General features: G+C 36.1%; 97 protein-coding genes, 1 pseudogene and 1 riboswitch (2 of these 99 cut by a window edge). Of the genes and pseudogenes, 59 read left to right on the top strand and 39 right to left on the bottom strand.

From position 1 onward, the window contains the following. Window positions 1-68: the beginning of an HlyD family secretion protein gene (locus ACQVD9_RS10215; RefSeq protein WP_264745934.1), read on the bottom strand. It extends 1,132 nt beyond the left edge of the window; 68 of the gene's 1,200 nt are visible here — the first part of the coding sequence; the start codon lies at window positions 66-68; the stop codon falls past the left edge of the window. Window positions 69-80: 12 nt separating this feature from the next. Then, window positions 81-557: a MarR family transcriptional regulator gene (locus ACQVD9_RS10210; protein WP_264745933.1), complete on the bottom strand. Its 477-nt coding sequence runs from the start codon at window positions 555-557 to the stop codon at window positions 81-83. 179 nt (window positions 558-736) lie between these two features. Here ACQVD9_RS10210 and ACQVD9_RS10205 point away from each other — a divergent pair, with 179 nt between their 5' ends. The 7 genes from ACQVD9_RS10205 (at window position 737) to ACQVD9_RS10175 (ending at window position 12,135) form a co-directional block, all read left to right on the top strand. Continuing rightward, window positions 737-1,996, top strand: coding sequence for an MdtA/MuxA family multidrug efflux RND transporter periplasmic adaptor subunit (locus ACQVD9_RS10205; protein ID WP_264745932.1), 1,260 nt, complete (start codon window positions 737-739; stop codon window positions 1,994-1,996). Window positions 1,997-2,001: 5 nt separating this feature from the next. Beyond that, window positions 2,002-5,097 (top strand): multidrug efflux RND transporter permease subunit, encoded by a 3,096-nt coding sequence (locus ACQVD9_RS10200; RefSeq protein WP_264745931.1) that lies wholly within the window; start codon window positions 2,002-2,004, stop codon window positions 5,095-5,097. 2 nt (window positions 5,098-5,099) lie between these two features. Further along, on the top strand, window positions 5,100-8,210 hold the full coding sequence (locus ACQVD9_RS10195) for an efflux RND transporter permease subunit (protein ID WP_264745930.1): 3,111 nt from the start codon (window positions 5,100-5,102) through the stop codon (window positions 8,208-8,210). Continuing rightward, on the top strand, window positions 8,207-9,616 hold the full coding sequence (locus ACQVD9_RS10190) for an efflux transporter outer membrane subunit (protein ID WP_264745929.1): 1,410 nt from the start codon (window positions 8,207-8,209) through the stop codon (window positions 9,614-9,616). Before ACQVD9_RS10195 ends, ACQVD9_RS10190 begins: the two co-directional genes overlap by 4 nt. Before the next feature lie 2 nt (window positions 9,617-9,618). After that, on the top strand, window positions 9,619-10,608 hold the full coding sequence (locus tag ACQVD9_RS10185; protein ID WP_264745928.1) for a hypothetical protein: 990 nt from the start codon (window positions 9,619-9,621) through the stop codon (window positions 10,606-10,608). Between the two features lie 88 nt (window positions 10,609-10,696). Next, entirely contained in the window at window positions 10,697-11,224 is a 528-nt protein-coding gene (gene sodC, locus ACQVD9_RS10180; RefSeq protein WP_264745927.1) for a superoxide dismutase [Cu-Zn] SodC, read from the top strand. 131 nt (window positions 11,225-11,355) lie between these two features. Further along, window positions 11,356-12,135, top strand: coding sequence for a YoaK family protein (locus tag ACQVD9_RS10175; RefSeq protein WP_264745926.1), 780 nt, complete (start codon window positions 11,356-11,358; stop codon window positions 12,133-12,135). A gap of 39 nt (window positions 12,136-12,174) precedes the next feature. On the opposite strand, the gene ACQVD9_RS10170 is transcribed toward ACQVD9_RS10175, so the two are convergent. Then, a complete protein-coding gene (locus ACQVD9_RS10170; RefSeq protein WP_264745925.1) occupies window positions 12,175-12,741 on the bottom strand; it encodes an HdeD family acid-resistance protein in 567 nt (188 codons plus the stop codon). 200 nt (window positions 12,742-12,941) lie between these two features. Here ACQVD9_RS10170 and ACQVD9_RS10165 point away from each other — a divergent pair, with 200 nt between their 5' ends. The 3 genes from ACQVD9_RS10165 (at window position 12,942) to speE (ending at window position 17,196) form a co-directional block, all read left to right on the top strand. Next, entirely contained in the window at window positions 12,942-15,110 is a 2,169-nt protein-coding gene (locus ACQVD9_RS10165; RefSeq protein ID WP_264745924.1) for a beta-galactosidase, read from the top strand. Window positions 15,111-15,177: 67 nt separating this feature from the next. Next, a complete protein-coding gene (locus tag ACQVD9_RS10160; RefSeq protein ID WP_264745923.1) occupies window positions 15,178-16,308 on the top strand; it encodes a 2Fe-2S iron-sulfur cluster-binding protein in 1,131 nt (376 codons plus the stop codon). A gap of 27 nt (window positions 16,309-16,335) precedes the next feature. Continuing rightward, window positions 16,336-17,196, top strand: coding sequence for a polyamine aminopropyltransferase (gene speE, locus ACQVD9_RS10155; protein ID WP_264745922.1), 861 nt, complete (start codon window positions 16,336-16,338; stop codon window positions 17,194-17,196). Between the two features lie 37 nt (window positions 17,197-17,233). Here the strand turns inward: speE and ACQVD9_RS10150 are convergent, their stop codons facing one another. Further along, on the bottom strand, window positions 17,234-17,692 hold the full coding sequence (locus ACQVD9_RS10150; protein ID WP_264745921.1) for a hypothetical protein: 459 nt from the start codon (window positions 17,690-17,692) through the stop codon (window positions 17,234-17,236). 201 nt (window positions 17,693-17,893) lie between these two features. On the opposite strand from ACQVD9_RS10150, the gene hemG reads away from it, so the two are divergent. Then, a complete protein-coding gene (gene hemG, locus ACQVD9_RS10145) occupies window positions 17,894-18,439 on the top strand; it encodes a menaquinone-dependent protoporphyrinogen IX dehydrogenase (protein ID WP_264745920.1) in 546 nt (181 codons plus the stop codon). 83 nt (window positions 18,440-18,522) lie between these two features. Then, the gene (locus ACQVD9_RS10140) at window positions 18,523-19,122 is read left to right on the top strand and encodes an HAD-IB family hydrolase (protein WP_264745919.1); all 600 of its coding nucleotides are present in this window, start codon (window positions 18,523-18,525) and stop codon (window positions 19,120-19,122) included. A 162-nt stretch (window positions 19,123-19,284) separates the two neighbouring features. Here ACQVD9_RS10140 and cydX read toward each other — a convergent pair whose 3' ends face one another. The 15 genes from cydX to ACQVD9_RS10065 form a co-directional block, all read right to left on the bottom strand. Beyond that, window positions 19,285-19,398: a cytochrome bd-I oxidase subunit CydX gene (gene cydX / locus ACQVD9_RS10135; protein ID WP_264745918.1), complete on the bottom strand. Its 114-nt coding sequence runs from the start codon at window positions 19,396-19,398 to the stop codon at window positions 19,285-19,287. Window positions 19,399-19,409: 11 nt separating this feature from the next. Continuing rightward, window positions 19,410-20,546 (bottom strand): cytochrome d ubiquinol oxidase subunit II, encoded by a 1,137-nt coding sequence (gene cydB / locus ACQVD9_RS10130; RefSeq protein ID WP_264745917.1) that lies wholly within the window; start codon window positions 20,544-20,546, stop codon window positions 19,410-19,412. Between the two features lie 18 nt (window positions 20,547-20,564). Further along, window positions 20,565-22,109, bottom strand: coding sequence for a cytochrome ubiquinol oxidase subunit I (locus tag ACQVD9_RS10125; RefSeq protein ID WP_264745916.1), 1,545 nt, complete (start codon window positions 22,107-22,109; stop codon window positions 20,565-20,567). Between the two features lie 355 nt (window positions 22,110-22,464). After that, window positions 22,465-22,923: a DUF2946 family protein gene (locus ACQVD9_RS10120; RefSeq protein ID WP_264745915.1), complete on the bottom strand. Its 459-nt coding sequence runs from the start codon at window positions 22,921-22,923 to the stop codon at window positions 22,465-22,467. A 190-nt stretch (window positions 22,924-23,113) separates the two neighbouring features. Continuing rightward, complete coding sequence (gene hcp, locus ACQVD9_RS10115) at window positions 23,114-24,763, bottom strand: hydroxylamine reductase (protein WP_264745914.1); 1,650 nt, start codon at window positions 24,761-24,763, stop codon at window positions 23,114-23,116. A 225-nt stretch (window positions 24,764-24,988) separates the two neighbouring features. Further along, window positions 24,989-26,521: an SEL1-like repeat protein gene (locus tag ACQVD9_RS10110; protein ID WP_264745913.1), complete on the bottom strand. Its 1,533-nt coding sequence runs from the start codon at window positions 26,519-26,521 to the stop codon at window positions 24,989-24,991. Window positions 26,522-26,662: 141 nt separating this feature from the next. Next, window positions 26,663-27,019, bottom strand: coding sequence for a multidrug transporter (locus tag ACQVD9_RS10105; RefSeq protein WP_264745912.1), 357 nt, complete (start codon window positions 27,017-27,019; stop codon window positions 26,663-26,665). A gap of 178 nt (window positions 27,020-27,197) precedes the next feature. Next, window positions 27,198-27,833 (bottom strand): RluA family pseudouridine synthase, encoded by a 636-nt coding sequence (locus ACQVD9_RS10100; RefSeq protein WP_264745911.1) that lies wholly within the window; start codon window positions 27,831-27,833, stop codon window positions 27,198-27,200. 65 nt (window positions 27,834-27,898) lie between these two features. Further along, complete coding sequence (gene minE / locus ACQVD9_RS10095; protein ID WP_264745910.1) at window positions 27,899-28,162, bottom strand: cell division topological specificity factor MinE; 264 nt, start codon at window positions 28,160-28,162, stop codon at window positions 27,899-27,901. After that, on the bottom strand, window positions 28,159-28,974 hold the full coding sequence (minD, locus tag ACQVD9_RS10090) for a septum site-determining protein MinD (RefSeq protein ID WP_264745909.1): 816 nt from the start codon (window positions 28,972-28,974) through the stop codon (window positions 28,159-28,161). Before minD ends, minE begins: the two co-directional genes overlap by 4 nt. A gap of 101 nt (window positions 28,975-29,075) precedes the next feature. After that, window positions 29,076-30,038 (bottom strand): septum site-determining protein MinC, encoded by a 963-nt coding sequence (minC, locus tag ACQVD9_RS10085; protein WP_264745908.1) that lies wholly within the window; start codon window positions 30,036-30,038, stop codon window positions 29,076-29,078. Window positions 30,039-30,116: 78 nt separating this feature from the next. Beyond that, window positions 30,117-30,857: a ComFC family protein gene (locus tag ACQVD9_RS10080; protein ID WP_264745907.1), complete on the bottom strand. Its 741-nt coding sequence runs from the start codon at window positions 30,855-30,857 to the stop codon at window positions 30,117-30,119. Window positions 30,858-30,862: 5 nt separating this feature from the next. Further along, window positions 30,863-31,357, bottom strand: coding sequence for a transcription elongation factor GreB (greB, locus tag ACQVD9_RS10075; protein WP_264745906.1), 495 nt, complete (start codon window positions 31,355-31,357; stop codon window positions 30,863-30,865). A gap of 33 nt (window positions 31,358-31,390) precedes the next feature. Next, the gene (locus ACQVD9_RS10070; RefSeq protein ID WP_264745905.1) at window positions 31,391-33,898 is read right to left on the bottom strand and encodes an ABC transporter permease; all 2,508 of its coding nucleotides are present in this window, start codon (window positions 33,896-33,898) and stop codon (window positions 31,391-31,393) included. A 2-nt stretch (window positions 33,899-33,900) separates the two neighbouring features. Then, window positions 33,901-34,569: an ABC transporter ATP-binding protein gene (locus ACQVD9_RS10065; RefSeq protein WP_264745904.1), complete on the bottom strand. Its 669-nt coding sequence runs from the start codon at window positions 34,567-34,569 to the stop codon at window positions 33,901-33,903. A gap of 361 nt (window positions 34,570-34,930) precedes the next feature. On the opposite strand from ACQVD9_RS10065, the gene ACQVD9_RS10060 reads away from it, so the two are divergent. Then, on the top strand, window positions 34,931-35,533 hold the full coding sequence (locus ACQVD9_RS10060; RefSeq protein ID WP_264745903.1) for an arylesterase: 603 nt from the start codon (window positions 34,931-34,933) through the stop codon (window positions 35,531-35,533). Between the two features lie 148 nt (window positions 35,534-35,681). Then, window positions 35,682-36,605: pseudogene (locus ACQVD9_RS10055) on the top strand (L,D-transpeptidase family protein); the annotation flags it as partial. Window positions 36,606-36,799: 194 nt separating this feature from the next. On the opposite strand, the gene ACQVD9_RS10050 reads toward ACQVD9_RS10055, so the two are convergent. From ACQVD9_RS10050 to ACQVD9_RS10040, 3 genes are all read right to left on the bottom strand, one after another. After that, on the bottom strand, window positions 36,800-37,897 hold the full coding sequence (locus tag ACQVD9_RS10050) for an NAD(P)/FAD-dependent oxidoreductase (RefSeq protein WP_264745901.1): 1,098 nt from the start codon (window positions 37,895-37,897) through the stop codon (window positions 36,800-36,802). Between the two features lie 83 nt (window positions 37,898-37,980). Beyond that, the gene (locus ACQVD9_RS10045) at window positions 37,981-38,544 is read right to left on the bottom strand and encodes an SMI1/KNR4 family protein (protein ID WP_264745900.1); all 564 of its coding nucleotides are present in this window, start codon (window positions 38,542-38,544) and stop codon (window positions 37,981-37,983) included. A 170-nt stretch (window positions 38,545-38,714) separates the two neighbouring features. Beyond that, window positions 38,715-39,329 carry a MiaE family protein gene (locus tag ACQVD9_RS10040; RefSeq protein WP_264745899.1) on the bottom strand — a complete coding sequence of 205 codons (615 nt, stop codon included), beginning with the start codon at window positions 39,327-39,329 and terminating at the stop codon, window positions 38,715-38,717. A gap of 92 nt (window positions 39,330-39,421) precedes the next feature. Between ACQVD9_RS10040 and ACQVD9_RS10035 the strand changes: the two genes are divergently transcribed. From ACQVD9_RS10035 to sucD, 18 genes are all read left to right on the top strand, one after another. Continuing rightward, a complete protein-coding gene (locus ACQVD9_RS10035; protein ID WP_264745898.1) occupies window positions 39,422-40,033 on the top strand; it encodes a DUF1287 domain-containing protein in 612 nt (203 codons plus the stop codon). A gap of 163 nt (window positions 40,034-40,196) precedes the next feature. Further along, a complete protein-coding gene (locus ACQVD9_RS10030) occupies window positions 40,197-40,820 on the top strand; it encodes an OmpA family protein (RefSeq protein ID WP_264745897.1) in 624 nt (207 codons plus the stop codon). Between the two features lie 176 nt (window positions 40,821-40,996). After that, entirely contained in the window at window positions 40,997-41,761 is a 765-nt protein-coding gene (locus tag ACQVD9_RS10025) for a toxin-antitoxin system YwqK family antitoxin (RefSeq protein ID WP_264745896.1), read from the top strand. A gap of 218 nt (window positions 41,762-41,979) precedes the next feature. Continuing rightward, a complete protein-coding gene (locus ACQVD9_RS10020; protein WP_264745895.1) occupies window positions 41,980-43,452 on the top strand; it encodes an alpha/beta hydrolase in 1,473 nt (490 codons plus the stop codon). Window positions 43,453-43,549: 97 nt separating this feature from the next. Then, window positions 43,550-44,578 (top strand): tRNA preQ1(34) S-adenosylmethionine ribosyltransferase-isomerase QueA, encoded by a 1,029-nt coding sequence (queA, locus tag ACQVD9_RS10015; RefSeq protein ID WP_264745894.1) that lies wholly within the window; start codon window positions 43,550-43,552, stop codon window positions 44,576-44,578. 22 nt (window positions 44,579-44,600) lie between these two features. Further along, window positions 44,601-45,716 (top strand): tRNA guanosine(34) transglycosylase Tgt, encoded by a 1,116-nt coding sequence (tgt, locus tag ACQVD9_RS10010; RefSeq protein ID WP_264747886.1) that lies wholly within the window; start codon window positions 44,601-44,603, stop codon window positions 45,714-45,716. 32 nt (window positions 45,717-45,748) lie between these two features. Next, window positions 45,749-46,096 (top strand): preprotein translocase subunit YajC, encoded by a 348-nt coding sequence (yajC, locus tag ACQVD9_RS10005; RefSeq protein ID WP_264745893.1) that lies wholly within the window; start codon window positions 45,749-45,751, stop codon window positions 46,094-46,096. Window positions 46,097-46,170: 74 nt separating this feature from the next. Beyond that, window positions 46,171-48,024 (top strand): protein translocase subunit SecD, encoded by a 1,854-nt coding sequence (gene secD, locus ACQVD9_RS10000; protein WP_264745892.1) that lies wholly within the window; start codon window positions 46,171-46,173, stop codon window positions 48,022-48,024. 12 nt (window positions 48,025-48,036) lie between these two features. Next, window positions 48,037-48,972, top strand: a complete 936-nt coding sequence (gene secF / locus ACQVD9_RS09995) for a protein translocase subunit SecF (RefSeq protein WP_413774151.1) — start codon at window positions 48,037-48,039, stop codon at window positions 48,970-48,972. A 321-nt stretch (window positions 48,973-49,293) separates the two neighbouring features. Next, the gene (gene sdhC / locus ACQVD9_RS09990) at window positions 49,294-49,671 is read left to right on the top strand and encodes a succinate dehydrogenase, cytochrome b556 subunit (protein ID WP_264747884.1); all 378 of its coding nucleotides are present in this window, start codon (window positions 49,294-49,296) and stop codon (window positions 49,669-49,671) included. Beyond that, window positions 49,665-50,033 (top strand): succinate dehydrogenase, hydrophobic membrane anchor protein, encoded by a 369-nt coding sequence (gene sdhD / locus ACQVD9_RS09985; protein WP_264745891.1) that lies wholly within the window; start codon window positions 49,665-49,667, stop codon window positions 50,031-50,033. Before sdhC ends, sdhD begins: the two co-directional genes overlap by 7 nt. A gap of 6 nt (window positions 50,034-50,039) precedes the next feature. After that, window positions 50,040-51,812: a succinate dehydrogenase flavoprotein subunit gene (gene sdhA, locus ACQVD9_RS09980; protein ID WP_264745890.1), complete on the top strand. Its 1,773-nt coding sequence runs from the start codon at window positions 50,040-50,042 to the stop codon at window positions 51,810-51,812. 12 nt (window positions 51,813-51,824) lie between these two features. Then, window positions 51,825-52,532: a succinate dehydrogenase iron-sulfur subunit gene (locus ACQVD9_RS09975; RefSeq protein WP_264745889.1), complete on the top strand. Its 708-nt coding sequence runs from the start codon at window positions 51,825-51,827 to the stop codon at window positions 52,530-52,532. Window positions 52,533-52,747: 215 nt separating this feature from the next. Further along, entirely contained in the window at window positions 52,748-55,576 is a 2,829-nt protein-coding gene (locus ACQVD9_RS09970) for a 2-oxoglutarate dehydrogenase E1 component (protein ID WP_264745888.1), read from the top strand. A gap of 54 nt (window positions 55,577-55,630) precedes the next feature. Beyond that, the gene (odhB, locus tag ACQVD9_RS09965; RefSeq protein ID WP_264745887.1) at window positions 55,631-56,848 is read left to right on the top strand and encodes a 2-oxoglutarate dehydrogenase complex dihydrolipoyllysine-residue succinyltransferase; all 1,218 of its coding nucleotides are present in this window, start codon (window positions 55,631-55,633) and stop codon (window positions 56,846-56,848) included. 143 nt (window positions 56,849-56,991) lie between these two features. Continuing rightward, window positions 56,992-58,428 carry a dihydrolipoyl dehydrogenase gene (lpdA, locus tag ACQVD9_RS09960; RefSeq protein ID WP_264745886.1) on the top strand — a complete coding sequence of 479 codons (1,437 nt, stop codon included), beginning with the start codon at window positions 56,992-56,994 and terminating at the stop codon, window positions 58,426-58,428. Window positions 58,429-58,561: 133 nt separating this feature from the next. Then, window positions 58,562-59,728: an ADP-forming succinate--CoA ligase subunit beta gene (sucC, locus tag ACQVD9_RS09955; RefSeq protein WP_264745885.1), complete on the top strand. Its 1,167-nt coding sequence runs from the start codon at window positions 58,562-58,564 to the stop codon at window positions 59,726-59,728. Continuing rightward, window positions 59,728-60,609 carry a succinate--CoA ligase subunit alpha gene (gene sucD, locus ACQVD9_RS09950; protein ID WP_264745884.1) on the top strand — a complete coding sequence of 294 codons (882 nt, stop codon included), beginning with the start codon at window positions 59,728-59,730 and terminating at the stop codon, window positions 60,607-60,609. The genes sucC and sucD overlap by 1 nt, the downstream gene beginning before the upstream one ends. A gap of 183 nt (window positions 60,610-60,792) precedes the next feature. Here the strand turns inward: sucD and ACQVD9_RS09945 are convergent, their stop codons facing one another. Beyond that, the gene (locus ACQVD9_RS09945) at window positions 60,793-61,011 is read right to left on the bottom strand and encodes a GNAT family N-acetyltransferase (protein WP_413774194.1); all 219 of its coding nucleotides are present in this window, start codon (window positions 61,009-61,011) and stop codon (window positions 60,793-60,795) included. Window positions 61,012-61,040: 29 nt separating this feature from the next. Continuing rightward, a complete protein-coding gene (locus ACQVD9_RS09940; RefSeq protein ID WP_264745883.1) occupies window positions 61,041-61,229 on the bottom strand; it encodes a hypothetical protein in 189 nt (62 codons plus the stop codon). 84 nt (window positions 61,230-61,313) lie between these two features. Between ACQVD9_RS09940 and rnz the strand changes: the two genes are divergently transcribed. Further along, entirely contained in the window at window positions 61,314-62,228 is a 915-nt protein-coding gene (gene rnz, locus ACQVD9_RS09935) for a ribonuclease Z (protein WP_264745882.1), read from the top strand. Window positions 62,229-62,254: 26 nt separating this feature from the next. Here the strand turns inward: rnz and dcd are convergent, their stop codons facing one another. Both dcd and ampE read right to left on the bottom strand, forming a co-directional pair. Next, window positions 62,255-62,821 carry a dCTP deaminase gene (dcd, locus tag ACQVD9_RS09930; RefSeq protein ID WP_264745881.1) on the bottom strand — a complete coding sequence of 189 codons (567 nt, stop codon included), beginning with the start codon at window positions 62,819-62,821 and terminating at the stop codon, window positions 62,255-62,257. A gap of 142 nt (window positions 62,822-62,963) precedes the next feature. Beyond that, complete coding sequence (ampE, locus tag ACQVD9_RS09925; protein WP_264745880.1) at window positions 62,964-63,812, bottom strand: regulatory signaling modulator protein AmpE; 849 nt, start codon at window positions 63,810-63,812, stop codon at window positions 62,964-62,966. A 373-nt stretch (window positions 63,813-64,185) separates the two neighbouring features. Between ampE and ACQVD9_RS09920 the strand changes: the two genes are divergently transcribed. The 4 genes from ACQVD9_RS09920 (at window position 64,186) to ACQVD9_RS09905 (ending at window position 66,225) form a co-directional block, all read left to right on the top strand. Then, entirely contained in the window at window positions 64,186-64,677 is a 492-nt protein-coding gene (locus ACQVD9_RS09920; RefSeq protein ID WP_264745879.1) for a hypothetical protein, read from the top strand. 2 nt (window positions 64,678-64,679) lie between these two features. Then, window positions 64,680-65,195, top strand: coding sequence for a hypothetical protein (locus tag ACQVD9_RS09915; RefSeq protein WP_264745878.1), 516 nt, complete (start codon window positions 64,680-64,682; stop codon window positions 65,193-65,195). A 171-nt stretch (window positions 65,196-65,366) separates the two neighbouring features. Further along, entirely contained in the window at window positions 65,367-65,774 is a 408-nt protein-coding gene (locus ACQVD9_RS09910; protein ID WP_264745877.1) for a type II toxin-antitoxin system MqsA family antitoxin, read from the top strand. A 73-nt stretch (window positions 65,775-65,847) separates the two neighbouring features. Next, window positions 65,848-66,225: a DUF4354 family protein gene (locus tag ACQVD9_RS09905; RefSeq protein ID WP_264745876.1), complete on the top strand. Its 378-nt coding sequence runs from the start codon at window positions 65,848-65,850 to the stop codon at window positions 66,223-66,225. 51 nt (window positions 66,226-66,276) lie between these two features. On the opposite strand, the gene ACQVD9_RS09900 is transcribed toward ACQVD9_RS09905, so the two are convergent. After that, a complete protein-coding gene (locus ACQVD9_RS09900) occupies window positions 66,277-67,722 on the bottom strand; it encodes a catalase (RefSeq protein WP_264745875.1) in 1,446 nt (481 codons plus the stop codon). A gap of 355 nt (window positions 67,723-68,077) precedes the next feature. On the opposite strand from ACQVD9_RS09900, the gene bioB reads away from it, so the two are divergent. Genes bioB through ACQVD9_RS09870 form a run of 6 tightly spaced genes read left to right on the top strand, consistent with a single transcriptional unit; the run spans window position 68,078 to window position 73,908 of the window. Further along, on the top strand, window positions 68,078-69,127 hold the full coding sequence (gene bioB / locus ACQVD9_RS09895) for a biotin synthase BioB (RefSeq protein ID WP_264745874.1): 1,050 nt from the start codon (window positions 68,078-68,080) through the stop codon (window positions 69,125-69,127). A 12-nt stretch (window positions 69,128-69,139) separates the two neighbouring features. After that, entirely contained in the window at window positions 69,140-70,312 is a 1,173-nt protein-coding gene (gene bioF / locus ACQVD9_RS09890) for an 8-amino-7-oxononanoate synthase (RefSeq protein ID WP_264745873.1), read from the top strand. Continuing rightward, entirely contained in the window at window positions 70,309-71,022 is a 714-nt protein-coding gene (locus tag ACQVD9_RS09885) for an alpha/beta fold hydrolase (RefSeq protein WP_264745872.1), read from the top strand. Before bioF ends, ACQVD9_RS09885 begins: the two co-directional genes overlap by 4 nt. Continuing rightward, complete coding sequence (gene bioC, locus ACQVD9_RS09880; RefSeq protein WP_264745871.1) at window positions 71,019-71,807, top strand: malonyl-ACP O-methyltransferase BioC; 789 nt, start codon at window positions 71,019-71,021, stop codon at window positions 71,805-71,807. Before ACQVD9_RS09885 ends, bioC begins: the two co-directional genes overlap by 4 nt. A gap of 4 nt (window positions 71,808-71,811) precedes the next feature. Continuing rightward, window positions 71,812-72,498 (top strand): dethiobiotin synthase, encoded by a 687-nt coding sequence (bioD, locus tag ACQVD9_RS09875; protein ID WP_264745870.1) that lies wholly within the window; start codon window positions 71,812-71,814, stop codon window positions 72,496-72,498. Between the two features lie 9 nt (window positions 72,499-72,507). Further along, window positions 72,508-73,908, top strand: coding sequence for an adenosylmethionine--8-amino-7-oxononanoate transaminase (locus ACQVD9_RS09870; protein ID WP_264745869.1), 1,401 nt, complete (start codon window positions 72,508-72,510; stop codon window positions 73,906-73,908). Window positions 73,909-73,924: 16 nt separating this feature from the next. On the opposite strand, the gene ACQVD9_RS09865 is transcribed toward ACQVD9_RS09870, so the two are convergent. Together ACQVD9_RS09865 and ACQVD9_RS09860 are read right to left on the bottom strand one after the other, a co-directional pair. Then, window positions 73,925-74,383 (bottom strand): hypothetical protein, encoded by a 459-nt coding sequence (locus tag ACQVD9_RS09865; RefSeq protein WP_264745868.1) that lies wholly within the window; start codon window positions 74,381-74,383, stop codon window positions 73,925-73,927. A gap of 93 nt (window positions 74,384-74,476) precedes the next feature. Then, the gene (locus ACQVD9_RS09860; RefSeq protein ID WP_264745867.1) at window positions 74,477-75,670 is read right to left on the bottom strand and encodes an MFS transporter; all 1,194 of its coding nucleotides are present in this window, start codon (window positions 75,668-75,670) and stop codon (window positions 74,477-74,479) included. Between the two features lie 178 nt (window positions 75,671-75,848). Between ACQVD9_RS09860 and ACQVD9_RS09855 the strand changes: the two genes are divergently transcribed. Further along, window positions 75,849-77,495 (top strand): AMP-binding protein, encoded by a 1,647-nt coding sequence (locus ACQVD9_RS09855; RefSeq protein ID WP_264745866.1) that lies wholly within the window; start codon window positions 75,849-75,851, stop codon window positions 77,493-77,495. Between the two features lie 155 nt (window positions 77,496-77,650). Beyond that, on the top strand, window positions 77,651-79,345 hold the full coding sequence (locus ACQVD9_RS09850) for an AMP-binding protein (RefSeq protein WP_264745865.1): 1,695 nt from the start codon (window positions 77,651-77,653) through the stop codon (window positions 79,343-79,345). Window positions 79,346-79,388: 43 nt separating this feature from the next. On the opposite strand, the gene ACQVD9_RS09845 is transcribed toward ACQVD9_RS09850, so the two are convergent. After that, window positions 79,389-79,958: a flavodoxin family protein gene (locus tag ACQVD9_RS09845; RefSeq protein ID WP_264745864.1), complete on the bottom strand. Its 570-nt coding sequence runs from the start codon at window positions 79,956-79,958 to the stop codon at window positions 79,389-79,391. 336 nt (window positions 79,959-80,294) lie between these two features. Here ACQVD9_RS09845 and ACQVD9_RS09840 point away from each other — a divergent pair, with 336 nt between their 5' ends. Beyond that, window positions 80,295-81,380 carry a linear amide C-N hydrolase gene (locus ACQVD9_RS09840; RefSeq protein ID WP_264745863.1) on the top strand — a complete coding sequence of 362 codons (1,086 nt, stop codon included), beginning with the start codon at window positions 80,295-80,297 and terminating at the stop codon, window positions 81,378-81,380. Between the two features lie 87 nt (window positions 81,381-81,467). Here the strand turns inward: ACQVD9_RS09840 and ACQVD9_RS09835 are convergent, their stop codons facing one another. Then, a complete protein-coding gene (locus ACQVD9_RS09835; protein WP_264745862.1) occupies window positions 81,468-82,661 on the bottom strand; it encodes a class I SAM-dependent rRNA methyltransferase in 1,194 nt (397 codons plus the stop codon). Between the two features lie 283 nt (window positions 82,662-82,944). Between ACQVD9_RS09835 and tssI the strand changes: the two genes are divergently transcribed. The 10 genes from tssI (at window position 82,945) to ACQVD9_RS09785 (ending at window position 100,169) form a co-directional block, all read left to right on the top strand. Then, window positions 82,945-88,692, top strand: coding sequence for a type VI secretion system tip protein TssI/VgrG (gene tssI / locus ACQVD9_RS09830; protein WP_264745861.1), 5,748 nt, complete (start codon window positions 82,945-82,947; stop codon window positions 88,690-88,692). A 124-nt stretch (window positions 88,693-88,816) separates the two neighbouring features. Continuing rightward, window positions 88,817-89,878, top strand: coding sequence for a PAAR domain-containing protein (locus tag ACQVD9_RS09825; protein ID WP_413774150.1), 1,062 nt, complete (start codon window positions 88,817-88,819; stop codon window positions 89,876-89,878). A gap of 221 nt (window positions 89,879-90,099) precedes the next feature. Next, window positions 90,100-92,664 carry a DNA mismatch repair protein MutS gene (gene mutS / locus ACQVD9_RS09820; protein ID WP_413774193.1) on the top strand — a complete coding sequence of 855 codons (2,565 nt, stop codon included), beginning with the start codon at window positions 90,100-90,102 and terminating at the stop codon, window positions 92,662-92,664. Window positions 92,665-92,854: 190 nt separating this feature from the next. After that, window positions 92,855-93,041: riboswitch (cobalamin riboswitch) on the top strand. A 163-nt stretch (window positions 93,042-93,204) separates the two neighbouring features. Beyond that, window positions 93,205-95,346 (top strand): TonB-dependent receptor, encoded by a 2,142-nt coding sequence (locus tag ACQVD9_RS09815; protein ID WP_264745859.1) that lies wholly within the window; start codon window positions 93,205-93,207, stop codon window positions 95,344-95,346. Then, window positions 95,321-96,256 carry an ABC transporter substrate-binding protein gene (locus ACQVD9_RS09810; protein WP_264745858.1) on the top strand — a complete coding sequence of 312 codons (936 nt, stop codon included), beginning with the start codon at window positions 95,321-95,323 and terminating at the stop codon, window positions 96,254-96,256. The genes ACQVD9_RS09815 and ACQVD9_RS09810 overlap by 26 nt, the downstream gene beginning before the upstream one ends. Beyond that, a complete protein-coding gene (locus ACQVD9_RS09805) occupies window positions 96,256-97,236 on the top strand; it encodes a FecCD family ABC transporter permease (RefSeq protein WP_264745857.1) in 981 nt (326 codons plus the stop codon). Before ACQVD9_RS09810 ends, ACQVD9_RS09805 begins: the two co-directional genes overlap by 1 nt. Further along, entirely contained in the window at window positions 97,233-97,970 is a 738-nt protein-coding gene (locus ACQVD9_RS09800; RefSeq protein WP_264745856.1) for an ABC transporter ATP-binding protein, read from the top strand. The genes ACQVD9_RS09805 and ACQVD9_RS09800 overlap by 4 nt, the downstream gene beginning before the upstream one ends. A 45-nt stretch (window positions 97,971-98,015) precedes the next feature. After that, the gene (gene alkB / locus ACQVD9_RS09795; protein WP_264745855.1) at window positions 98,016-98,666 is read left to right on the top strand and encodes a DNA oxidative demethylase AlkB; all 651 of its coding nucleotides are present in this window, start codon (window positions 98,016-98,018) and stop codon (window positions 98,664-98,666) included. A gap of 140 nt (window positions 98,667-98,806) precedes the next feature. Continuing rightward, window positions 98,807-99,130, top strand: a complete 324-nt coding sequence (gene fdxA / locus ACQVD9_RS09790; RefSeq protein ID WP_264745854.1) for a ferredoxin FdxA — start codon at window positions 98,807-98,809, stop codon at window positions 99,128-99,130. Window positions 99,131-99,212: 82 nt separating this feature from the next. After that, window positions 99,213-100,169, top strand: a complete 957-nt coding sequence (locus ACQVD9_RS09785; RefSeq protein WP_264745853.1) for a DUF3239 domain-containing protein — start codon at window positions 99,213-99,215, stop codon at window positions 100,167-100,169. Window positions 100,170-100,216: 47 nt separating this feature from the next. Here ACQVD9_RS09785 and purD read toward each other — a convergent pair whose 3' ends face one another. The 5 genes from purD to putP form a co-directional block, all read right to left on the bottom strand. Further along, window positions 100,217-101,503: a phosphoribosylamine--glycine ligase gene (gene purD / locus ACQVD9_RS09780; RefSeq protein ID WP_264745852.1), complete on the bottom strand. Its 1,287-nt coding sequence runs from the start codon at window positions 101,501-101,503 to the stop codon at window positions 100,217-100,219. An 18-nt stretch (window positions 101,504-101,521) separates the two neighbouring features. After that, the gene (purH, locus tag ACQVD9_RS09775; protein WP_264745851.1) at window positions 101,522-103,129 is read right to left on the bottom strand and encodes a bifunctional phosphoribosylaminoimidazolecarboxamide formyltransferase/IMP cyclohydrolase; all 1,608 of its coding nucleotides are present in this window, start codon (window positions 103,127-103,129) and stop codon (window positions 101,522-101,524) included. 38 nt (window positions 103,130-103,167) lie between these two features. Beyond that, window positions 103,168-103,449 carry a DNA-binding transcriptional regulator Fis gene (fis, locus tag ACQVD9_RS09770; protein ID WP_264745850.1) on the bottom strand — a complete coding sequence of 94 codons (282 nt, stop codon included), beginning with the start codon at window positions 103,447-103,449 and terminating at the stop codon, window positions 103,168-103,170. Window positions 103,450-103,487: 38 nt separating this feature from the next. Continuing rightward, a complete protein-coding gene (dusB, locus tag ACQVD9_RS09765) occupies window positions 103,488-104,462 on the bottom strand; it encodes a tRNA dihydrouridine synthase DusB (protein WP_264745849.1) in 975 nt (324 codons plus the stop codon). A 129-nt stretch (window positions 104,463-104,591) separates the two neighbouring features. Beyond that, window positions 104,592-106,145, bottom strand: a complete 1,554-nt coding sequence (putP, locus tag ACQVD9_RS09760) for a sodium/proline symporter PutP (protein ID WP_264745848.1) — start codon at window positions 106,143-106,145, stop codon at window positions 104,592-104,594. A gap of 353 nt (window positions 106,146-106,498) precedes the next feature. Between putP and putA the strand changes: the two genes are divergently transcribed. Beyond that, window positions 106,499-110,455 carry a trifunctional transcriptional regulator/proline dehydrogenase/L-glutamate gamma-semialdehyde dehydrogenase gene (gene putA / locus ACQVD9_RS09755; protein WP_264745847.1) on the top strand — a complete coding sequence of 1,319 codons (3,957 nt, stop codon included), beginning with the start codon at window positions 106,499-106,501 and terminating at the stop codon, window positions 110,453-110,455. Window positions 110,456-110,531: 76 nt separating this feature from the next. Here the strand turns inward: putA and ACQVD9_RS09750 are convergent, their stop codons facing one another. The 3 genes from ACQVD9_RS09750 to guaB all read right to left on the bottom strand — a co-directional run bounded on the left by ACQVD9_RS09750 (window position 110,532) and on the right by guaB (window position 114,476). Then, window positions 110,532-111,146, bottom strand: a complete 615-nt coding sequence (locus tag ACQVD9_RS09750; protein WP_264745846.1) for a hypothetical protein — start codon at window positions 111,144-111,146, stop codon at window positions 110,532-110,534. Window positions 111,147-111,362: 216 nt separating this feature from the next. After that, window positions 111,363-112,940 carry a glutamine-hydrolyzing GMP synthase gene (guaA, locus tag ACQVD9_RS09745; RefSeq protein ID WP_264745845.1) on the bottom strand — a complete coding sequence of 526 codons (1,578 nt, stop codon included), beginning with the start codon at window positions 112,938-112,940 and terminating at the stop codon, window positions 111,363-111,365. Between the two features lie 66 nt (window positions 112,941-113,006). Beyond that, complete coding sequence (guaB, locus tag ACQVD9_RS09740; RefSeq protein ID WP_264745844.1) at window positions 113,007-114,476, bottom strand: IMP dehydrogenase; 1,470 nt, start codon at window positions 114,474-114,476, stop codon at window positions 113,007-113,009. Between the two features lie 150 nt (window positions 114,477-114,626). On the opposite strand from guaB, the gene ACQVD9_RS09735 reads away from it, so the two are divergent. Together ACQVD9_RS09735 and parE are read left to right on the top strand one after the other, a co-directional pair. Next, window positions 114,627-115,253: a YqiA/YcfP family alpha/beta fold hydrolase gene (locus tag ACQVD9_RS09735; protein ID WP_264745843.1), complete on the top strand. Its 627-nt coding sequence runs from the start codon at window positions 114,627-114,629 to the stop codon at window positions 115,251-115,253. Window positions 115,254-115,277: 24 nt separating this feature from the next. Next, on the top strand, window positions 115,278-115,343 hold the 5' end (the start) of the coding sequence (gene parE / locus ACQVD9_RS09730) for a DNA topoisomerase IV subunit B (protein WP_264745842.1). The gene runs 1,830 nt beyond the window's last position; the window shows 66 of its 1,896 coding nt (coding positions 1-66); its start codon is at window positions 115,278-115,280; the stop codon falls past the right edge of the window.

Here is a 115,343-nt window from a genome sequence, read left to right as displayed (position 1 = left end):
GGGTTTAAGGGGATTTTTGTGTGTGTTATTTCAGTTTTTTCAACTGGTTCGGTTGTTTCGGTAGTCATCTTTGTTAATCTTTAATCAATTTTGTTAAGTATAAAATCATCAGGTTGGTAACCATTGGCTAGTAACATTTTTTTTAATAGAATTTGTAATTGATCTACTTCATTAGTTGTTAATGACAGCGTTAATTGATTTAGTGAGTCAGCCACAATGGCTGGTATTTTTTTACTGATAGCTGACCCTTGTGGTGTTAATAAGATATTGATCTGTCGTCTGTCTTGTTCATTTCTTACACGCTGTAACAAGCCTTTATTTTCTAAGCGATCAAGTAATCTTGTTACTGCGCCATTGTCTATTCGTAGTGCTTGACTTAATACTGCTGGGGTAGTCATCTTTCTAAAAGTAATGCATAACAAAGCCTTGAATTGAGCAGCAGTGAGGTCATAAGCAGCTGTATGTTGGTCAATTATTTTATCTTTGCAGTTATTGGCAAAATGTAACAATTGTCCTAAGGTGCTGCCTTCAATGATGGTTTTAGGTGTAAAATGCATTTTTTTTAAACCATGTGGAAGAAAAATAAATTTATTTGACTAGGCAATAATTGTCAAGTCAACTAAAGTAGTTATTTAGTCTATATAGCTGCTATATGTAAATATAAAGTAAAAACACTTTATTTTAGTGAGAGATAATTATAGAGTTGCTTAGTTTAGGATGACCGTAGATTGTAATAATGAATGATAAACAAGATAATATGCAAACCAACCAAGTAAATTCTAAAAAGAAATGGATAATTATTAGTGTAATTATCATACTCCTTATTATTGGAGGTGTTTGGTGGAGTAAATCCACTTCTTCCAATTCCCCCTCAGAAAAAGAGTCATCACCCTTTGGCCGGAGGGGCATGTTCAGTAATATAGTGCCTGTAAGGGTTGAGCCTGTTAAAGAAGGTGAATTTGCAGTTTATTTAAATGCTTTAGGTACAGTGACTGCTTATAACACTGTTAATATAGTAAGCCGTGTACAAGGTGAGCTAGTAAAAGTATTATTTACTGAAGGGCAACAGGTTAAAGAAAATGACTTGTTAGCAGTGATTGATCCAAGACCTTATGAAGCAGCCCTGCAGCAAGCAAAGGGCGCTGTTCAACAGAATCAGGCTTTATTGCAGAATGCACGTTCTGAATTAACTCGTTATCAAAAGTTAATTAAACAAGACTCCATTGCCAAACAAACTTACGAATCGCAAGTAGCATTAGTTAATCAATATCAAGGTTCAGTATTAACGAGTCAGGCACAGTTAAAAGATGCGGAGCTTAATTTAGAGTTCACCCAAATAAAAGCGCCTATTACAGGCCGTTTAGGATTAAGACAAATTGATATTGGTAACTATGTGAAAGTGGGAGATACCACACCTTTAGTAACCATTACCCAAACCCAACCAATTTCTACAACCTTTACTTTACCAGAAGCTCAATTACCTGAGGTAGTTAGTCGTTTAGCAAAAGGGGAAGATTTAGTTGTAGAGGCTTGGGATAGTACTAATACTCATTTATTAGCCACAGGTTCAGTTGCAACATTAGATAACCAAATTAATACTAGTACAGGGACAATTTTAGTTAAAGCTCGTTTTGCTAATGAAGATAGTATGTTATTCCCTAATCAATTTGTGAACATTAAGTTAAAACTAACTACTTTAGATAAGCAATTAATTATTCCTACTGACTCTATACAATATGGTAATAAAGGAACTTTTGTGTATGTGGTAGAAGGGAGTAAAGTTCATCTACGTTATATTACTTTAGGTCGTAGTGATGCGGATAAAACCATTGTTATAGAAGGTTTAAAAGTAGGAGAGAAGGTTGTCCTAGAAGGAACTGATCGACTACGAGAAGATAGCCAAGTAGAAGTGGTTAATAGTGAAGATATACCAACTACTTTAGAAAATACAGAAGAGAAGCCTCAACCTTCAGAGAATGCAGAAGTAAGCGAGTAATAATAATGAATATTTCGCGCCCATTTATTCTGCGTCCTGTTGCTACTACTTTGATTATGATAGCGTTATTACTATCAGGTATTATCGCCTACAAAATGTTGGCAGTAGCAGCCTTACCTCAAGTAGATTATCCTACAATTCGGGTAGTCACTTATTATCCAGGTGCTAGTCCTGAGGTAATGAGTAGCGCAGTAACAGCACCTTTAGAAAGACAGTTTGGGCAAATGGCAGGACTTGCACAAATGTCATCTACCAGTGCTAATGGTGTGTCCATTGTTACTTTACGATTTTCATTAGATACTGAATTATCTGTTGCAGAGCAAGAAGTACAGTCATCTATTAACTCAGCGACTAATGATTTACCTAGTAATTTGCCTGCACCTCCAGTCTATAACAAAGTAAACCCAGCTGATACACCTATTTTAACCCTTGCTATTACTTCAGATACGTTGCCATTGCCTACTGTTCGGGATTTAGTTGATACCCGTATGGCACAAAAAATAGCACAAATTTCTGGAGTTGGTTTAGTTAGTATTGCAGGGGGACAAAAACCAGCCGTTCGTGTCAAAGTAGATCCACAAAAATTAGCTGCTTATAGTTTAGGTATGGGTGATGTTAGAAACTTAATTACTACTGCTAATATTAATCAGCCAAAAGGTACTTTAGATGGCCCTACACGCCAATCAATGATTGATGCTAATGACCAATTAGCTTCCGCCAAAGCTTATGAGGATTTGATTTTAGGGTATCAAAATGGTGCAGTATTAAGATTAGGTGATGTTGCTACTATTAGTCATGGACGAGAAGATGATCGTTTAGCCGCATGGGCTGATCAAAAAGAGGCAATTTTATTAAATATTCAACGACAGCCTGAAGCCAATGTTATTAATGTTGTTGATAATATTAAAGCAGTATTACCTCAGTTAACCGCTACGATGCCTACAGGGGTAGATGTTAAAGAATTAACAGATCGAACTATCACTATTCGTGACTCTATCAGTGGCGTACAACATGAAATGTTTATGGCCATTATGCTAGTGGTATTAGTTACCTTTTTGTTTTTACGTAATGTATCAGCCACTATTATTCCTTCCATTGCTGTACCTTTATCTATTGTAGGTACATTTGGTGTGATGTACCTTGCAGGTTTTTCGATTAATAATTTAACATTAATGGCATTAACTATTGCCACAGGGTTTGTGGTAGATGATGCAATTGTAATGTTAGAGAATATTGCTAGGCACTTGGAAGCAGGAGATAAACCTTTAGAAGCGGCATTAAAAGGCGCTAGAGAAATTGGTTTCACATTAATTTCTTTAACGTTTTCGCTTATTGCAGTATTAATTCCACTATTATTTATGGCTGATGTGGTAGGGCGTTTATTTAGAGAGTTTGCCATCACCTTGGCGGTAGCCATTTTAATATCATTAGTGGTGTCTTTAACATTAACTCCCATGATGTGCGCTGAGTTATTAAGGCATACGCCAGAAAAAAAACAAGGCAAGTTTTATCAAAAAAGTGGTGAGGTTATTGATTGGTTAATCAAACATTATGCCACAGGATTAACCTTTGTATTACGCCATCAAACAGCCACTTTATTAGTGGCTGTAGCTACGTTTGTGTTTACTGTATTGCTTTACTTAGTTATCCCAAAGGGTTTTTTCCCTGTACAGGATACAGGTGTTATTCAGGGAATTTCAGAAGCACCACAAAATATTTCTTTTAAAGCAATGGCTGAAAGGCAACAGCGTTTGGTGGATGTGATCTTAAAAAATCCTAATGTGGTGAGTTTATCTTCTTATATTGGTGTGGATGGTGATAATACAACGTTAAATAGTGGACGTATTCTAATTAATTTGAAAACTCATGACCAACGCAGTGTAACAGCCGCACAGGTGATAGAAGAACTACAGCCAGAATTAAATAATGTGGTGGGTATTCGCCTGTACATGCAGCCTATTCAGGATTTAAGTATTGAAGATAAAGTAAGCCGAACGCAGTATCAATTTACTTTAAACTCACCTGATGAAGTGTTATTAAGGGAGTGGACACCTATTTTAGTTGATACTTTAAATCAACAGTCAGCATTAGTTGATGTAAATAGTGATTTACAGGATCAAGGTTTACAAGTTTATTTAAATATTGACCGTGATATGGCAAGTCGTTTAGGGCTTAAAGTATCTGATATTGTTGATACACTTTATGATGCCTATGGGCAACGACAAATTTCTACTATTTTTACTCAAGCCAATCAATATCGTATTGTGCTAGAGGCTAATAATGCTAATACAGAAGGTATTGAAGCATTAAAGAGTCTACATGTAGTAACGGCTAATGGTGATAAAGTGCCGTTAACTAATTTAGTAAAAATGGAGTCTCGACCTGCTTCATTAGTAATCAACCATATCGGTCAGTTCCCAGCGGTTACTCTATCATTTAACTTAGCCAGTGGTGTTTCTATTGGTGAGGCGGTAGAAGTCATTAATAAAGTTAAGGCGGATATTGGTTTACCTGATTCGGTAGAAATGAAATTACAAGGGGTAGCAGAGGCTTTCCAAGCTTCACTCTCCAGTACCTTATTCTTAATTTTAGCTGCTATTGTCACCATGTATATAGTATTAGGAGTGTTATATGAAAGTTATATTCACCCAATTACTATTCTTTCAACACTGCCTTCGGCTGCGGTTGGTGCGTTATTGGCATTGATAATGAGTGGCAATGAGTTAGGATTGATTGCCATCATTGGTATTATTCTTTTAATTGGTATTGTGAAGAAGAATGCCATTATGATGATTGACTTTGCTTTAGAAGCAGAGCGTCATCAAGGCTTAACAGCAGAGCAAGCTATTTATCAAGCGGCATTATTGAGATTTAGACCTATTTTAATGACCACATTAGCGGCCTTGTTTGGAGCAGTTCCTTTGATGTTGGCTACAGGCTCTGGTGCTGAATTGCGTCAACCATTAGGTTATGCAATGGTAGGGGGCTTATTATTAAGTCAATTGTTAACCTTATTTACTACGCCTGTTATTTACTTATTCTTTGATAGATTGTCACTTAATACACATCCTAAGCAACATGCTATGGCTGAGGAAGTATAAGTATGAACTTATCAGCCCCATTTATTTTTAGATCAGTTGCTACAATGCTATGCAATGTAGCCATACTGCTATTGGGGATATTATGTTTTAAGTTACTACCTGTTGCACCTTTACCAGAAATGGATTTTCCTGTAATTACTGTAAATGCAAATTTGCCAGGTGCTAGCCCTGAAGTAATGGCAGCTACTGTTGCCACTCCTTTAGAGCGAGCTTTTGGGAGTATTTCAGGGGTGCAACAAATGAACTCTAGTAGTGGGCAGGGTTCAACACGAATTATGCTTGTATTTGATTTAAAGCGTGATATCAACGATGCTGCAAGAGATGTACAAGCTGCTATCAATGCTGCACGTGATTTATTGCCCAGCGGTATGCCTAATAATCCTACTTATCGTAAGATTAACCCTTCACAAGCCCCCATTTTGTTGGTGACCTTAACTTCAGATATTTTAAGTAAAGGGCAGTTATATGATGTGGCCTCTACCATCGTTGCACAAAAAATATCACAAGTAACAGGTGTTGGTGAAGTACAAGTGGGAGGAAGTTCTTTGCCCGCTGTGCGTGTGGAATTAGAGCCGCATTTATTAGCACATTATAATGTTTCTTTATCTGAAGTAAGGCAAGCGATTGTTAATTCAAACTTAAGAAAGCCAAAAGGCTTTGTAGAAAATGATCGATATCAATGGCAAATTACAGCTAATGATCAATTAACTAAAGCGGAACAATATAAACCTATCGTAATTCGCTATGATAATGGCGCAGCTATTCGTTTGCAGGATGTGGCGAGAGTTTATGATGCTGTAGAAAATAGGTATAATGCTGGCTATTATAATAATGAAGATGCCATTTTGTTAATTATTAACAAAGAATCAGGGGCTAATGTTATTGAAACCATTAAAGGGATTAAAGATGCATTGCCGCTGTTAAAGGCCGCTATTCCTTCAAGTGTTGAATTAAATATAGCGATGGATCGTTCGGCAGGTATTCAAGCTACTTTAAGTGAAGCAGAACATACCCTTATTATAGCAGTTATTTTAGTGATTTTAGTGGTGCTATTGTTTTTAGGGCATTGGCGGGCAGCACTTATTCCTGCATTAGCTGTACCTGTATCCATTATAGGTACATTTACAGTAATGTATCTAATGGGATTTTCACTAAACAACCTATCATTAATGGCTTTGATTGTCGCAGCAGGTCTGGTGGTTGATGATGCCATTGTGGTACTTGAAAATATTGCTCGCTATATTGATAAGGGGATGAGTCCTCTACAGGCTGCATTACGAGGTACTAAAGAGGTTGGTTTTACTTTAATATCGATGAATGCATCATTAGTTGCTGTGTTTTTGGCATTATTATTTGCTGGTGGTTTACTGTCTCAATTATTTAAAGAGTTCGCTGTTACTTTATCAGTAACCATTGTGGTTTCTTTACTTGTGTCGCTTACGCTAACCCCGATGTTATGTGCGAGATGGTTAAAAAAACAAGACTTAAACAAGAAGCCTAACCGTTGGCAACAAGGATTTAATAATTTCTTTGGTAAAGTAACTGATTATTATCGTGTTAGCTTAGGTTGGGCATTAAGACACTCTAGGTTAATGTTGATTATTTTATTTATTACCATTGGGGTGAATGTTTACTTATATATAGCTATTTCTAAAACATTATTGCCTGAACAGGACACAGGGGTTTTGTGGGGATTTATACGAGGTGACGATGCTATGTCATTTCAAATTATGCAGCCAAAAGTAGACAAGCTAAGTAAGTATGTATTAAGTGATCCAGCAGTAGAAAATGTAGCAGGCTTTATTGGTGGTGGCAATAGTGTTAATAACTCTATAATGGTAGTACGTTTAAAACCGAAAAGTGATCGTAAAGAAAGCGCTCAAGATATTATTAATAGATTACGTGATAATGCACCAAAAGTAGCAGGTGCTAGAATGTTCTTAATGGCTGCGCAAGATATTCAGTTAAATATGCGCCAAAACCAAAACTCAGAGACTGAATATCAATTACTAGGTGATGATCTTGATTTATTAAGAAAGTGGACAATTAAGGTAGCGGATGCTTTTCGTGAAATTCCTCAGATTACCAATGTGGATGCTGATGATAATGAAGGAGCACAGCAAATTTCTTTAACCATTGATCGAGAAATGGCTAAGCGTTTAGGGATAGATATGAGTGACGTGATGGATGTGTTAAATAACTCATTCAGTCAGAGACAAATCTCTACTATTTTTAATAGCCTTAATCAATATCGGGTGGTGATGGAAGTCAATCCAAAATATGCTCAATACCCTGATATGCTTAAGGATTTGCAGGTAATTACGAAACAGGGTAAACGGGTACCGCTGTCCGCTTTTACCCATTATGATTACAGTCTTCAACAAGATCGTGTACAACATGAAGGGCAGTTTGCTTCTTCTTATATCTCTTTTGATTTAGCAACTGGTGTTAATTTAGATGAAGCAATCAAGGCAATCGATCGAAAAGTTGCCTTATTGAATATTCCCAAGGAAATTCAAGCAAAAATGGGAGGTGCAGGCAGTGCTTTTCAAGCCTCAATGGCTGGGCAACCGCTAATGATTTTTATGGCGCTTATTATTGTATATATCGTATTAGGTATTCTTTATGAGAGCTATATTCATCCTTTAACTATTCTTTCTACATTACCTTCAGCAGGTGTAGGAGCCTTATTAGCATTAATGATGTTAAAAACACCCTTTAGCCTAATTTCATTATTGGGGCTATTTTTATTAATTGGTATTGTTAAGAAAAATGCTATTTTAATGATTGATCTTGCTTTGCAATTTGAACGAGAACAAGGTATGGATTCACGAACTTCTATTCAAGAGGCTAGTATTCTAAGGTTTAGACCTATTTTAATGACTACAATGGCTGCTATCTTAGGTGCAGTACCTTTAATGTTGGGTGGTGCAGAGGGTGCAGAGATGCGTCAACCGTTAGGTATCACAATTGTTGGTGGTTTGATTTTGAGTCAATTATTAACTTTATATACCACACCTGTGGTTTATTTATATTTTGACAGCTTAAGTAATTGGTGGCGTCGTCGTCACCCCAAAAAAAATGCTCATGATGTCTCGGGAGAAACAGCATGAACCAAAGATTTTATATAAAAACGTTATCAATTGTATTGGTAGGTGTATTGGCAGGCTGTGCCATTGGTCCTGATTATCAACGACCATCCACAGCGCAATCAGCTGATTTTAAGCAGGTTGAAGGGTGGAAGTTGGCTACCCCTGCAAATACAACTTTACCAGAAAGTTGGTGGACCTTGTATAACGATGTTGAGTTAAATCAGCTGCAACAAAAACTATTAATGGCTAACCAAAATTTAGCACAATATGAGGCGCGTTATCGGCAAGCTATTGCTTTAGTGAAAGGTGCTAGAGCAGCTTATTTCCCAACAGTATCTGCTAATGTTAACTCTACCAGGGCACAGCAAGGTAAAGGCAATACAGTAACTGATAGTTATGACTTAGGTCCTTCTGCCTCTTGGGAACTAGATATTTGGGGCAAAATTCGTCGTCAAGTTGAGTCTGCTAAGGCAGATGCACAAGGTAGCCAAGCAGATTTAGCTGCTGCAAAGCTTAGTTTGCAGTCTGAGTTAGCACAAACTTATTTGCAACTTAGAATTATGGATATCCATCAACAGTTGTTGGATCATACAGTAGAAGCTTATAGAAAATCTCTCACATTAACAGAGAATCAATATAATGCAGGAATGGTTGTTAAGTCTGATATGACACAGGCTAGAACACAGCTTAAAAATACTGAAGCACAGGCAATTGATATTAAATACCAACGAGCACAACTAGAGCATGCGATTGCTGTATTAATTGGTGAAGCACCTGCTAATTTTAGTATTAAAGCAACCTATAAAGTTCCACCATTACCCGTTGTGCCTAAGGTTCTACCTTCCCAGTTATTAGAACGTAGGCCAGATATTGCTTCTGCCGAGCAACAAGTTATTTCTGCCAATGCTCAAATAGGTGTAGCAAAAGCTGCGTGGTTTCCAGATTTAACCTTATCAGCGGGTGCAGGATATTCCAGTAATAGTTTTAGTCATTGGATTAATAGTCCAAATCGTTATTGGTCATTAGGACCAAAGTTTGCTATGACATTGTTTGATGGTGGTTTAATTCGTTCTCGTTATGAGCAAGCTGAAGCAGCTTATGATGAGAAAGTAGCTAACTATCGACAAACGGTATTAAATGGTTTTAAAGAGGTAGAGGATTATCTTGTACAACTTTATATTATGGAACAAGAGGCCATTGTTCAGAAAGAAGCCACAGATTCAGCGAAGGAGTCATTACAGCTAATTACCAATCAATATGAAGCAGGTATGATTGATTATCTTAATGTGGCAACAGCCCAATATTCTGCATTGAATACGGAGAGAACAGGTATTACCTTATTAGGTAATCAACTAACAGCAAGTGTTAAATTAATTGCTGCTATTGGTGGCGGATGGGATATAACAAAGTTAACTAAGGAAGAGTGATAATGATAGTACCTAATTATTGGGCAGAAGCTATTATTAAATATAAAGAAGGTAGTCGAAAAGTTACCATCAAACGTTTTGGTTGGTCTGATATTAATCAAGAAGATGCTCAATTAGAAGCTCAAAAGCGTGCTGATGATGCTCTGAATGATTGGTTAGCAGGTAAATTAATTACATTCCGTGAGAAAAAAATATACTATAATGGTGCGGATGGCTTACCTATTAGAGAACAGGTGATTAGTAGGCATAATGATGTAGTAATTACTAGAAATAGTTATGGTGCACTGTGTTTAAATACACCTGATGTTATGTTTGCGGATATTGATTTTGACGGCGATTTTTCAATAGAGGGCAGTTGCTTATCACCGCTTTTATATTTTATTTTTTCAATAGCTTTTATAGTTAGTTTATTAAAAGGATACTATGAAGCAGCTGTTTTATTTACTGGATTATTCTGTTTACTATTTATAACTAATAAAATAAGAAAAAAACTGGAAAAACCTATTGAACATAACAATAGTAAAATCATAGATGATCATTTAAAAAAGATAGAGTTATTTTTAGAAAAATATCCAAAATGGGGAGTAAGAGTCTATGAGACTCCAGCTGGATTACGCTTACTAATTACTCATAAGACAATGCAGCCCAATGATTCAGAAGTAGATTTGTTTTTTAAATTAATGGATGTTGATCCTGTATATGCAAGAATGTGTAAAAATCAACAGTGTTTTAGAGCAAGGGTAACTCCTAAGCCTTGGCGAATTAATATGAATCAACATATTACTCCTCAATCAGGAAATTGGCCAATTAAGGAACAATATTTGACCATTCGTGAAGATTGGGTGAAGGAGTACAGTAATAAAGCGAAAGATTTTGCAGCCTGTCGTTTTATTAAAAGTATAGGAAACGCTACAGTAGATGATAAAGTAGCTGAAATTATTAAATTACATGATGAGTTAAGTAAGGCCAATACAGATTTAGCTATTGCTTAATATTTTTATCAGCCTAATGTATATTACAATTTAAATCTAAATCTAAATCTTTTAGGATAGATTCTTAAATAAAATAAAGGAGATAATAATGAAAACAACTTTAACACTTATTATGGGTGGATTATTAGCATTGCAAGCACATGCTGCTAGTATCGAAGTACCTATGTACTTAACAACAGAAAAAGGGGTAGGTGATTCAATCGGTACTGTAACTATTACTGAAACAGAATATGGTTTACTATTTACACCCCATTTAAAAGGATTGCAACCAGCAGGTATGCGTGGTTTTCATATCCATGAAAAAGCTAGTTGTGAGCCAGCTGAGAAAGATGGCAAAATGCAAGCTGCTTTAGCAGCGGGTGGGCATTTTGACCCTAACAAAACAAGTAAACATTTAGGCCCTTATGATAAAGAGGGACATTTAGGTGATGTACCACCACTCTATGTTGCTCAAGATGGTACAGCAACTTATCCAGTATTAGCGCCACGTATTAAAAAGTTAGAGGAAATTAAAAATACAGCACTAATGATTCATGCCGGTGGCGATAATAATAGTGATCATCCAATGCCTTTAGGTGGTGGCGGTGGACGTTTTGCTTGTGGCATTATTAAATAATATTTTTAATAATCAGTATTTGGAAAAGGATGATTGATTATAATCATCCTTTTTTATTAGCTAATGATTTATGCGATAGCTTATAATATATTCCTTATACTATTAACTTCTAAATGTTATTTTAAATTATCATGGAACGTCGTACGCGTATCACTGTACTGCTTGATAAGGTTACTTTTGAAGATAATGCCCTACGTAAGTTAGGCTATATCATGGCATTTATTGCTGGCGCGGTAAATGCAGGTGGTTTTTTCGCTATTGGCTATTATACCTCGCATGTAACAGGCGAAGTGTCTGCGATGGCTGATCACTTAGTATTAGGTGATATTCAGTTAGTTATTTTATTTTTTTGCATGTTACTCTGCTTTATTGGTGGTGCCATGCATTCTACATGGTTAATTATTTGGGCAAGGCGTAGTCGTTTTCGTAGTGGCTATGGTATTTCCATGTGTGTAGAATCATTTATTCTTTTACTATTTGGTACGCTAGGAATAACTTTAGGGACGGAATGGAAGTTTTTATTTTTTTCGCCTACTATTATGTTGCTGTGTTTTATTATGGGAATGCATAATACAGTTATTACTATTTTGTCTAATGGCTTGTTACGTAGTACACATATGACAGGGATTGCTACAGATATCGGTATTGAATTATCAAAAGCTATGTATTTCCATAAAAATCCACTTAAAAAAGTTGCAGCCATTAAAACCAATAGACGTAAATTAGTATTATTTATTGGTATTTTGTTTTATTTCTTTATAGGTGGAGTAGTAGGTGCCTTAGGTTTTAGACATCTTGGGTTTCAATTTATTTTGCCATTAGCTATTTTATTATTTGTCTGGGGAGCACTATCGATCTCTCATGATTTAAAGGCACGTACTCGTTTAAGGAATTATAAAAAAGTAGCTTAGAAACAGAAAAGCCCAAATAAAATTGGGCTTTGTAATGAATTATGCTTTAAAAGAATCTTTACGAATAGCTATGTAAACCATAATAAAGCTTACACCCTGCATTAATAAATCAATGCCTATCATAATACCAAAAATTGTACCGCTGACAGGCCATGCTGCAATAATGATGATACCGAACAGAATATTTAAAAAGCCTGTAAGATATAACCATTGACTACCAACCATTTTACGTAGTTTATAGCTATAAAATAAACGGCTAATGCCAAATGCTATTAATAAAATAGCTAACAGTAAAGCGAGATAAAGTGCTGACTCCATAGGAATGATAAGCAAACAAATGCCAGCTACTAAATAGCTAACAGACCATAAGATAGAAAGCACAAAAACAGCTGTTGTCTGTTTAGCATAAAAACTATGAAATAGTTGAATTAGCCCTGTTGCAATTAAAAAACCACCTAAGAAGTACATAGCAACAATAGTAGTAATAAAACTATAGGTTAGTGCGAAAAAACCGCCTACTACTAATAATACCCCTAAAATAAGGAACCAAATACGGTTCATCTGTAGCTTTTGTATTAGCTCTGGGTATTGATTGTCATTCAACATAATAAGAATCCTTTTAAGATTATTTATATATTAGAGAGATCATTGTAGTTTATAGTTCTTAAATAGGTTAGAAATACTATGACTAAATATTAATAGGAGTGTTTGTACAAATTATTACATTGCATTTATGGTAGAAATTAAACTTTTTTTTCAGTTATTAAGTCTTATAAGAATATTTGCCTATAATAATTGGTATTCTAATGTTAAACCGTATTGTGATGTTATCCCTGTTATGTGTTAGTTCGATCAGTTTAGTATTGGCGGATGAGCAACCGTTATATAATTTTTTACAGCCTTCAAGTAAGGTAAATTTATTTACTCAAGGAGTAACTTTACCTAATAGTGAGCTAGAGTATAACCAACAGCATGAGTCATTCAGAAGATTAACGTTTGCTAATAATATAGATAACCCAAGTATTGCCTTGCAATTTAATCAGCCAATTAATCTTATCAATCAAAAGGCATTAAGTTTGCGTATGCAAAATGCAATGGATTGGGATTTAACATTATATGTTGATATTAAGGATACAGACCAAAAAACTGTACTTAGGGCGACAGTTGCATTACCTGCTGGCCCTGCTCAAAACTTACTTATTCCACTTAAAGAAACATCTGGACGTGCATGGGGAATGCGAGAAGGTATAACCTCATCATGGCAAAGAGATAATACACGCTATTTATTACCTATTAGTGTAGTAGGTAAGATAGATATAAGTAAGCTAGCAAGTATCACCCTTACAATGGTTAAACCAGCTATCCCACAAAGCCTATTGATAGGCAATATTAAAGCTATAGGCGATGATGTAGACTATATGGCCTATCATCATATCGTGGATAAATATGGTCAAAATAATATTGTTAAATGGTCAGATAAAATTATTAGTGATAAACAACTACAACAAGTAGCTCAAGCTGAACAAGCTCAATTAAAAGAGTGGTTAAGTCATCAGTTAATACAAGATAAGTTTGGTGGTTTAGGCTCTAAACCTCAATTTAAAGCGACTAATTACTTTAGAACAGAAAAACATAATGATAGATGGTATTTAGTGTCTCCAAAGGGACATGCATTTATTTCTTTGGGGATTAATACTGTTGTGCCTGATCAAAGTCAGACCTATATAGCAGGGCGTGATTTTATGTTTGCTTCACTGCCTGAGAAAAATACGCCACTAGCTAATTTTTATGGTCATGCTAATACCAATAGTGGTAATGCAGCACAAGGAGGCAGAGGGATAGATAAGGGACAGTGGTATGATTTTTATCAAGCCAATATGTATCGTGTATCTGGTAAAGCTATTTTAAAAAATTGGCGTAATCGTACCATAAATCGTTTTAAAGCATGGGGATTTAATACTATTGGTAATTGGAGTGATAAACAGTTAATTGCAGAAAAACGTTTACCCTATACCATGCCTATTTTAATTAAGGGTGACTATGCCAGTGTTCCATCAGGTATGGATTGGTGGGGGTTTATGCCTGATACATTTGATCCTAAGTTTACTGAAGCTGTGGAGAAAGCAGTAAAGTTAGCTACTGAAAATAGAGTGAATGATCCATGGTTAGTCGGATATTTTGCGGATAATGAATTATCATGGGGAGGGCTAGATAGCTCACCAGCAGCACACTATGCTTTAGCAATTAATTCGTTAAGTAGAAATAGTGAAAGTCCAGCAAAGCAGGTATTTATAAAACAATTAAAGAATAAATATAAAGAGATTGATAAGTTAGCGAGTGCTTGGGGGATTTCTATTAAATCTTGGCAAGATCTGGAGCAACAAAGTTTTACTGCTCCTTTGCCTAGTGCTAAATATACAGCAATTAGTGAGGATTATAGTTATTTTTTGAGAAGTTATGCAGATAATTACTTTAAAACAGTAAAAGAGATGCTCACTAAATATGATCCTAACCATTTATTTTTAGGTAATCGTTTTGCAGTGAAGTTACCTGAAGTAATAACCTCTTGTGCCAAATATTGTGACGTAATTAGTTTTAATACTTACACATTATTAGCTAAGCAAGGCTATGATACTAAACTAGTGGCCAGTTTAGATAAGCCTATTATGATTACTGAGTTTACTTTTGGTTCTAAGGCTACAGGGGCTTTATGGGCTGGTCCTGTGGCTGTCACAGATGATAAAGCGCGTGGCGATAGTTATCAGCAGTTTGTTGAAGGTGCTTTTGAAGATCCGCATATGGTGGGATTACATTGGTTTCAGTATATAGATGAACCTATTACGGGACGTTTACTGGATGGTGAAAATGGCCATATGGGATTAGTAGCTATTACGGATGTGCCTTTTCATAAGTTTATTAAGAAAGTAAGGGACGCTAACTTAACTGTTTTAAAGGAAACATTAAATAAATTATAAACTAATAGCTTAATTTTTAGTTATTAACCTGTACAATAGCACTAGTTTTTGTATGGAAATAGTAATAATGTCAAATAAGCGTGTTTATTTTGAAACGAATGTAGTAGAAATTAAGCCTGATGAAACTGTATTAGATGGTTTTATTCGTAGTGGCGTTTCAATACCTTTTTCGTGTCGTGGTGGTTCTTGTCAAACTTGTGCTGTGCGTTGTTTAGAGGGTGATATCCCTGCAGAAGCACAACTTGGCTTGTCAGATTACCAAAAAGAAAAAGGCTATGTATTGACTTGTCGTTGTATTCCAACAACAGATATGACCATTGCACCATTAAGTCCTGATGATGTTATCACAGATGCTTTCTTAATGGCTGTAGAGCAGCCGACAGCAGCACAGCCTAAATATCGTTTTACGATTGAGTTAGGTAGAAGTCGTAAGTTTGAAGTAGGGGATACCTTTAAAATCATTGATGGTACAACTGATGAGGCGGTAGTTAAAGTAGTAGAAACTGATGGTGAGTGGGTGCTTACTGTTGAGTTATTAGCTGATACAGCCCCTGCAACATTAACTTGGCTACAAGGTGAATTACAGCCAGATACAATGATTCAAATTCGTGGCCCTTATTCACAACAAATACCGATGTGGCTAACGGAAGAAAAGCCAGACCCAGAACCAAATTTAGAGGTGTGGCATCAGTTAGATGATGGTGCGAAAGTTAGGACTGTATTGATCGATTTTTATGATCGAGTTTATGAGGATGAACGCTTAGCTCCTTTTTTTGCTAATGTGAGTAAAACACGTTTAGTTGAAAAACAATTTTCTTTTATGAAGTATTTGTTTACTCGTGAACATGTTCATTTTGGTCAACGTCCTCGTAATTTACATCATTGGATGGTGATTTCAGATGATTTAATGGATCATCGTCGTGTTATTTTAGATGATACCTTCAAAGACCATGGTTTAACGGATGAGCAACGCCATGTTTGGCACCAGTATGAAGAAAAATTCCGACCTGATGTAGTAAAGGATAAACCATGGCCCATTAAAGTAGGTGATGAGTTTGTTGACTTAGAATCATTTGATAAAGAAGTATTAACTTGTGCTACTGTATGTGATCATTGTGGTGAGCCAGTAGATGAGGGAACAGAAGTGATCTATCATCGTCGCACAGGTAAAATCAGTTGCCCTAATTGCAGCCAATAAATTTAATTTGATATTGTGGAAAGAGTAATGAGTGATTATTTAGAAACCCTGTATCCTGATTATGGTCAACGTTTTAGTATTGATGAAATGTTATTTGAAACCCAAACAGACCATCAGAAATTAGTCATTTTCCGTAATGGAAAAATGGGCACTGTAATGGCCTTAGATGGTGTTATTCAAACTACAGAAGCTGATGAATTTATTTACCATGAAATGATGGCTCACCTTCCCATTATGGCACATGGTAATGTGAAAAGTGTATTAATTATTGGTGGTGGTGATGGGGGAATGCTGCGTGAGGTATGTCGCCATGCAACCATAGAAAAAATTACTATGGTAGAAATTGATAGAGGGGTTATTGACCTTTGTACTAAATATTTACCTAATCATTCAGCTGGCGCTTATCAAGATCCTAGATTAGAGCTTGTGATTGGCGATGGTATGGAGTTTGTGGCTAATACGTCACAAAAATATGATGTAATTATTTCAGACTCTACAGATCCTATTGGGCCAGCAGAAGTCTTATTTACTGAGAATTTTTATCAAGCTTGTCATCGTTGTTTAACTGAAAAAGGTGTATTGGTTACTCAGAATGGCACACCTTTTATGCAATTAGATGAAGTAAAGAGTACAGCTAATAAAATGCAAGGCTTGTTTGCGGATTGGCATTTTTATCGTGCAGCGGTGCCTACTTATATTGGTGGTGATATGACTTTTGCTTGGGGGAGTAAAGACAAAGAATTACGCTATACATCCCTTGATGAGTTAAAGGCTCGTTTTAATAAAGCAAATATTAAAACTCGTTATTATAATCCTGCTATGCATTATGCCGCTTTTGCTTTACCACAATATGTATTGGAAGCAATTGGTAAACAAAATAATGATTAATAAATTATCCCTTAGCTTTATAAGCTAAGGGATAATCTTATTTATATTTGATGCCTGAGTTCATTTCAGAGCGTTTGTAGTCTGGCAAGCACCAAACTTCACCCCAATCAAAAAACTCTGTGCCTTCTTTAAAAGGACGTGATAGTTGAATTCTGTATTCAATTAAAGCCAATAAAACAGCTTCATCAACAGTTGCATTAGATGACCAACCAGCTGCAGAACGATCTGAGTGAACTGGAACAATAGTGATTTTTGCTTCAGTTAGAACGCCATGATCAATATATAAGCCCAGTGTACAAGGGCATTCACTAAACTCTATTTCTTCAAAAAACATCCATTCAGTGCCATTTTTATAGTCAATATTAGAACGATAGAGGTGTGTTAAAACGGTACCTATTTCTTCTCTAGTAGTCCCTTTTTTAAGTACTATAGGGTAATTCTTTATTGTTAGTGATCCATCTTGTTTATTAATTTGTAACGTATTTTTATTCATCATAACTAACTTACCTGTTTTATCCATGAACATGTAACATATTATAACAAGTGTAATATAATAATATCTTGTATTTTGTCACTATTTTGTAGTTATTTTTACATAATTATAAATATTAATAGTAATTGATATTAATAGCTTATCTTAATATACTGTTCAGCATTTATTAACTATGTAATACGACATGTTAAGAGTTAGCTCACTATGAAAAAGAAAGCATTGTTGCTGTATTCAACCATCGATGGTCAGACATTTGCAATCATCTCTAAAATAGTTTTACGCATGACTGAAGAAGCTGAAGATATTGAACATGAAGTTTATGATTTATGGAAAATGCCAGAGTTAGATTTGAATGAATACTCTACAATTCTAATGGGGGCAGCAATTCGCTATAACAAATTTGATAAACCTTTTTTGGATTTTATTGAAAAGAACTATAAAACATTGAATGAAAAAAACTCGGCTTTCTTTTGTGTTAATTTGACAGCTAGAAAGCCAGGAAAAGATACACCTGAAACCAATGGTTATGCTCGTAGATTTTTAGCAAAAACACCATGGAAACCCACTTTAAAAGGTGTTTTTGCAGGTTCTTTACGTTATCCACGTTATACTTGGTACGATAAGATTTTAATTAAGTTTATTATGTGGATGGATGGTGAAAAACAAGATTTAAGTAAGGAATATAATTATACTAATTGGCAAAAAGTGGATGAGTTTGCTAAAGAGTTTATCGCGCTAACACGTAAATAGTAATATTAATACTGGATAAAAGGTTCAATTATTTGAACCTTTTGTTGTTTTGGCTATTAACTTTATATTTTAAGGATAATTTAATGACAGATAAGCCAGTTGTTGCTGCCTTTGATTTTGATGTTACTATTACAACAAAAGACACCTTTGTTCCCTTTCTTTACTGGGCATTTGGTAAAGTGAAAGTTTATAAAGTATTTATTAAATTACTACCTGAAGCAGTTAAAGTTGTTTTAAAGCTATCTAATCGTGATTTTTTTAAAGAAAAAATAGTAGCAGCATTGTTTACTAATCAATCGGTTAAGCACCTAAAAGTATTAGGAGCGGGCTATGCGAGTTCTTTCACTCCTTTGATTAGACCCAAGGCACTTAAACGTATTAAATGGCATAAAGAACAAGGGCATCGTTTGGTAATGGTGAGTGCGTCATTGAATCTTTATTTAGAAAAAGCTGCAAAAGATTTAGGTTTTGATGATTTGCTTTGTACAACCCTAGAAGAACAAGACGATATATTTACTGGTAAGTTGCAGGGAGCTAACTGCCGTTGCCAAGAGAAAGTAAACCGTTTACAGAAATTGTTAGGTGATTTATCCCATTATGAGCTTTATGCCTATGGTGATTCAGAGGGGGATAAGCAGATGTTAGAAGCGGCTAACCATCCTAATTATCGTACTCTTGAGTAAGGATACATATTGGCTTTAGATTTAACAGATGTTATTAAGATTAAATGGTTTGACTTAATATTTTTTTTAGCTATAGATGGAAAAGGTTAGTAATATAAATAATTATTATAATTAAAATAAAAATAGGGCCTTAAATGATAAGACCCTATTTTTTATTAGTTACTAATCTTTCTTGTCAGTATTTTTACCTTCAAGACGTGATTCATACCATAATGCATTGACTACAGCTAATAGTACAGCGAAGCCAACACCTAAAAACCAAGCAAAATACCACATAATGGTTCTCCTTAATATAAAGTTTTGTCGTTTGCTTCGATATACTCAACATTTAATTTACCACGCATTACGTAGTAAGACCATGCGGTATAAGTAAGAATCATAGGTACAAAGATAATTACCACGATTAACATAACGACTAAGGTGTAATAGCTTGATGTACCATCCCATAATGTAATACTCATACTAGGGTCAACCGCAGATGGAAGTACAAATGGGAATAGAGCAACAGCGGCTGTTAGGATAGTACAAGCTACAGCTAAAGATGAAGTTACAAAGGCTAATAAGGTACGTTTCATCGCTTGTAAGCCTAATGTGGTAAGCACCATTACATAAACTAGTACAGGTATAATCCATAGAGCAGGTATTGCTTTATAGTTATTTAACCATGCACCCTCTTCAACATGAGCTGTTTTCATTAATGGGTTAATAATTTCTTTAGGATCAGGCATAGTATCAATTACTATTCCTTTCAGAAAGAATACCCAAATGCCTGCAATACTAAAGCAAATCAACATAACAAGACCTGCTATGCGTGCTGCTTTAATTACACGAGCTTGTAATGCACCTTCAGTACGATGTGCCAAGAAGGTAGCACCTTGTAAGGTTAATAACGTCAAACTTACTACACCACAAACAAGAGCAAATGGATGTAATAATTGGAAGAAGTTACCATCATAGAAAGAACGCATATTATCATCTAAGTGGAATGGAATACCTAATAATAGGTTACCAAAAGCCACCCCAAATAATAATGAAGGAATAGCACTACCTACGAAAATACCCCAGTCCCAATTTTTACGCCATCTATCGCTGGCTATTTTAGAGCGGTATTCAAAGCCAACAGGTCTAAAGAATAAGGCAGCTAATAAAAGTAACATAGCCCAATAAAGACCAGAGAAGGCAATGGAATAAACCACTGGCCATGCCGCAAATACACCTGCACCTGCAGTAATAAACCAGACTTGGTTACCATCCCAGTGTGGTGCCACACTATTAATTATAATACGGCGTTCTTTATCATTTTTTCCTAAGAAAGGAAGCAATGTACCAACACCCATATCGTGTCCATCCATGATGGCAAAACCGAATAAAACAACACCGATTATTAGCCACCAGATAAGTTTTAGTATTTCATAATCTAACATGATTTATCTCCTTGCATCCTACTTAACTGGTTCAGTTAGCACAACAGGGCCTAAGCGAGCATATTTAAACATCAAATACATTTCCGCTATTAGTAAACCTGTATAGAACACAATAAAGCCAATTAATGATGCTAGTACAGAACCTGCACCAACAGAGGAAGGTGACAGATAAGTAGGTAATACACCAAATACAGTCCAAGGTTGACGACCATATTCAGCTAGGAACCAACCGCACATGATGGCAATCCATGGTAATGGGATGGAGTATAAGCAAACTTTAAGGAACCAACGTTTTTCTTGCATGGTATCTTTAATTGAAAGACGGAATGCATAGATAAACATGAAGATAAAGAGGAAGCCTAAGGCAACCATTACACGGAATGACCAGAATAGTGGAGCCACTTTAGGTACACTATTGTGAGCAGCCTGTTTGATAATGGCAGGTGTAGCATCCTCAACTTTTTCAACGTATTGGTGAACAAGTAGACCATAGCCTAAATCTGCTTGATGCGCTTGTAATTGTTGCATTGCCGCATCATGCTCAGCTGTTCTAGTTTTATCTTTTAGAATATTTAGTGCTAAAACTGCTTGAATACCACTAGTAATACGTTGCTCATTTTGAGCGCGAATATCTTTAATACCAGGTAGTTTAGTATCAAAAGAACGTGTAGTAATGATACCTAATACATATGGAATTCTAATTTCATAGTGGTTAGTCTCTGCTTCTTCATCAGGAATAGCAAATAGAGTAAAGCCAGCAGGAGCTTCTTCACTTTCCCACATACCTTCTAATGCTGCTAATTTAGATTTTTGAGATTGAGTAACAGAGTAACCCGATTCGTCACCTAATATCACCACACTGAAAGCTGAGGCAATACCAAAGGCAGCTGCTACACAGAAAGAGCGTTTAGCAAAGTCTATATATTTGCCTTTTAATAAATACCAACCAGAAATACCAAGCACAAACATTGAGCCTGTTACATAACCTGCAGAAACAGTATGAACAAATTTCTCTTGTGCCATTGGGTTAAAGACGATATCAGCAAAACTATTTAACTCCATACGCATAGTAATAGGGTTAAAATGCGCGCCAAGAGGGTCTTGCATCCAGCCGTTGGCAATCAGAATCAATACAGCAGAGAGGTTGGAGCCTAGTGCTAATAAGATTGTGACCAATAAGTGTTTACCTTTGGATAGTCTATTCCAGCCAAAGAAGAATAGGCCAATCATGGTAGACTCTAAGAAGAATGCCATTAAACCTTCAATAGCAAGTGGTGCACCAAAGATATCACCCACATAATGAGAGTAATAAGCCCAGTTAGTACCAAACTGGAATTCCATAGTAATACCAGTAGTCACTCCTAGAGCAAAGTTAATCCCGAAGAGTTTTCCCCAGAATTTGGTCATCTCCTTATAAATTTCTTTACCAGTAATAACATAAACAGATTCCATAATAACTAGAATCCATACCAACCCTAGCGTTAAGGGTACAAAGATAAAGTGATACATCCCAGTGATTGCAAACTGCAATCTGGCAAGATCAACAGCACTACCGTCTATCATGATTTAGCTCCTTCTGATAAAAACTGACCTGATTGCACGTTATAAATATCGTGAACATTAAATTTCACTTTATAAAGACGAACCAGTCTGTACCAGAGACAATAAAGTATCAGTACTTTTATAATTACGATTAAAAGCAAATGTTTGCTTAATGGTGGAAACCATTGTTCTCGATTTTTCATCAAAACTCTCCAATCGAGTATGTAATTAACAATCACGGTGCTTTTAATTTATGAAAGCTTATGTAGGCAGAAATGCTACAGTGCAAAACATGGCACAAACTTTCTATCAATTAAACAAACAACAAATTTATTAATTAACTATAAAAATAACGTTGAGAATATGAAAATTCTTACTAAACAATTGCTTTGGTTGAAGGAGGAGCTCTACTAAGAATGGACCAGTAGTTAAGGGAAAGAAGGTAAGGATCAGTAACCCTAATAATAGGTTGTTGTTTTGGGGGGGTAAATATGGTTGTATAAAATGCTACTAATATTGAGGCAGTATGCAATAAATCACAATAACCACAATTTACAATGTTATTGCTGTCTTCTGTATTGTTAGAGGTATCCTTTGAGAAAAGAGGTGGTTCTGTTTTAGTCTCTAAAAAATCACTAGGGTTTAGATGATTCTCTTTGTAAAACTGAGAGGCACATTCAAAATGGTTTAATGAAGGTGCATGATTAGGTGTATTTTGAGATGACTCGCCTAATAGAGCGATCGTTTGAGTAATTACTGGACAAATTGTAATCAGTAATATGGCAAACAAGCCCAAGTAAATGTTAAAACGCTTTAATGCCTTGCGTTTAAACACTGTACTCCTCCAGCGAAATAAAATGTTAATATTTTATATGCGACATTTTCTCACATATGGCTTATTACTTATATGGACAAAATGTCGCATTCCTTTATTTTATACATTTTATTACTGCTTGTCATGTTTATAAGTTATAGATAACAGGAGATTCTTATAAAAGGGATAAAAAATATCCCTTTTTATAGATTTAAGCGGCTAAAATTTTATTAAGATCTTGTTCTGCGATTGTTGTTGGATGTAAATCAAATTTTTCAACAATAATATTAATGAGGTTAGGCGTTAAAAAAGCGGGTAAGGTTGGTCCTGCATAGATGTTTTTAACGCCTAGTGATAATAGTGTGAGTAAAATAACAATAGCTTTTTGTTCAAACCAAGAAAGCACAAGTGTTAATGGCAAATCGTTAACTGTACAGCCTAATCTTTCTGATAAATGAACTGCTAGTATAACGGCTGAATAGGCATCATTACATTGCCCGACATCTATTAGTCTTGGTAGACCCTCAATGTCACCAAAGCTTTCCTTATTAAAACGATATTTGCCACAGCCTAAGGTAAGAATGGCACAGTCTTGCGGAACATTCATAGCGAAGTCATTATAGTAATTACGCTCATCACGACTGCCATCACAACCACCTACTAAGAATATATGACGTAATTTTTGTTGGCTAACAAGGTTAAGAACAGTATCTGCTGCACCTAATAATGTTTTACGAGCAAAGCCTATAGTGATTGAGTGTTCTACCTCTGTATGCTGAAAACCAGATAAACTCAAGGCTTGCTGAATAACTTTTGAGAAGTCTCTATCTGCTATATGGTTGACTTCAGGCCAGCCTACCATGCTACGTGTCCAAATACGATCTTGATAGTTGCCTACATTAGGATCAATAATACAATTGGATGTCATGATAATAGGGCCAGGAAAATCAGCAAATTCTTTTTGTTGATTTTGCCAAGCACTACCATAGTTACCTACTAGGTGTTTAAATTTATGAAAAGCAGGGTAGGCATGGGCAGGTAACATTTCACCATGGGTATAAACATTAATACCTTTGCCTTCAGTTTGTTCTAGTAGTGCATAAAGATCTTTTAAATCATGACCAGAGACAACAATACATTTACCTTTTACAGGCTTGGTATTCACAGTGGTTGGTACAGGATCACCAAAGTTACTGGTTTCTCCCTTATCTAATAATTCCATGATCCCAAAATTCATTTGACCAATAGCCATTGCATTATCTAATAATGCATTGATATCTGTTGGTTCAGTTCCAAGCCAACTCATGATTTGATGGTATTGTAAGTGTATATTATTATCAGCTTGATCTAACACATGGGCGTGTTCCATATAGGCGGCTGCGCCTTTTAAACCATATAGGCAAAGCATTCTCAAACCGTGTACATCTTCGCTAATTTCTTTTTTTGATTTTAAAGAAAAATCTTTAGCTTGTTGTTGTAATGCTTCAATGGTATTGCCCTGCAATTGTAATAAAGCAAGGGGATGATCTAATTGTACAGTAGCATCTTTAGTTTGACATTGCTTGATAAGTTGATCTCTTAATTGAATAGCTTCCATGGCATATTCAATAATACGGCTAGAATCAAAGTTAACATTGGTTAAAGTGGAGAAGAAAGCCTTAGGAGAGAAAAAATTAACTTCTGTATCAATGATATTGAGTTCATTTGCCTTAATAGCCCATGCTGATAAGCTTTGTAAAGTAGCTATTAGTAAGTCTTGTAAATCTGATGTTTCCGCTGTTTTACCACACATTCCTTTAGCATAAGCACAACCATTTCCTTGTGGCGTTCTCATTGTTTGTTCACACTGTACGCAATACATATTGAAGTACCTCATCATTTACTTGTAATAGATTTATTGTTTGTAGTAGATGAGTTATCAATTATTATACCAAAGTATAATAGTATAAGAATCAATATGATAGTGATATGATGGGTTATTATGACTAAAGTATATTGTAGTCATAATGATCTTTAGAGTTTTTTTGACATAATGAACAAGATGTACAAGTTATAGATGGCTATGTTTACTTCATATATCAATGAGTTATTGCTTGGATTGTTGTTGCCAATAATTAGCTTTTTGTAGGTCTTTTTCTACACCTAGTCCATGCTGATAGATATAACTTAATGATTGCATTGCTGCATTATTACCGAGTTCAGCAGCTTTTGTAAGCCAGTAGTAGGCTTGCTGATAGTTATGGGTAATAGATGCATCGTTCAAATAAATATTTGCTATATTAAACATGGCCTTATCATTATTTAAGGCAGCCGCTTTCTCAAACCATTGTATAGCTAATTGATTATTTTGTGCTACACCTTGACCTAGTAAGTAGGCAGAACCAATAAGATTCATAGCTTGATCATTATTTAGTTCACTAGCTTTTATAAACCAATTAATTGCCTGTTGGTAGTCTTGAGTAATGGGAGCTGTGCCATTTGCATAAAAATTACCAATGTCAATCATGGCATGGCTATCACCATTATTGGCAGCTTTGTGAAGCCAAGTAATTAACTGTTCATTATCAATTTTTATCTTAGCTGTAGCACATAAGTTGATATAGTTTTTAATAGCTTGGCGATTACCTGTTGAAGCCTCTTGTATATATTGATTAAGCTGGTTGGTATTAAGTTGATAGGTAGCTTGTTCATGACCTAATAAACTGGCTTGTTCAAACCAAGACTTTGCCTGACTTAGGTCTTGCTGGAGACCTTTGCCTGTTTGATAAATGATGCCAAGATTGTACATAGCATCACTGGAGCCAATTTTGGCGGCTTCTAAAAAGTAGTCTATTGCCTTGCTATAGTTTTGGGGTGCTACTTCACCAAAATAGTAGATGGTCCCCAAATTATAGGCGGCTTTTGCATTACCTTGCTGGAAAGCTTGCTCTAACCAATAAATGGCCTCATTAATATCTTTATCAATGCCTTCACCTGTTAGATATAAAATACCAATATTTAACATGGCTACATCATTATGATTTTTCGCTGCTTGTAAATACAAGTTAGCTGCTTGTTTAGGATCTTGTGAAGTACCTAATCCGTTATCATACAAAGTAGCAAGGTTTACCAGTGCTTTAGTATTGCCTAGCTCAACCGCCTTTTCATACCAGTATTTAGCCATTTGATAATCAGTTTCAGTAATATCACCTGCTAAATAGTGATTAGCTAGCTCATACATAGCTTCATGATCATTTTGTTCTGCTTTTTGCTCTAACAGAGAGATGATAACTTTATTGATTGTTTGGATTGCCTTGGGTTGTCCAAGTTTGGCTGCTTGTTGATACCAAGAGAGTGCTTTTTGTAAATCTTGCTTTATACCTACACCCCGATAATAAAGTGTTGCAAGACTAAACATAGCATCAGGATTTTGATTATTTGCAGATAGCTCAAACCAATAAATAGCTTTTACTAAAAAATTCTCTTGTTTGGTTGCAAAATAATGGCCAGCTATTTCTAGTTGAGCTCTACTATCACCTTGTTTAGCTTGTTTTAAAAGAGTAGGAGATATGCCTAATGCATACATTTCCTTTTTACTATTAAAAGCGAAAAGTTGTTTTATAAACGATGTAAAAGACATGAATAACACCTAACAAATATAATGATGTTATGGCAATTGTTAATGAAGTTTTAGTTTAACTAATATCAATAACTATAAAAAAAGCTGTTTATATTGCTATAAACAGCTTTTTAAAAATTTATAAAACAGTACTAAAAATAATTATTGATTATCAGCGCTGTATGCTTTATGAGTGGTTGTACAACCTAAGCAACGAGCAAAAGTTAATCGAGCAGGCTCAGCCACTAAAGCATCAGCTGCTTCACCAACATTACCACCTAATGCTGAGAAAGGTAAAGTAACTAAGAATACACCTGTTCCAATTACTGTTAGTACTGCACCCATAGGGCGAGCAATTACTAAATCACCAACCATTGCATAAGCAGGTGGTGCATTAACATCAAAACGAGGGTCTTCATATTTACTTTGTTCTGCATAGTCTGTAGCAGCATAAGCAGGCGCAACAATTATGCCTAGAGCAAGAATAAATGTAGTAGCAATCCGGCGAAGAGTATTCATTAACTCGATCCTTCTTTAAAGAACAATTCATAAACTTGTTGAAAACATTATAACATAAAGTTAATACTAACTAACTATTAATGCAACATTTTTAGCACTTATATAACTAATTTACTACAATATAGATCAATATTTTTGTAATAAATAAGCAGTTTGTAACAAATTATACAATATTTTATTAAAAAGGAGCAGGACTTTCAAAGAATAATCGTTCTTTTGTAGTTGGGTGTGTGATGGATAGCTCAGTAGCATGTAAACATAGTCGTGGTTGCTCTTCTAGAGCATCTTCATGAGCATATAACTTATCACCTAAAATAGGATGGCCAATAGATAATAGATGTACCCGTAGTTGATGAGATCTTCCTGTAATAGGGGTTAGCTCTAAACGGCTATGGTAATCATGGCGTTCTAATACTTTCCAAAAGGTTAGGGCATGGCGGCCTTGTTGATAATCTATAATATGGCGAGGTTTATTAATAGGATCATAACGTAACGGTAAATCAATAGAACCACTGTCTAAATTAGGTATTCCCCAACATAGTGCAGTATAAGATTTTTGAGTTTCTCTGTCTTGAAATTGTCGAGAAAGTTCTCGATGGCTATCAGGGTCGCGTGCTATAACTAATAAGCCAGAAGTTTCCCAATCAAGTCTATGGACTATCAATGCTTCTGGATAACCATTTTGTTGTAGGCGAGTGATTAAGCAATCTTTATTATCTTCAGCTCGACCAGGTACAGACAGTAGGTAGGGCGGCTTATTAACAATAAGAAAAGAAGGGCACTCATAGATTATTTCGATAGAAGATAACGGCATAAATATCTCTTTATATCAAAGTGCAAATAACTATATTGAGTAGTAATGAAGAAGGCGCTAATAAATTAGCGCCCTTCTGATTCAGGTAGAGTAATATTTAACTCAAGTACTGAACAGTTATCTTGAGTAGCTAACTCTACTTGTATTTGATCCTGTTCAATAGGAATATATTTACGAATTACATCTAGTAAATCTTTCTGTAATTGTGGTAAATAATCAGGTTGTGAATGTCTCCCTCGTTCGTGGGCAACAATAATTTGTAAACGTTCCTTAGCGATAGATGCACTATTGGGTTGCTTCTTGCTTCGGAAGAAATCTAGGATACTCATTCATTACCTCCGAATAAGCGTTGAAAAATTCCTTTCTTAGGTAATTCTAAGAAGCGATAAGGTACAGTTTTACCTAGCAGTCTATCTACAGCATCATTATAGGCTTGGCCTGCATCACTTTGATCATCTAATACTACAGGAATCCCTTGGTTAGAAGCTTTAAGAATAGCTTTTGATTCAGGGATGACACCAATTAGCTCAATGGATAGAATTTCTTTTACATCTTCAATACCTAACATTTCACCTTTTTCTACACGCTCAGGAGAGTAGCGAGTAACTAATAGATGTTCTTTAATAGGTGTTTCATTCTTTTCAGCACGACGTGATTTGCTCGCTAAAAGACCTAGCATACGATCAGAGTCACGCACTGAAGAAACTTCTGGATTAGTCACAACAACAGCTTCATCTGCAAAGTACATGGCAAGATGGGCACCTTTTTCAATACCAGCAGGGGAGTCGCAGATAATATAGTCAAAAGTTTCAGAAAGTTCGTTAATGACTTTTTCAACACCTTCTACGGTTAAGGCATCTTTATCACGTGTTTGGCTTGCTGCAAGAATAAAAAGGTTTTCTACACGTTTGTCTTTAATCAATGCTTGGGTTAGCGTTGCATCGCCATTAATAACATTAACAAAGTCATATACCACACGGCGTTCACAGCCCATGATTAAGTCAAGGTTTCTTAAACCAACATCAAAATCAATAACAGCTGTTTTTAAACCACGCAAGGCTAATCCTGTACCTATTGCTGCACTCGTAGTTGTTTTCCCTACGCCACCTTTACCAGAAGTGACTACAATAATTTTGGCCAAGCTTCCACCTCAATATAATAAATTTAGTTAATAGATGATAAAACTATAAAATTGCTGAACATAATAACCTTTTATAAACACCTTTTAAAGTCTAATCATACTTAAGAAAGGGGGGTAATAGTTAACTGATTTTCTTCGAGATATAACTGAGCTGGTTTTCCCCATAAAGGGTGCCGTCTTAGTTCTTCCTCAGTAATCATCTGTCCTGCAATAGAAATAAGTTCACCCGTTAAATGCGCGCAAAAAATACGTGCTTTGTTATTGCCATGGAAGCCTGCCATGGCTCTTCCACGCATAATACCGTAAATATGAATGTTACCATCTGCCATTAGCTCTGCACCAGTACTGATATTAGAGGTTACAATTAAGTCACAGTCATCAGCTTTAATTTGTTGACCACTACGCACAGGTGTTGCAACAATCATAGTAGGTTTTGGTTGATGTTTAGATTTAGTTGTTTCAGCATGTGTGGTTACATTAGCTGCAATAATCTCTCCATTGAGAGCATCTCCCTCAGTGATTATTGCTTCATTGGTTAGTTCAGGTATATTCTCATTAGTAACAATAGCAGTATCTATAGCTTGCTGTGCTTCTTCTATAGGGAGTTGCTGTTGTCCATCAGCAGATACTTGTTGTTCTGGCTCTGGCGTTTCAGTTATAGGCTCTGTTGAGGTTGGTTCTGCAACAATAGGACGATTAACTGCAATTTCAATAAGTTTTTCTCTAGCGCCTGTTGGAGGTAATACAACTAAACCTAATTTGTGGGCTGTGATCACTGATTTTTCATCATCTGTACGCAAGCCCATTAGTTGAATATTGAATTCTTTAAAAAGAGTAATTAACCCTTTAAGTTCTACTTTTGTTAAAGGGATATCTAGTTTATCAATACTTAGTACCATTGGAATGGTACCAAAAAACTCTGGTGCTTCTTTAACCTTAGCAGTGAGTTCTTTTGTTAGACGTTCAATATTAAAATGAGCAAGTTCAAATACAGTGATGGCCAGCATAGTTCCTTTAAGTTGAAAGGTTGGCTGTTGAGAGGTATCAGAAAATGGTTTGCTCATACTATGTCCATTGTCAATTTAAAATTTAGTGCGAAATTATAGTACAAATCACTGGTTAATAGATAATAAACTTAGGTTTTATTTAAAAGTTTGTGGCGTTCTAGCAATTGTATAAATATCCACTCTGGTAGCGCCTGCTTTATAGAGTATTTTAGTTAAAATATTAGCTGTTGCACCTGTGGTAACCACATCGTCAACAATAGCTAAATGTGCATTGTTAATATTGATAGAAGGATTAATATTAAATGCATTTTTTAAGTTTTGTAATCGCTTTTTAGCAGAAAGTTGTTGTTGGGGTGGTGTATCTATCACCCTAGTAAGTAAATGGTATTGGGTGGGTATAGTTAAATTTTTACCTAACCATTTAGCAAGCATTTCTGCTTGGTTAAAACCTCGTTGTCGTAATCGTTGTTTAGACTGTGGGACAGGGATTAAATACTGTGGTTTGGCTAAGCTATTATTATAATTTTGCTGTAAGTATTCTATTAATAGTGATGCTAGTAGATACCCCATAGGCCATTGTTGTTGGTATTTAAATTTAGCAATAAGTTGGGCAATAGGGAAGTCATAACGATAAGGGGCTATAATCTTATGATAGCTAGGAGGTTGTTGTAGACATTGTCCACAAATACCCTGATGTGGAATAGGTAAACCACAATATTGACAACCTTGTATTATAGCAGGTAAATCTTTTCTGCAATCGTCACAAATAGCTAATGTGCTGTTTTTAATTGTTGTTAGGCACAGTAAACAAGTAGGTCGTAGGGTAAGCCAAAAAGGCTTAAGTTTTTTAAGAACCGCAAACAAGCTATTGGTCATAACATTTAATAAGTTATATCTAGAATATACCAACGTTTAATACCCGTTGGTGTTTGTACCATTACTTCTGCATCTAATGTTTTTCCTAGTAATGCTCTGGCTAGAGGAGAGTCAATACTAATATGATTGTTTTTTAAGTCTAATTCATCGGGGCCGACAATACGGCAACGCATTTCTGTACCTTGTTCATCCTCTAAACTAACCCATGCAGCAAAATAAACTTTTGTTTGATCGGTAGGTGGTTGATCTACTACTTTTAATGCTTCTAGACGTTTAGTTAGAAAACGTACACGGCTATCTATTTCCCGTAGCATTTTTTTGCCATAGGTATATTCAGCATTTTCAGAACGATCACCTTGGGCAGCTGCTTCACTAACTGATTGGGTGATTTTGGGGCGTTTTACATGCCATAACTCATGTAGTTCAGCCCGTAATTTAGCTTCACCTTCTGGGGTAATAAGAGCAGTACCAGCTTTTCGTGGTGGACGATAACGACTCATAGATTCTCTAAAATATTAGCATTTTTAAATAAATTAACCTTCGCGCAATACTTGTAGGGGGCTACTATTAATGGTACGTCGAGTGCCCCATACACCTATGCAGCCAATAAGTATCGCCCCAATCACAGGTAATATCAATAACCAAGGATGAAAGTGCCAACTAATTTTTAAAGTAAAGTGGTACAGTAATCCACTAATCACTTCACAACCTATTGCAGCTAAACCACCAGCCATAGCACCTAATAAAGCAAACTCTGCAATTTGTGTTTGTTTTAGTAGTTGTCTTTTGGCACCTAATGTTCTTAATAAAGCACCTTGGCGAATACGATTATCTAACGTGGATTGTAAGCCAGCAAATAGCACCGTAATACCTGCCAATAAGACAAATAATAAAATATATTCTACAGCAATAGTCACTTGAGAAAGGATGGTATTTAATTGTTTTAGTAACCCATCAATATCCAGCAAGGTAACAGTTGGAAAATTTCTTGCTAGTTCAACAATTTCTTTATCGTGCCCAGTAGCAATATAAAAGCTTGTTAAATAAGTAGCAGGTATGTTTTGTACACTTTCTGGATCAAAGATTACAAAGAAGTTTGGTTGAAAATTATCCCAATTAATTTTCCGTGTACTGGTCATAATGGTTTTATATTCAACACCACCAATTACAAAGGTCAGTTGATCACCTATATTGGCTCCTAAACTTTTTGCTAATTCGTCTTCTAAAGAAACTTTAACTAATGTTTTATCTTCAGTTGAGTCAGACCACCATGCACCACTGGTAATGATATTTTCACTGGGCAGTTCTGCTGTCCAAGTCAAGCTAAGGTCACGGTGGGTAGCATTATCTCCACGACCTGTTAAGTTTAGTTGCGCAACAGGCGTTCCTTTTACTTCTGTTAAGCGTCCAGCAATAATTGGATAATAGGGAGCAATATGGTTAGACAGTTGCTTTACCTGTTCTTGAAATAGCGGTAATTCAGCATCAGTAATATTCATAGCAAAATAGTTAGGCGCATTTTTCGGAAGTTGCTTTTGCCATGTATCTAATAATTCACTACGTAGTAAGATAATCAAAGCCATAGCCATTAAAATAACACCAAAGGCTAAAATTTGACCAATAGCACGTATTGGATAGTGGAGTAATTGTCCTAATCCTAATCGCCAAGGTAAAGAGGCTTTTGTTAATAGTTTTCTTAAACCTTTTAATCCCCATAATAATAGGCCACCTAGCATAGCAATAGCTATTAAGCCGCCTCCCATTAGTGAAAGAGTTAACCTAATATCTAAACTAAGTCTCCACATGATAATGGCTAAAGCTAGGATAGCAAGACCGTAAACAAACCAACTACGAGGAGGTGTAGGGAAAATGTCTTGGCGTAAGACACGGATTGGTGGTGTATTACCCAATGCGGCTAAGGGCGGAATAGCAAAGCCTGCCAAAGCAATTAAGCCTGTAGCTATACCAGCTAAAGCTGGAGATAGGCCAACAGAAGGAAGAACGCCACTAACTAATCCAGCAAGTAATTTAAATAAACCTAATTGTACTAACCAACCTAAAGCAGCGCCTAAGATACAGGCGATTAAGCCAATATAAGCAAGTTGCAGTGTATAAAGTATTAGCACTTGCTTGCGTGATAGACCTAAACAACGCAGTAATGCACTACTATCAAAACGTTGAGTAGCAAACTGATTGGCTGAGAGAGCAACTGCTACACTGGCTAACAAGATAGCTACTAAGCTAGCTAAGTTTAAATAGTTTTCACCTCTACTCAGTGTATTGTTTAGCTGAATATTGCCATCTTTCCCTGTTAAAATACGTTGGTGAGGGGCAATGGTTGGTGTGATTTTGGTGTGATATTGATTGATGGCTTCTGCTGTACCTGCCCAAAGTTGCCGATAACTAGCACGACTACCAGGTTGTATGGCATTGGTGGCAGGTAGATCAGACATATTCATAAGAATATGAGGGTTTAACGTATAAAAATCCATTGAGCGATCAGGTTCATAAGTTAGAATTTTGGTGACGCGTAATTGAGCATTACCAATATTAATCATATCCCCTAAGTTAACGTTTAATGCGATAAATAAGCGTTGTTCAGCCCATACTTCACCAGCAGGAGGGCCATTAGATGTTGTTTGTTCTGTTATATCAAAAGCAGTTTTGTATTTTAGTTGTCCACGTAAGGGATAGTTATTATCTACCGCTTTAACACCTACTAACTGCATCTCATCTTGATTAATGACAACAGTACTAAAAGAAACTGTTTTGGCTTGTGTTAAGCCTAGTTTTTCACCTTCATTAATTTGTTCAGTGGTTGCAGGAGAACTACCACTAATAACAAGGTCTGCCGCTAAAAATTCACCAGCTTTTGTCTCCATTGAAGCTTGTAAACGAGCACTAAAGTAACCAATAGCGGTGCTACAAGTAACAGCTATCATTAAAGCAAAGAATAAAATTCGTAACTCGCCTGCTCTTATATCTCTTAACAGTTGCCTAAAAGCGAGAGAGAATAATTTGATAGGAACCAGCTTACTCATCCTTAGTTAGCCTCATTTGTAAGTTGACCCGCTTCAATTTGAATTTGTCGTTGACAACGTTTCGCGAGTCGTTCTTCATGAGTTACTAATACTAGTGTTGTAGATTGTTCTCTATTAAGTTCAAATAATAAATCGCTAATATGTTCGCCTGTATGAGTATCTAAATTACCTGTTGGCTCATCGGCAAATAATATTTTAGGGTTTGAGGCAAAGGCACGAGCAATAGCAACTCTTTGCTGTTCACCACCTGATAGCTGTTTAGGGTAGTGATGCAGGCGATGTTTTAATCCTACTCTTGCTAATAATTGGTGTGCTTGTTTGTTAGCATTACTATTTCCCTCTAACTCCAAGGGTAACATGACATTTTCTAATGCTGTTAATGTATCAAGCAATTGAAAAGATTGAAAAACAAAACCAACATTCTCAGCCCTTACGGCAGCACGCTGATCTTCATTTAATTGATTGAGTATTTTTCCTGCTAATGTAATAGTGCCAGAGCTAGGTGTATCTAAACCAGCAAGTAGTCCTAATAATGTTGATTTACCTGAACCTGAGCTTCCTACAATGGCTAAACTATCACCTGCTTTAAGATCAAAACTAATGTCTTGTAAAATGACAAGGTCTTGTTCACCCTTAATCACTTTTCCAACTTGCTGTGCACTCAAAATCATACTGTTATAACCCCTTGTATATAAATAAAAATATAAGGACGACAGGTAATATTTTTATTTATATTCCCATTCTATTTTTTAATTTAATAACTATTTTAAAAAGTATATTAAAGTAACTACAATATTTAATATGTATATATTTAATTCTAATGTTTAATTTTAAAACTATATAACACATGGTTGTATGGTTATTAAATAATATAACTATTCAATATCAAATAGTTACGCTCGGCTTTTAAGAAGTTATAAAAATACTTAATTATCAATAGGGTCGGTGTAATATTTAGACAATAAAGGATGGTTGTAAAGAGAAGGTATCTTGTTTTAAATTGAAGATACTTTTGCTTATAGGATTGCTCAGATGTTTAAAAGAATGCTAATTATTATCATGGCATTATTTACTATACCTATTGCTAGCGGCAAAACATTGCTTATTGTGGGGGATAGTATTAGTGCAGGTTTTGGTATTGAGGTCAGTCAAGGCTGGGTAAATTTACTAGAGCAACGCTTAAAAGATAAACAATATAATTACCAATTAATTAATGCATCTATTTCGGGTGATACTTCAACGAATGGTGTTGCAAGGTTACCTAATTTATTAGAGAAATATAAGCCAGATGTGGTGGTAATTGAATTAGGTGGTAATGATGGTCTGCGTGGAACACCACCAAAATTAATTGAAAAAAATTTAACACAAATGGTAAGTCTTGCTAAACAACAAGCAACAGTATTATTGGTGGGAATACAATTACCACCAAACTATGGCCAGCAATATTTAGATCGATTTGTAGCTGTTTATCCAACTGTGGCGAAGGAACAAGAAGTGGCTTTATTACCTTCTATTGTAGTGAATACAGGGGGTAATCCAGATTTAATGCAGACGGATGGGGTACATCCTAATACTAAAGGGCAAGCAATTATAATGGAAGATGTTTGGCAGAAGTTACAACCATTATTAAAGTGAATATAAACAAATAATTAATAACTTATAAAATTGTTGTAGTTTATTACTATTTAGTACTATAAGGTTGATTATAAACTGGTTAAAATGGCGAACATTTTAAAATAGCCAAAATTTTTAATATTATTAATTTTTAGGTTGAGTGGGGTGCATGGTGCGTTTGTCTAGAGTTATTATTAGTAGTCTTTTATGGGGTGCCTTGGCTACTAATGTATTTGCAGTTCAGTATAAATTGCCTGCAGAAGGTGAAGATTTAATCGGACAGATGCAGATTATTAAAGCTAAGTATGAAGATACGTTTGTTGATTTAGGTGATACTTATAGCTTAGGTTATAGTCAAATGATTGCCGCAAATCCTGGTATAGATGCTTGGTTGCCTGGTGAGGGTACAGATATTTTATTACCTACTCGCTATATTTTACCTGATAGCGCTCGTGAAGGTATTGTAATTAATTTGCCAGAGTATCGTCTCTATTATTATCCAAAAGGTCAAGATATTGTCTATACGTTTCCATTAGGTATTGGTCGTGAAGGTTGGGGCTCACCTTTAGGCGCTACTAAAGTAGTGGGCAAAGTTAAGGATCCTTCTTGGGTTCCACCTGCTTCAATACGCAAAGAGCATGCTGAAGATGGTGATCCACTACCCGCAGTAGTACCACCAGGTCCAGATAATCCATTAGGCCCTTATAAGATACAGTTAGGATTTAGTGGTTACTTAATTCATGGTTCTAATAAACAATTTGGCATTGGTACACGTACTAGCCATGGTTGTTTTAGAATGCTGAATCCTGATGTTACTTATCTATTTGGTATTTTACCAATGGGTACAAAGGTTACTATTGTGACTCAACCTTATAAAATAGGTGTTGAGAATGGAAAGATTTATTTTGAAGCACATAAGGCTTTAGATGAACATCCTGCACCAGATGTAGAGCAATTTATCTTGAATGCTCAGAAACGATATAATAACCCTAATTTTGTGGTAGATATGTCGCTTGCTAAGATGGTTGCTAGTCACCACGACGGTATTCCTGTGCAAATAGGTAATACGGAAGGAATTCCGATGCAAACACAGGTAGTTGAAGAAGCGCCAGCAACACCTGAAGAAGGTGCTAACCATGCTGAAAATGCAGATCAACAAAGAGAAGAGCATAAAGAGCAAGAAGCACAAAAGTTAAATGATTTATCTGAAGGTATAGAAGAATAATAAAGTATTAATGGGTAGTTAGTAAATTTAGATGACTAACTATCCATTAAAAATTAATTAGTTTAGAGTAGGGTAACTACATAATCTGCTATAGCCAATGAAGCAGTCAACCCAGGTGACTCTATTGCAAATAGATTAATTAATCCATTAACTCCATGAGTTGTTGAACTATCTATTCTAAAGTCCGCAGCTGTTGCTCCTTGGGGAGTGATTTTAGGCCTTATACCACTGTAGGCAGCCTGTAATGTATCATCAGGAAGGTTAGGCCAATAATTACGAATAGCCGCATAAAATTTATTACAACGCTGTTGATCTACTGAGTAGTCAAGTTCAGTAATCCATTCTACATCAGGGCCAAAGCGAGCTTGGCCTGCTAAGTCAAGTGTTAGATGTACCCCAAGGCCACCTGCTTCAGGTACTGGATAGATTAAATGAGAAAAAGGTGCACGTTTTGCTAAGCTGAAATAACTACCTTTTGCATAATACTCTTTAGGGATATATTGCTTTGGCAATCCTGCAAAGTTTTGAGCTAATTGAGTAGCATAAAGTCCAGCACAATTGATCACCTTTTTAGCTAATAACTGAAAAGGTTCGTCTCCAGCGATTGTTAGGATAATCCCTTCAGCAGTTAATTTGGCAGATTGAACAGGACTATTAAGCGCAATCATTCCACCGTTAGCTTCTAAATCACCTTGTAAGGCAAGCATATAACCATGACTATCAATAATACCTGTGCTGGGTGAAAGTAGAGCGCATGTAGCATTAAGTTCAGGTTCTAATGCGGTAACTTGATCTTTATCTAACCAAGTTAATGGAGGTACATTGTTAGCAGACGCTTGTCTTTGAAGCGCTTGTAATTCTTTAATTTGATTATTATTAGTGGCAACAATTAGTTTGCCACAACGTTTAAAGTCTACATTATGCTGTTCACAATACTCATAGAGTAATTGATTACCTTGTACACAAAGTTTTGCTTTTAACGAGTTAGTAGAGTAGTAAATACCTGCATGAATTACTTCACTGTTACGAGAGCTTGTTTCAGTACCAATAGCTGTTTCTTTTTCAATAATAATAACATCATTACCAATTACAGCTAACTTTCTCGCAATAGCTAGGCCAACTACACCAGCACCAATTACAACGTAATCTATTTTATCCATCTTTAGTTATTCGTTAATTATTTTGATTAGTAAATTATATAAAGTAGTAAAACTATTAATTAGGTTAATAATAAAATAAATAATTATAATTTTTGAGCTTTTTCATAGGGTACTAGTAAATTAAGCAAAACAGAAAAAGAGTCAGCTACAAAAACTAGTTTTGATTCATCAAAATCTATAAGTGATAAATCACTGAAATTATATAAGTAAATAGGGTTTGTTCCATCAGCTTTTAGTCCCATTAAATACTCATCACCACCCAGTGAGCAAGCAATAGGTAGGTAGTTGTAACGATCATCTTTGAAGAAGTCTTTTTTGTTAAGAACTAACAGATCATTCATTGAGCTAGTTTGAAATGGACAGTTAAAAGGGTAAAAGTGATCTACTGTACTCTCAATAGTAGGAATATAATAGTAATTTGGATATCCACCATTGATAGTGAGTAAAAAGTTAGAATAATCTTCTGGTAATTGAATATTAGTTTGTTCTTCAAATAATGCTATATCTTCAAGTGTTGGCAGAGGTTGATTATAAGCTTCTAATAGTTTCTTTTGAAGTTGCAAATTGCTGTTCTTGAAGCCATTAATATTTTTTACAGTCTCTGATGATTTTGAAGTATAACCAAATTTTTTAAATGTTAAGCTCATTACTCTAAACCTGCATTGTAGCAATGGGACGCTAAATTTGTACAATAATAAACGGTTTATGGAATTTATTTTAAGTTATTAATTGATGATACTAATTTAGTAACTTATAGAGTTATTATTGCATAAGTTATAAGTTTGTTATAGAGGAATTTATACAGAAAATGTTATTTTTATATTACAGCGCCACTATGGAATCTGAAAGTATTATCAGGAGTTAGAATGGCTTGTTTTTCTATTTCTGCAAAGAAAGCCACACGTTCATCAATTGGTTCAGGAGAGTACTTTTCAGCTAGTTTTAAATAGTCTTGGTAGTGACGACCTTCTGACTTTAAAAGAGATAAATAAAATTTTGCTAACTCATCATCTACATAGGGGGCAACCCGATAAAAGCGCTCACAAGAACGAGCCTCGATAAAGGCACCTATAATTAAAATATCAATCATACGTTCTGGGTCAGGTTTTCTTAGATGTTTACGTAATCGTTGAGCATATTGTGCTGCTTCTAAAAATACATATTCGATATTACGCTTTTTCATGATGGCAGCTACTTGCTCAAAATGGCGTAATTCTTCACGGGCTAAGCGAGAAAGTTTATATTGTAAATCTTCGAATTCAGTATAACGGACTATTAAGTTTAATGCGGTAAAAGCAGCTTTTTTTTCACAATTAGCATGATCAATTAATAAAATAGCTTCATTTTCTTTTTGCTTGGCTTGTTCTAACCAAGAATCAGGTGTAGGACAGAGTAAAAATTGTTCTATTTCAGGAAGTAGCTGTATAGTCATTATTAAAATATAATTAATTGATTGAAAGTATAGAATTTTAGCATTCTTACTATTAAAACATAAAGTGGGTTTTTATAAAGAGTAAATGATAGATGATAAGCGTCAAGGGAAAGGAGTTAAGAATATTACATTGGTTGAAGGGTATTATTGTTATTTTGATTTGTTTGCCTATTTTTAGTTGGGCTAATAATGTTCAAATAGCAACAGCTGCTCAAGATCAAGTAGGTAAAACCCTTATATATGATCCTAGCTATACATTATTAGCTTATCCAATGGGTGATATTCCATTAATACGGGGTGTTTGTACCGATGTGGTAATTCGAGCTTTAAGAAGTAGTCATAAGGTCGACTTACAGCAGTTGGTTCATGAAGATATGCGTCAGCAGTTTGCGGTATACCCTAAAACATGGGGATTAACTAAGCCTGATAAAAATATAGACCACCGCCGTGTACCAAACTTAGAAGTATTTTTTAAGCGTCAAGGAAAAAGTTTACCAATTACTCAGCAATCTCAAGATTATCAGGCAGGTGATATTGTTTCATGGCGTTTGGATAATGGTCGACCTCATATTGGTATTGTATCAACTAATATGAATGACAATGAAACACGACCACTGATTATTCATAACATAGGTTGGGGCGCACAAGAAGAGGATGTGTTATTTGACTGGCAAATGATTGGTCATTATCGTTACTATAAATAGCGCTGTCACATAGCTTATAAGGGTTTATACATTTAGGTTGGTAATATGCTGAATGCTTTGTTACAAAATGAATATAACTAAACTTAAATCAATGACTAGGATGTGATAGGATGTTACGATTTATAATATCCTGAAAACATCCTTAATTTGCCCTGAAAGTATTATGCCTATATTTAATTCAATGAAAGCTGTGATGGCTAGTGTGTTATTAACAAGTCTCTTAACTGCTACTGGCTGTTCTAGCCCAGAGCCTCAACAACAGGTTATTCAAGTAAAAAGGGGTGGAGTAACTTATACCTCTACCTCGATTAATGAAGCTATGGTTAAACAAGCGATAGCAGGCTCTAAATTTGTAATGGAAACAAGGGGTGATAGCATTGTAATTGTTATGCCTGTAAATGCTAGCTTTAATGCTAAGCGGCAAGATGTTTTATTACCAGTGACATTAACACCATTAACTAAGATTGCTAAATTAGTGAAGCAAGACACTAATAGTGTGGTAGTTATTGTAGGACATACTGATGATACAGGTGGGGCAGCTGTTAATAATGAACTGAGTTTAAAGAGAGCTAAGAGTGTTGGTTCAGTGTTTAATGTAGCAGGATTACCACGTAGACAGGTTTTTTCTACAGGTGTAGGCTCTAATCAACCAATTACTACTAATAAAACTTCAAAAGGCCGTGAGCAAAATAGACGTGTTGAATTAATTATTGTTCAAAAGCAAGATAGGGATATAGCTACGTTAGCCAATTTATATGCAGTAACAAATTATCAGAAAAATAATTAATTTTTTGTTTTATTATTAGCTAAAAATATGATCAGTTTAAATTGAGTTTATTAAACTGTAGGCTAAGTTACTGCTAGAAATTATAAGAGTTGAGAGATAGATGATTGTCACTAATATTAATGAAATAACTGATATTAAGTTAAATAGATCAATTATTTTGATGGGAATTTAGTGAAATGAAAAAGTTGTTAGTCACTGTATTTATTTGTTTAAGTGTTAGTAATACAGTGAGTTATGCTCAAGAACAGACAACTACTGTTACAGAAAAAGAATCTATTACAGCCAATAAAGCTAACAGTGAACAAGAAAGTGTCATTGAAAGTGAGTCAGTCGTTGTTAGCGAAGTAGTTGAGACAGATGATAATAAAAATATAGATCAACATGCCAATCAAGTGGTATTACACATTTTAGTACAAGGTGATGATTTTTATCGAATTGATAAAGGGCAAAAGGGTATGTTTTTTATTATCCAAGATTTTTATAATTCAGGTGAAAAAAGAACAGATCCCTATTTAATTACTAATATAGAACAGGCTAAACATCAAAATTTTGATGCGGTAAATTATGACCATATGGATGTTAATGGTTTGTTAATTGTCTGGTTTAAAAATGGCCAAGTTGAACAAAAGGGTGTATTTGACCAAGGACAACGAAAAGGCTTATGGGTATCTTGGTATGAAAATGGTCAAAAGAAATCATCAGGTCACTATAAAGAAGGGCTAAAAGAAGGACAGTGGACCGTATGGTACCAAAATGGTAGAAGAATGCAAAAAGGCTATTACAAAACTGATAAAAGGGAAGGTGTTTGGATTTATTGGTATGGTAATGGTAGGAAAAAAGAAGCTGGTCGCTATAAAGAAGATCAACGAGTAGAACGTTGGAGTCATTGGGATGATACAGGTAAGTTAGTTAAAGATGTAATAAAAGAAACTGTAGAATAGAATGTCAATACAGTGACATTATTGAATTAAATACCTTAAAAATTTTAAGTAGAATAATTAATAATAAACTATTATATGATTTGAATGTGAATCGATCTCTAAGGATTACTTTTTATCGGCTTAAATAAAACAAACTTACAATGATATGATAGTTATATCCCTTAGATTGAGAAAAGGGCGTTTTACATAAAAATACAGATCTATGGAATAACAATTAAATGCGAACTCCTCGTTGGTTAAAAAGATGGTTTAGACGAATAACTAGGGCTGTTATTGTTATTGTCATAACACTTTTAATCATTCGTATTTATGATACGCAGCGAGGGGCTCCTTTAGAACTGTGGCATACAGTAACTCTCCATGAGCTGACTGCTAGACAAATTGATAGAACAGATTGGCAGGGTTATTTAAAAGCAGAACAACAAGTATTTGATGAACTAAAAAATAAAGTAACTGATAAAATGCATAATGATGGTCGATATGCATTAAACCGTTATGCAATAAATAGTTCAATTTATCCAGAACACTTTAAACAAAATTGGAATCGTTCTTTTTTATTAAAACCTGAAGGTAAGCCCAGCGGTGCAGTGGTTTTATTGCATGGTTTAACGGACTCTCCTTATAGTTTAAGAAATATAGCATTCCACTATCAAAGGCGAGGGTTTGTCGTAGTAGCTGTTCGAATGCCCGCACATGGTACAGTTCCAGGTGCTTTGACAGAAGTGCATTGGGAGGACTGGTTGGCAGCTACACGTCTAGCTGTTAGAGAGGCACAACGTTATATTGAGCCATCACAACCCTTTCATATTGTAGGTTATTCTAATGGTGGTGCATTAGCATTAATTTATACATTAGACGCGCTTGATAATTCTCAGTTAGCAAAACCTGATCAGGTTATTTTAATATCTCCTATGATAGGGGTAACTAGTTTTGCTCGTTTTGCTGGTCTAGCAGGTTTACCTTCAATATTTCCTCCTTTTGCTAAAGCTGCGTGGATTGATCTAGTGGCTGAATATAATCCATTTAAATATAACTCTTTCCCTGTTAATGGTGCGCGCCAGTCTTATGAGCTAATCAATGCCTTACAGAAACGTTTACTGAATATTGGAGATGAAAAAATAGCGCAACTGCCTCCCATATTAACATTTCAATCTGTGGTAGATAGTACAGTTACTGCTCATTCAGTAATAACGCTTTATAATTTGTTATCGAATACTCATCATGAGTTGGTATTGTTTGATGTAAATAAGACTGTCAAATTGGGGCCGCTATTAAAAGATAAAGCCTATAATGCAGTTACTGAGTTATTACCTAAGCCACCAAGAATATATCAAACAACGGTTATTACTAATAAGTCTCCAGATACTAATGAGGCGGTGGCTTATATTACTAAGCCTTTACAAACAGAACAGCAGATTTATGATTTGGGTTTAGATTATCCAGCGGATATTTATTCACTTTCACATATTGCCTTACCATTTCCAGAGTCTGATTCGCTTTATGGACGTTATCCAGAAAAACGAGCAGAATTTGGTATTAGCATAGGCGTATTAGCTATTCGTGGAGAAAGAGGAGTGTTAGTGACAAGTTTAGATAATCTATTGCGTGCTTCTGCTAATCCTTTTTATCCTTATTTATTAGAGCAAATAGATAATAAGATTGATACATCATTGCAGAAAAAACAGCAATAATGCCAATTTAATTGTAAAATTATTATTCTTTACTTGTTGTTGTATTCAATCATCGTTACCATTGCGCCTTATTTTTTGTTAAGCATTATTTCTATCCATGCGTGTTGCTGATTTTAATTTTGAATTGCCAGATAATTTAATCGCTCGTTATCCTTTACAAAACAGGACAGCTAGCCGTTTGCTTGTTCTTGATGGCCCATCAGGAAAGATTGATCATAAGCATTTTACAGATTTATTAAGTTATCTTAATACTGGTGATTTAATGGTATTTAATAATACTAAGGTAATTGCCGCACGTTTGTTTGGCCAAAAAGAAACGGGTGGCAAAGTCGAGGTATTGATTGAACGATTATTGGATACCTATAAGGTGCTTGCGCATGTAAAAGCAAGTAAAGCCCCTAAAGAAGAAACAGTCATAGTATTTAATGAGCAAATACAGGCTACTATGTTAGCAAGACATGGTTCGTTATTTGAATTGGTTTTTAACCAACCCGTATTAGAAATATTAGAGCAAATTGGACATGTTCCATTACCGCCTTATATTGATCGCAGTGATGAATTAGCAGATAAGCAACGTTATCAAACAGTCTATGCGAAAAATGAGGGTGCTGTTGCGGCTCCTACAGCAGGACTACATTTTGATGAAGCATTATTAGCTGCAATTAAAGAAAAAGGTATAGATACTGCTTTTGTGACATTGCATGTAGGTGCAGGTACTTTTCAGCCTGTACGAGTGGAAACTATTGAAGATCACCATATGCATAAAGAGTGGTTGGAGGTTTCAGCACAAGTAGTAAAGGTTATAAAGGATTGTAAGAAAAGAGGCGGACGAGTTATTGCGGTAGGGACTACCAGTGTGCGTTCGTTGGAAACAGCCGCTTTAGAGGGGGAGTTAAAACCTTTTAGTGGTGATACTGACATCTTTCTATATCCAGGTAAACCGTTTCATGTGGTAGATGCGTTAGTGACTAACTTTCATCTGCCTGAGTCTACTTTATTAATGTTGGTGTCTGCTTTTGCAGGTTATGATGCTGTAATGGAAGCATATAAAGTTGCTGTAGCAGAACAATATAGGTTTTTTAGTTATGGGGATGCGATGTTTATTACTCGTAATCCAAAGGCATAAGGAAGGTTAATTAATGTCTTTTATGCAATTTGAGTTATTAGCAACTGAAGGTAAGGCTAGACGTGGTCGTTTAACTTTTCCTCGTGGTACAGTGGAAACTCCTGCTTTTATGCCAGTAGGTACCTATGGCACAGTAAAGGGAATGTTACCGAGAGATATTAAAGATATTGGCGCAGAAATTATTTTGGGTAATACTTTTCATCTTTGGTTAAGACCAGGCACTGAAATTATTCAAAAGCATGGTGATCTCCATGATTTTATTCAATGGGATAAACCTATATTAACTGACTCAGGTGGTTTTCAAGTGTTTAGCTTGGGTGCTTTACGTAAAATTAAAGAAGAGGGCGTTACTTTCTCTTCACCTATTGATGGCGCTAAAGTGTTTATGGGGCCAGAGGAATCTATGCAAGTTCAACGTGCATTGGGTTCTGATATAGTGATGATTTTTGATGAATGTACACCCTATCCAGCAGACTTTGAGACAGCTAAACAGTCAATGGAGCTTTCCTTGCGTTGGGCTAAGCGTTCAAAAATAGCCCATGCTGATAATCCTGCTGCATTATTTGGAATTATTCAAGGTGGTATGCATCAAGACCTTAGAATGAGATCATTAGAAGGTTTAACGGAAATAGACTTTGATGGTTTAGCAATCGGTGGTCTTTCTGTTGGTGAACCTAAAGAAGAAATGATTAGGGTGTTAGATTTTTTACCTACCCAAATGCCAGCAGATAAACCACGTTATCTAATGGGTGTGGGTAAACCTGAAGACTTAGTCGAGGGTGTAAGGCGTGGTATCGATATGTTTGATTGTGTAATGCCTACCCGTAATGCTCGTAATGGTCATTTATTTGTGGATACTGGAGTAGTCAGGATTAGAAACTCTATTCACAAACATGATACAACAACACTGGACGCTACGTGTGATTGTTACACTTGTCAGAATTTTTCTAAATCCTATTTACATCATTTAGATAAATGTGGCGAGATGTTAGGCGCCATGTTAAACAGTATTCATAACTTACGATTTTATCAAAAGTTAATGAATGATTTGCGTAATGCCATTTTACAAGGTAAATTGGCAGCTTTTGTAGATGAATTTTATAATAAGCGTGGATTAGTTACGCCACCTTTAAACTAAATCCGCATTTTTGTGTTAAGGAGTTGTAATTTATGAGTTTTTTTATTTCCTCTGCTTATGCTCAACAAGCAGCAACAACGGGTGCTGCAGGTGATCCTAATGGCATGTTTACATGGATATTCCTAGGCGGTTTTATCGTTATTTTTTACTTTATGATTCTACGTCCGCAAATGAAGCGTGGTAAAGAACACCGTAATTTATTAGGTTCTTTACAAAAGGGTGACGAGGTACTTACCACAGGTGGTATTGCAGGTAGAATAGTAAAAGTATCTGATGAGTTTATCGTATTAGCTGTATCAGATAATGTACAGTTAAAATTTCAAAAATCAGCAATTGCTGCAACCTTGCCTAAAGGTACTTTAAAAGCGATTGATGAATAATAACAACTGACATTATGGTTATATAAAATATTTAATCATAGTGTTTATTATTTTTTTGATAGATGGTTGGCATCATGCTTAACAAATATCCTTTATGGAAATATATCTTAATCTTAGTCGTGTTGACTATAGGATTATTATACTCTGCACCAAATCTGTATCCTGACGATCCTGCCGTTCAAATTACGGGTACTGATGTAAACTTAGAAATTAATGACGCTACTGTAACTAAAATTGAACAGATTTTAAAAAATGCTAATATTGAAGCAAAGTCAGTAGCTATTGAGAAAAAAGATGGTGTTTTAATTAGACTAACTAAATTAGCTAGTCAGTTACCTGCAAAAGCAGCTTTACAAAAAGCATTAGGTGATGATTATGTAGTGGCTTTAAACTTAGCACCTACTACCCCCGCATGGTTAACGAAAATAGGTGCGCGTCCTATGAAGTTAGGACTTGACCTATCTGGTGGTGTTCACTTCTTGCTTGAAGTGGATATGGATAGAGCCATTAAAACACGTCTTAATATGTATGATGGCGAAATCAGAAACTTATTACGTGAAGAGCGTATTCGTTATCGTAGTATTCCTAGTAAAGATAGCAGTATTCAATTTAGCTTTGCAGACGCAGAGACAGCAGCTAAGGCTGAAACACTAATTACTGGTAAATTTAATCAATTTACTATTACAACAGTTGCGGAAGAAGGGGCTCAAGTACTTAAATTAGTAATGTCGCCTAGTATTATCTCTGACTTATCAGAGTATGCTGTTTCCCAAAACTTACAAACTGTTCGTAATCGTGTTAATGAGTTAGGTGTTGCAGAGCCTATTGTGCAGCAACAAGGTTCTAATCGTATTGTGGTAGAACTGCCAGGTGTGCAAGATACCGCTGAAGCAAAACGTATTTTAGGTAAAACAGCTAACTTAGAGTTTCGTTTAGCGGCTAAGCCTGATGATCCTGCTATTTCTACGGAACAGTTTGATTTTGAAGGTCGACCAGTTGCATTAGAACGTGCAGTAATTATTACAGGTGATCAAGTTTCCAGTGCTAAAGTAGGTTTCGATCAACGTAATAATCAACCACAAGTAGAAATTGAGTTAGATGGTCATGGTGGCGATTTAATGTTCAAAGCTACCCAAGGCAATGTTGGGCGTAGCATGGCAGTAATCTTTATTGAGCAACGCCCAATTACTCACTATGTGAAAGAAGAGGGTAGTAATAAAGAAAAAGCTGTACAAGCTTATATAGAAGATAGAAAAATTATTAGCTTGGCGACTATTCGCGATGTATTAAGTAGTCGTTTTGTAATTTCTGGTTCTAAATCTACTAAAGAAGCTTCAGAGCTAGCCTTATTATTAAGGGCTGGTGGTTTAGCAGCACCTATGCACTTTGTTGAAGAGCGTACTTTAGGTCCAAGTCTAGGTGAAGAAAATATCAAAATGGGTATTGATTCGACTATTTGGGCAATGATCTTAATTGCTATCTTTATGGTCATCATTTACAAGTTCTTTGGCATAATTGCTACCGTAGCTTTAGCGTTCAACTTAGTATTATTAACTGGACTGCTTTCAATTATCGGTGCAACACTCACCTTACCAGGTATCGCAGGTATTGTACTGACATTGGGTATGGCGATTGATGCTAACGTACTGATTTATTCTCGTATTCGAGAAGAGTTAAATAATGGTTTATCAGTACAAAGAGCAATACATGAAGGTTTTGACCGTGCCTATACAGCAATTATAGATAGTAACTTAACTACATTATTGGTAGGGGCTATCTTATTCCAAATGGGTACGGGGCCAATCAAAGGCTTCGCGGTAACACTTTCACTGGGTATTATTACCTCCTTATTTACAGCCGTAATGGTTACACGTGGTATTGTGAACTTGCTGTTTGGTGGTCGTAATGTTAAGAAATTGTGGATATAAGGTGATATTACTATGATTAAGTCCACTATTCATTTTATGAAAATCCGTAATGTTGCTTTTGTCATTACGGTACTTATTACTATTGTAGGTTTAGTAAGTCTGTTTCATAAGGGTTTAAATCTTGGTTTGGATTTTACAGGGGGTACTTCTATTGAATTACTCTATGAAAAACCAGCTGATTTAGAAAAAATTCGTTTAGAGTTAGCTACTGCAGAGCCAGGACAAGAGCAAAAGTTTGATGATGCGATTGTGCAAAGCTTTGGTTCTACCAACAGTGTGTTAATTCGTTTAAAAAATGATGAAGCAAATGTTGGTAATTTAGTAGCTGCTAAATTACATCGTATAGACCCTGATAATAAGTTTGAACTAATTAGTGCGGAGACTGTAGGTGCACAGGTTGGTAAAGAGCTTTTGGATAAAGGGGGGATTGCCTGTTTATTAGCATTAGCAGGTATTCTGATTTATTTAGCATTTCGTTTCCAATGGAAATTTGGTTTAGGTGCTATTGCTTCATTATTCCACGATTTAATTGTAACGCTTGGGGTTATTGCTTTTTTCCAAATACCTGTAGATTTAACAGTATTTGCTGCAATATTAGCCATGATAGGTTATTCCTTGAATGATACGATTATTATTTATGATCGTGTTCGCGAGAATTTCCGTGTATTACGTAAAGCAGATATTATTGAGAATATTGATGTTTCTGTTACACAAACCTTGCTAAGAACCATAGCTACTTCAACTTCAACGGCTATGGCGCTGATTGCCTTATTAATCTTTGGCGGTCCATCTTTAGGTGGTTTTGCATTGGTTATGTTAATTGGTGTATTTGTAGGTACTTATTCTTCTATTTATATAGCAGGTCCCGTGTTAGTGTGGTTAAAATTAACTCGTGAAGATTTGCTGCCACCACCTAGCTCACAAGATCTTAAAGAGCAACATCCTTAATATTAGTGTAATAATAATTAAACTTCCCTATATTTTTATAGGGAAGTTTTTTTTTAATCAGTTATAATAAGTAAATTTCTCGTCTTAGGTAATAAAAACAGTAATACGACAAAGGGAGGGGGAAATAACTGAAAATATAAATAAAATAGTGAACTTAACCATATATCTAGTTGTCAATATAGAAATAACCGACTATACTGTGCGGCTATCTGCCACATAAGGCGGTGAGGTTAATCAAAGCTAATAATATTGACCTTTGAGTAGTTTAATTCTTTCCAATAACCGCTCCCACTTAAGGGGCTTATAAAGATGAATAGAAACGTGAATAGCCAACGACCCGTAAATCTTGATCTTCGGACTATCAAGCTACCTATTACAGCTTATGCGTCCATTCTGCACCGTATCTCTGGTGTTATCCTTTTTGTTTCACTTGTTATCGCGCTTTTCTTACTGGATAGATCACTATCTGGTCCAGAAGGCTTTGCCACAGTTAAATCGTGGATGTCTAACTTTTTTGTGAAGTTTATCGTTTGGGGTATGCTCTCTGCGTTAATTTATCACTTAGTTGCAGGCATTCGTCATTTGATTATGGACTTAGGTATTGGTGAATCTCTTGAGGGTGGCCGTTTCGGTGCTAAAGTAGTATTAATCGTTTCAGTAATCCTTATCGTGATTGCAGGAGTGTGGATAATATGGTAACTAATGTCACGAATTTTTCACGCTCAGGCTTATTCGATTGGATGGCACAGCGTGTATCGGCCGTTATTTTGGCAACATACTTTGTTTTTTTAGTAGGTTTTGTTATTTGTAACCCTAATCTTGACTATTCACAATGGTATAGTCTTTTCCACAATAAATGGATGCGTACCTATAGTTTACTAGCACTACTTTGTTTAAGCGTTCATGCTTGGGTAGGTATGTGGACAATTACTACAGACTATTTAACACGTATGGCTTTAGGTAAGTGGGCTACTGGCGTTCGCTTCTTAGTGCAAGCACTATGTGGCATGTTAATGTTTGTGATTTTTGTCTGGGGTATACAGATTCTTTGGGGTGTTTAAAAAACTATGTCTACTATACGTACTCTTTCTTTTGATGCTATTGTTGTTGGCGGTGGTGGTGCAGGTATGCGCGCCGGTTTACAATTATCCAGTTCTGGTTATAAAACAGCGGTTGTAACTAAAGTATTTCCAACACGCTCTCATACTGTATCAGCACAAGGTGGTATTACCTGTGCAATTGCTTCTGCCGATCCTAATGATGATTGGCGTTGGCACATGTATGATACTGTTAAAGGTTCTGACTATATTGGTGACCAAGATGCTATTGAATATATGTGTTCAGTAGGTCCTGAAGCTGTATTTGAATTAGACCATATGGGTTTACCATTCTCACGTACTGAAACTGGTCGTATTTATCAACGTCCTTTTGGTGGTCAATCTAAAAATTTTGGTGAAGGTGGACAAGCAGCACGTACTTGTGCAGCAGCGGACCGTACAGGTCATGCCTTATTACATACCCTTTATCAAAATAACTTAAAAAATAACACTACGTTCTTAACAGAATGGTATGCAGTTGATTTAGTAAAAAATCAAGATAATGCTGTAGTAGGTATTATTGCTATCTGTTTAGAAACCGGTGAAACTGTTTATATCCGCTCTAAAGCAGTGGTATTAGCTACTGGTGGTGCGGGTCGTATTTATGCTTCTACCACTAATGCTCACATCAATACAGGTGATGGTGTTGGTATGGCATTACGTGCAGGTGTACCTGTACAAGATATTGAAATGTGGCAGTTCCACCCAACGGGCATTTATGGTGCTGGTGTATTAGTAACCGAAGGTTGCCGTGGTGAGGGTGGTTATTTAATTAATAAAGATGGCGAGCGCTTCATGGAACGTTACGCACCGAATGCTAAAGATTTAGCAGGTCGTGATGTGGTTGCTCGTTCAATGGTTAAAGAGATTTTAGCAGGTAATGGTGTTGGTCCTAATAAAGACCATGTATTATTAAAACTTGATCACTTAGGTGAAGAGGTTCTACATAGTCGTTTACCTGGTATTTGTGAGCTTTCTAAAACATTTGCTCACGTAGATCCAGTGACTGCTCCAATTCCTGTAGTACCAACTTGTCACTATATGATGGGTGGTATTGCAACTAACATTCATGGTCAAGCATTAACTCAAGATGCTAATGGCAATGATGTAGTTGTAGAAGGTTTATATGCAGTAGGTGAAGTTGCTTGTGTGTCTGTACATGGTGCTAACCGTTTAGGTGGTAACTCATTATTAGACTTAGTAGTATTTGGTCGTGCAACCGGTTTATACCTTGAGAAAGCATTAAAAGAAGGTATTGAATACCGTGCAGCTAGCCAAACTGATATTGAAGCTGCAAGTAAGCGTTTAACTTCATTAAATGAGCGTGTTGAAGGCGAAGAAGTAGCTCCATTAAAACGTGAACTACAAAATTGTATGCAAAACTATTTCGGTGTATTCCGTACTGGTGAATACATGGAAAAAGGTATCAAAGAGCTTGCTACTTTACGTGAGCGTATTGAACATGTGAAAATCACTGATAAGAGCATGGCATTTAATACTGCACGAATGGAAGCACTTGAGTTACAAAACTTATTGGAAGTTGCTGAAGCTACGGCGATTGCGGCTAACGTTCGTACAGAATCTCGTGGTGCTCATGCTCGTGAAGATTATGAGGAGCGTGATGATACTAACTGGTTATGTCATACACTTTATTTCCCTGGGGAAAAACGTGTAAGTAAGCGAGCAGTGAATTTTGCTCCTAAGACTGTACCAGCTTTTGAACCTAAAAAACGTGTTTATTAATAGGGGATTGTCATGCTCTCAGTAAGTGTATATCGCTATAATCCTGATCAAGATAAAGTACCTAGTATGAAAACTTACCAGATTGATACTGGTGGTAAAGATTTAATGGTGCTTGACGTTCTTGAGCTTGTAAAAGAACAAGATGAAAGTTTTTCATATCGTCGCTCATGCCGTGAAGGTGTTTGTGGTTCAGATGGTATGAATATTAATGGTAAAAATGGTTTAGCCTGTATTACTCCATTGTCAGAAGTGGTAAAAGCAGGTGAGCAATTAGTTATTAGACCATTACCAGGTTTACCTGTTATTCGTGACTTGATTGTAGACATGAATATTTTCTACAAACAATACGAAAAAGTTGAGCCTTATTTACAAAATGATACGCCAGCACCAGCTATTGAGCGTCTTCAAAGTATTGAAGAGCGTGATAAGTTAGATGGTTTATATGAGTGTATTCTTTGTGCTTGTTGTTCAACTTCATGTCCTTCATTCTGGTGGAATCCTGATAAGTTCTTAGGTCCATCTGCATTATTGCAGGCATATCGTTTCTTGGCGGATAGCCGTGATACTTACACGGAAAAACGTCTAGCAATGATGGATGATCCTTTCAGCGTGTTCCGTTGCCGGAGCATTATGAACTGTGTTCATGTTTGCCCCAAAAACTTGAACCCCACACAAGCGATAGGACATATCCGCAGTATGTTGTTACAAAGCGGAACTTAAAAAAATTAAAATGCCTCTTATAATAGTAAGAGGCATTTTGCCATAGGCGCAAGTGTTTTACTTGTAGTTAATTTGTATTTTGAATAAACCAAAGGAGCACTGAGCTGGTTTTTACACTGACTAAAGTCCACGCTGCTTTTATCTCTTTGCTTAATAAAAATAAAAACAGAATGGTTTTTCTTTCAGTGCAGTGCTTTAATAGAAGGTGACCTGACATGCCCGAAAGCATGATGCAACAATTGTGGGATAGCGCTTATTTATCTGCGGATAATGCAGACTATGTAGATGAGCTTTATGAACAATATCTGCATGATCCTAATGCAGTTCCTGAAGAATGGCGTACTTACTTCCAAAAGCTGCCTGCTGCCTCAAATGGTGCAGATGTACCGCATTCTCCAATTCGTGATTATTTTGTAATGCTGGCCAAGACCCAAAACAGAGCACAACCTGTTGCTGCTGCCAGCGTATCTAGTGATCACGAGAAGAAGCAAGTAAAAGTACTGCGTTTAATTCAGATGTATCGTATGCAGGGACATCAGGTTGCTAATCTTGATCCTTTAGGTTTGTGGCAGCGTCCAGTGCCAGAAGCATTATCTTTGCATGATAATGAGCTTACTGAGGCAGATTTAGATATTACCTTCTCTTGTGGTGATCTATTCACTGATAAAAAAGAAGCAACACTGCGTGAGATAATTGCTACTTTAAAAGATACTTATTGCCGTACCATTGGCATGGAGTGCATGCATATTATTGACACAGAACAGCGTCGTTGGTTATTACGCCGTTTTGAGCATGTCAAAGGTCGTCAACAATACTCATCAGATGTTAAAAAGCATTTATTAGAACGTTTAACGGCTGCTGAAGGATTAGAGAAATACCTAGGTAATAAATATCCAGGTGCAAAACGTTTTAGTTTAGAAGGTGGTGATGCACTTATCCCGATGGTTGATGAGTTGATTCAACGCTCTGGTACTTATGGTGTAAAAGAAGTTGTCATGTCAATGGCACACCGTGGTCGCTTAAATGTGTTAGTTAATACCCTCGGTAAAAATCCACGTGAATTATTCGATGAGTTCGAAGGTAAGAAGCGTGCTAAGGTTGGGGTAGGTGATGTTAAATATCACCAAGGTTTTTCTTCCAATGTAATGACTCAAGGTGGAGAAACTCATCTAGCGTTAGGTTTTAACCCATCTCATTTAGAGATTGGTTCGCCTGTAATGGCTGGTTCAGTGCGTGCTCGCCAAGACCGTAGAGCGGATACAACAGGTGAAGCTGTATTACCTATTACTATTCATGGTGATGCCGCTTTTGCTGGGCAGGGTGTGGTAATGGAAACCTTCCAAATGTCACAAACCCGTGCATATAAAACAGGTGGTACGGTTCATATCGTAATCAATAATCAAATCGGTTTTACTATTAGCCGTCCTGATGATGCTCGCTCTACAGAATATGCTACTGAAATTGCAAAAATGGTACAGGCACCTATTTTTCATGTAAATGGTGATGATCCTGAAGCTGTTTTATTTGTAACGCAAATGGCCTTAGATTTCCGTATGCAATTCCATAAAGATGTGGTGTTAGATCTCTTCTGTTATCGCCGTCATGGTCATAATGAAGCTGATGAGCCTAGTGGAACTCAACCACTTATGTATCAAGCTATTGCTAAACACAATACACCTCGTAGTTTATATGCTGATGAATTAGTAAAACAAGGTGTTATTACAGAAGCAGAAGCACAGCAAAGAGTGGATGAATACCGTGATGACTTAGATAATGGTCGTCATGTGGTAAGAAGTCTAGTCAAAGAACCTAACAAAGCGTTATTTGTAGATTGGACACCTTATATTGGCCATGAGTGGAATTCTTATTATGACACAACAGTAGATCTTAAGAAGTTACAAGATCTAGCTACAAAGATGACCACAACTCCAGAAGGTTTTGTGTTACAGCGCCAAGTTAAAAAGATCTATGAAGATCGTGAAAAAATGACAGTAGGTTCTTTACCTATTAATTGGGGTTATGCAGAAACCTTGGCCTATGCTAGTTTATTAGCCGAAGGTTATCCAGTGCGTATGACGGGGCAAGATATCGGTCGTGGTACTTTCTCACATCGTCATGCTGTATTACACAGCCAAAAAGATGATTCTGTTTATGTTCCATTACAGCATTTATTCGATGGTCAGCCAAGAATGGATATTTATGATTCATTCTTATCTGAAGAAGCGGTGTTAGCCTTTGAATACGGTTATGCTTCAACAACACCTAATGCTCTAGTTATTTGGGAAGCACAATTTGGTGATTTTGCCAACGGTGCGCAGGTTGTTATCGATCAGTTTATCAGCAGTGGTGAGCTTAAATGGGAACGTTTAAGTGGCGTTACTATGCTGTTGCCTCATGGTTATGAAGGTCAAGGTGCAGAGCACTCTTCCGCACGCTTAGAACGTTACTTACAACTTTGCTCAGACCAGAATATTCAAGTATGTGTACCTACTACACCAGCACAGATATTCCATTTATTGCGTCGTCAAGTGGTACGTCCAATTCGTAAGCCGCTAGTGATAATGAGTCCGAAGTCTTTATTACGTCATAAACTAGCCATTTCTACTTTAGAAGAATTGGCAGAGGGATCATTTAAGCTTATTATTCCTGAAGTGGATGATATTAATCCTAAGAAAGTAGATCGCCTTATTTTATGTAGTGGTAAAGTATATTACGATTTATTGGAAAAACGTCGTGCGGAAGGACAAGACAATATTGCTATTGTTCGTATAGAACAACTCTATCCATTCCCTAATGAGAGTTTAGATAGAATTATGGCAACCTATCCAAATCTAAAACGTTTAGTATGGTGTCAGGAAGAACCTATGAATCAAGGTGCATGGTATTGCAGTCAGCACAATATTCGTCGTGCGGCAGCCGAATACAATCCACCATTAGATTTACAATATGCTGGCCGCGATAGTTCTGCGGCACCTGCTTGTGGTTATCCATCAATGCATGCTGAACAGCAAGAGAAATTATTGCAAGACGCATTTACTGTTTAATACTCGATCAGATGGGCGCATGGGCGCCCTCTAATAAATTTAAGGAATTTTACAATGGCTCAAGAAATTAAAGCGCCTTCTTTTCCCGAATCCATCGCTGATGGTACTATTGCTAACTGGTTAAAAAAATCTGGCGAAGCCGTCAAGCGTGACGAATTGCTGGTCGAGATTGAAACTGACAAAGTAATGTTAGAGGTAGTTGCCCCTGCTGATGGTGTGTTAACTATTGTTAAAAATGAAGGTGATACTGTTTTAAGTAATGAAGTGATTGGTAGTGTTGATGAAAGTGCTACAGCATCAGCTGCTCCAGCTGCTAAAGCTGAAGTTACTCCAACCGCAGCTCCTGCATCAGTAACAGAAACATCTGATGAAGATCCAATTTTAGCTCCAGCAGCACGTAAATTAGCAGAAGAGAATAATATTGACCCAGCTACTATTAAAGGTACAGGTAAAGGTGGTCGTATTACTAAAGAAGATGTAGTTGCAGCGATTGCTAATAAATCATCTGCACCTGCTGCTTCTACTGCACCAAGAGCAGCTACTACAAACGTTCAAGTAGCAGTTGGTGATCGTGTTGAAAAACGAGTGCCAATGACACGTTTACGTGCTAAGGTAGCAGAGCGTTTAGTTGAAGCACAATCTTCTATGGCAATGTTAACTACTTTTAATGAAGTTAATATGAAGCCTATTATGGATTTACGCTCTAAATATAAAGACTTATTTGAAAAGAAACATGATGGTGTGCGTTTAGGCTTTATGTCTTTCTTTGTGAAAGCTGCTACTGAAGCATTAAAACGTTTCCCTGGTGTTAATGCTTCAATTGATGGTAATGACGTGGTATATCATGGTTATCAAGATATTGGTGTAGCTGTATCAAGCGACCGTGGTTTAGTAGTACCTGTACTTCGTAATGCTGAGTTTATGAGCCTTGCAGAAATTGAAGGTGGTATTGCCGATTTTGGTAAAAAAGCTAAAGCAGGCAAATTAACTATTGAAGAAATGACAGGTGGTACATTCACTATTTCTAATGGTGGGGTATTCGGTTCATTACTTTCAACACCAATTGTTAACCCACCACAAACTGCTATTTTAGGTATGCATAAAATTCAAGAGCGTCCTATGGCTGTAAATGGTCAAGTAGTTATTTTACCGATGATGTATCTAGCACTTTCTTATGATCACCGTATGATTGATGGTAAAGAAGCCGTTAGCTTCCTAGTAACAATGAAAGATTTATTAGAAGATCCTGCTCGTTTATTGTTAGATGTGTAATGTATAATTCAAGCCGCTTAGCGGCTTGAAGGTTTATTGCGGTTTTCTAAAAAGTATAGTAGTAATGATGCATTAGTTAACATCATTCTTAATGAATTAAAGTCACTCTGTTGTAAGAATATACACATACAAGGGATAAAATTATGAGTCAAAAATTTGATATCGTTGTTATTGGAGCAGGCCCTGGTGGTTATGTAGCTGCTATTCGTGCTGCACAAATGGGTTTTAAAACTGCTTGTATTGAAAAATATCAAGGTAAAGAAGGCAAGACCTCTTTAGGTGGTACTTGCTTGAATGTTGGCTGTATTCCTTCTAAAGCTCTATTAGATAGTACGTGGAAATACCACGAAGCTGAAGAGTCTTTTAAAATTCATGGTATTGCTGTAAAAGGTTTAGCCATGGATGTAGGTACTATGATTGCTCGTAAAGATACCATTGTTAAGAATTTAACAGGTGGTATTGGCATGTTATTTAAAGCTAATGGTGTTACCTTATTAGAAGGTCATGGCAAATTATTAGCTAACAAACAAGTAGAAGTAACAGGCTTAGATGGTAAAGTAGAAACTGTTGCAGCTGAAAATGTAATTATTGCTTCTGGTTCTCGTCCTATTGAAATTCCACCTACACCATTAAATGGTGATACTATTGTAGATTCTACAGGTGCATTAGACTTTACTGCCGTACCTAAGCGTTTAGGCGTAATTGGTGCGGGTGTAATTGGTCTTGAGTTAGGTTCTGTATGGGCACGTTTAGGTTCAGAAGTTACTGTATTAGAGGCAATGGATAAATTCCTGCCAGCAGTAGATGAGCAAGTAGCCAAAGAAGCTCAAAAAGTATTAACTAAACAAGGTCTTAATATTAAATTAGGTGCCCGTGTAACAGGCTCTAGCACTAAAGGTAAAACAGTTACTGTTGAGTACACAGATGCTGAAGGCGAGCAAAAAATCACTTTTGATAAAGTAATTGTAGCTGTTGGTCGTCGCCCAGTAACTACTGATTTACTCGCTGCGGATAGTGGTGTGAACATGGATGAGCGTGGCTTTATCTTTGTTGATGACTACTGCACAACTAGCGTACCAGGCGTTTATGCAATTGGTGACGTAGTACGCGGCCCAATGCTAGCCCATAAAGCTTCTGAAGAAGGTATTATGGTAGTAGAGCGCATTGCTGGTCATAAAGCACAAATGAGCTACGATTTAATTCCAGGTGTTATTTATACTCACCCAGAAATTGCATGGGTTGGTAAAAATGAACAAACCTTAAAAGCAGAAGGTGTTGAAATCAACATAGGTGTATTCCCATTTGCAGCTAGTGGTCGTGCTATGGCAGCTAATGATACTACAGGCTTTGTAAAAATCATTGCTGATGCTAAAACTGATCGTATTTTAGGTGGTCATGTAATTGGCCCAAGTGCAGCAGAACTAGTACAACAAATTGCTATTGCAATGGAATTTGGTTCAAGTGCAGAAGATGTAGGTATGATGATCTTCTCACATCCAACCGTTTCTGAGGCTGTTCACGAAGCCGCACTAGCAGTAAATGGACATGCTATTCACGTTGCTAACCGCAAAAAACGTTAATAACCGTCTTCAAATGGGGCATTTATTGCCCCATTTACTCGCCAGAAAGTAGTCAATAAACAAGCTGGCAATTAGGTGGTGGTACGATTCCGTATCATCTAAACATAGCAATACCAAAGAGATAGTATAGCTTATGAATCTCCATGAATATCAAGGTAAACAGTTATTTGCTGAATATGGATTACCTGTATCGAAAGGCATCGCAGTAGATACACCAGAAGAAGCCGCTGCGGCATGTACAACTATTGGTGGTACTGAGTGGGTTGTTAAAGCTCAAGTACACGCAGGTGGTCGTGGTAAAGCTGGTGGCGTAAAATTAGTAAAAGACCCAGCTGATGCAAAAGCTTTTGCAGCACAATGGTTAGGTAAAAGATTAGTTACTTATCAAACAGACGCTAATGGTCAACCTGTTAGTAAAATTTTAGTAGAAACATGTACTGATATTGATAAAGAATTATATTTAGGTGCAGTAGTTGATCGTTCAAGCCGCCGTATCGTATTTATGGCGTCTACTGAAGGTGGTGTTGAAATTGAGAAAGTAGCTCATGACACCCCAGAAAAAATCTTAAAAGCGACCATTGATCCATTAGTAGGTGCACAACCTTTCCAAGGCCGTGATTTAGCGTTTAAATTAGGCTTAAAAGGCGATCAAATCAAACAATTTACTAATATCTTCTTAGGTTTAGCTAAATTGTTCCAAGATTATGATTTAGCGTTATTAGAAATCAATCCATTAGTGATTAAGAAAGATGGTAACTTACACTGCCTAGACGCTAAAATTAATATTGATGGTAATGCTTTATATCGTCACCCTAAATTGCGTGAAATGCACGATCCATCACAAGATGACCCACGTGAAGCACACGCTGCACAATTTGAACTTAATTATGTAGCATTAGATGGCAACATCGGTTGTATGGTTAACGGTGCTGGTTTAGCAATGGGTACCATGGATATTGTAAACTTACACGGTGGCAAACCAGCTAACTTCCTAGACGTTGGTGGTGGTGCTACTAAAGAACGTGTAACCGAAGCGTTTAAAATTATCCTTTCTGACTCAAATGTTAAAGCCGTATTAGTAAATATCTTTGGTGGTATCGTACGTTGCGATATGATCGCTGAAGGTATTATTGGTGCAGTAAAAGAAGTAGGCGTAAAAGTACCTGTAGTGGTTCGTTTAGAGGGTAATAACGCTGAATTAGGTGCTAAAGTATTATCTGAAAGTGGCCTAAATATTATTGCTGCAAGTGGTTTAACTGATGCTGCACAAAAAGTGGTAGCGGCAGCGGAGGGTAAATAATGAGCGTTTTAATTAATAAAGATACTAAAGTTATTTGCCAAGGTTTTACTGGTAGCCAAGGTACATTCCACTCAGAACAAGCAATTGCTTATGGTACTAAAATGGTGGGTGGTGTTACTCCGGGTAAAGGTGGTACTACTCATTTAGGTTTGCCTGTATTTAATACAGTAAAAGAAGCGGTAGAAGCTACAGGTGCAGATGCCAGTGTTATCTATGTACCAGCTCCTTTCTGTAAAGATTCTATTTTAGAAGCTGCATTTGGTGGTATCAAATTAATCGTTTGTATCACTGAAGGTATTCCTACTATCGATATGTTAGAAGCTAAAGTTAAGTGTGACGAATTAGGCGTGGTACTTATTGGCCCTAACTGCCCAGGTGTTATCACTCCGGGTGAATGTAAAATTGGTATTCAACCAGGTCACATTCATTTACCAGGTAAAGTGGGTATTGTTTCTCGTTCTGGTACGTTAACTTATGAAGCGGTGAAACAAACGACTGATGCTGGTTTCGGTCAATCTACTTGTGTTGGTATTGGTGGCGACCCAATTCCAGGTTCTAGCTTTATCGATATCTTAAAGCTATTCCAGGCAGATCCTAAAACTGAAGCAATTGTGATGATTGGTGAAATTGGTGGTAGTGCAGAAGAAGAAGCAGCTGCATTTATTAAAGCTAATGTAACTAAGCCTGTAGTTTCTTATATTGCTGGTGTAACAGCTCCTGCTGGCAAACGTATGGGCCATGCGGGTGCAATTATTTCTGGTGGTAAAGGTACTGCTGATGAAAAATTTGCTGCCTTAGAAGATGCTGGTGTTAAAACTGTGCGTTCTTTAGCAGACATTGGCAAAGCGTTATCAGAGTTAACTGGTTGGCCAATGAAATAATTATTAGCATTGCTAATAAGTAAAAAAGGCCAAGCATTAATGCTTGGCCTTTTTTTATAGTTATATCACAAGAGAAAGAGGGATTAGTAGAAATATTGTGCGTGCCAAACTAATAGAGTATGGCTATTAGTAGTTAATAAACGAGTTAATATTGATTAGTAATAAAGTATTTACAGTGGAAAACTATTGTTTTTCTAAAAAAACAAAATCCAAATTGTCACTTATTTTTTGCCTTTTAAATTCCTTATAACCATTTTTAAGATAAAGCGCTAAGTTTTTTTTGCTTTTAGTACTGGTAAAAAGTTCATAACGTAGCTGAGGGTAGTATTTCTCTATAGTCAGTAAAAGCAATGTGCCCAACCCTTGATTTTGTTGATTAGGGTGTACTATAAGTTTGCCAATATGGAGGGTATTGTCATTTGTATAGCCTCTTACAGAACCAATAATTTGATGATGGGTAAAATAATACCTTTCTTAAACTCCTCCTCAACATTTATAAGTGTTTGTTTAAGCGGTGGTATATTAAAATTATTGAGTAATTTGGCTTCGCTTTGATAAGCTAATTTTTGCAGTTCTAAAATGGCAGGCAGGTCAGTTATAGTCGCTGGTTGAATAAGCATTGATCATTCCCTTTGCTAGTGTGTTGAGATACTATACATAGACAAAAAGTGATTAGTAAAGACAAAAGTATTGTCAGGAAATATATGGAATTAGTTTTTTTAGGCACTGGAGCAGGTTTACCCACTAAAGAACGTAATGTTACTAGTTGTGTGCTTAATTTAATGGCAGAGCGTAATACATTATGGTTGTTTGATTGTGGGGAGGGAACTCAGCATCAATTCTTACAGACAAGATTAAAAATTAATAAAATAGACAAAATTTTTATAACTCATTTACATGGTGATCATCTCTTTGGTTTACCAGGTTTATTGGGTAGTCGCTCTTTTAGAAATGAAGCAGGTGAGTTGACTGTATATGGCCCAAAAGGGATTAAACAGTTTTTAGAAGTTGTACTAAAAGTTTCTGAAAGTTATATCCCATATCCCCTTAATGTCGTAGAAATTGAAGAGGGTGTTATTTTTGAAGATGAGCAGTTTATTGTTACTACAGCTCTTTTAAATCATAGGGTGGCTAGCTATGGTTATAGGATTGTTGAGAAAGATAAATTAGGGCATTTGGATGTTGATTTATTAACAACTATGGATATCCCATCAGGCCCCCACTTAAAATATCTTAAAGAGGGACAAATAGTTACCTTGGAAGATGGCCGTGTTATTAATGGTAAAGATTTGCTTAAATCACCTGACAAAGGAAAAGTAGTTGCTATCTTTGGTGATACAAAGCCTACACCATCATCTATCATGTTAGCCAATAATGCAGATATTATGGTACATGAAGCCACTGTAGAAGGTTCATTAACAGAGGGTGCTGAAAAATATGGTCATTCGTCTACTACCCAAACAGCTACCATTGCCAAACAAGCAAATGTTAAAAAATTGATTATTACTCATATTAGTGCACGTTATGAGCTTATAGATAATGGACGTTTAGTCGACGAATGTAGGGCAATATTTGCCAATACAGAAATGGCAGTGGATTTTGCAGTATTTAAAGTATAAAAAAGGGGATTAAAATCCCCTTTATATTAAGCTTTTGGTAAGGTAACACCTGTTTGACCTTGGTATTTACCACCACGATCTTTATAAGAAATTTCACATACCTCATCAGACTCTAAAAATAACATCTGTGCCACGCCTTCATTAGCATAGATTTTGGCAGGTAAGTTAGTGGTATTAGAGAACTCTAAGGTTACATGACCTTCCCACTCAGGTTCTAACGGCGTTACATTAACGATAATGCCGCAACGTGCATAAGTACTTTTACCTAAACAAATAGTCAGTACATTACGTGGAATACGAAAGTATTCAACCGTACGAGCAAGGGCAAAAGAGTTAGGTGGAATAATACATACATCGCCTACAATATCAACAAAGCTTTTTTCATCAAAGTGCTTGGGGTCAACAGTGGCTGAGTGAATATTGGTAAATACTTTAAATTCATTGGCACAACGTACATCGTAACCATAACTAGAAACACCATAAGAAATAAGCTTTTCAGCACCTTCTGTACGAACTTGACGTTCAACAAAAGGTTCAATCATGCCATGTTCTAATGCCATACGGCGAATCCACTTATCTGCTTTTATACTCATGCCAAAGATTCCAGTAGTTGTTAAAAATAAGGGTTAATTTTAGCAGAGACTAAAATGAGGTTCTATCATTTAAATTAACTAGCTATTGATTAGTAGGGGTAGTATTAAGTAATTAAAGCATATAATTACTAATCAATAGGCTTTAATAGATAAAAATAATAAATAATGCGTAGATAACATACCATAATATGGCTGATCTAATCAGTAGATTCCATAATATGTCCAAAGAAGATATTTGTTCTCCTTCTTCACTAACTTCTTGTGTTTGTACTGCTGCAATACCTGCTTTATTTATTAACTCTTTAGCAGATAGTTTTTTATTAAAAAGCTCTTTTATAAGCACATCAAAGCAAGTGGTAAAGTGACCAACTAAGCAAAAGCTATAAATTAGGATACGGCTAGGCAACCAGTCTAAATAATAGCGAATAAAAGAGGCCTTTGCTCGTAGTTGTTCATTAACGGTTAAATCGTCAACAAGAGCAATCAAACGATAGAAAAGAGGGATAAGAGGACCTAATAACATGTACCAGAAAATAACAGCAAAAAAACCTTCATAGCTCTGCCATAATAGTTTGCTTTGGGCTTGATGAAGTAATTGGTTAGGGTTTTCTGTATCTATATCAGTTAAACCAAGATCTCGTTCAGCAGCAATTTTTAAGCCTTCTTGGTCATCACGTCGCCATGCATCACGGAATGAACCAAAGCGTTGTACTAAATCACCACGCCCTAATGCGTAAAGCATAATCGCTATATCAATAAAGAATAAGAAAATGCCGTGAAATATATTGTGAAGCAAGAAAATGATAATACCAATAATAATGACAGGTAATATGGTTAGCTTGAATATTGCATGGTTTGCACTACTTGCTTGAGAAGTTTGATTTTCACATTGTTGTAGCTGGTTTAACCAAAAGGAATCTTTTTGGATGCGATGACGGCCATTAGAAAACTTTTCTACAGCAATTAAAATAAGTAACACCAAAAAGGACATTAGTTTCTCCTAAGGGGATACAGGATAATTATGGCTAGATTTGTATCATAACTTAAAACGATAAGTAGTATGAGTAATTTATTAGTAATTGTATAACGTTTTATACAGTGCCATATAAGTAAAGAATAGAATCTTGTTTTTAATCATCAAGATAATTTTTAATCACTTTAATTGCTACAATCGCTATAATAATAACAATCACTATAGTGATTGATAGGGATAAAATATCGGAAGTCATTAACTTATTTCCTATACTTGCTCATAACTTTGGCCGCTAATTTAATACAGTTAGTCACTTGTTACAACTCTTGTTTATGATTTATGCGAAGGATTAGACAAGGCTATTAATGGAAATTTAAATAAGTATATTAATATGTCTAAAGTAATTATAAAACGGGTAATTATTGCTTTTATTTGTGTAATAGTGATTCCAGGTAGTTTTTATATGTTATTGAAAGGATTTCATAACGCTAGATATTATCAACGCTATTTAGAAGCTCCTAAATTAGCATGGAATCAAATGAAAACCATTGAGGCTACAAATTTACCTAGTGATGCACTAATAGAAGCTAATTTAAACAGTAAAATAATAGATTGGTCTGTTAATGGTAAAAATATTAATCGAATTGTTCGTTTATTTAGTTTTAAAGAACTGGCGATAAAAGAGCAAGAAAATAAGTTATTACTCTGTGATTTACAACGTTATCGTTTAAAACACCCCATAACAAAAGATTATTATGATGTACTTTTTAATGATAATGCTAAAGATAATAAACAAAATATGGAACAATTAAAGGCAATATATATACAGACAGTTAATAATGATTGGTTGCAAATACTTAACCTTTCTTGTGAGGCTAAATAACCATGAAAAAGAAAGTAATTAATTATTTGCTAGTGCCATTGGTTATTGTTGTTGCTTATAGCTTTTTAATGCAGCAAGCAATAGAGCAGGGGCGTTTTTATCATGCCCAAGAAGATTATTTATTAGAAGCCTCTTTGTTAGCCTACAATCCTGTGTCAAATTTATTAGAGCAAGAACAGCAAGATCTAACAACAAAAGAAAAGTTTTCAGTATTAAATTATATGCAATTTTATGATTTCTTAATTCGTAGTGATAATGTACCTAAAACTAATTCATTAGGAACTGTATTAGGGGTTGTTAATGATCAGATTGATACCGCCCCAGATACACAAAAGCAACAACGTCAAATGGTGCAACAAGTTGTCCCTTGTCGTTTGTTAAATCGTAAACAAAAGGGGATAATCCCTGATGGTAAGCAGCTGTTAAGAGATTACCAAAACAACTTTGTTGATTTATTAAAATTACAATTAGATGAAAAGCAAATAGTGACAATATGGTCAAAATTAACCTGTAATTAATTTTACTTAGTTATAATAAATAACAATCAGAATTATAAAGAATTTTTTACTTTATATTAGACCATGATACTAATTGATGTTGCTAACCTTATAGGTTAGTATGAGTCGTAAAGTATTAATATTTAGTAAGTTTGTTATGGTTATACAAAGTAATATAAAGAGGGAGCGATGATGACTATTAATAAATGTCCAGAGTGTGGTGCAAAGTTAGTCAGGGATAGGAAAGATTTTACCTATGCTTATAAAGGTGAAAGTGTAACCCTCAAAAAACTACCAGGTTTATATTGTACAGGTTGCGATGAAGTTATCTATGATATGGAGATTAGTCGATTAATTAGTGATGCAGCAACCATTTTAAATAAAAAAGTAAATGCTAAAGAAATAAACCCAGAATTTATAATACGGGTTCGTAAAAAGTTAGAGCTTACTCAACAAGAAGCCGCAGATATTTTTGGTGGGGGTGTAAACGCTTTTTCACGGTATGAAACAGGTAAGGCTGTACCTCCTGTATCTGTAGTTAAGTTATTGAAAATATTAGATAAACATCCAAATTTATTAGAGGAAGTGAAAGGAGCCTAGCACACAAAAGTTAGCCTAATGTTTACTATAATAAAAATTGAAGTTTTATCTGTATGATAATGAGGTTTTATTAATGAAAAAAGTAATAGCAACAGGTTTTGGGTTACTACTAGCTATCAATGTTTTTGCTGAAACTCCCTATGACACCGTAATGGTGAGATCAAATCAAGGTGAGTTAAGTGCTGTTTCTGTAGGTAATAAAGTATTTTATGTAAAGAGCTTTAATGTGGAGTTACTAAATATTGGGCCAAAAGCTGTAGATTTATCAAAAGTGTGCTTTAAAGCTTATGATGATAAAGGCAAAGAGTTTAAGGTAGATACTATTGATGAAACGTTTACTACAGGTATGTTAAAGGCACAAGGTCATATTAAGAGTTTTATTGAGTTTGCCTCAGAAGATGACTCTGTTTATAAGGCACAGATTGTAAAATTAGCAACTAAGTGTGATTAATATTTTATTATGAAAAAGGATTGAGCTTGATGTAAGCTCAATCCTAAATTCTTATTTAATGTCTAAGCCTTTAGCAACACCTTCGCCATAAGCCTGATCAGCTTTCAAGAAATGCTCAATTTGACGACGTTGAATAGTCTCATCAATCCCTCTCATTGAATTAACAATGTTATCAATTAATAAAGCTTTCTGCTCATCATTCATTAATCTAAATAAAGCGCCTGCTTGGCTGTAGTAATCTGTATCTTCACGATGATCATACTGATAAGCTGGGCCTGAATTAGATTCAGGGTAAATAGGTTCTTTAATATTAGTTTGTTTAGGTGCATCTTCAAAACTATTAGGTTCATAGTTTGGCATACCACCACTATTACCATCAAAACGCATAGAGCCATCACGTTGATAGGTATGATAAGGGCATTTAGGCCCATTTACTGGTAATTGTTGATAATTAGTACCAATACGATAACGTTGTGCATCAGCATAAGCAAAAACACGACCTTGTAACATTCTGTCAGGTGATAAACCTGTGCCAGGCACAACGTTGCTAGGTGCAAAGCCAGCTTGTTCTACTTCAGCAAAGTAGTTTTCAGGATTACGGTTTAATTCAAATTCACCCACTTCAATTAATGGGAATTCTTTTTGTGACCACACTTTAGTCACATCAAATGGGTTTTCAGTACGCTCACTGGCTTGTTTCTCAGTCATTACTTGAATATAAACCCCCCATTTTGGATAATCTCCACGCTCAATCGCATGGAATAAATCATCTTGAGCCCAATCTGGATTAGTACCTGCTAACTCTTCAGCTTTTTTAGGATGGATGTTCTTAATACCTTGTTTAGTTCTAAAGTGCCATTTAACCCAAGTACGAACCCCATCTTGGTTAATTAAGCTATATGTATGACTACCAAAACCATGCATATGACGATAACCATCAGGAATACCACGATCTGAGAATAAAATAGTTACTTGATGTAATGACTCAGGAGAAAGTGACCAGAAGTCCCACATCATACGAGGGCATTTTAAGTTAGTTTTTGGGTCACGTTTTTGAGTATGAATAAAGTCAGGGAATTTAATAGCATCACGAATAAAAAATACAGGTGTGTTATTACCCACTAAATCAAAGTTACCTTCTTCAGTATAGAATTTTAACGCGAAACCGCGTGGATCACGTGCAGTATCGGCAGAACCACGTTCACCACCTACCGTAGAGAAGCGAGCAAACATTGGTGTTTGTTTGCCTACTTTTGAGAATAGTTTTGCAAAAGTATATTTAGTGATATCGTTAGTCACTGTAAATATACCATGAGCGCCTGAACCCTTAGCATGAACACGTCTTTCAGGAATATTTTCACGGTTAAAGTGAGCTAATTTCTCAACTAAATGGAAGTCGTCTAAAGTCACTGGACCACGCTTGCCAGCAGTACGAGAGTTTTGATTGTCAGCTACAGGAGCACCGCTAGCTGAAGTTAAAATCGTTTTATTAGTCATATTATCTCTCCAATGAGGACTGTTTTTGAAAACTTGTATAAAGTATAGGGATATGTGATTAATTATAAAAATTAATAAAAACTAACTATATGATTTATTTTTTATATCGATTGTTGTTTTTAAATAGTTTTTAGTGTTAAGAGATTGTTATAAAAGGCTTTAAAATTAATAAAATAAATTAAAATAGTCATTTTAGTATATTTTTACTATTTATAATTAGCTAACAAAATATTTTTTTGTTTAATAAATAAACAAATGTAAACCGATGATATAAAAATAGTTGACAATAACTAGGATAATCCTATTATGATTAGTTAATTATTAGCCTGTAATTACTATTATTAAGGATACTTAGATGACATTAGGTGCTATTCGCCATGATTGGGTTTTAGCAGAAGTTCGCAATTTGCTTACGATGCCTTTTAATGATTTAATCTTCCAAGCTCAAACAGTACACCGTCAGCACTTTGATGCTAATCAGGTACAAGTATCTACCTTGTTATCTATTAAAACAGGAGCCTGTCCAGAAGATTGTAAATATTGTCCACAATCAGGCCATTATGACACAGGACTTGATAAAGAAAAATTACTAGAAGTACAAAAAGTTTTGGAAGAGGCTAAGGCCGCCAAGGAAATAGGCTCAACACGTTTTTGTATGGGGGCTGCGTGGAAACATCCAACTGTTAAAGATATGCCTTATGTACTAGAAATGGTAAAAGGTGTTAAAGCATTGGGTTTAGAGACCTGTATGACATTAGGTCGTTTAAATCAAGAGCAAGCAATGCAGTTAGCTGATGCTGGACTAGATTACTATAACCATAACTTAGATACTTCACCTGATTTTTACACCAATATTATTACTACCCGTACTTATAGTGAGCGTTTACAAACATTATCTTATGTTCGTGAAGCAGGCATGAAAATTTGCTCAGGTGGCATTTTAGGTATGGGGGAGTCATTGGATGATCGTGCTAATTTATTAATTCAATTAGCTAATTTACCTGAGCATCCTGAGAGTGTACCTATTAATAATCTAGTAAAAGTAAAAGGTACGCCCTTAGAAAATGCAGAAGATGTAGAGCCTTTTGATTTTATTCGAATGCTTGCCGTAGCAAGAATTATGATGCCTAAATCACATGTACGCTTATCAGCTGGTCGTGAGCAAATGAATGAGCAAATGCAATCCTTAGCCTTTTTAGCAGGTGCTAACTCGATTTTCTATGGGGATAGATTATTAACAACGGCTAACCCCCAAGCAGAAAAAGACCGTGCCTTATTTAAAAAGCTAGGCATTAAGCCTGAGCAAAGACAAGATCATGCTGATGAAGTACATCAAGCAGCCATTGAGCAAGCAGTATTAGAGCAACGTCAGTCCAGTATGTTTTATGATGCTACTAAAGCTTAATTAGGAGTTATCATGAGCTTTGATTTGGCTGCTCGTTGTGCTGAGCAAAAAGCTAAACACCTTTATCGAACGCGCTTGAATTTACAAAGCCCACAAGCGCCAGAAGTTAAGATAAATGGCCAGAACTACTTGGCATTTTGTAGCAATGACTACTTAGGTTTAGCTGCTCATCCTAAAGTAATTGAAGCTTTACAAATAGGTGCGAAACAGTGGGGAGTGGGTGGTGGTGCTTCTCATCTAGTTATTGGTCACAGTGAACCTCATCATCAACTAGAGCTTGAATTAGCAACATGGACGAAGCGTGAGCGGGTATTATTATTTACTACAGGCTACATGGCTAACCTAGCAGCAGTTACTAGTTTAGTGGGAAAACAAGATACTATTTTAGAAGATCGCTTAAACCATGCTTCATTGCTAGATGCAGGTTTATTAAGTGGTGCTCGTTTCTTTCGTTATCAGCATAATAACCCTGATAATTTACAACTACGTTCAAAAAGAGCAGTAGGTGATACGCTGATTGTAACTGATGGCGTATTTAGTATGGATGGTGATCTAGCTAACCTGCCTGCTATTTGTCAAATAGCCAAACAACAACAAGCATGGGTAATGGTAGATGATGCTCATGGTTTTGGTGTGTTAGGTGAAAATGGTGGCGGGATTGTTGAGCATTTTGGCTTAACCACCGCAGATGTGCCTGTATTAATTGGTACTTTAGGTAAAGCCTTTGGTACATCAGGCGCTTTTATTGCAGGTAGTGAGGAGTTAATAGAAACACTTATCCAATTTGCTCGCCCTTATATTTATACCACTAGCCAATCACCTGCTATAGCAGCAGCTACCTTACAAAGTCTCCAGTTAATTCAAGAGGAAGCTTGGCGTAGAACACATTTAAATAAATTGATTAAATTATTTAGAGAAGGGGCAGAGCAAATAGGTCTGCCTTTAATGGATAGCCAAACAGCCATTCAACCTATTCTAATAGGCGCAAGCGAACAAGCTATACAGTTTTCTGAAGCTTTAAAAGAACAACATATTTTAGTGACAGCTATCCGTCCCCCCACTGTTCCTGATGGTAGTGCCAGATTACGTATTACTTTAACCGCTGCACATACTGAGAATCATGTTGAACAACTATTAGAGGCATTAACTATTTGTTGGCAGCGTTTTAAAGGTTCTAATAAATGAAACAATCAATCTTTTTAGTAACAGGTTGGGGAATAGGAACAGTACCATTAGAAAACCTAGCTAATCAGTTAATAACATTAGGATATGAAGTTAAGCTGGCTGATTTACCTTATTTAGTAGATTCTACACGGTGGGTATCTAGTCTTGCAAAACAGTTAACAGAAAAAAGTTATTGGTTAGGTTGGTCTTTAGGCGGGCAATTACTCAGTCAAATGACTCAACAATATAGTGAGCAGTGCTTAGGATTGATAACTTTGGCTAGTAATACTTGTTTTAAAGCCCAAATAGATTGGCCTACGGCAATGGCAGAAGATACATTTATAAATTTCCAACAAAATTATCTTCAATCACCACAGCAAACAATAAAACGTTTTCTACAGCTAGTTGCTCAAGGTTGTGCGGATGCTAAGCAACTGGTAAGGCAATTACAACAAAGTTTACCAGATTATTCTACAGAGCAAGCTAATGCAGGTTTAGATCTTTTGGCTGTATTAGATACACAACAGGCATTAAAACAGTATAAAGGGTCACAATACCACTTGTTAGCAGAGTTAGATACATTAGTTCCAAGTAGCTGTAGCAAGGCAATAATTGATTTGTTACCAGAGGCTAGTGTAGAGTTACTAAAAGGTACTGGGCATGCTTTTCCTGTACAGTCATACCAATTGATAGCCGAAAAAGTAGATCAATTTATTAAGGCTAACTCATGAATGCAATAAGCAAACCCAGTAAATTGGATATTGCCGACTCTTTCTCCAAAGCAGCTACTAGTTATGACCATTCTGCGGAGTTACAAAGGACTATTGGTAAAAATCTATTAAACAGGTTACCAGATGCTTTCCAAGCTAATAGTATTTTAGATCTAGGCTGCGGTACAGGCTATTTTACTCAACAATTAAACAAAAAGTTTCCACAAGCAGCTTTATGTGGCCTAGACTTAGCAGAGGGAATGTTAAAACAAGCTCAACAATCTGTAACAATCAATAGCTGGATAGCTGGAGATGCAGAACAGCTCCCTATAAAAGATAATAGTATAGATCTTGTTTTTTCTAATTTAGCTTTACAGTGGTGTCATGACTTTTCAGCTGTACTTGATGAAGTGTACCGAGTTTTAACACCGCAAGGTATCTTTCTATTTACCAGTTTATGTGATGGTACATTAAGGGAGTTAAAACAAAGTTGGCAAGCTGTAGATAGTTATATTCATGTTAATAGTTTTATTAACTATCAACATTATCAACAATTAATACATAGTAGTAGATTCATCATTCAAGATACTCAATGTATTGCTGAGAAAAGTTATTATCCTAATTTGAAATTATTAATGAACGATTTAAAGGGAATAGGCGCACATAATATTAATCCACAACGTCATAAAGGATTAACAACTCGCCAGCAATTAAATACTTTAATAAATGCATATGATAGTTTTCGTACAACACAAGGGCTACCTGCAACTTATCAGGTTATTTACGGCTATTTAAGGAAAGGATAAAAACGTGTCATCACAAAAACCCTTTTTTATTACAGGTACAGATACAGAAATAGGTAAAACAACAATAGCATGTGGTTTGTTAGCTGCTGCCAAAGCCAAAGGATTATCAACCGCAGCAGTAAAGCCAGTGGCATCAGGCTGTGAGAAAACAGTAGAAGGTTTACGCAATGAAGACGCTTTAGCATTATGGGAGCATTGTTCATTACCTTTAGCGTATGCAGAAATTAATCCCATCGCTTTTGAGCCAGCAATAGCTCCCCATATTGCTGCGCAAGAAGCTAGGGTTAATTTGTCGGCAGTTAAATTATTGCCAGCCATACAGGTGGTTTTAGATAAAGGGGCTGATTTTAATGTTATAGAGGGCGCTGGTGGTTGGCGAGTACCTTTAAATGATAGTGAGTACTTATCAGATTTAGCTAAAAATTTAAAAGCTCCTGTTATTTTAGTTGTTGGAGTTCGTTTAGGTTGTGTTAGTCATGCGTTATTAACTAAACAAGCTATTGAACAAGATGGCTTGCAAGTGATTGCTTGGGTAGCCAATATTGTTGATCCTAATATGTCACGTTTAGATGAAAACTTACTAACATTACATACGCATTTAGCTTTACCTTGTTTAGGTGTTGTACCTTATATAGAAAATATAAAGGCTGAACAGATTATCAGCCATATAGATATTACCCCTTTATTATAGGAGATCGATGTGAGTTTAAATGATCAATGGATGCAACGAGATTTAGCAGTGTTATGGCATCCATGCACACAAATGAAAGATCATGAGCAATTACCATTAGTGCCTGTTAAAAAGGGTGAGGGTATTTGGTTAGAGGATTTTGATGGTAATCGTTATTTAGATGGTGTCAGCTCATGGTGGGTCAATGTGTTTGGTCATGCTAATCCTCGTATCAATGAACGAATTAAGCAACAAGTTGATCAATTAGAACATGTAATAATGGCAGGTTTTACTCACCAGCCTATTATTGAGTTATCAGAACGTTTAGTTGAGTTAACGCCAAAAGGATTAGATCGTTGTTTTTTTGCTGATAATGGCTCATCTTGTATCGAAATCGCTTTAAAAATGAGTTTTCATTATTGGTTAAATCAAGGCCAACCAGCTAAAAAGAAATTTATTACCTTAACCAATAGCTATCATGGTGAAACAGTCGCTGCTATGTCTGTGGGTGATGTAGCCTTGTTTACAGACACTTATAAGGCTTTATTATTTGATGCTATTAAAGTACCTTCACCTGATTGTTATCTAAGGGCAGAGGGCGTTACAGCAGAACAACATTCTTTAATGATGTTCAAGGAAATGGAACAAACTATAGCAGATAACCATCAGCAAGTAGCTGCCGTTATTGTTGAACCATTAATACAATGTGCTGGCGGCATGCGCATGTATCATCCTATTTATTTACAAAAATTAAGAGAGGCTTGTGATCGTTACAATGTCCATCTTATTTTTGATGAAATTGCAGTAGGATTTGGTCGTACAGGTACAATGTTTGCCTGTGAGCAAGCAGGTATTGCGCCTGATTTTTTATGTTTATCAAAAGCTCTAACAGGTGGCTACTTACCCATGTCGGTATGTATGACCAGTAATCAAACTTACCAAGCCTTTTATGATGAGTATAAAACCTTACGCGCTTTTTTACATTCCCATAGCTATACAGGTAATCCGTTAGCTAGTGCGGCCGCGTTAGCTACCTTAGATATTTTTAAAGAAGATAAGGTGATAGAAAATAATCGTCATTTAACTACTTGTTTAGCTAAAGCTGCTGCTCATTTAGCTGACCATCCTCATGTGGGCGAAGTACGTCAAACAGGAATGGTGTTAGCTGTGGAAATGGTGGCAGATAAACAAACTAAAGCTCCCTATCCATGGCAAGAGAGAAGAGGGTTGCAAGTGTTCCAGTATGCTTTAAGTCAAGGGTTATTATTAAGACCTATCGGTAATGTGGTTTACTTTATGCCACCTTATATTATTACTACAGAGCAAATTGAATGGATGGTTAAAGTCGCTGCTGAGGGTATTGAGCGAGCAACTAGTAGACCGGTTACTGCTGTGGGTAGTAATTCAATTAACTACAAAGATCCAGCTTAAATAAAAGCACAGTTTATTACTGTGCTTCTACTTTTTGACGTAATTCAGCAGAAGCTTGCTTACGCTTAGTTAAAGAATCATTGTTATTTAAAGCGGATAGGTTATTCATACCCTGTCTACGCATAAATCGCTCTTCCATCAATTGTGCTCTTTGGCGAACACGTTGTTCAGCAATACTCATTTGACGAGAGTCATTATTAGCTACTTGTTTTTGATTAACTTTATTAGCTGTTGCCTTTTGTTGATTTGGCTTAATAACAAAATTTACTCTTTTATTATTAGCTGCACTATTAGTTGCTACTGCTGGTTTAGCAGGGTTTGGGGTGGCCGAGCTAGAGGGCGTTGATGTTTTAAAAATTTCACCATGAATATCTACATTTTGACATTTGCCACCAGAAGGTCCTTCTAAGCAGGCTATTTCTGCATGAGCTAATACAGGAATTAAGCATAATCCAAGTAAAACTTTTTGCAACATAATCTAGATTCTCCAAAGGGTTTGTGCTATTTAATAACATATTATCAGGATTTGTCTATTAGTTTCGTCATTACCTAATAAATTTACTACTATTTATTGTTTTATAAGCCGCTCTGAACTAAAAAACATAAATAAAGTAATAACTATTGCTGCTGAACCTGCTACAACCGCTAAAGCTATACCATAATTACCACCAGTTTGGTTGGCTATATAGACTTGTAATGTTAAATTAATGGAAGCCAATAGATTACCCAGTTGATAAACAAAACCAGGCAATACTGCTCGAGTATTTTCTGGCATTAGCTCATTTAAATACACAGGAACTACACCCCAAGCACCTTGTACCATAAATTGCATAAAAAATGCGCCAATACCTAGCATAATAGAGTTGGTAGCAAATGCCCATAAAGGAATAGCAGGTAATGAAAGGAGTGCTGCGATAATAATTGCCTTACGACGACCAATTTTCGCAGATAGACTACCGAATAATATGCCGCCTAGAATGGAAGCGATGTTGTAGCAGATAGCTATAATACTGACCATATGTGGTTCAAAACCATGTTGTTTTTCAAGGAAAGTAGGATAAACATCTTGCGTACCATGGCTAAAAAAGTTAAAACAGGTCATTAATAAAATAGCATATAAACATAGTTTCCAGTGTTTTTTAACAATAGGCAGCAGTGCAACATTAGTTTTATGCTCATTTTTAGAAGCTAACCAGACAGGTGACTCTTCCACTTTAAACCAAATAAATACAGCTAATAAGATAGGTATTGAACCAATAATAAATAGTTTTTCCCAACCAATTAAACTAAATAGTGAGCCATAAACAATGGCTGCAATTAAATACCCAGCAGGGTAACCAGCTTGAAATAGACCAGATACAAAGCCCCTTGCTTGTTTGGGAGCAGTTTCTAAGGCTAGAGAAGAGGCTACACCCCAAATCCCTCCCATAGCAATACCATAAATACAACGAATGGCAATAAAGATAAAGAGTGTTGGAGCAAATGCTGAGGCTGCTTCTAGAATAGAGAATATAATAATATTGGTGATTAAAACAGGTTTTCTACCTACTTTTTCGGCCATACGACCAAATATTAATGCACCTATCGGTCGAACAGCTAAAGTTAGAAAGACAGCCAAAGAGACTTCTTGAACTGTCACATTAAAACTTGCTGCAATATCTTTAAGGACAAAAACTAAGATAAAAAAATCGAATGCGTCTAGTGTCCAACTGGTTACTGCTGCAAATACAGCGTTTTTTTGTTTTGAGGTCCATTGAGTCATAGCAATTACTCTCCAACAGATTTGTATTATTATGATATTGAGAACAGGGTAATTGACTAATAATTATAATTTTAGTTTCACACAGTTAGACTTTTTACCTATAGGAATAAAATAAGTTGTTAGGTAAAAATATAGAGACTGGCTAGAAATTTATTTTTCATATAATGGGGGTGGTATTATGGATACTAGCTTCTGGAAGAATAAATACCCAGCAGATGTTGCTTATACAATAGATCCAACGTGTTACAAAAATATTTTGGATGTATTCAGTGCATCCTGCCAAAAATTTGCGCAACAAGCTGCTTTTACTAATGGTAGTTATACCATTAGTTATAGGCAATTAGATACTTTATCCGTGCAACTTGCAGCCTATTTACAGCAATTATCAGGTTTACAGAAAGGTGATAGAATTGCTATTCAAATGCCTAATGTACTGCAATATCCTGTGGTTGTGTTTGCTATTATTCGTGCAGGTTTTGTGGTGGTTAATATTAACCCTTTATATACTGCTCGTGAGATGCTACACCAGTTTAATGATGCAGGTGTAAAGGGTATTATTTGCTTATCAGCTATATTACCTAAATTAGAATCTATAATTGCCAAAACGTCCATTCAGCACATTATTATAACGGAGCTAGATGATTTATATTTATCTTCGTTTCAGCAAATCATCAATTACACATTACCTAATAGTATTCATTTAACACAAGCCTTTATACTTGGCCAGTCATTACCTTTAAAGCAGGTTAATTTACAGCCTGATGATATTGCTGTATTGCAATATACTGGAGGGACTACAGGGGTTGTTAAAGGTGCTATTTTAACACAGCGTAATTTAGTGGCTAATACCTTGCAATGTAAGGCTTTACTAGAAAGGACATTAGAGATAGGTAAAGAAATCGTTATTGCACCATTACCTATGTATCATGTTTATGCCTTTACTATTAATTGCATGGCTTTATTGATGTTAGGTGTCAATAATATCCTGATAACTAATCCAAGGGATACAGCAAAATTAATAGAAGAAATAGCTAAGTTTTCATTTACTGTTTTTATTGGAGTGAACACATTATTTGCCGCTTTATGCAATGATAACCAATTTAGAGAATTGGATTTTTCTCATTTAAAATTAACCATTTCTGGAGGTATGGCTCTACAACCTGCTACCAATACTGCATGGAAAAGAATTACCGATACTGATATTTGTGAAGGCTATGGCTTGACTGAAGCAAGCCCTGTGGTAAGTTTTAACTATGTAGAAAATATCCAATTAGGCTCAATAGGCATGCCTGTTGCTTCTACGCTTTGTAAAGTGGTTGATGACAATGATAATGAACTACCTTTAGGTGAATGTGGAGAGCTTTGTATAAAAGGCCCACAAGTGATGCAAGGTTATTGGAGGCAGCCTGAAGAAACAGCCAAGGTTTTAACCGCCGATGGTTGGCTTAAAACAGGTGATATAGCAGTGATTCAGCCAGATGGATATATGCGTATTATTGATCGTAAAAAAGACATTATTTTAGTATCTGGTTTTAATGTTTATCCTAATGAGCTAGAAAATATTTTGGCAGAATTACCAGGTATAGCTATGACGGCTGCTATTGGTGTGCCAGATCAAAAATCAGGTGAAGCGATTAAGTTATTTACGGTGTTAAAAGAGGGCATTAAATTAACAGAGTCAGATATTATGGCCTATTTGCATGATAATTTGGCAAGTTATAAATGCCCAAAATATTTAGAATTTAGAGAGCAATTACCCGTTACTAATGTGGGTAAAGTATTACGTAGACAGTTAAGAGAACAAGAGTTAAAAAATTATCATTAGACTATTGTATATCATCCCCCTTATGCTATACATTCTTGTATGTTTTTAATAAATTTTACACATCAATAGCATATTCTTATATTAGCTGTGGTAAATTTAATAAAAGTAAAACAATAGTTTTAAAATAATGGTTAATTGAATAGAAGGAAGATGCTATGTATAAGGGGTTTTGGCAGGATAAGTATCCAGAAGTTATTCCAGCTGAGATAGATGTTAATGCCTACAGTAGCGTGCTAGATGTTTTTCACGAGTCGTGTGACAAGTTTGCAGATAAACCTGCTTTTACCAATATGGGGAAAACTTTAACTTATCGTGAAGTAAACCAATTATCAGCACAATTCGCAGCTTATTTGCAAAGTATTCCAGAACTTAATCCTGGTGATCGTATAGCTGTACAACTACCTAATACGTTGCAATATCCTATTATTATATTTGGTATTATTCGTGCGGGTTTTATTGTTGTAAACACCAATCCTATGTATACCCTTAGGGAAATGGAACATCAATTTAATGATGCTGAGGTAAAAGTGGTTATTTGTTTATCCACGACTGCACATATGGTACAAGAGGTTTTACCTCATACAAAAATTAAACATGTCATTGTTAGTGAGATAGGTGATTTTTTACCCCCTATAAAACGATTCATTACCAACTTTATAGTAAAAAATGTTAAAAAACTCGTTAAACCTTATCAAATTACTAATAAAGTATCTTTTAGAGAAGCATTAGCTATAGGAGCGAATAAACCGTTTAAAGAGATTACTCCAAGTCCGGAAGATGTCACTATTTTACAATATACGGGTGGTACTACAGGGATTGCTAAAGGCGCATCATTAACTCATCGTAACCTTGTGGCCAATATGATGCAGTCCAAATATTTTATGGGGGTAGGGCTTTCTGAGGGAACAGAAATTGTTATCTCACCATTACCTTTATATCATATTTATTCGTTTACTATTCATTGCATGGTAGTGATGGTATTAGGTGGCCATAATATTTTGATTACCGACCCTCGAAATCTTAAAGGATTAATTAAAGATGTTGCTAAGTATCCATTTACTGTATTTATTGGTTTAAATACATTGTTTGCTTCACTTTGTAATAATGAGGAATTTAAAAAGCTGGATTTTTCTAACTTAAAACTTTCCTTATCAGGTGGTATGGCATTACAGCCAGCCACTAATGAACGTTGGCAACAATTAACGGGCTGTCAAATTTGTGAAGGATATGGTATGACAGAGGCAAGTCCTGTTATTACTGCCAATCCACCTTTGCCTAATTGGGTTAAAACAGGTTGTATTGGCCTGCCTTTACCTTCAACCCAATGTAAAATTGTTGATAATGAGGGCAATGAAGTACCTATTGGCGAGCGTGGTGAGCTTTGTATAAAAGGTCCACAAGTAATGAAAGGCTATTGGAATAAGCCAGAAGAAACCGCAGAAGTGATTGATAGTGATGGATGGCTACATACAGGTGATATAGCGATTGCCCGTGAAGATGGTTATTTAAGTATTGTTGATCGTAAGAAAGATATGATTGTGGTATCAGGTTTTAATGTTTATCCCAATGAAGTGGAAGATGTGGCTGTACAGATAGAAGGTGTGTTACACACAGCAGCTATTGGTATTCCTGATGAAAAGTCAGGTGAAGCTGTTAAATTATTCATTGTGGTTAAGCCAGACACTGTGTTAACTCGTGATGAAGTAATGAAATATATGAAAAATAACCTTACTGGCTATAAGCGCCCTAAATATATTGAGTTTAGGGATTCTATTCCAATGACTAATGTGGGTAAGGTGTTGCGTAAGGAGTTGCGTGCAGAAGAGTTAAAGAAACTAGCAGAAAAATAAGCACGTTTTATAGGAGAGTTTTTAACTCTCCTATAATTTGAGACTATTTCAATTTGGTAGCAATTTCAGTAACACGTTTACCTAATGCTTTAGCAGCTTCTAAATCACCTTTGTGTGGTGCTTCTTCTGGTGATGCATCAGAAGGAGAGATAGCCATTACACCAATTGAACCACCAGACCAGTTAATATCAGCAGAACTATGTGCTTTGGTGTTAGAAGGTAGTAAACCTAAACCTACCCAAATTTGACCGTGTTGTTGTGCTAAGGTAAATAGATAATTTAAAGTTTGGCCTTTATCACCATTAGCAGAAGCTGAGTTAGTAAAGCCTGCTGCTACTTTATTTTGCCATTGTCTCATAAACCAAATTTTAGAAGTAGCATCAGCAAATTTCTTAAATTGCCAAGCAGGGCCAGCCATGTAAGTGGGGCTACCATAAATAATAGCATCAGCTTTACCAATTTCTTCAAAATCACTTTCTGGTAAATCACCTTCTTGAGAAATAGCATAGAGCTTAACATTTGCACCATTGTCTGCTGCACCTTGTTGTACTGCTTCAGCTAGTTTTTTAGTGTGGCCATAACCACTAAAATAAACAATTGCTACTGTAGTCATATTAAATCCTTATTTATTTGCTTAAGTATATTTTTGGAAAAACATGGTATCTATTTTAAGTGTTTTTTAAATAACAATAAGCCCTTTATATGGATATCATTGTTCCATATATGCAACAAACAAGTCGATATTAACTAGATTATTACTAAATAGTATAAGAAAATCCTTATAAGAAAGAATAGAAAAAAGTGATAAATTTTAACTTACCCCCCCCTCCTATAAGATAATTTTCTTCTTAAGAAAAAAAACTAATAATTAGCTTCGTATGATTTAAAAACCATACTATTTGATCATGAATATTAAGTAGTTACTAACTGGTTATGATGGAGAAATCTGATGAAGCTTTTTAAATTACGTCACCTTAAGTTATATAGTAGCTTTTTAGCTACTTTGGTTTGCTTTATAGCAACCAGTGATGCTTGTACTCGTATAGTTTTTTTAGGTGAGAATCAACAAATAATTACCGCACGTTCTATGGATTGGAAAGATGAAATTGATACTAACTTGTGGATTTTTCCAAGGGGAATAGAACGTAATGGTTTGGTAGGTGAGCAATCAATCAGTTGGCAATCAAAATATGGTAGCGTTATTGCTTCAAGTTATGATGTGGCAACAACAGATGGTGTTAATGAAAAAGGGCTAGTCGCTAATTTATTATGGCTAGCAGAATCAGAGTATTCGACAAAACCTGCATCAGGACATGCCTTATCAATTTCTATATGGGCACAATTTATGCTCGATAACTTTGCAACAGTAGCTGAGGCAGTTACTTATTTACAACAGCATCCATTAACTGTCATGACTGATAATGTTCCAGGTCAAAGTCGTTTGGCAACGTTACATTTATCGTTATCAGATAATACAGGTGATAGTGCAATTATTGAGTATATTAATGGGGATCAAGTGATCCATCATAATCGTCAATATCAAGTAATGACTAACTCTCCAACATATGATAAACAGTTAGAGATGGAAAAATATTGGCAAGATATTGGTGGACTAGCATTTTTACCAGGAACTAATCGTGCGGCTGACAGATTTGCTCGGGCTTCTTTTTATATTAATAGTCTCCCTAAGCAAATAGATGATAATACAGCAGTAGCCAGTGTCTTTAGTGTTATTCGTAATATTTCAGTTCCTTATGGTTTGACAACAGAGGCATCACCAGAGATTTCATCAACAAGATGGCGTACCTTGTATGACCATAAGCGTCGTTTATACTTTTTTGAATCAGCTTTAACTCCGAATGTTTTTTGGACTAATCTAAATCAAATTGATTTTTCAAAAGAAACAGGAACAGTAAAAACGCTAAAGTTAGGGCAAGGACAGCGTAATATCTTTTCAGGCAATGTTAATAGCCAATATAAAGCAAGTGAACCATTTAAGTTTCAAGGTTTAACAGCAAAGCAATTAAGCTATTAAAATTAGCTGATGGTTAGTAGACAGTAAGGAAAATATAAATTTTCCTTACTGTTAGTTCAGGGTAGGTTAATGGATACCCAAAAAAAATTAGTTGGGTAATACGCGACATAGTAATGATTTAATATAGCGTGTTTCCATAATAGCTGGATGCACAGGGTGATCTGGGCCTTGTGAACCACGTTCGATAATTTGCATAAAACGATCATTATGGCGTGCAGCACCTTGCACAATATCTACTAATGTTTCTTCAGCTAAATGCATAGAGCAAGAGGCGCTAACTAACAGACCATCTTTTTCTAATAGCCTAACTGCAAGTTCATTTAGACGATGATAGGCTGCTTGTCCATTTTTAAAATCTTTTTTACGTTTAATAAAAGCAGGGGGATCAGCAACAATAACATCAAACTTCTCATTATTGGCTTTTAACTCTTTCATTGCTTCAAATACATCACCTTCAATACAAGTGATTTTTTCTGCTACTTTGTTTAAGGTAGCATTGCGCTCCACACCATCTAAAGCAAAAGCAGATGAATCTATACAGGTAACATCTGTTGCACCATTAACAGCAGCTTGAATACCCCAGCCGCCAATATAACTAAATAAATCCAAGACACGTTTACCTTTCACATAAGGCATAAGATGGGCGCGATTAAAGCGATGATCATAGAACCAACCTGTTTTTTGACCTTCAAGAATGGGGGCTTCGAAAATGACACCATTTTCTTCTAGAGAGGCCCATTCAGGTACATCACCGTAAGCAACTTCAACATAACTAGGTAATGATTCAGCATTACGAGATGAGCTATCATTTTTCCATACAATACCTTTAGGTTTTAATACTTGAATGAGTGCAGCTTGCACTTCGTCTTTATGTTGTTCCATAGCAGCTGAGTTTAGTTGTGCTACCAGAATATCACCAAAACGATCAACAATAAGACCTGGTAATAAATCTGAGTCACCATATACCAAGCGATAATAAGGCTTGTTAAAAATGCGTTCCCTTAATGATAGGGCTACTTGAATACGATGTACTAATAATGACTTTCCTAATGTATGCTCTGTGTTTCTAGAAATAATTCTTGCACAAATAAGGTTGTTAGGGCTTAACACTACAACACCTAATGGCTTACCTGTTGAATTTTCCAAAATAGCTTGATCACCACTAATAAATCCCTGTAAGGGAGAAACTTGATTATTTATTTCATTGCTATATACCCATAAATGTCCTGCACGGATACGACGGTCAGCATTAGCATTAAGGCGAAGGATTGGTAATGTCATAATTTAACTCGTTAGAAATAAAATTCTTTTAATTTGATAATTTAATTAAAAGCCTATTTATATTATTTAGTGGAACTGTATTCTATGCTGAAAGTACTGTTATAGAGAAGTTTCTTTTTTAAAATATTAATTGAGATTTATTAATCTTCTTATAAAACTAAATTTAACAATTATACTTTAGGTTTATTTATTTTATTAAATTTTGGTGTAATACTTTTTTTAAATTACATAAAAGTATACTTATAAATTATTGTTGTTTTTTATTAAAAGGGAGGGGAATAGCATGTTCCATAATGCTAGTGAGGTTCATTTTGTTCTGGATATTGGGGGAATGGAGAATACAGGCTTACAAGTACTTAGCTTTGATGGCAAGGAAGCAATCAATAAACCCTATCATTTTGAAATTAATTTAATTAATAAAAATGTTAGATTTGATATTACGACATTGTTAAATAGACAAGCATTTCTTGCTTTTACACCAGATAAGAAGAAAGGCATTCATGGAGTTATCGAATCAGTTAGGAGAGGGCCTGTAGGTGGAGAGTATGCAGAGTATCGTATTATTTTGACGCCTAGGTTCAAACATCTTGAAAAACGTTATAATCAACGAATATTTCAACACAAAACCGTACCACAAATTATTTCCCAAATACTGTCTGAATATGGCATTCTAGAAGGGACGCAGCACGAATTTCGTTTGGGGCCAGTTAAATATCCGGAACGAGAATACTGTGTACAATATGATGAAACAGATGCTTGTTTTATCCAGCGCCTTTGTGAAGAGGAAGGTATTCATTATCATTTTGAACATTCATTATCAGATCATAAAATGGTTTTTGGTGATAGTCAGCCCATTTTTCCAAGTCTTGAAGAAGCTATTCGTTATGTAGCTCATAATGGATTTGTAGCAGATAAGCCTGTAATTAAAGCATTTGATGTAAATTTAACAAGCAAAACTAAACGTGCAACCTGGCGTGATTATAATTTTAAAAATACTAAAATTCCTGAAGGACAGGTTGAAGGCAAGCAAAGTATTAAAGCAAATGGTGCTGTAGAGCCTGATATTGAGTTTTATGATTATCCTGGTCGATTTGATAATGGTAATAGGGCAAAGTATTTAGCGAATATTGCTGTTGAAAGATTACGAAAGGATCAAGTATTAGCTGAAGGATATAGTGATGTTCCTGATTTGCATTCTGGTTATTTCTTTTCTATTGATGATCATCCGAGTTTAGATGCAACAGATCCTTGGCTAGTCAATAATATTCGTCACCAAGGGAAGCAGCCACAGGTGCTTGAGGCATATGGTAGTGGGCAAACAGCAAAGCTTAAAAATATTGTAGATGATGATTTTGAATTTATATTTATTGATGATTTTGAGCAAGGTTATCGTAATATTTTTACTGCTACTCCTCGGGATGTAGTATGGCGACCCGCATTAGACCATCAAAAACCAAAAGTATTAGGAGGTCAAACGGCAAAAGTAGTTGGGCCAGAAGGGGAGGAAATTTATTGTGATGAATATGGCCGAGTAAAAGTACAATTTCATTGGGATAGGGAGGGTGATTATAACGAGAACTCTAGTTGTTGGGTTCGTGTGGCAAGTAGTTGGGCACATAATGGTTATGGTGCTGTTACAATCCCTCGTATTGGTATGGAGGTGGTTATTACCTTTCTTGAGGGGGATCCGGATCAACCATTAATTACTGGTTGTATTCACAATGGTACTAATAAATTACCTTATGATCTGCCTGCTAATAAAACAAAATCAGTGTTTAAAACCAATAGCTCTAAAGGTGGTTTAGGTTCTAATGAGCTACGTATTGAGGATAAAAAATTTCAAGAAGAGATTTATATTCATGCACAACGTGATATGAATTTAGAGGTCTTGCATAATCAAACTAATAATGTTGGTAATGATCGTATTCAATTTATCCAAGGCTCAGATCATTTACGAGTTACTAATGAACGTCGAGTTCAAGTTTTAAATGATTTATCTGTTTCAACCAGTAGTAATATGCATATGAAAGCTGATAACAGTTATTTGCTATTGGCTAATAATGAGATTCATCTTCAAGCTGGAAATAAGGTAGTGATCGATGCTGGTAGTGAATTGACTCTGCAAGCTGCAGGTCATTTTATTAAGATTGACGCCAGTGGTGTAAGTAGTAGTCCATTAATCCATTTCGGTGTAGGGGTTCCTGGTGTGGGTACTCCTTGGACTGGTAAATTTCCTAACCCTTTAATCAGACAAGGACAAAAATATTCACCTAATACAGATATACCTCTTCCTAAAATACCTGTTACTCAGCCAATCTTAAATGAAGGCGAGGGTGTTAGTAATAGTATGCACCCACATAGTTTATTAATTGGTTCACCTGTTAATCCTATTTTAGGTTGTAAAGTATTACCAGAAGAAATAGATTTTAAATTAGCCGCACCAATGCCTTTTGTATTTAGCCGTAGTTACAACTCAAGAGATATAAGAGTTGGTAGTTTAGGGCAAGGTTGGTCAATTCCGGCGGAAGGAATAGAGTTAGAGATTAATGAAGAGCAAACAATTGTTATTGATTCGGTCGGGCGTCGTATTCAATTTAGTGGCTTAATGCCAGGCCAAGCAATCTTTTCTGGTAGTGAGCAGTTTTGGATTCGTCGGGGCGGTTATTCTGAGTTAGCCATAGCTTGGGATGATTCTTGGGAGGTGATTCCATCTGAATTACAACAAGATGCTAATTCCTACTTTATATTTTATGATACTGAAGTATTTTTATTTCAGAAAGTTATCAATAAATGGCGCTTACAAACTATTTTTGATCGTAATGGCCATACAACAGAGTTTTATTGGTCAAATCAAGGATTAATTAATACGGTTAAGGATAGTGCAGACCGACTATATGTGTTTTTAAATACAAAATATCCTACATTACATCAAGGGGATTCAGGCTATCGTTTAGACGCAGTGGGATTAATAGATAGTCTAGATTTACAAGGTACACAAATAAATAATCTTAGCCTTGAGTCACCACAAGTAGAGTGGTTAGTAAAGTATGAGTTTTATGAGAATGGAGATTTAAAATTAATTAAAGATTCCAAAGATAATATAGTTCGAATGTTTACTTGGGAAAATCATATTATGGTTTCTCATAGTAAACCAAATGGCCAAACGGTCCGTTATGTGTGGGATGAATATACTGCTCTTGGTAAAGTCATTGAACAAACTGAAAATAAAGGTTTAACACGTTATTACCGTTATTGTGATGATCATACTGAAGTGAGGGATAATTTTAACAGAGTTGAACGTTATCATTTTTCAGGTAAAGAAGGTGCAATACGCTGGACAAAACATGAGCGTTTTGATGGTACTTGTATAGAATATGAATATGATAATTATGGAAGATTAGTAGCAACCACAGACTCATTAGGTAGGAAACAAGTTAATCGAGTAGATGATTATGGTCATGTTACACAAGTTATTCAACCTGATGGGGGGGAATGGCATTACCAATTTGATGTGGTAACAGGTAAACCAAGTAAAGTGAGAGCACCTGAAGGTCAAACAATAGAGATGGCTTATGATAATAAGGGTAATCTAGTCACCTATACGGAAGCTACAGGAGCTATTATAAGCTATCAATACAATAATCCTGATATTCCACATTTACCAAGTGAGATTATTGATGCTAGTGGCGGTATTTCTAAATTGGAATGGAATCAATTAGGGCAATTGGCTAGTTTTACTGATTCAGCAGGAAAGGTAACTAAAAAGCAATATGATTCTATAGGCCGTTTAATCAGCGAAACAAATGCTAAACAGGAAACCACAAAATTTGAATATGATACAAGTGGTCATTTAATTAAAGTACAGTTACCAGATACAACAGAAATTAATTATCAATATAATAACTTGGGTAAATGTGATGCTATTATAAGTGTAGATCAATCAGTAACTCAGTTTGTTTATGATCATTTTGGCAATGTGGTAAAAGTTATTGATCCAGCAAAGCTTGAAATTAACTATACTTATAATGAAAAAGGTCAATTAGTTAGTGTCATTAATCAGAATAATGCAAAAGCTAGTTTTGAGTATGATGAATTAGGACGTATTGTTCAAACTAATAATTTTGATGGTAGTGCAAAATATTATCAATACAATGATGCGGATGAGCTGATAGAGTCCAAAGATTCATCAGGTAGAGTAGTTAATTATAGCTATGATGTTATGGGGCGTTTGGTAGAAAGAAAATTATCTGCTACAGAATCTTGTGGGGAAATTAACGAAATTTTTGTATGGCGTAAAGATGGATTATTAGCCCAAGCTATTAATCCTTTCGTTAAGCTGAATTTTACTTATGACAAAGCTGGTAGGCTTATTCAAGAAGACCAAACACATCTTGAGGATAGCTGGTATTATCAGGTAGATCAAAGTTATGATGTATTAAATAATCCTCAAACAACCATCTATAATAATGCACCCTCTATAGATTGGAACTATTGTGGTAATGGCCATTTACAAAGGTTGCAAGTTGCTCAGATAGAAATGTTATTTGAAAGAGATAATCTCTATCGTGAAGTCAGCCGAAATGTATCGTTTAGTGGAACTAATAGTCCCTTATTTAAAGTACAAACTACCTATAATGAATTAGGGCAGTTAGCAAAATGGGCAATGAGTGGTAATAATCATGATTGGCAAAGACAATATCAATATAATCAACTAGGTTATATCAAACAAATTAAAGACAATTTATTACCTGATGTACTTTATTCTTATGATAACTCTGGACGTCTGATAGAAAGTAAGCATGACCTTGAAAAATATCAATATCACTTTGATCCAGCTGGTAATTGGTGTATACCAAATCAGCAAGAAGAATTAGTAGAAAAAAGAGTACATCAATCCTCGACATTATATGATTTAAATATAGGTAATCGAGATTTTGATGACCTTATAAATATAAATTACCATCCTAATATTCAGAAAAATAAACTAGCTACTAAAGCAAAATGGTTTAATAGCCAAATAACAGAATTTAACGATAACCGCTATCAATATGATGAGCTAGGTAACTTGACTCATATTACCCGTAAAGATGGAAGTCAAATACAACTGCAATATGATGCTTTAAATAGAGTAGCACGGTTTATAAAGCTTAATAATGGTCATATGGAATTATATGCTGATTATTATTATGATCCATTTTCACGTCGTATACGGAAAGTAGTAAAAGCTAATAATGTAACAAATGTAGTACGTTATGGCTGGCATGGTGATAATTTATGTACAGAAGCTAAAGATAATAAAGAAAGAACAATTGTGTATCAACCTAATACGTTTATTCCCATGTTACGTATAGAACACAAGGCTATAAGTGTGCCTATAGAATTACGTCGTAGTCGCCGTCAAATAGAGCAAGCAAATATTGAGTTGCCTAAAGAGTTACAGTTTACCCATGAAGATTTGAGAATAGCTTTCTATCATACAGATCATTTAGGTACACCACTTAGGCTGACTAATGAGTTTGGTGAAGTTCTTTGGTCTGCTAAACCAAATGATTGGAAAGCTATTACTGATCTAGATAGTAAAGTTGAACAACCAATACGTTTTCAAGGTCAGCTAGAGGATGAAGAATCAGGATTCTATTACAATTATCATAGATATTATTTGCCTGAGTTAGGAAGGTATAATTCACAGAATCCAACAAATTGGTCAAATATTAGTAACCTGTATCAATATCCACATAATCCTATTAATGAAGTTAATCCAATAGGCGTGGGAGATGCTTTATGTGTTAATGTTAAAAACCATCATTTAGTTATTAATCATAGTGGTTTAGATTTAATTAATACAACTTTAACAGTCAGTGCTGAGCATGTAACTTCAAAAAATCTTAAAACCATAAAAAGTGAAAACTATATTTATTTTGAGGAAAAACTCAAAGCTTTAAGATTCAGACATAAAAAGAAAAAACAAACTATTAAACACTATAAACGGAATGTAAGTACATGCTGGCAAAAGCATGTTAATTCTAATTGATAGTGAATAAGTACTTATTAACTAACTATAGGCTATACAGGTTTGTATCGGTATTTATCTTTATAGTTGGTTAATAAATATATGAAATAGTTATTAATACTTATAGAAATCTTGGAGTGTCTGTATGCTAAGTTTAAAAGCATTAGCGACTATACTAGCAAGTATAGTTTTAATTACCTTGGCCATTGTTGTTACGCCACCTGCAATAGTTATAGCTATTTTAATTGGAATTGTTGCAATTGATACATTAATTTTATTAGCTATATTAGCAGTACCACCTGCAATATTAATAGCGGCGGTATCTACAGTAATAGGTGTATTAGTTTTAGCTACTATTATTGTAATTGGAGCTTATGGCATTGTTATTGCCCCACCTGCAATTGTTGTGATTGCAGCCATCGCTTTATTAATAGCGTTAGCTATAGCAATATCTTTACTGTTACCAGGATTGAGCATACCCCTTGCGTTAGTTTTATTGGCTGCGGCCGCTTTATTAGCTTTACTGGTATTAATTGCAGTGACTGTACCACCAGGTATTGTGATTCTGGCTTTGATTTTATTAGTGGCTTTGTTGCTTGTTGCGACCCTAATTTTACTAGCAGCTTATGCTCTAATTTCTGCTATTGTAGCCATTATTTTAATTGCTGCGGCAGCTTTGATTATTTTAGTTTTATTAGCAGCTTTGGCAATTTTGGCTGCTCCGTTGGTTATTTTATTAGCCGCTATTGTTGTTTGTGTCGCTATAACAGCTTTAATAATAGCAGCGATTTTAGCTAAAATCGCTGCCGCTGCCGCTACTGCAGTTGTTGCAAAAGCTGCCGTTACTACCGCTGCAGCTGGTGCAGTAATAGGTGCTGTTGCTCTTCCGCCATTGGTAGCTGGTGCTGCAGTTTTGGTTGGTGCCGCAGCTGGTAAGAAATGTATAAAACCTGTTATTTTATTGGGAGATCGTACAGATCATGGTGGTAAAGTTATTACAGGTTTATCAGGATGTGAATATAAAGGACAGCCTGTAGCTTGTGTTGGTGATTTAGTAGACTGTCCTAAATGTGATGGTGTTTACCGCATAGTAGAGGGATCAGGTTGCCTAGATCATAAAGGTGTTCCTGTAGCTGTTGAGGGGATGAAAACAGGTTGTGGAGCAAAATTGATAGCAAGTCAATATGATTATGCTATGTTTGAATAAGTTAATTTAACATGAGTTCTCATAGTCCATAAATTGTTTTATGGATTATGAGTTTCTTATTTATAAGTGTAAAAATAAAAAGATCTTTGTTTTTAAAATCATTTATAATTTCTTAATTGTTATCTATGGTATTAGTCTATACTAAACAGTTCAAATCATAACTAGCGAATAAAAATGGTTTTCTATTAATGGATAAAATCGATTTCTCTTCACATACTCCTATGATGCAACAATACTTAGGGATAAAACAGGACTATCCAAGTCAATTATTGTTTTATCGAATGGGAGATTTCTATGAGCTATTTTTTGAAGATGCCAAAAGAGCTTCTAAGCTACTAGATATTACCTTAACGGCTCGTGGTAATTCAGCAGGTAATCCCATTCCTATGGCTGGTGTACCTTTTCATTCGGTAGAAGGTTATTTAGCTAAATTGGTAAGGCTTGGGGAATCTGTCGTTATCTGTGAACAGGTGGGAGATCCTGCTACCAGTAAAGGGCCTGTAGAGCGTAAAGTAGTTCGTATTATTACCCCTGGTACAGTAACAGATGAAGCGTTATTAGAAGATAGAAGAGATAATTTATTAATTGCTGTACTGGGTGATGAAAAATGCTTTGGTATAGCTGTATTAGATATTGCTAGTGGTCGTTTTTCTGTTCAAGAGTTACAAGGATGGGACAGTTTATTAGGAGAGTTAGAAAGATTAAATCCTGCTGAACTGTTGTATCCAGACGATTGGCCTATGGGCTTACCGATTGAAAAACGTAAGGGAGCACATCGTCGGCCGATTTGGGATTTTGATAGAGATACTGCTTTTAAAGGACTCTGTGAGCAATTTGGCACACAAGATCTAGCAGGGTTTGGTTGTCAACATTTAAAGTTAGCTATTGGTGCGGCAGGTTGTTTACTTATCTATGCGAAAGAAACGCAACGTACAGCGTTACCCCATATTCAGGGGCTTCACCATGAGCGTATAGAAGACAGCGTAATTTTAGATAGTGCAAGTAGACGCAATTTAGAAATAGATACTAATCTCAATGGTGGTTTAGATAATACCCTGTTAGCAGTACTAGATCGTTGCCAAACAACCATGGGAAGTCGTTTACTGGCTCGATGGTTAAATAAGCCGTTACGCCAAATTAACGTTATTCAATCAAGACAAGCGGCTATTGCTTGCTTATTAGATAACTATTGTTTTGAACCTATCCAGCCACTATTAAAAGAAATAGGGGATATGGAGCGGATATTAGCTAGAATAGGTCTACGTAATGCGAGACCAAGGGATTTAGCTAAACTACGTGATTCACTGATCATTTTGCCTGCGGTACAAGCAAAAGTAACCTGTTTAGAAAATAGCAAATTACAAAAGCTCACTCAATATATTACAGAGTACCCTGAGTTATCAGCTACCTTACAAAAAGCTATTATTGAAAATCCACCCGTGGTAATTCGTGAGGGAGGCGTATTAGCAGAAGGATATGATCAAGAGCTAGATGATCTGCGCAATATCAGTGAAAATGCAGGTCAATACTTAATGGATTTAGAAGTTCGGGAAAAAGAAAGAACAGGTATAGCCACCTTAAAAGTAGGGTATAACCGTGTTCATGGATATTATATTGAAATTTCTAAAGTTCAAGCTGGTAATGCTGAAATTCCCGTTGACTATATTCGTCGGCAAACTTTAAAAGGTGCCGAGCGTTATATTACTCCTGAGTTAAAAGAGTTTGAGGATAAAGCACTATCTGCTAAGAGCCGTGCTTTAGCCAGAGAAAAAGCACTTTATGATGAGTTAATAGAAAAGCTTATTCTACAATTACAGCCATTACAGAAAACAGCAGAGGCGGTAGCAAAATTAGATGTACTCTGTAATTTAGCAGAGCGGGCATTAAACCTAAATTTAAATTGCCCTGAATTTGTAGAAGAAACAGGTATCGCTATTGAACAGGGTCGCCACTTAGTTGTAGAGCAAGTGCTTGATACTCCCTTTGTAGCTAATGATCTTACATTAAATGATCAAACCCGAATGCTGGTTATTACAGGGCCTAATATGGGTGGTAAATCTACCTATATGCGACAAACAGCGTTAATTGTATTATTAGCTCATATTGGTAGTTATGTGCCTGCACAAACTTGTAAACTTTCCTTAGTAGATAGGATTTTTACTCGTATTGGCTCAAGTGATGATTTGGCGGGCGGTCGTTCTACCTTTATGGTGGAGATGACAGAAACAGCTAATATTTTACACAATGCCACTGAGCAAAGTTTAGTATTAATGGATGAGGTAGGGCGTGGCACCAGTACTTTTGATGGGCTTTCATTAGCATGGGCGGCAGCTGAATATTTAGCTAAACTAAAAGCTTTCACCTTATTTGCAACGCATTATTTTGAGTTAACTACCTTACCGGAAACTCTAGCAAATGTAGCAAATGTTCATCTTAAAGCCGCAGAATATAACGATACTATTGTGTTTTTGCATCATGTAATAGCAGGGCCAGCTAGTCAAAGTTATGGCTTGGCAGTAGCCAAATTAGCAGGTGTACCACAAGCTGTAATTAATAGGGCAAAAGACCATTTAGCTAAGTTGGAAGCTACTGCTATAGATACGACTGTTGCTAGTCAAACATTAGTAAATAATATCGAAGCTACTGTTGCAACACCTATTCAGGCGGACTTATTTAGTACGCCAACTCACCCAGTCATAGAAGAGTTGGCAATGATTAATCTAAATGAGTTAACACCTTTCAAAGCCTTAGAATTATTATACGGATGGCAAAAGAAAATTAAGTAGTTTTAATTAGGATAAGCAATGGTGAATACAGCCGTTCCATTGCTTTGTTCTTTAGAAATCTACCATCATAAATTTATCATTACTATATAAATAATTGAACTATATTATTGATAATACTAACCTATTAAAAATACTTAAATTGATTTTATACAACACTATTGAAAATAATAATGTGTATTATTATTCAAAGTCTGTATTTAAATAATGAAGTGTTTATAGGTTAAGTATAAATAACTTCGGAAGTGAGGTGTAATTCCTCCGCAGCCCCCGCTGCTGTAATGCTGACGAACCTGAGTAAGCTCACTGGATATTAATCTGGGAAGAGTCAGGTGAGGATGAGGCTAAGCCAGAAGACCTGTTTAAATACCTTGATTTTTTCTTCGGTGGGAAGGAAAGCAATAATTTTTATTATAATCACTTGCTGTATAGGTGATTATAATGCTATTGATTGCCTTAAGAGCCTGCCTGTTTACAGTCAGGCTTTTTATTTTATAAAAATACCTACCTTTTGCATTATTGTTATAGCTAAAGGTAAAGAATATGATACTTAAAAGAGTAGTTATTATTGGGGTAATGGGAATATGTTCTACACCATTAATGGCAGAGGAGACCAAACGGGAGGATGATTTATTAATTTTAGATCCAGTTATTGTTACTGCTTCGGCACGTTACGAGGATTTAAAAAGTGCTACCTCAACCGTACAAGTTATCGATCAAGCACAGATAGCACGCTCTAGTGCGTCTGATTTGACCAGTTTATTGGCTGAGAATGCAGTAGGCTTTTTTAGTGAATGGACGCCAGGGCAAACATCAATCAATATTCGTGGTGCATCTACTGATGGACAGGGCAAAGATTTTAAAAGCCAAGTTTTAGTGCTAATCAATGGTCGTAGGGCAGGCACAGCCAACTTATCTAAGTTATCACCCAGTGATGTGTATCGAATTGAAATTGTTCGTGGCCCCGCCTCAGTTATCTATGGTAGCCAAGCCATTGGTGGGGTTATCAATATCATTATGAAAAATGGTCATAACACCAAAGGCGGCAAGGTTACTTTAAAAGGAGGCTCCTTTGGGCTAGCGTATGGGCATGGCGAATATGGTTGGCAAAGCGAAGATGGACAGTTTACTGGCTATTTTGGTTTCAATAGCGCTACCCAAAATGATTATGATGCTGGTCAAGGTGGTGGTAAGCAGCATAATACCAGTTGGAAACGACATGGTTTTACAGGTGCTTTTAGCTGGCAGCTTGATGAAACTAATTTAGTGGATTTATCCGTACGTAAAGATGGTGTTTATGATGTAGGTTTTCGTGGTTCAGCCGCTAACTATCATGCAAAAGAAGATCGTTATAATAAATCAGCGGATCTTATTTGGAAACATGGCACTGATAGTGATCGACTCCGCTGGAAACTACATAATTATTGGTTTGAAGATGTTGATGATTTTAAATGGGCGTCCCCAAGTACAGCAGGTACTAGCCTTGACCATAATAAACGTAAATTAAGTGCAGTAGGACTTAAGTTTCAACCAGAGGTTGATTTAACCAGTAGCAATACCTTGTTATTAGGTGCCGATCTAGAAAAGAATAAATTGCGTTCTACACGTTATAGAGTTGGCTTAAATGGTGCGCCAATGACTCAAGTATCGCCTTATGACAATAATCAAAGAGAAAAAATGTATGCTTTATACTTTGAAGATGCTCAACGATTTCTTGATGATCGGTTAGTTTTTAAAGCAGGTGCTCGTTATACAGATGGTAAAACCTATTATGATAGAACACCTTATCTGCAAAATCAGCAAACTGGTTCTACCCATTATTATAAAACTACTTGGAGTACAGGATTAAACTTTCAAGCCACCGATTGGCTAAATTTAAAAGCCAGTATGGGGACTGGATTTAGAGCACCTACAGCATCAGAGTTGGGTGCAGATTATACCACTTTAGCTGGTTCACAAATTTATGGTACACCAGGACTTAAGCCAGAAACCAACAAACAGTATGAATTAGGAGCTGTTTTTTCAGGTGATAGCTGGTTGGTAGATGTGGTTTACTTTGAGAATAAAATTAAGGATCGTATTATTACCAAGCCACGTAGTAACACCAGTAATATATCAGATTATGTCAATAATCCTGATGATGTGGTCGTAAGAGGGATAGAAGTAAACAGCCGCTTTATGATGCATGAGTTACTAAGTTGGCAGAATAATTGGCAATGGAATGTCGAGGCAAACGGTGCTTGGAATTTCCATATGGAAGATAAAGGAGCGAAAGATCGCAATACTGATAAAGTACAACGTATGTATCAGTATCAAGCATCGATAGCCAATAGATTTGGACAAAGGGAAGTAGCTTATCCTTGGTTTATTCAAGTAACAGGAATTTTACGTGGTCCTATGTGGTATGATACTGAAGAGCGTTTAATCGCTGGTGCTGAACCGTATCGCAATTATATTCACCGTAAGTCACCTTTTATGGTGTGGAATATAAAAGGTGAGGTAGAGGTTTATAAGAATTTAACTGTATTCGCTGAAGTAAATAATCTATTTGATAAAAACCAACATCCTATTTTTATCGCTATTGATAAAAAGCCTTATATTCTAGATCCTGCTGCTTCTAATGGTGGGTTAGGTACTTCAATGATGGGTAGAGCAGTATATGTGGGCAGTACCTACCGTTTTTAAATGGTCTAAGTTGTTGCTAGTTGGGGTGCTGTGGTTAAGTAGTTATTCCAACTATGCCGCAGATTTTCCAGTACAAGTAGTTGATGCTATGGGGCGAACTGTGGTTATGCAACAAGCTCCACAACGTATTGTTACAGTATTTTCTTCTAATACAGAAATAGTGGCAGCTTTAGGATTAAGTAAACTAATTATAGGAATTGATGGTTATACTTATTATCCTGATAGTATTAAAGATGTGCCAAAAATTGGTGGGCGATTGGGGTTTTCATTAGATAGTATAGTGGCACAAAGTCCTGATCTAGTAATTATGACTCCCGCTCGGCAAGCTACCCATCAGCTTATTCCTGCACTAGATAAACTAGGTGTAACTAGTCTAGTAGTTAATGGTGGTTCGATTGATACTATTCTGCAAAATATCTTATTAATTGCCAAAATTACAGGTGTACCCAAAACAGGTGAACAGCTTGTTGCTTCAATACAGCAAAGATTAAAAGCTGTGTCAAAATTATCCCATTGTCCTAAGGTGATATTAATTACAGGCAGAGTAGGTAATGGCTTATTGCTAGTAGCAAGGCGTTATGCTTCTTCAGTAAATGCTTATACTGCAGATATTGTACTTAAGGCAGGTGGTTGTTTAGTGTTGGATGAAAATAGTTCTGTATTACCCCAGTTAAATCAAGTATCGCCAGAAGTTATTTTAGCAACTGATCCTGATATTATTTTATTTGCTGGCAGTGATACAGAGTTAGCAGAATTAAGTAAAGGTGTAGTGGGGTGGGGTGAGTTGAAAGCAGTTAAAACAGGTTTTGTAAGAGCTGTTTCACGCGCGGAGTTATTAATTTCTGGGCCACGAGTTATCGATGGTGTGGAATCACTGTCTACAATTTTTCAACAATGGGATAAGCAATAATGAAGTTATACGGTAAATTGCTTATTTGTTTGTTACTCACTATAACACTAGCTATTTGTGCAGGTCATACATGGGCTAATCCTATAGAAATTATGCAAGCATTAATGGGTGATAATTCTCTTTCTGCTCGTTTACTAGCACAGTGGCGTTTGCCTAGAGTATTGACCTCTGCCTTAGTAGGTGGTTTGTTGGGATTGAGTGGCGCTATTTTTCAGGGAGTATTTCGTAATCCGCTAACCGAACCTTGGTTATTAGGTGCATCGGGTGGTGCCGCAGTGGGTGCTACTATTGCTTTATTAGTTCCATTAGCAATCCCCATGGCTATTAGCCTACCCTTATTTTCTTTTGTTGGCGCTTTTGCCACTATTTTATTAGTGTTAAGTATTGCAAGGTTAACGGGTTCGTTAGATGTTACTACCTTATTATTAACAGGTGTTGCCATTAGTGCCATGTTAAGTGCGATACGTTCGTTTTTAATGATGTCGCTTTCTAATGAAACTATTAGTTTGCAAGTAGTTTTAAGTTGGCTTATGGGGGGTATTCAGACTCCCAGTTGGACAGGGCTTATTATTGCCACTGGTCTTTTTATAATGGGTTTAGTTATTGCATTACGCCTAGCCCATGGCCTAGATTTATTAGGGTTGGGTGAAAATATGGCTACCACAATGGGATTATCCGTTAATCGTTTTATTCTCTTAGCATTATTAGTGGGTTCTGCTATTACTGCTTGTGCTGTAGCCTTAGGTGGCATTATTGGTTTTGTTGGCTTAGCGGCACCTCATATAGCGCGTTGGTTAAGTGGTAGCCAACATAAACGATTATTACCACAAGCAACTATTATTGGCGCTATTTTAGTAACTTTAGCAGATGCCTTAGCGCGTAGTTTACTATCACCAGGAGAAATTCCTTTAGGGGTAATTACAGCTATTGCAGGCACACCTTTATTTATTGTGCTATTAGCTAGGCGGAATAAACGATGATTGATATCGCCAATTTAGCCATTAGCTATGGTAATAAAACCATCCTCAATATAGAGTCACTACAATTAGCTGAGCAGGGTGCTATCGCTTTAATTGGTCCTAATGGTTCAGGAAAAACGACTTTAATAAAGTGTTTGACAGGTATTCAAGAAATTAATGTAAATGCTAGGCTATTACTTAATAATAAAGTTTTTACTAAATACACTAATAAGCAGCGAGCACAATTGTTAGGTTATATTCCGCAGAGCTTTAATCCCTGTTGGAATCAGACAGTTTTGGAATTGATTAGCCTTGCGGCAAGCCGCAATGTGGTTTCACAACAAGTAATTACCAATACTTGTCAGCAGTTTGAGTTAGAAACTTTATTGGATAGTCATTGGGATATTTTGTCAGGGGGGGAACGAGCTAGGGTATTAGCTGCAATGGCTTTAATGGGTAATCCTCCTTTATTAGTAGCTGATGAGCCTGGTGCTGCCTTAGATATTAAACATCGTCTACAATTAGTTGAACAGCTCGTAGAGTATGGTAAACAGCAACTAGCCATTATTTGCTTGCATGAGTTAGATTTAGTTTTTCGCTACTTTAAAAAAGTCATTCTACTAAATAAGGGAGAAGTAGTTTTTTATGGTAGTACTGATCAGCTTATTAATAATCCATTATTAGATCAAACTTTTGGGGTTACGTTTAAGCGAGTTCAGCATGGTGAGAGGTATGTTTTATACCCTGAGTTATAGTTTTCTTGTAGACAAACAAGAAAATAAAAGTGTATGTTAGCGTAGATGATAACAGATGATTTATTTGAAAATGATGAGGAACTTAATCAAATAAGATTAGGTGAAGGGACACTACTAATTCGTCATTTTATTAATGAGTATACTGCTGAAATCATTACTGAAATAGAGACAATAACCAAACAAGCTCCCTTTAGAAAAATGTTAACACCCAATGGTCATAAAATGTCAGTGGGTATGACTAATTGTGGGAATGTTGGTTGGGTAACTGATTTAAAAGGTTATCATTATAGTCAACAAGATCCGATCACTCAGCGCCATTGGCCTAATATGCCTAGTTTATTTAGAGAGTTAGCTGTACAAGCAGCAGGTTTAGCAGGTTATCCTAATTTTCAACCAGATGGTTGTCTAATCAACCGCTATCTTATAGGAAGTAAATTATCACTTCATCAAGATAAAGATGAGAAAAATTTAAATGCACCTATTGTTTCTTTTTCTTTAGGTATTCCAGCTACTTTTCAGTGGGGTGGGTTAAAACGAACGGATCAAACAGAAAAACTCGTATTATCCCATGGAGATGTTTTAGTGTGGGGTGGAGTGGATAGATTGCGATTTCATGGTGTGTTACCTATTAAGAGCAATAATCATCCATTACTGGGTGAGCAACGTATTAATATTACATTTAGGCAGCTCAGCTAATAGCCTAACTACTTATTAAAAATGTTATAATCGAAAAATTGATTATAATAATATAACTAAAAATATGGGCACAATCTGCCAAAGTTGTTATAAAAACTGTTAAAATTGCGTCCGCTGCCGTGAGCGTTAGGAGAAATTGAATGTCCTTTATTGTTACTGATAATTGCATTAAATGTAAATACACAGATTGTGTAGAAGTTTGCCCTGTTGATTGTTTTTATGAAGGGCCTAATTTTTTAGTTATTAATCCAGATGAATGTATAGATTGTGCTTTATGTGAGCCAGAGTGTCCTGCTAAAGCTATTTTTTCAGAAGATGAATTACCTGAGAATATGCAACAGTTTGTTGAGATAAATACTGAGCTATCGGCTACATGGCCAAATATTACAGAGAAGAAAGATCAATTGCCTGATGCTGAAGAGTGGGATGGTGTAAAAGATAAACTACAGTATTTAGAGCGTTAAGAGGTATTTATGTAAAAAACACCATTGTCATTTAAAACAATGGTGTTTTTTTATTTTATAGAAGTTAATGTAGGGGTATACAATGCGTGATGGTTTTGCTTGGCTTGAGAAACATTTTTATCAAGTTAAAGATACTAAAGATCAGCAACAATATGCTGCAGTTATTGAACAACTACAAATATTTATAGATAAATATAGCAATGTAATCGATGTAGAAGAGCAAGTTATTGTAGCGAAAGCATTAGAATACCAATTAATGTTATATATTTTAAATAACCAACAAGAACAAGCGGAACGTGTTGAAAGTATTCTTAATGAAGATTTTTATGGTATTCATAAAATTGGTAAACCTATAGATGTTAATCCAGATGCGCCTGTTACAAATGGTAGATTAAATCTTGCTAGTAATTTGCTTGATATGAATCGTTTAAAACAATTTGCAATTAAACAAAAAGGTACAAATAGGCCCAAATTATTAGGTTGGGTATTAAAAATAGCAGGATTATTGCTCATTGGCTTAGCCGCATGGTTATTTACGATTAATTGGCTATGGACACCTCTTATTATAGGTATTATAGGGGTGTTTTTGAGTACTATAGGGACACAAGTAACTAATGTTGTTAATCGTTTTTTTAGCACCATTGCTTTTAACTTAGGTACTATTATTCCAGGTATTATTAAAGTGGAAAAAGATAGTTACCAAGCTCTTTTTATGGCTCCCTTAATGAAAACAAAAAATCAGCTTCCACGTTGGGGAGTGAAAGTGGTTACTTTTAAAAAGGCTGTAGGAAAATTTAAAGAAGGGAGTAGGTTGGCAGGTGTTTGTGTTTGTAGTCAAGGGCCAACTGACTATTATCAAGATTTTATGCCAAATCCAGTATGCTTAGGATATCGTAATGAAGTGATTCCATTTAAGGCAAAGCAAGTTATTAGTGCTGAAGATTGGCAACGTTTAGAGAGTGTAGTCGAGATTTTTAAGAGCCACTCTGACAATAAAGATTTATTAATTGTAGATCAAGATTTGCAAAAGATTAGTTAAGTATTGAGCAATAAAAAAGGTAGCTAATTAGCTACCTTTTTTATAATCTATTTGTTTTGTTCCCTAGCAATTGCACGATAACCAATATCTTTACGATAGAAGCAGCCATTCCAATTAATTTTTTCAGCTAATTGATAAGCATTTTGTTGCGCTTCTAATACTGTATTACCTAGAGCAGTAGCACAAAGTACGCGACCGCCACTAGTGACTACTTTACTATCTTTTAAGGCTGTGCCTGCATGGAATACTTTACCATTATTAGCGACAGCTAAATCTAGACCAGTAATCTCATCACCTTTTGGATAGTCAGCAGGGTAACCAGCAGCAGCTAGCACTACACCTAAGCTACAACGATTATCCCAATTTGCTGTTGTTGTATTTAGTTGTTTTGCTAAAGCAGCTTCTACTAAATCTACTAAGCTAGATTGCAAACGCAACATAATAGGTTGCGTTTCAGGGTCACCAAAACGGCAGTTAAACTCGATAACTTTTGGCGTACCTGCTTTATCAATCATTAATCCTGCATAAAGGAAACCAGTGTATATATTACCTTCTTTGGCCATGCCACGAACAGTAGGATAAATAACTTCATCCATTACTCGTTGATGAACTTCAGCAGTGACTACAGGGGCAGGAGAGTAAGCACCCATACCACCTGTATTGGGGCCAGTATCACCATCACCTACGCGTTTATGGTCTTGACTGGTTGCCATTGGTAACACATGTTCGCCATCAACCATTACAATAAAGCTGGCTTCTTCACCTTCTAAAAACTCTTCAATAACAACCCGTGCCCCAGCATCACCAAACGCATTACCAGAAAGCATGTCTCTAACAGCAGCTTCTGCTTCCTCTAAGGTCATAGCAACGATAACACCTTTACCAGCAGCTAAACCATCCGCTTTAATTACAATAGGCGCACCTTTTTCTTTTAAATAAGCAAGAGCAGGTTCAACTTCGGTGAAGTTTTGATAACTGGCAGTAGGAATATTATGGCGAGCTAAGAAATCTTTAGTAAAGGCTTTCGAACCTTCTAATTGTGCTGCTTCAGCAGTAGGGCCAAAACATTTTAAACCACGTTGTCTAAATAGGTTTACTACACCTTTAACTAAAGGAGCTTCAGGGCCAACAATAGTTAAATCGACATTTTCTTCGGCAAAGTCAGCGAGTTTTTCTAATGCTAATACATCAATGGTTACGTTTTCACATTTGTCCTCAATAGCTGTACCTGCATTACCAGGTGCTACAAATACTTTTTCTACTTGTGAGTCTTGCGCTACTTTCCACGCTAAAGCATGTTCACGACCACCACTACCGATGATTAATACATTCATTGTCTAGCTCCTATTAGATTAGTGACGGAAATGGCGCATTCCTGTAAATACCATAGCGATACCTGCTTCATCAGCAGCATCAATGACTTCTTGATCGCGCATTGATCCACCAGGTTGAATAACGGCAGCAATACCTACTTTTGCAGCATTATCAATACCATCACGGAATGGGAAGAAAGCATCACTAGCCATTACTGCGCCTTTAACTTCTAGGCCAGCATGTTCGGCTTTGATAGCAGCAATCCGAGCAGAGTTTACACGGCTCATCTGGCCAGCACCAACACCTATTGTTTGGCGGTTTTTAGCATAAACAATGGCATTAGATTTAACAAACTTAGCCACTTTCCATGCAAAAATAAGATCGTGAATTTCTTTTTCAGTAGGAGTGCGTTTAGTGACTATTTTTAGATCGTCAGTAGTAATCATTGCAATATCGCGTGTTTGTACTAAAAGTCCACCATTAACACGTTTAAGGTCTAAATCTCTTGGGCGTTCGGCAGGCCATTGACCACATTCTAGTAAACGTACATTGGCTTTACTAGCTACCACAGCTTTTGCTTCTTCGCTAATTTTTGGAGCAATAATGACTTCCACAAATTGACGATCAACAATAGCTTTAGCAGTTGCTGCATCTAGCTCTCGGTTAAAAGCGATAATGCCACCAAACGCTGATTCACTGTCTGTTGCAAAAGCTAGATCATAAGCTTTAAGGATACCACCTTCATTTTCTGGAACTACCGCAACACCACAAGGATTAGCGTGTTTTACAATTACACAGGCTGGTTTTACAAAGCTTTTTACACACTCTAATGCGGCATCAGTATCAGCAATATTATTATAAGACAGTTCTTTGCCTTGAACTTGTTTTGCTGTGGCAATGCAAGCTTCATCAGGGTTGGCCTCTACATAGAAAGCAGCTTTTTGATGAGGGTTTTCCCCATAACGTAGATTTTGAGCTTTAATAAATTGCATATTAAAGGTTTGTGGGAATTCAATACGATGTTGGGTAGTTAATGTCTCAGAAGCTTGATCAATAGTACCCAGATAGTTAGCAATCATACCATCGTAAGCAGCAGTATGTTCAAAAGCTTTTAATGCTAAACCAAAACGTTCTGCATAAGTTAAACCACCTTGTTTTAGACTATCAATAAGTACAGAATAATCTTGGTGATTTACTACAATTGCAACATCTTTATGATTCTTAGCAGCACTACGCACCATTGTTGGGCCGCCAATATCAATATTTTCAATCGCTGTTGGTAAGTCACAGTCAGACTTTGCTACTGTGGCTGCAAATGGATAGAGGTTAACTACAACCATATCAATAGGGTCAATTTGATGTTGTTGCATTACTGCATCATCTGTACCACGACGACCTAAAATACCCCCATGTATTTTGGGATGAAGGGTTTTAACACGGCCATCCATCATTTCAGGAAAGCCTGTATATTCCGCCACTTCTTTAGCATTAATTGCATTATCTTTTAATAACTTGTAAGTCCCACCTGTAGATAAAATTTCTACATTAAGTTCACTAAGTTGTTTGGCAAATTCAACAATACCTGTTTTATCAGATACACTAATAAGTGCACGACGAACAGGAAGACGCATTGTTTGGTCAGTCATGATCAGTCCATCAAGTTAGAAGTTATAATTTATGAAAATTAAAGTAAGTTATATTGCTTTAATTTTTTACGTAATGTACCACGATTCAAACCCAAAAGTTCTGAAGCTTTACTTTGATTACCCTTTACATATTCCATAACAGTAGCAAAGAGGGGGGCTTCAACTTCTGATAAAACTAAATCATAAAGATCGATAGTATTTTGTCCATCAAGCTGAGCAAAATATGTTTGTAGTGCTTTTTCAACGCAGCTGCGTAAAGTTTGACCTTCTATGTAGTTTGTACTGAGTGGTACAGCTTTGTGCACAGTACTTGTTACCATCTGTCTAAGTCCTTCATGTTTATCATGTTCTAAGTAGTTCATTGAGTAAAAATATTTTTAATATAGGTATATTGTTCTTGCGCGGATTCTAGTTGATTAAATTGCTGTTTAAAAACTATACCTTCGGGTAGGTAAGACAAGTACCAACCCATATGTTTCCTTGCAATCCGCATTCCCATAGCTTCACCATAAAGGATGTGTAAGGCTGTTAAATGCTCTAACATTACTTGCTTTCTTTCGGTAAAGGTAGGGGAAGAATAATAATGCCCAGTTTCTAAAAAATAATTAATTTCCCTAAATAACCATGGATTACCTTGCGCGGCTCTACCAATAAGCAAAGCATCTGCTTTTGTATAGTTTAATACAAATTGTGCTTTTTCTGGAGAGGCAATATCACCATTTGCAAAAATAGGTAAGTTAATTTGCTGTTTTATTTCTGCAATAGTATCGTATTCAGCTTCTCCATTATATAAGTCTGTACGGGTTCTACCGTGTATTGCGATAGCTTTAATGCCAGATTGCTCTGCTATTTTAGCAATAGTCAGCGCATTTTTATTTGAGCTATCCCAACCAGTACGCATTTTTAAAGTAATAGGCACATTAACAGCTTTTACTACTGCTTGCAAAATACTCTCAACCAATTTTTCATCTTTCATTAAGGCTGAACCTGCGGCTTTATTACACACTTTTTTGGCAGGACATCCCATATTGATATCAATGATTTGTGCACCCAATGCAACATTAGCTTTAGCAGCATTAGCCATTTGTTCTGGTTCAGTGCCAGCTATTTGAATTACTCTAGGTTCTAAATCATCTTGATGAGGTAAGCGATGTTTTGATTTGTTACTGTTCCATAGACGTGTATCACTTGTTACCATTTCAGATACAGCTAATGCGGCACCAAAACGGCGACATAGCATGCGTTGTGGCCGATCAGTTATACCTGCCATAGGAGCGAGTATAAGACGGCCACTTAGTTGATAGGGGCCAATACGAGGAAAAGTAACTAACATTATTTAAGGGGGGTAAATAATAAGGAGAAATATGATACTGGGTTTAGAGCGGGGAATAAAGTAAAAATATGATAAAAATCATAAATAAAGAAAGCAGATAGATAATTCTATCTGCTTTTTCTTATAAAATTAAGATTTACCTGTTAAGGTTTTATATTCTTTTTCTGCTTCATCAAAACGCTTTAACATACGTTCTGTAGGTTTAGTTAATTTACTACCAACAAAAATAGCAATAATACCTAAGATAAAACCAGGAACAATTTCGTAAAGGTTGAACCAGCCATATTGTTTCCATATCAATACTGTCGCTGCACCAATAATCATACCCGCTAATGCACCTTCTTTAGTCATGTTGCGATAGAGCAATGATAATAAAATCACAGGACCAAAAGCAGCACCAAAACCTGCCCATGCATAGCTAACCATACCAAGTACTTTAGAATCAGGGTCACGTGCTAAGAAGATAGCAACAAGGGCAATAACTAATACCATTGCACGTCCCACCCAAACCAATTCTTTTTGAGAAGCACTTTTACGTAAGAATGGTTTATAGAAATCTTCTGTTAAAGCACTAGAGCAAACTAATAGTTGGCAACTTAAAGTACTCATTACAGCTGCTAGAATACCTGATAGAACGATACCAACAATCCATGGATTAAATAATGCTTTACTTAACTCGATAAAAACATATTCAGAGTTCTTTGCTACAATCGCAGCGCCAGGCAAGTCAGGATTGTTTGCAAAATAAGCAATACCAAAGAAGCCAGCAGAAACAGCACCACCTAAGCAAAGAATCATCCAGCTCATGCCAATACGGCGAGCATTAGGAATATTTTTTACTGAGTCTGCTGCCATAAAGCGTACAAGGATATGTGGTTGTCCAAAATAACCTAGTCCCCAAGCCGCTAGAGAAATAATGGCAATAGTTTTAATGAGAACCGTATCTCCTTTTACTGCAAACAGGTTAAATACATCAATATTTTCTCTTACTGTTTCAATGGTTTGAACAGTGGAGTTCCAGTCAGATAAAGAAAGAATAACGAAAACAGGTGTTAATAGCAGTACAAATAGCATTAATGTAGCTTGTACAGTATCAGTCCAACTAACAGCTAAGAATCCACCAATACAGACATAAATAATAGTGGCGGTTGCACCTAATAACATAGCAACTGTATAGGGTGTTAAATGAAGTGCTTCTGCTAAAGGGGCTAAGTTAAAGAGACTTTCAAATAATCGAGCTCCTGCAACAACACCTGATGCGCAATAAAGAGTGAAGAAAATTAAGATGATAAGGGCTGAAAAAATACGTAATAAACGAGTATGGTCATCAAAGCGAGTAGTAAAATAATCAGGTAAGGTTAATGCATTATGGTTATGTTCAGTATGTACACGTAATCTTCCAGCAACAAATAACCAATTGAGCCATGCACCTATTGTTAGGCCAATGGCAATCCACGCTTCTGATAAGCCTGATAAGTAAATAGCACCAGGTAAACCCATTAATAACCAGCCGCTCATATCCGATGCGCCTGCAGAAAGGGCAGTGACTAAACTACCTAAACTTCTTCCCCCTAGAATATAATCATCAAAGTTTTTTGTAGAACGGTAGGCGTACAGCCCAATTATGATCATTAAAATAATGTACAGTATAAATGTTACTGTCGTTTGATAGTTTGCTGACATGCAGGTATTACTCCTGATTGTATTGTAAATATTAGTTATTTATTAAGGTTGCACCTTTAGTTAACTTAAAGAAAAACTTAATATATTTCTTAATGAATCTATTGTTTATCTAAAATATAATGCTTAAGTTAACCTGACTTTCCTGTTTTTTTCTCCCTGTCTAAAATAACTTGCAATAAGTGTGCCGAACAAAGGTGCAACCTTAAAAAATATCGGTTGCACCTTTTGGCATGGATATTGAATGATATTTTCCAATATTTTTACAATGGGTAAAAATAACACAAAAAAGTAAGTGGTAAAAACTAACTTTTTTATTATTTAGATTCTTTTTTATAATCTTGTGGAGTTTGACTATGGCTTCAACAACTCTGGGTGTTAAGTTAGATGATGCAGCGCGCCAACGTTTAAAAGAGGCAGCAAAGCGAATTGATAGAACACCTCATTGGCTGATTAAGCAAGCAATTTTTAGTTATTTAGAAAAAATCGAACAGGGAGCATCCATTGATGATTTGCTAGGTGTTCAAGCCAATGCAGAAATAGATGAGTTACCTACTAATAACAATACAGCAACAGTTGCAACTCAACCATTTTTAGAGTTTGCTGAAAGTATTCATCCACAATCAGTATTGCGAGCTTCAATTACTGCTGCTTATCGTCGCCCTGAACCAGAAATTATTCCTTTAATGCTTGAGCAAGCACGCTTTAATGAGCAAGACTCACAATCTGTTCATAAAATGGCTTTTGATATTGCTAACAAATTAAGGAACCAAAAAAGTGCAGGTGGTCGTTCCGGTTTGGTGCAAGGATTGTTACAGGAATTCTCACTTTCATCTCATGAAGGTGTAGCATTAATGTGTTTAGCAGAAGCGTTACTTCGTATTCCTGATAAACAAACTCGTGATGCACTAATTCGCGACAAAATTAGTAAAGGTAATTGGCATCCACATGTTGGTAAAAGCCAGTCAACCTTTGTTAATGCCGCTACTTGGGGGTTGTTAATTACAGGTAAATTAACAGCTACTCATAATGAAACTAAACTAACCAGTTCTTTAAATCGTATTATTGGTAAGAGTGGTGAACCGCTCATTCGTAAAGGCGTTGATATGGCTATGCGAATGATGGGAGAGCAGTTTGTAACAGGTGAAACTATTGGCGAAGCATTAGCTAATGCAGGTAAGTTTGAAGCCAAAGGTTTTAGATACTCCTATGATATGTTAGGTGAGGCAGCATTAACTAAGAAAGATGCTGATAACTACTATATCTCTTATGAACAATCTATTCATGCTATTGGTAAAGCGTCTAATGGTCGTGGTATTTATGAAGGGCCTGGTATTTCCATTAAACTTTCTGCCTTACATCCACGTTATAGCCGTGCCCAGTACGATCGAGTAATGACAGAGTTGTACCCACAACTTCTTAATTTAACCTTATTAGCTAAACAATATGATGTTGGTATTAATATTGATGCTGAAGAGGCTGATCGTTTAGAGTTATCTTTAGATTTATTAGAAAAACTTTGTTTTGAACCTGCGTTAGCAGGTTGGAATGGCATTGGTTTCGTTATTCAGGCTTACCAAAAACGTTGCCCTTATGCGATTGATTATGTAATAGATTTAGCGCGTCGTAGTCGTCATCGTTTAATGATTCGTTTAGTAAAAGGAGCTTATTGGGATAGTGAAATTAAACGTGCTCAAGTAGATGGTTTAGAAGGTTATCCTGTATATACACGTAAGTGTTACACTGATATTTCTTATTTGGCTTGCGCTCGTAAGTTATTGGCTGTACCAGAAGCCATTTTCCCTCAATTTGCAACACATAATGCCCATACGTTAGCGGCTATTTATCATATTGCAGGTAATAACTATTATCCTGGTCAATATGAGTTCCAATGTCTACATGGCATGGGGGAACCACTTTATGAACAAGTAGTGGGTAAAATAGCTGATGGTAAATATAACCGTCCATGTCGTGTTTATGCACCAGTGGGAACGCATGAAACATTATTAGCTTATTTGGTCCGTCGTTTACTTGAAAACGGTGCTAACACTTCATTTGTAAACCGTGTGGCTGATCAATCTATTTCAATTAATGAGTTAATTGAAGACCCAGTGGAAACAATTGAAAAATTAGCTCATCATGAAGGTCAAATGGGTTTACCACATCCACGTATTCCATTACCAGTAGAGCTTTATGGCAAAGGTCGTGCTAACTCTAGAGGGATTGATCTTTCCAATGAAAACCGTTTAGCCTCTCTTTCAAGTGCTTTATTAAATAGTGCTACTGAAGAGTGGGTAGCTGCTCCCATGTTAGGGGAGGATGTTACCTTAGGTAACGCACAGCCAGTAACAAATCCTGCAAATCACAATGATATTGTGGGTAAGGTTTATGAGGGAAGCGAACAGGATGTTGATGTAGCTTTGAATTGTGCAGTAGCTACAGCGCCTATTTGGCAATCCACTCCACCACAGGAGCGGGCAGCTATTTTAGAGCGTATTGCAGATCAATATGAGTTTGAAATGCAGACATTGATTGGGATTATTGTGCGTGAGGCAGGTAAAACCTATAACAATGCGATTGCAGAGATTCGAGAGGCAATAGATTTCCTACGTTATTATGCTGAACAAGCAAGAAGTGATTTTGCTAATGATTCTCATCGACCTCTAGGCCCTGTAATATGTATTAGTCCGTGGAACTTTCCTATGGCTATTTTTACAGGTCAAGTAGCAGCAGCCTTGGCAGCAGGTAACACGGTAATTGCTAAACCTGCAGAACAAACACCATTAATTGCCGCACAAGCTATTCGTATTATGTTAGAAGCAGGTATACCTAAAGGTGTAGTGCAGTTATTACCTGGTCGTGGCGAAACTGTTGGTTCTAAATTAACTGCTGATCCTCGTGTAAAAGGTATCATGTTTACAGGTTCTACTGAAGTAGCACAAATTATCAATAAAACTATTGCTGGTCGTTTAGATGATCATGGGCATACTATTCCATTGATTGCTGAAACAGGTGGTCAAAATGCTATGATTGTTGATTCATCTGCGCTTGCAGAGCAAGTAGTAGTTGATATCGTAGCATCTGCTTTAGATAGTGCAGGGCAACGTTGTTCCGCTTTAAGACTGCTCTGCATTCAAGAGGATGTGGCTGATCGTACGATTGAAATGTTAAAAGGCGCGATGGATGAAAATCAATTAGGTAATCCAGAGTTATTATCAGTAGATATTGGTCCGGTGATCGATGCTGATGCTAAAGCAATTATTGATAAACATATTGAAACCATGCGTAATAAAGGTCGTACGGTTTATCAATCAGCTATCTATAGTAATGCGGTAATTAAAAATGGTACTTTCGTAGTGCCAACGTTAATTGAATTAGAAAGTATTACAGAGCTACAACGTGAAGTGTTTGGTCCTGTGTTACACGTAATTCGTTATAACCGTAAAGATCTAGATAAACTACTTGAGCAAATTAATAAGCTTAACTATGGCTTAACCATGGGTATTCATACCCGTATTGATGAAACTATTGCCCAAGTAATTGATAAAGCGCATGTAGGTAATATCTACGTAAACCGTAATATTGTCGGTGCCGTAGTAGGTGTACAACCTTTTGGTGGCGAAGGTTTATCTGGAACAGGTCCTAAAGCAGGTGGACCACTTTATATGTACCGACTATTAGCAACTAAACCAGAAGATGCTGTAGCTAAATCACTCATTCGTCGTGATGATGGTATTGCCACAGAAGATATAGGTAAAGCCGCTATTGAAGAAGTAATCAAAAGCTTCAAAACATGGGCAGATAAGAAAGAATATGCTGGTATTAGTAAACTAGCAGACGATTTCTATCATATTGCTCAAGCAGGGACCTTGCGTATATTACCAGGCCCAACAGGTGAGCGTAATAGTTATGAATTATTAGCAAGACAGGATATTCTTTGTTTAGCTAATAATGAACAAGATTTATTAGTACAATTAGCTGCTGTCTTATCTGTGGGTGCAATTGCATTATGGTCTGATGAGTATGCTAAATTACGTTCTCAATTGCCTGAAAAAATACAACAGCATGTTAAATTTATTGCTGATTGGAAAAAGCCTGAGAGCCATTATGATGCAGTGCTTTATCATGGTGATTGTGATCAATTAGCAGAAGTTTGCCGTATTGTAGCTAATCGTAAAGGTGCTATTGTTAGCGTTCATGGTTTAGCACAAGGTGAAACTAGTATTCCATTAGAGCGTTTATTAATTGAGCGTTCGATTAGTGTGAATACTGCTGCGGCAGGTGGTAACGCAAGTTTAATGACAATTAGTTAGCACGTTATTAATACTGAAAAACCGTTATGTCTTTTGTCATAACGGTTTTTTATTGCTTACAAAATTTTAATTCAATCTACTTAATACCATTTAATAGATTATGTTCAATTGTTCCTGTTGATATGCAAGAAAATTTCTCTGTCTTATAAGGTTCTGTCGATGTAAATTTGATTTGTTCTTTTTCAATAGGCAATTCTGTTTTATCGGCTTGATTCGTAGATGTTGTATTACGATTTAATGTATATTCAACATCGATAGTTACAGTAGTAACTGAACCAGATTCTGCCACTTTTGCAGTAATGGTGGCATCAAGATCGGTTTCTACTTTCGCATCATAATCCTGTCTGTTCTTTTCATAAATATATTCTGTAGATTCAGCATAATTATAGGAGTATTTTTTAGTTACCTTTTCCTTATCAATATAACTACTAGTTACTAAACCACAATCAATATAATTAGCAGGGCGATCTGTTTTAAAGGTAGCTACAATAGTACCTGTTGCTTTATCTGAGGATTGAACAGAAAAAACATTATTAAATAATTGATTAAAAGTAGCAGTCCATGCCTTATCTTTAGGCATATTAACAAATTTCTCATTTTCAATAGTTACCGGATCTGGTTGTTTATGAATATAAGAAGTACAACCAGCCAAACTGGTTGCTATTAGTAAGCTTAAAATAGTTTTTTGCATATTAGCATTGCCTAAGTTTATGTTTGTGATTATCTTGCGAAAGTTCTAAAAACATTATCTCATCTTTAAATGATTGGCAAGATAAATTAGTAGAAGCCTTTGAAAGAGATTTTGGAGAGAATGCTCGTTAGTAATATCATTCATTGATAAAAAGCCAGTATATTTATTGATAATACTGGCTTTCTTTTACACTATAGAACTAGTGGGGACTTGATGTCACTCCCACTCAATTGTTGCAGGTGGTTTGCTTGATACGTCGTAGGTTACTCGTGAAATATTTTCTATTTCATTGATAATACGATTAGATACTTTTTCAAGCAATTCATAAGGTAAATGCGCCCAACGTGCGGTCATAAAGTCAATGGTTTCTACAGCGCGTAATGCTACTACCCACGCATAACGGCGACCATCACCTACCACGCCTACTGATTTAACGGGCTGGAATACAACAAAGGCTTGGCTAACTTTATGATACCAATCTGCTTTGTGGAGTTCTTCAATAAAGATATGGTCTGCTTGGCGAAGTAGATCAGCGTATTCTTTTTTGATTTCACCAAGTATACGAACACCTAGACCTGGACCAGGGAAGGGGTGGCGATATACCATATTGTAGGGTAAACCTAACTCTAAACCGATTTTGCGGACTTCATCTTTAAATAGTTCGCGTAGCGGCTCAACTAATTTTAATTTCATATCTTCAGGTAAGCCACCGACATTGTGGTGTGATTTAATTACATGGGCTTTACCTGTTTTAGCACCTGCTGATTCAATGACATCAGGATAGATAGTGCCTTGTGCTAGGAATTGAATATTGGTTAGTTTGTTAGATTCTTGATCAAAAATTTCAATAAAGGTATTACCAATAATTTTGCGCTTTTGTTCAGGGTCTGATACACCAACTAATTTATCTAAAAATAGTTTTTCAGCATCGGCACGGATAACTTTAACACCCATGTTTTCAGCGAACATAGCCATTACTTGATCACCTTCATGGAGACGAAGTAAGCCATTATCTACAAATACACAGGTTAGTTGATCGCCTATGGCTTTATGAAGTAGGGCAGCTACTACAGATGAGTCAACTCCACCTGATAAGCCTAGTAATACGTTAGCATCACCTACTTGTTCGCGCACTTTATTAATCATATCTTCGATGATATTGGCAGGTGTCCATAGTGCTTTACATTGGCAAATATCTAAGATAAAGCGAGAAAGTATGCGTTCACCTTGTTTAGTATGAGTTACTTCTGGGTGAAATTGTACGCCATACCAATGACGCTCATTATCAGCCATACCTGCATAAGGACAGCTTGGTGTGGTAGCTAGAGGTATAAAACCTTGGGGTAGTTGGCTTACTTTGTCACCGTGACTCATCCATACATCAAGAGCAGGGGTACCATTATCTTTAATAATATCTTCGATGCCCTCTAATAAGCGCGCTTTGCCAATTACATCTACTTGCGCATAACCAAATTCTCGTATAGTAGAGCTTTCTACTTTACCGCCTAGTTGTTCTGCCATAGTTTGCATACCATAGCAAATACCAAGAATAGGGATGTTTAGTTCGAATACAATTTGTGGGGCTCGAGGGCTATTGGCTTCGTGTACTGATTCAGGGCCACCTGATAAAATCACGCCTTTTGGATTAAAGTCACGAATGGCTTGTTCATCCATGTCAAATGGATGTAGCTCACAATAAACACCTATTTCTCTTACACGGCGAGCAATAAGCTGGGTATATTGAGAACCGAAGTCAAGGATAAGGATGCGATGAGCATGAATGTCTTGAGTCATGATTGATATCCATCAAGGCAGAACATAAAAGGAAAATCCCCTTATTTTAGGTAAGGGGAGAGATTTTTAACCAACACGGTAGTTAGGTGCTTCTTTAGTAATTTGCACATCATGTACATGTGATTCAGCCATACCTGCGCCAGTAATACGTACAAACTCTGGACGAGTACGCATGGTTGGAATATCGCCACTACCAGTATAGCCCATTGCTGCACGTAAACCACCAATCATTTGGTGAACGATTGCGCCTACAGCACCTTTAAAAGGTACACGGCCTTCAATACCTTCAGGCACCAGTTTTTCAGTGCCTGCAGATGTGTCTTGGAAGTAACGATCACTTGAGCCATGAGCTTGTGCCATAGCACCTAATGAACCCATGCCACGATAGGATTTGTAAGAACGTCCTTGGTAAAGTTCAATTTCACCGGGGGCTTCTTCAGTACCTGCTAACATAGAACCCATCATAACAGAGTAAGCTCCTGCTGCAATAGCTTTAGCTAGGTCACCAGAAAAACGGATACCACCATCTGCAATTAAGGGAATATCTCTATCTCTTAAAGCAGCGGCTACATTAGCAATAGCAGAAATTTGTGGCACACCAACACCCGCTACAACACGTGTAGTACAGATTGAGCCAGGACCAATACCTACTTTAACACCATCTGCACCTGCATCAGCTAAAGCAATGGCTGCTTCACCTGTGGCAATGTTGCCACCAATGACTTGTAGATTTGGATAGGTTTGTTTAGCCCAACGAACGCGATCAAGTACACCTTTAGAGTGGCCATGAGCAGTATCTATAATAATAACATCAACACCTGCTTCAACTAAGGCAGCAATACGGTCTGGAGTTTCTGCGCTTGTGCCTACTGCGGCACCTACACGTAAACGATCTTGATCATCCTTGGTGGCTAATGGATAAGTTTTTGCTTTTTCAATATCTTTTACCGTCATCATGCCTTTCAATTGGAAGTCATCATTAACGATAAGTACTTTTTCAATACGGTGTTTGTGAAGGAGTTGTCTTACTTCTTCTTTATTAGCGCCTTCTTTAACTGTCACTAATTTATCTTTAGGGGTCATCACATCATGAATTTTGGTATTCATGTTGCTTTCAAAACGAATATCACGTGAAGTAACGATACCTACTAAGTTACCATTAGCAAGTACAGGTACACCCGAAATATTATATTGTTTAGTGATTTTTAATAGGTCACCAATAGTTTTATCTGCTTCTATAGTGATAGGGTGCTGTACAACGCCTGCTTCAAAACGCTTTACTTTGCGAACTTCTGAGGCTTGTTGTTCAATAGTCATATTTTTATGGATAATACCAATGCCACCTTCTTGCGCCATGGCAATAGCAAGTCGAGCTTCGGTAACAGTATCCATAGCAGCTGAAATAAGTGGAATATTGAGTTCGATCCCACGGGATAGCTTAGTTCTAAGGCTAACTGTATTAGGCAGAACTTCAGAATATCCAGGGATTAATAAGACATCATCAAAGGTAAGTGCTTCTTGATTTATGCGTAACATGGCAACTCCCAGCAGGGAAAAAATGAAGCACGTAATTATACCGAAATAACTTTAATCAAACAATCATTAATAAAGGTTTATTGTTAAGCTTAATCACAATATACTAATAGTCTTTTAACTGTCATTTATTATAGAGAATGGATCAAATCAATGAAATCATTAGTATATGTACATGGTTTTAATAGCTCTGCTAAGGGATTTAAGTGTCAACAAGTTAAAGATTTAATGTTAGAAAGAGGTCAAATTAGCCACTTTAGAGCACCTAATTTACCTGTAAGTCCACTAGAAGCTATTGATCAACTTAAAGAAGTAATACTTAGTTTAGAAAAACCTACTCTAATAGGTAGCTCTTTGGGTGGTTATTATGCAACTTATTTAGCTGAACGGTATCAATTAAAAGCTGTATTGATTAATCCAGCCGTTTTACCTCATCGGTTTTTGGGTAAAACATTTAATGAGCAGGAAAGCTTGCAAGATAGTCAGCTCTGGGCTACTGATGAAATAGGGAAAATATTAAAAGACGCCTATGATAGTGAGCAGGCTTTTGTAGAGAGTTATATTAAAGAGCTTGCTACATTAGAAACACCCATGCCAACAGATAAAGAACGTTTTAAAGTATGGTTAAAAACAGGTGATGAGGTAATAGATTATCGTTTTGCCAAAGAATGGTATAAAAACTGTGATTTAACTATTGACGAGGGTGGTGATCATAGTTTTGCAGACTTTGCTGAACGTGTACCTGAGATTTTAGATTGGGCAGAAATACCCAATAAATAATTGGTTTTAGATTAAAGAGAGTATATGGCGAACACAACTTATACAGCTGAGGCAATTGAGGTTTTATCAGGTTTAGACCCTGTTCGTAAA

This window comes from Entomomonas sp. E7T21, from assembly GCF_058693955.1.
Note: the sequence above shows the minus strand (reverse complement) of the source record. Positions and strands in the feature narration are given on the sequence as shown.

Bases quoted from the DNA above. Each gene is read 5' to 3' on its own strand.
- ACQVD9_RS10210 (WP_264745933.1), bottom strand. From the start codon at position 557: ATGCATTTTACACCTAAAACCATCATTGAAGGCAGCACCTTAGGACAA.
- ACQVD9_RS10205 (WP_264745932.1), top strand. From the start codon at position 737: ATGAATGATAAACAAGATAATATGCAAACCAACCAAGTAAATTCTAAA.
- ACQVD9_RS10200 (WP_264745931.1), top strand. From the start codon at position 2,002: ATGAATATTTCGCGCCCATTTATTCTGCGTCCTGTTGCTACTACTTTG.
- ACQVD9_RS10195 (WP_264745930.1), top strand. From the start codon at position 5,100: ATGAACTTATCAGCCCCATTTATTTTTAGATCAGTTGCTACAATGCTA.
- ACQVD9_RS10190 (WP_264745929.1), top strand. From the start codon at position 8,207: ATGAACCAAAGATTTTATATAAAAACGTTATCAATTGTATTGGTAGGT.
- ACQVD9_RS10185 (WP_264745928.1), top strand. From the start codon at position 9,619: ATGATAGTACCTAATTATTGGGCAGAAGCTATTATTAAATATAAAGAA.
- sodC (WP_264745927.1), top strand. From the start codon at position 10,697: ATGAAAACAACTTTAACACTTATTATGGGTGGATTATTAGCATTGCAA.
- ACQVD9_RS10175 (WP_264745926.1), top strand. From the start codon at position 11,356: ATGGAACGTCGTACGCGTATCACTGTACTGCTTGATAAGGTTACTTTT.
- ACQVD9_RS10170 (WP_264745925.1), bottom strand. From the start codon at position 12,741: ATGTTGAATGACAATCAATACCCAGAGCTAATACAAAAGCTACAGATG.
- ACQVD9_RS10165 (WP_264745924.1), top strand. From the start codon at position 12,942: ATGTTAAACCGTATTGTGATGTTATCCCTGTTATGTGTTAGTTCGATC.
- ACQVD9_RS10160 (WP_264745923.1), top strand. From the start codon at position 15,178: ATGTCAAATAAGCGTGTTTATTTTGAAACGAATGTAGTAGAAATTAAG.
- speE (WP_264745922.1), top strand. From the start codon at position 16,336: ATGAGTGATTATTTAGAAACCCTGTATCCTGATTATGGTCAACGTTTT.
- ACQVD9_RS10150 (WP_264745921.1), bottom strand. From the start codon at position 17,692: ATGATGAATAAAAATACGTTACAAATTAATAAACAAGATGGATCACTA.
- hemG (WP_264745920.1), top strand. From the start codon at position 17,894: ATGAAAAAGAAAGCATTGTTGCTGTATTCAACCATCGATGGTCAGACA.
- ACQVD9_RS10140 (WP_264745919.1), top strand. From the start codon at position 18,523: ATGACAGATAAGCCAGTTGTTGCTGCCTTTGATTTTGATGTTACTATT.
- cydX (WP_264745918.1), bottom strand. From the start codon at position 19,398: ATGTGGTATTTTGCTTGGTTTTTAGGTGTTGGCTTCGCTGTACTATTA.
- cydB (WP_264745917.1), bottom strand. From the start codon at position 20,546: ATGTTAGATTATGAAATACTAAAACTTATCTGGTGGCTAATAATCGGT.
- ACQVD9_RS10125 (WP_264745916.1), bottom strand. From the start codon at position 22,109: ATGATAGACGGTAGTGCTGTTGATCTTGCCAGATTGCAGTTTGCAATC.
- hcp (WP_264745914.1), bottom strand. From the start codon at position 24,763: ATGTATTGCGTACAGTGTGAACAAACAATGAGAACGCCACAAGGAAAT.
- ACQVD9_RS10110 (WP_264745913.1), bottom strand. From the start codon at position 26,521: ATGTCTTTTACATCGTTTATAAAACAACTTTTCGCTTTTAATAGTAAA.
- ACQVD9_RS10105 (WP_264745912.1), bottom strand. From the start codon at position 27,019: ATGAATACTCTTCGCCGGATTGCTACTACATTTATTCTTGCTCTAGGC.
- ACQVD9_RS10100 (WP_264745911.1), bottom strand. From the start codon at position 27,833: ATGCCGTTATCTTCTATCGAAATAATCTATGAGTGCCCTTCTTTTCTT.
- minE (WP_264745910.1), bottom strand. From the start codon at position 28,162: ATGAGTATCCTAGATTTCTTCCGAAGCAAGAAGCAACCCAATAGTGCA.
- minC (WP_264745908.1), bottom strand. From the start codon at position 30,038: ATGAGCAAACCATTTTCTGATACCTCTCAACAGCCAACCTTTCAACTT.
- ACQVD9_RS10080 (WP_264745907.1), bottom strand. From the start codon at position 30,857: ATGACCAATAGCTTGTTTGCGGTTCTTAAAAAACTTAAGCCTTTTTGG.
- greB (WP_264745906.1), bottom strand. From the start codon at position 31,357: ATGAGTCGTTATCGTCCACCACGAAAAGCTGGTACTGCTCTTATTACC.
- ACQVD9_RS10070 (WP_264745905.1), bottom strand. From the start codon at position 33,898: ATGAGTAAGCTGGTTCCTATCAAATTATTCTCTCTCGCTTTTAGGCAA.
- ACQVD9_RS10065 (WP_264745904.1), bottom strand. From the start codon at position 34,569: ATGATTTTGAGTGCACAGCAAGTTGGAAAAGTGATTAAGGGTGAACAA.
- ACQVD9_RS10060 (WP_264745903.1), top strand. From the start codon at position 34,931: ATGTTTAAAAGAATGCTAATTATTATCATGGCATTATTTACTATACCT.
- ACQVD9_RS10050 (WP_264745901.1), bottom strand. From the start codon at position 37,897: ATGGATAAAATAGATTACGTTGTAATTGGTGCTGGTGTAGTTGGCCTA.
- ACQVD9_RS10045 (WP_264745900.1), bottom strand. From the start codon at position 38,544: ATGAGCTTAACATTTAAAAAATTTGGTTATACTTCAAAATCATCAGAG.
- ACQVD9_RS10040 (WP_264745899.1), bottom strand. From the start codon at position 39,329: ATGACTATACAGCTACTTCCTGAAATAGAACAATTTTTACTCTGTCCT.
- ACQVD9_RS10035 (WP_264745898.1), top strand. From the start codon at position 39,422: ATGATAAGCGTCAAGGGAAAGGAGTTAAGAATATTACATTGGTTGAAG.
- ACQVD9_RS10030 (WP_264745897.1), top strand. From the start codon at position 40,197: ATGCCTATATTTAATTCAATGAAAGCTGTGATGGCTAGTGTGTTATTA.
- ACQVD9_RS10025 (WP_264745896.1), top strand. From the start codon at position 40,997: ATGAAAAAGTTGTTAGTCACTGTATTTATTTGTTTAAGTGTTAGTAAT.
- ACQVD9_RS10020 (WP_264745895.1), top strand. From the start codon at position 41,980: ATGCGAACTCCTCGTTGGTTAAAAAGATGGTTTAGACGAATAACTAGG.
- queA (WP_264745894.1), top strand. From the start codon at position 43,550: ATGCGTGTTGCTGATTTTAATTTTGAATTGCCAGATAATTTAATCGCT.
- tgt (WP_264747886.1), top strand. From the start codon at position 44,601: ATGCAATTTGAGTTATTAGCAACTGAAGGTAAGGCTAGACGTGGTCGT.
- yajC (WP_264745893.1), top strand. From the start codon at position 45,749: ATGAGTTTTTTTATTTCCTCTGCTTATGCTCAACAAGCAGCAACAACG.
- secD (WP_264745892.1), top strand. From the start codon at position 46,171: ATGCTTAACAAATATCCTTTATGGAAATATATCTTAATCTTAGTCGTG.
- secF (WP_413774151.1), top strand. From the start codon at position 48,037: ATGATTAAGTCCACTATTCATTTTATGAAAATCCGTAATGTTGCTTTT.
- sdhD (WP_264745891.1), top strand. From the start codon at position 49,665: ATGGTAACTAATGTCACGAATTTTTCACGCTCAGGCTTATTCGATTGG.
- sdhA (WP_264745890.1), top strand. From the start codon at position 50,040: ATGTCTACTATACGTACTCTTTCTTTTGATGCTATTGTTGTTGGCGGT.
- ACQVD9_RS09975 (WP_264745889.1), top strand. From the start codon at position 51,825: ATGCTCTCAGTAAGTGTATATCGCTATAATCCTGATCAAGATAAAGTA.
- ACQVD9_RS09970 (WP_264745888.1), top strand. From the start codon at position 52,748: ATGCCCGAAAGCATGATGCAACAATTGTGGGATAGCGCTTATTTATCT.
- odhB (WP_264745887.1), top strand. From the start codon at position 55,631: ATGGCTCAAGAAATTAAAGCGCCTTCTTTTCCCGAATCCATCGCTGAT.
- lpdA (WP_264745886.1), top strand. From the start codon at position 56,992: ATGAGTCAAAAATTTGATATCGTTGTTATTGGAGCAGGCCCTGGTGGT.
- sucC (WP_264745885.1), top strand. From the start codon at position 58,562: ATGAATCTCCATGAATATCAAGGTAAACAGTTATTTGCTGAATATGGA.
- sucD (WP_264745884.1), top strand. From the start codon at position 59,728: ATGAGCGTTTTAATTAATAAAGATACTAAAGTTATTTGCCAAGGTTTT.
- ACQVD9_RS09940 (WP_264745883.1), bottom strand. From the start codon at position 61,229: ATGCTTATTCAACCAGCGACTATAACTGACCTGCCTGCCATTTTAGAA.
- rnz (WP_264745882.1), top strand. From the start codon at position 61,314: ATGGAATTAGTTTTTTTAGGCACTGGAGCAGGTTTACCCACTAAAGAA.
- dcd (WP_264745881.1), bottom strand. From the start codon at position 62,821: ATGAGTATAAAAGCAGATAAGTGGATTCGCCGTATGGCATTAGAACAT.
- ampE (WP_264745880.1), bottom strand. From the start codon at position 63,812: ATGTCCTTTTTGGTGTTACTTATTTTAATTGCTGTAGAAAAGTTTTCT.
- ACQVD9_RS09920 (WP_264745879.1), top strand. From the start codon at position 64,186: ATGTCTAAAGTAATTATAAAACGGGTAATTATTGCTTTTATTTGTGTA.
- ACQVD9_RS09915 (WP_264745878.1), top strand. From the start codon at position 64,680: ATGAAAAAGAAAGTAATTAATTATTTGCTAGTGCCATTGGTTATTGTT.
- ACQVD9_RS09910 (WP_264745877.1), top strand. From the start codon at position 65,367: ATGACTATTAATAAATGTCCAGAGTGTGGTGCAAAGTTAGTCAGGGAT.
- ACQVD9_RS09905 (WP_264745876.1), top strand. From the start codon at position 65,848: ATGAAAAAAGTAATAGCAACAGGTTTTGGGTTACTACTAGCTATCAAT.
- ACQVD9_RS09900 (WP_264745875.1), bottom strand. From the start codon at position 67,722: ATGACTAATAAAACGATTTTAACTTCAGCTAGCGGTGCTCCTGTAGCT.
- bioB (WP_264745874.1), top strand. From the start codon at position 68,078: ATGACATTAGGTGCTATTCGCCATGATTGGGTTTTAGCAGAAGTTCGC.
- bioF (WP_264745873.1), top strand. From the start codon at position 69,140: ATGAGCTTTGATTTGGCTGCTCGTTGTGCTGAGCAAAAAGCTAAACAC.
- ACQVD9_RS09885 (WP_264745872.1), top strand. From the start codon at position 70,309: ATGAAACAATCAATCTTTTTAGTAACAGGTTGGGGAATAGGAACAGTA.
- bioC (WP_264745871.1), top strand. From the start codon at position 71,019: ATGAATGCAATAAGCAAACCCAGTAAATTGGATATTGCCGACTCTTTC.
- ACQVD9_RS09865 (WP_264745868.1), bottom strand. From the start codon at position 74,383: ATGTTGCAAAAAGTTTTACTTGGATTATGCTTAATTCCTGTATTAGCT.
- ACQVD9_RS09860 (WP_264745867.1), bottom strand. From the start codon at position 75,670: ATGACTCAATGGACCTCAAAACAAAAAAACGCTGTATTTGCAGCAGTA.
- ACQVD9_RS09855 (WP_264745866.1), top strand. From the start codon at position 75,849: ATGGATACTAGCTTCTGGAAGAATAAATACCCAGCAGATGTTGCTTAT.
- ACQVD9_RS09850 (WP_264745865.1), top strand. From the start codon at position 77,651: ATGTATAAGGGGTTTTGGCAGGATAAGTATCCAGAAGTTATTCCAGCT.
- ACQVD9_RS09845 (WP_264745864.1), bottom strand. From the start codon at position 79,958: ATGACTACAGTAGCAATTGTTTATTTTAGTGGTTATGGCCACACTAAA.
- ACQVD9_RS09840 (WP_264745863.1), top strand. From the start codon at position 80,295: ATGAAGCTTTTTAAATTACGTCACCTTAAGTTATATAGTAGCTTTTTA.
- ACQVD9_RS09835 (WP_264745862.1), bottom strand. From the start codon at position 82,661: ATGACATTACCAATCCTTCGCCTTAATGCTAATGCTGACCGTCGTATC.
- tssI (WP_264745861.1), top strand. From the start codon at position 82,945: ATGTTCCATAATGCTAGTGAGGTTCATTTTGTTCTGGATATTGGGGGA.
- ACQVD9_RS09825 (WP_413774150.1), top strand. From the start codon at position 88,817: ATGCTAAGTTTAAAAGCATTAGCGACTATACTAGCAAGTATAGTTTTA.
- mutS (WP_413774193.1), top strand. From the start codon at position 90,100: ATGATGCAACAATACTTAGGGATAAAACAGGACTATCCAAGTCAATTA.
- ACQVD9_RS09815 (WP_264745859.1), top strand. From the start codon at position 93,205: ATGATACTTAAAAGAGTAGTTATTATTGGGGTAATGGGAATATGTTCT.
- ACQVD9_RS09810 (WP_264745858.1), top strand. From the start codon at position 95,321: ATGTGGGCAGTACCTACCGTTTTTAAATGGTCTAAGTTGTTGCTAGTT.
- ACQVD9_RS09805 (WP_264745857.1), top strand. From the start codon at position 96,256: ATGAAGTTATACGGTAAATTGCTTATTTGTTTGTTACTCACTATAACA.
- ACQVD9_RS09800 (WP_264745856.1), top strand. From the start codon at position 97,233: ATGATTGATATCGCCAATTTAGCCATTAGCTATGGTAATAAAACCATC.
- alkB (WP_264745855.1), top strand. From the start codon at position 98,016: ATGATAACAGATGATTTATTTGAAAATGATGAGGAACTTAATCAAATA.
- fdxA (WP_264745854.1), top strand. From the start codon at position 98,807: ATGTCCTTTATTGTTACTGATAATTGCATTAAATGTAAATACACAGAT.
- ACQVD9_RS09785 (WP_264745853.1), top strand. From the start codon at position 99,213: ATGCGTGATGGTTTTGCTTGGCTTGAGAAACATTTTTATCAAGTTAAA.
- purD (WP_264745852.1), bottom strand. From the start codon at position 101,503: ATGAATGTATTAATCATCGGTAGTGGTGGTCGTGAACATGCTTTAGCG.
- purH (WP_264745851.1), bottom strand. From the start codon at position 103,129: ATGACTGACCAAACAATGCGTCTTCCTGTTCGTCGTGCACTTATTAGT.
- fis (WP_264745850.1), bottom strand. From the start codon at position 103,449: ATGGTAACAAGTACTGTGCACAAAGCTGTACCACTCAGTACAAACTAC.
- dusB (WP_264745849.1), bottom strand. From the start codon at position 104,462: ATGTTAGTTACTTTTCCTCGTATTGGCCCCTATCAACTAAGTGGCCGT.
- putP (WP_264745848.1), bottom strand. From the start codon at position 106,145: ATGTCAGCAAACTATCAAACGACAGTAACATTTATACTGTACATTATT.
- putA (WP_264745847.1), top strand. From the start codon at position 106,499: ATGGCTTCAACAACTCTGGGTGTTAAGTTAGATGATGCAGCGCGCCAA.
- ACQVD9_RS09750 (WP_264745846.1), bottom strand. From the start codon at position 111,146: ATGCAAAAAACTATTTTAAGCTTACTAATAGCAACCAGTTTGGCTGGT.
- guaA (WP_264745845.1), bottom strand. From the start codon at position 112,940: ATGACTCAAGACATTCATGCTCATCGCATCCTTATCCTTGACTTCGGT.
- guaB (WP_264745844.1), bottom strand. From the start codon at position 114,476: ATGTTACGCATAAATCAAGAAGCACTTACCTTTGATGATGTCTTATTA.
- ACQVD9_RS09735 (WP_264745843.1), top strand. From the start codon at position 114,627: ATGAAATCATTAGTATATGTACATGGTTTTAATAGCTCTGCTAAGGGA.